We start from the raw sequence: 114,703 nt of genomic DNA, 5'->3' as shown, positions 1-114,703 counted from the left end.
TCTTCCCGCCGGGACCCTCGCTCCGCCTGACGACCGACATGATCGCGTACACGGTCTCCCACCTCCCGAAGTGGAACCCGATCAACATCTGCAGCTACCACCTGCAGGAGGCGGGCGCCACGCCGGTGCAGGAGATCGCGTACGCGATGTCCACCGCGATCGCCGTCCTCGACGCCGTGCGCGACGGCGGCCAGGTGCCCCAGGAGCGCATGGGCGACGTGGTCGGCCGCATCTCCTTCTTCGTGAACGCGGGTGTCCGCTTCGTCGAGGAGATGTGCAAGATGCGGGCCTTCGGGCGGATCTGGGACCGCATCACCCGCGAGCGGTACGGCATCGAGAACCCGAAGCACCGCCGCTTCCGCTACGGCGTCCAGGTCAACTCCCTCGGCCTGACCGAGGCCCAGCCGGAGAACAACGTCCAGCGGATCGTGCTGGAGATGCTGGCGGTCACCCTCTCCAAGGACGCCCGGGCGCGTGCCGTGCAGCTGCCGGCCTGGAACGAGGCGCTGGGCCTGCCCCGGCCCTGGGACCAGCAGTGGTCGCTGCGCATCCAGCAGGTGCTGGCGTACGAGAGCGATCTGCTGGAGTACGGCGACCTCTTCGAGGGCTCGAAGGTGGTCGAGGCGAAGGTGGACGAGCTGGTCGAGGAGGCGTTCGCGGAGATCGAGCGCATCCAGGAGATGGGCGGCGCGATGGCGGCCGTCGAGTCCGGCTACCTCAAGTCGCAGCTGGTCGCCTCGCACGCCGAGCGCCGGGCCCGGATCGAGTCCGGCGACGAGAAGATCATCGGTGTCAACGCCTTCGAGGGCACCGAGCCCAACCCGCTGACCGCCGACCTGGACACCGCGATCCAGACGGTCGACCCGGCGGTGGAGGCCCGCGTCATCGCCTCGCTCCAGCACTGGCGGGACACGCGGTACCAGCCGCCCTTCAACCACCCCCGGCCCTGCAAGGCGCTGGAGAAGCTGAAGGAGGCCGCCAAGGGCACCGACAACCTCATGGAGGCCACCCTGGAGTGCGCCCGCGCCGGCGTCACGACCGGCGAGTGGGCCGGGGCGCTGCGCGAGGTGTTCGGCGAGTTCCGGGCGCCCACGGGTGTGTCGTCGGCGCCGGTCGCGGTCGCCGCGGAGGAGGGCTCGGCCCTGTCCGGGGTGCGCCGCAAGGTGGAGCTGACGGCGAAGGACCTGGGGGTCGGCAAGCTGCGCTTCCTGGTCGGCAAGCCCGGCCTGGACGGCCACTCCAACGGCGCCGAGCAGATCGCCGTGCGGGCCCGCGACGCCGGGTTCGAGGTGGTCTACCAGGGCATCCGGCTCACCCCGGAGCAGATCGTGGACGCCGCCCTCGCCGAGGACGTGCACGCGGTGGGCCTGTCGATCCTCTCCGGCTCGCACGCCCAGCTCGTCCCGGACGTGCTGGAGAGGCTCCGTGTGGCCGGTGCCACAGATATACCGGTGATCGCCGGTGGCATCATCCCGAACGGTGACGCCGAAGAACTGCGGGCCGCGGGAGTGGCCGCGGTCTTCACCCCGAAGGATTTCGACATCACCGGCATCATCGGCCGGATCGTCGACGAGATCCGGAACGCGAACAAGCTCGACCCCCTGGAGGTCCCCGCATGACGACAGTCGACCGCCTTCGCCCCCGCCGCTCCTGCCTGGCGGTCCCGGGAAGCAACCCGCGTTTCCTGGAGAAGGCCCAGGGCCTCCCCGCGGACCAGGTCTTCCTGGACCTGGAGGACGCCTGCGCGCCGCTGGCCAAGCCCGAGGCGCGGCACACCATCGTCAAGTTCCTCAACGAGGGCGACTGGACCGGCAAGACCCGCGTCGTGCGCGTCAACGACTGGACCACCGAGTGGACGTACCGCGACGTCGTCACGGTCGTCGAGGGCGCCGGCCCGAACCTGGACTGCATCATGCTGCCGAAGGTCCAGGACGCCCAGCAGATCGTCGCCCTCGACCTCCTGCTCACCCAGATCGAGAAGACGATGGGCTTCGAGGTCGGCCGCATCGGTATCGAGGCGCAGATCGAGAACGCGCAGGGCCTGAACAACGTCAACGAGATCGCGCAGGCCAGCCCGCGCGTGGAGACCATCATCTTCGGCCCGGCCGACTTCATGGCGTCCATCAACATGAAGTCCCTGGTCGTGGGCGAGCAGCCGCCCGGCTACCCGGCGGACGCCTACCACTACATCCTGATGAAGATCCTTATGGCCGCCCGCGCCAACAACCTCCAGGCCATCGACGGCCCCTACCTCCAGATCCGCAACGTGGACGGCTACCGCGAGGTCGCCCAGCGCGCCGCGGCCCTCGGCTTCGACGGCAAGTGGGTCCTGCACCCGGGCCAGGTCGAGGCGTCCAACGAGATCTTCTCGCCCTCCCAGGAGGACTACGACCACGCCGAGCTGATCCTGGACGCGTACGACTACTACACGTCCGAGGCGGGCGGCAAGAAGGGCTCGGCGATGCTCGGCGACGAGATGATCGACGAGGCCAGCCGCAAGATGGCCCTGGTCATCTCCGGCAAGGGGCGTGCGGCCGGCATGCGGCGCACGTCGAAGTTCGAGATCCCGGAGGGCTGAGGGCGATGCAGTTCGGACGCACCTACGAGGAGTTCGAGGTCGGTGCGACGTACAAGCACTGGCCGGGCAAGACGGTCACGGAGTACGACGACCACCTCTTCTGCCTCCTCACCATGAACCACCACCCGCTCCACATGGACACGAACTACGCCGAGAAGACGACGGACTTCGGCAAGAACGTGGTGGTCGGCAACTACGTCTACTCGCTCCTGCTCGGCATGTCGGTCCCCGACATCTCCGGCAAGGCGATCGCCAACCTGGAGATCGAGTCGCTCAAGCACGTGGCGCCGACCTTCCACGGCGACACCATCTACGGCCAGACGACGGTGCTCGACAAGTGGCCGTCGAAGTCGAAGAGCGACCGCGGCATCGTCCACGTCGAGACCAAGGGCTACAAGCAGGACGGCACGCTGGTCTGCGTCTTCCGCCGCAAGGTGATGGTGCCCACCGAGACGTACATCAAGGAGCGCGGCGGCGAGCAGCCCGGCCGGCCCGACCTGAAGGAACAGGTGAAGTAGATGAGCCGCCTCGCCCAGACCCACGGCCTCACGGACGTTCAGCGGGAGATCCTCTCCACCGTCCGCGACTTCGTGGACAAGGAGATCATCCCGGTCGCCACCGAGCTGGAGCATCGGGACGAGTACCCGCAGGACATCGTCGACGGGCTGAAGGAACTCGGCCTGTTCGGCCTGATGATCCCGGAGGAGTACGGAGGCCTGGGCGAGTCGCTCCTCACCTACGCGCTGTGCGTGGAGGAGATCGCCCGCGGCTGGATGTCGGTCTCCGGCATCATCAACACGCACTTCATCGTGGCGTACATGCTCAAGCAGCACGGCACGCGGGAGCAGAAGGACCACTTCCTGCCCCGCATGGCCGCGGGCGACATCCGGGGCGCCTTCTCGATGTCCGAGCCGGCGCTCGGCTCGGACGTGTCGGCGATCTCCTCTAAGGCGGTGAAGGACGGCGACGAGTACGTCCTGAACGGCCAGAAGATGTGGCTGACGAACGGCGGTACGTCGTCGCTGGTGGCCGTACTGGTGAAGAGTGACGAGGGTCACCCCGAGGGCACGGCCCCGCACAAGTCGATGACGACCTTCCTGGTGGAGAAGGAGCCCGGGTTCGGCGAGGTCCGCCCCGGCCTCACCATCCCCGGCAAGATCGACAAGATGGGCTACAAGGGCGTCGACACGACCGAGCTCGTCATGGACGACCTGCGCATTCCGGCCGACCGGGTGCTCGGCGGGGTCACCGGCCGAGGTTTTTACCAAATGATGGACGGCGTCGAGGTGGGCCGCGTCAATGTGGCGGCCCGTGGCTGCGGCGTCGCTCAGCGTGCCTTCGAGCTGGGTGTCCAGTACGCCCAGCAGCGTCACACTTTCGGCAAGCAGATCGCCCAGCACCAGGCCATTCAGTTCAAGCTCGCGGAGATGGCTACCAAGGTCGAGGCGGCGCATGCGATGATGGTGAACGCTGCACGCAAAAAGGACTCGGGCGAACGAAACGACCTGGAAGCGGGGATGGCCAAGTACCTCGCATCCGAGTATTGCAAGGAGGTCGTGGAGGACGCCTTCCGGATCCACGGCGGATACGGCTTCTCCAAGGAGTACGAGATCGAGCGCCTCTATCGCGAGGCCCCGATGCTCCTGATCGGTGAAGGCACCGCCGAGATCCAGAAAATGATCATCGGCCGCCGACTGCTCGAAGAGTATCGATTCCAGGGCTAGATGTCCGGATACGGGGTGTTTTCTTGGAGAACAAGGTCACACCCCGTAGGCAGTGTTCGGCCGCCGACTCGGCTTCCTGGCTTACCCAGTTGCGGCAGGAAGCCGCTACGATCGCCGGAAAGCCGCCGTCCCCCGTCAGTGCGCGGCATCATCCGCTACGAAGGTCATCCATGCCCCACAGCCAAACCTCTGCATCTCGCGACAGCCTGGCCGGCGTACGCCTCGCGCGCGGAGCATCGCCGTGGCTTCTGCCGACCGTCGCCACCGCAGCCGTCAGCCTGGTCCGTGCCCGCCGCTCGGGCGTGGCCAAGGCCGTCGCCGTCCCCGCCACCGCGCTCGCGGCGGGGATGCTGTGGTTCTTCCGCGACCCCGAGCGCGAGATCACCCGGGGCCGGGTCGTCTCGCCCGCCGACGGAGTGGTGCAGAGCATCATGCCGTGGAAGGACGGCCGCACCCGCGTCGCGATCTTCATGAGCCCGCTCAACGTCCACGTGAACCGCGCCCCGCTGTCGGGCACGGTGACGTCGGTCGAGCACGTTCCCGGTGGCTTCGTTCCCGCCTTCAACAAGGAGAGCGAGAACAACGAGCGGGTCGTGTGGCACTTCGACACCGAGCTGGGCGACATCGAGATGATCCAGATCGCCGGCGCGGTGGCCCGCCGCATCGTCCCTTACGTGCCGCAGGGCACCAAGGTCGAGCAGGGCGAGCGGGTCGGTCTGATCCGCTTCGGCTCGCGCGTCGACCTGTACCTGCCGGAGGGTGTCGAGGTGGATGTCGAGGTGGGTCAGAAGACGGTGGCTGGGGTGACTCGAATTGACCGTGATTGATCCGCAGACCCAGGCCGGATGGGTGCCCGAGGCCGACGAGGTGGACGAAGAGGAGGAGATGCCGCTCTCGCTCCGCCTGTCGATAGCGGACACCCTCACCCTCGGCAACGCCACGTGCGGCTTCATGGCGGTGTACTTCACCACCACCGGCATCCTCATCCCGCACCTCACGGGCAGCGAGGAGTCCGGCATGGCCCGCCACAGCGCGGCCACTGCGGTCATCCTCATGCTGTGCGCGGCGATCTTCGACCTGTTCGACGGCCTGGTCGCCCGCAAGCTGCGCTCCTCCCCCATGGGCGCGGAGCTGGACAACCTGTCCGACCTGATCAGCTTCGGGCTGGCGCCGGCGTACTTCGTCCTCGTCTACGGCATGGTCGCCGACGACGCCTACCAGCGGGTTGCGGCGGTGGGGGCGATCGTGGTGCTGCTGGCGGTGGTGCTGCGGCTTGCCCGGTTCTCCTGCGTCACCGTCAAGGACGGCACCTTCCAGGGCATGCCGTCGCCCTTCGGGGCGCTGACGGTGGTGTCGATCGTGCTGCTGGAGCTGCCCTTCGTGGCGACGCTGCTGGCGATCATCGGCACCGCCTGGCTGATGGTTAGCCGGGTCGAGTACCCGAAGCCGCGAGGGCGCCTCGCGGTGGCGATGCTGTCGTGGATCGTCCTGTCGATGGGGCTGCTGGCGGCGTGGGCGTTCGACGCGCCGAGCGGGCAGCTGCTGCTGCAGACGGGGTGTGCGCTGCAGCTGGTGATGGGGGCGGTGATTCCGCTGTTCGCCACGGCTCGCCGGGTGAACAACTTCCGTGACAACCGGCGGGAGGCGCGGGCCGCGCAGCTTCCGTGACGGTGCGTTTTCGATGGGCCCCGGACCTGGGTTGGGTTCGGGGCCCTTTCGTTTGTGCGTGCCCGGCGTCGGTGTCGGCGTCCCTGGGGGCTCCGCCCCCGGACCTCCGGGCCTGTGCCCACCCACCACCCGACTCGGTGAGCTGAGAAGTGCCGTTCAGGTCCGGGGGCGAGACTCCCCTACGCCAGGAAGTCCCGTGCGATGCGCTCCGCGACCCGCTCCAGGATCGGCCCCGCGTCCGCGATGCACTTCGCCACGTCCGGCTCCACGTCCGTCAGCGGATACGCCCGCCGGATCCCGGCCCGCCCCAGCACCTCCGGCGCCAGCGCCAGCCTCCCGCACACCGCGACGACGTCCTTGCCCGCCGCCCGCGCCGCCGCGGCGACGCCCGCCGGTGCCTTGCCGTGCAGGGTCTGCTCGTCCAGCGAGCCCTCCCCCGTGATCACGAGGTCCGCCCGCTCCAGCGCCGGCGCGAAGCCCAGCACGTCCAGCATCACCTCGATGCCGGGGCGGAACCGCGCCCCCAGCAGCATCGCGCCGAACCCGATGCCGCCCGCCGCACCGGCCCCCGGGGAGGCGGCGTACTCGGCGGCCCGCGCACCCACGGTCGCCGTGCCCTCCAGGACCTTCGCGAAGTGCGCGAGAGCCGCGTCGAGGGTCTCCACGTCCTGCGGCGAGGCACCCTTCTGCGGGCCGTACACGGCGGGCGCGCCCTTCGGCCCGGTCAGCGGGTTGTCGACGTCGCTCGCGAGCACCAGCTCGACGCCGGACAGCCTCGCGTCCAGGCCCGACAGGTCGGCCGAGGCCACCTCGGCGAGACCGCCCCCGCCCGGGGCGACCGGCTCCCCGTCCCCGTCCAGGAACCGCGCGCCCAGCGCGGACAGCATCCCGGCGCCGCCGTCCGTGGTCGCGCTGCCGCCGACCCCGAACACGATCGTCCGCGCCCCCGCGTCCAGCGCGGCCCGCAGCAGCTCGCCGGAGCCGTACGTGGACGACGTCAGCGGCGCGAGGACACCCTCCGGGAGCCGCTGGAGCCCACTGGCCTCGGCCATCTCCACCACCGCGGTGCCCTCGCGCAGCGCGTACGCCGCCGTCACCTCGTCACCGAGGGGCCCGGCGACCCGCACCTGGCGGCGCTCGAACCCGGCCGCGACCGCCGCGGCCACCGTGCCGTCACCGCCGTCGGCGACGGGCAGCGCCTCCACGGCGAGGTCCGGCACGACCCGGCGCAGACCGGCCGTCACCCGCTCGGCGACCTCGACGGCCGTCAGCGAACCCTTGAACTTGTCCGCGGCGACGAGCACCCGGCGGGCCCCGTCCACTGCAGCGTCAGCCACCTTGATCTCCCCTTGCTCTCCGAGCCTTGCGCACGTCAAGGCAGTCGCGCCGCTGCGACCTTAACCGGAGGAGACCCGTGCCGTCATGCCCCGCCCACCACATGGAACGGCTCGTTACCCTTCACCGATGACCACTCCTGACTACGCCGCCTACATCGCCGGCCTCCCCCGCGTCCTCGCCGGTGCCGCCGCGGTCTTCCGGGACGCCGGGGGCCGGGTGCTGCTCGTCGAGCCGAACTACCGCGAGGGCTGGACGCTGCCCGGCGGGACGATCGAGTCGGAGGACGGGGAGACACCGCGACAGGGCGCGCGGCGCGAGACCGCCGAGGAGATCGGGCTGGACGTCCGGCTCGGACGGCTGCTCGTGGTGGACTGGTCGCACGGCCCGGACCGGCCGCCGATCGTGGCGTACCTGTACGACGGCGGTGTCCTGACCGACGACGACCTCAAGGCGATCCGGTTGCAGGAGGAGGAGCTGCTGTCCTGGCGGCTGGTGCCGCGCGAGGAGCTGGGCGACCACCTGTTCGGGTCCCTGCACGGCCGGGTCCTCGCCGCACTGGACGTACTGGCCAAGGGGGCGGGCACGGCCGAGCTGGAGAACGGCCGCCGGGTCGACGTGTGACGGCGCCGCGCACCGTGCCGGAAGAATCCGCTCGCCCGCCGGACCCTGGCGCCCTACCCTCGACCGCATGACCGGCAAGCCCCTCGTCGCCATCCTCAGCGGTGCCGGCGTCTCGACCGACTCCGGCATCCCTGACTACCGCGGCCCCAAGGGGCTGTGGCGGAGCGACCCGGAGGCCGAGAAGCTCGTCACGTACGAGTACTACATGGGCGATCCGGAGATCCGGCGCCGCTCCTGGCGGATGCGGCGGGAGTCCGGGGCGCTGCGGGCCGAGCCGAACGCCGCGCACCGCGCGGTGGCCGAACTGGAACGGTCCGGGGTACCGGTGCGGGTGATCACGCAGAACGTGGACGGGCTGCACCAGCTCGCCGGGCTGCCCGCCCGCAAGGTGCTGGAACTGCACGGCACCGCGCTCAGCTGCGTGTGCACCCGCTGCCACGTGCGGGGGTCGATGGCGGACGCGCTGGCCCGCCTCGACGCGGGCGAGGACGATCCTCCGTGCCTGGAGTGCGGCGGCATCCTGAAGCCGGCGACCGTGATGTTCGGCGAGCGTCTCGACCCGGTGGTGCTCGGCGAGGCGGTCGCCATCACCAAGGCCTGCCAGGTGTTCGTCGCCGTCGGCACCAGCCTCCAGGTCCAGCCCGCCGCCGGGCTGGCCGGTGTGGCCGCCGACCACGGTGCGCGGCTGATCGTCGTCAACGCCGAGCCGACGCCGTACGACGACCTCGCGGACGAGGTCGTCCGGGAGCCCATCGGCACCGCCCTGCCCGCGCTGCTGCGCGGGCTGGTTCCGGGAGAGGGCGGGACGGAAGAGCGGGACGGGACGGGTGACTGATCACGTGGACGAGGAGGCGATCCCGGTCCTGCGCGTGGCCGACGCCGCCGCGGCCGTGCGCTGGTACGCGCGGCTGGGCTTCGCCGCGCAGTGGGAGCACCGCTTCGAACCGGGGCTGCCCGCCTTCGTGGAGGTGGCACGCGGGCGGGTGCGGCTGTTCCTGTCGGAGCACGCCGGGGACGCCCGGCCGGACACGCTGGTGTACCTGCGGGTGACCGACGTCGACGCGGTCGCCGCCGAGTTCGGCGTGCGGGTCGAGGAGGCGCCCTGGGCGCGCGAGGTCGAGTTGCGCGACCCGGACGGCAACCGCCTCCGCGTCGGCACCCCGAGCGGGTGAGGTGACCGGCCGTGCCGTCCGAGCTCTCGCCCCGTCTCGCGGCGGTCGTGGACGCGCTGCCGCTGACGCCCAGGGCGCGGGTGCTGGAGATCGGGTGCGGGCCGGGGGCCGCCGCGCGGGCCGTCGCCGCGCGGCTGGTGTCGGGGCACGTCCTTGCCGTCGACCGTTCGGCGCGGGCGGTCGCGCAGGCGGTGGCCGGGTCGGCCCGGGAGATCGCCTCGGGCCGGACGAGCGTGCGGTGCGTCGTGGCGGAGGACTTCGTGCGGGAGCCCGGCGAGGGGTCGTTCGGCCTGGTGTTCGCCGTCCGCGTCGGGGCGCTCGACGGCCGTCACCCGGAGGCCGGACGGCGGGTGCTGCAGCGGGTCGCCGCGGCGCTGGCGCCGGGCGGCCGGCTGTTCGTCGACGGCGGGGACCTGCTGCGGGAGATCGCCGTCCGGCCCCGCCCGCCCACCGAGCCGGACGGAACCCTCGGGGCGCCTGGTGGCTAGAACAGCGCCGTTCCCCGTTCGAAGTCCAGCAGCCGCCGCTTGCGTTCCAGGCCGCCGCCGTAGCCGGTCAGGCCGCCGCTCGCGCCGATGACGCGGTGGCAGGGGACGATGATGCCGATCGGGTTGCGGCCGTTGGCGAGGCCCACCGCGCGGGAGGCGGCCGGGTTGCCGAGGGCGTCGGCGAGTTCGCCGTAGGTGCGGGTCTCGCCGTAGGGGATCTTCCGGAGCTGGTCCCAGACCGTGCGCTGGAACGGGGTGCCGTTCAGGCGCAGGTCGAGGGTGAAGTCCTTCAGTTCGCCGGCGAAGTACGCCGTCAGTTGCTCCTCCACCCGCGCGAACGGACCGTCGTCGGCCGTCCCGAAGGTCTCCTCCGGTGGTCGGTGGCGCTGGTCGGTCATGTAGAGCCCGCACAGGACGCCGTCCTCGGCGACGAGGGTGAGGGCTCCGTAGGGGCTGTCGATCACGGTGTGCTGTTTCACGTCGGTTCCTCGTACGGGCTCGCGGCGGCTTACACGGGCAGGAAGTTGATCGGGTGGTCGTCAGTCGCCCACAGGTACTGGACGGCGTACGCCCGCCAGGGCCGCCATGCGGCCGCGCGGGCGGTGAGCGCCGCCGGCGTGGAGGGCAGGCCGAGTTCGCCGGCGGCGCGGCGGATGCCGAGGTCGGTGGGGAGGAAGGCGTCGGGGTCGCCGAGCGCGCGCATGGCGATGACGTCGGCGGTCCAGGGGCCGAAGCCGGGCAGGGCGAGGAGCCGGGCGCGGGTCTCGGCCCAGTCGGTCTCGACGCCCAGGCTGAGCGAGCCGTCGGCCAGGTGGGAGACGAGGGTGGTGAGGGTCGTGCGGCGGGTGCGGGGCATGGCCAGGGTCCCGGGGTCCACCGAGGCCAGCGCCGCAGGGGACGGGAAGAGGTGAGTCAGGCCGCCCTCGGGGTCGTCGACCGGGTCGCCGTGAGCGGTGACCAGGCGGGCGGCGTGGGTGCGGGCGGCGGCGGTGGAGACCTGCTGGCCGAGGACGGCCCGTACGGCGAACTCGGCCTCGTCGACCGTGCGCGGCACGCGCCGTCCGGGGGCCTTGTCGACGAGCGGTGCGAGCAGCGGGTCGGCGCGCAGCCGGCCGTCGATGGCCGTCGGGTCGGCGTCGAGGTCGAGCAGGCGGCGGCAGCGGCTGACGGCGACGGTCAGGTCGCGCGGGTCGCTGAGGGTGAGGCGGCAGGCGATGTGGTCGGGGGTCGGAGTGAGGGCCACGATGCCGTGACCGTACGGGAGGCGCAGGGTGCGCCGGTACGCGCCGTCCCTCCACTCCTCCACGCCGGGTACGGCGGTGGCGGCGAGGTGGCCGAAGAGGTTGTCGGGGTTGAGGGGGGTGCGGAAGGGGAGGCGGAGGGCCAGCGTGCCGGGCGCGTGGTCCGCCGCTCGGTTCTTCGGAGCGCGGGTGCGCAGTTCGCTCGGGGAGAGGGCGTAGACCTCGCGGACCGTGTCGTTGAAGGCGCGGACGGAGGAGAAGCCCGCCGCGAAGGCGATGTCCGCCATCGGCAGCGCGGTGGTCTCGACGAGCAGCCGGGCGCTCTGGGCGCGCTGGGCGCGGGCGAGGGCGAGCGGGCCCGCGCCCAGTTCGGCCAGGAGCTGGCGTTCGACCTGGCGGGTGCTGTAGCCGAGGCGGGCGGCGAGGCCGGGCACGCCCTCGCGGTCCACGACACCGTCGGCGATCAGGCGCATGGCGCGGGCGGTGAGGTCGGCGCGCTCGTTCCACTCCGGGGAGCCGGGGCTGGTGTCCGGGCGGCAGCGCTTGCACGCCCGGAACCCGGCCTGCTGGCAGGCCGCCGCGCTCCGGTAGAAGGTCATGTTCGCGGGCTTGGGCGGCACCACCGGGCAGCTGGGCCGGCAGTAGATGCGGGTCGTCAGTACGGCGGTGAAGAACCAGCCGTCGAACCGCGCGTCCTTCGACTGCACGGCGCGCACGCAGCGCTCGGTGTCGGTGTGCATTCCCGTCTGCATGCCTCCAGGATGGCCCGCCGGCCGGGTGACGGCTGGCGGGAATCCGACATGAACGTCACGCTCCCTGGGCTCCTGCGGATCGCCTCGGCCGCCAGGCCGACTCGCGCAGCAGCCGCAGCCCGTTCAGTCCGACCAGCACGGTCGATCCCTCGTGGCCGGCGACGCCGAGCGGCAGCGGGAGGTGTCCGATCAGGTCCCACAGGACGAGGACGGTGATGAACGTACCGGCGATGGCCAGGTTCTGGACGACCAGTCTCCGCGCGCGCCGGGAGAGGTCGACCACGGCGGGTACGGCCGCCAGCTCGTCCCGCACCACGACCGCGTCCGCCGTCTCCAGGGCGAGGTCGGAGCCGGCCCGGCCCATGGCGACACCGGCGTGCGCGGCGGCGAGGGCGGGCGCGTCGTTGACGCCGTCGCCGACGAAGAGCACCCTGCGGCCGGTCCGCTCCAGGTCCCGTACGGCCTCGACCTTGTCCTCGGGCAGCAGGCCGGCGCGGACGTCGGTGATGCCGGTCGCGTCGGCGACGCGGGCAGCGGCGGGCGCGTTGTCGCCGGTGAGGAGGGTGGGAGGGGTGCCGGTGAGGGCGGTGAGGGCGGCGGTGGCCCCGGGGGCGTCGGCGCGCAGACGGTCGGTGAGGGCGAGGGTGCCGACGGGGGTGCCGTCGCGGGTGACCCGGACGGTGGTCTCGGCGCCCTCGGGGGCCTCGGCGCGGCCGACGTGCACCTCGTGGCCGTCGACGACGGCGGTGACGCCTCGGCCCGGAGTCGCCGCGAAGTCCTCGGCGGGGGCGATGCGCAGGTCCCGGGCGCGGGCGGCGGCCACGATCGCGCGGGCCAGCGGGTGCTCGCTGGGGTGCTCGGCAGCCGCGGCGAGGGCGAGCAGGGCGTCCTCGTCCAGGCCGGTGCCGGGCAGCGGGCGTACGGCGGTGACCTCGGGGGTGCCCTCGGTGAGGGTGCCGGTCTTGTCGAGGGCGGCGGCGTCGGTCTCGCCGAGGCGTTCCATGGCGACCGCCGACTTCACCAGGACGCCGTGCCGGCCGGCGTTGGCGATGGCGGAGAGCAGGGGCGGCATGGTCGCGAGGACGACCGCGCAGGGGGAGGCGACGATCATGAAGGTCATGGCGCGCAGCAGGGCGTCCGTGAGGTCGGCGCCGAAGGCGAGCGGGATGCCGAAGACCGCGAGGGTGGCGACGACGATGCCGACCGCGTAGCGCTGCTCGATCTTCTCGATGAACAGCTGGGTCGGCGCCTTGGTGCGGGACGCCTCCTCGACGAGGGTGACGACGCGGGCGATGACCGAGTCGGCGGGGTCGCGGTCGACGCGGACGCGCAGGGAACCGGTGCCGTTGAGGGTGCCGGCGAAGACGTCGTCGCCGGGGCGCTTGTGGACGGGGACGGACTCGCCGGTGATGTTGGCCTGGTCGACTTCGCCCTCGCCGCCGAGGACCGTGCCGTCGGCACCGATCCGCTCCCCCGGCCGGACCAGGAGGACGTCGCCGACGGCGAGACCGGCGGTGGGGACGGTCTCCTCGCGGTCGCCGGTCACCCGGGTCGCGGTGGTGGGCGCGAGGTCGAGCAGGCCGCGCACGGAGTCGGCGGTGCGGGCGGTGGCCAGGGCTTCCAGGGCGCCGGAGGTGGCGAAGATGACGATCAGCAGGGCGCCGTCGAGGACCTGTCCGATGGAGGCCGCGCCGAGTGCCGCGACGATCATCAGCAGATCTACGTCCAGGGTCTTCTCGCGCAGCGCCCGCAGGCCCTCCAGGGCGGGCTCCCAGCCGCCGGCGGCGTAGGCGACCGCGTACAGCGGGCCGTACGTCCAGGCGGAGGCGCCGCCGAGGTCGAGGGGCAGGGCGAGCAGGAACGCGACGAGCGAGACGAGCGCCCAGCGGGCCTCGGGCAGGGCGAGGACGCGGGTGCGGCGGCGGGGCGCCCGGCTGACGGGCGCGGGGACGGATGCGGGGGCGAGCGTGGTGGACACGCGGCACACCATACAGGAACAGATGAAGACTCATTCATGCGTTCATGTGAGGTGAGTAGGATGAGCGCATGGGTCACGGAGCCGCCACCACCGCGCAGGACGCCGCCGCACGCGTGCGCCTGGACGCGGACAACGTCGCCAAGGTCGCCACCACGCTCCAGGCCCTGTCCACCCCCTCCCGGCTGCTGATCCTGGCCCGCCTGCGCGAAGGCCCGCTGCCCGCCACCGAGTTGGCGGCCGAGGTCGGGATGGAGCAGTCGGCCTGCTCGCACCAGCTGCGCCTGCTGCGCAACCTCGGCCTGGTGGTGGGTGAGCGGCGCGGCCGTTCGGTGGTGTACGCGCTGCACGACGACCATGTCGCCGGGCTGCTCGACCAGGCCGTGTACCACGTGGAGCACCTGCGGCTGGGGATCAGCGACGCGGCGGAGTGAGCAGCTCCCGCACGGTCTCGGCCGCGCGCACGGCGGCGTCGGCGCAGCAGTTGTTGAAGAGCACGTGCAGCTCGTCGGTCTGTTCGGCGGCGCGTCGCAGGCGGGGCACCCGGGCGCCCAGTTCGGTGGCGGAGTAGTCGTACCGGAAGCGGTCCTCCTTGCTCCCCCTCCCCCACGCCGGGCTGCGCCCGTGGAAGCGGACCACGGCGAGGGACCGCCGGGTGACCGGCACGACGGGCGGCAGCGACGACGGCAGCCCCTGGGCCATGTCGGTGCCGACGGCCGAGGCACCCAGCGCGGACAGCAGGGCGTGGGTGGTGTCCGCCCGTTCCGCCTCCCACCACCCGGGGTGCCGGAACTCCACGGCGATCGGCCAGCCCTCCGTGCGCCCGGCGCACGCTTCGAGCACCGCCTCGGCCGGGGCACCTGGTGCGAACCACGGCGGGAACTGGAACAGCACGGTGCCGAGCCGCCCCTCCTTGCGCAGCGGCTCGACCGCTTCGGCGAACCGTCCCCACACCTCGTCCAGCAGGCCGTCACCCGCCTGCCCGCGCCGCAGCCCGCCCCTGTCGGCCCCGCGCAGGTCGGCGGGGAGCGCCTCGGGGCGGGTCGGGTGACCGGTCAGCAGGGAGAAGGCCTTGACGTCGAAGCGGAAGCCGTCGGGGGTGCGCTCCAGCCACAGTTCACTGTTGCGCCGGCTCGGCAGCGCGTAGTACCCGGCGTCCACCTCGACGACGGGCAGCCGTGAGGCGTAGTGCCGCAACCGCCCCTCGGCGTCCCGCCGTCCGCGCGGGTACCAGCCGCTCGCGACCAGTTGCCGGTCCGTCCAGGAACACGCTCCGACCAGTACGTCACCCATGAGGGCCCGGTTACCCGGGCCCTGGGCCGACGGAACCGCTACTCGGCAGCCGTGGGCCGCCGCGAGGCCGCCATCGCCTCCTTGACGTCCCTCAGCGGGCGCAGCCGGTAGGTGTAGGAGTAGTCCCGGTCGGCGAAGAGCTTGAACTCGTCGTGCGTGTGCGCGCCCCAGCTGTTGTCACCGCCCACCCCCATCTGACGGTGGCTGAGCCGCAGTACGACCGCGTACCTCGGCGTGAGCTGGTAGTCGTGCCGCGCCCCGCCGGACAGGTCCTCCGGGGTGAAGTGCGAGGCGTTGACCTCCAGCAGCGGCTCACCGGAGGCGAGCAGGCCCACGCCGTGGCGGTCGGTGAGGGCGACCCAGCGGACGTCGGTCTTGTTTCCGTTCTCCTGCGGGCGGATGTAGGGCGTCCACTGCTCGGCGACGGTTCCGGAGTGGAGACCGACGTCGGTCCCGGTGTTGCGGTCCCAGTGATTCTCCTCGGGCCCGCGGCCGTACCAGTGCATCCGGTCCAGGCCGCGCGGCAGGAACAGCATCGTCCCGACCTCGGGGATGTAGGGCAGGTTCGCCGCGCCGGGGTGCAGGGTGTTGTCGACCTTGATCTCGCCGTTGCCGAACACCGTGTACGTGGTGGTGTACGCCGACTCCACCGTGGTGGGCAGGGTCCCGCCGACCTTGATCTCGACGGCCCGCCCGTCCAGGTCCCGCACGGTGACGTCCGTGACCTCGCGCCGGGCACCCGCGTCGCGCCAGGTCTGGTTGCGGGTGTGCTGGCCGTTGCCGCGGTCGTTGTCGGTGGGCGCCCGCCAGAAGTTCGGCACCGGTCCGGAGGTGATCAGCCGCCTGCCGTGCGCCTCGTAGGCGGTGATGGTGCCGGTGCGCTTGTCGACGGTGACCGAGAAGTCGCGGCCGTCGACCTTCACCTCGTCGTCGCGCTCCCGGTGGCGCAGGGACGGCACCCGGCCCAGGGGCACGGGGGTCACGGCGGGGACGTCCGGGTCGAGGGCGAGCTGCTGCCGGGCGACCTCGAAACCCGCCTTCGCCCAGGGACTGTCGTCCTTGGTGGTGAAGGACAGCTCCAGGAAGTACTCGGTGCCCGGCGCCGGGTCGCCCGGCAGCCGTACGGGGACGGTGATGTCCTTGCGGGACAGCGGCTCCACGTCCAGCTGGTCCCGGGTGAGCCGTCCGCGCCGCACCGCTTTGCCGTCGGCGACGAGTGCCCAGTGGCCGTCGAACTCGCGGAGGCTGGTGAACAGGTACTCGTTGACGAGGGTGACCGCGCCCGCGCCGCCGGACCGCTTCTCGACGCCTACCGCCTGGTAGACGCGCTTGACCTCGGCGGCCTTGCCGGTGTGGCCGCGGTCGGCGAGGACGACGCCGTCGGCGACGAAGTTGCCGTCGTTGGGGTTGTCGCCCCAGTCGCCGCCGTAGGCGAAGAAGTTCCTCTCCTTCGTCCGCTCCCTCTCGACCTCGACGGTCTCCGCGTCGAACCAGAACCGCACCCCGTCGTCGTCGGACTCCCGGTCCGTGTCGGCCAGTTCGCCGGCGGTCAGCGCGCGGGCGTAGACGCGGGCCCGGCGGATGGTGCCGCTGAACTCGCGGACCTGGTTGTCCGAGTCGGTGGCGAGGGAGAGGGAGGCCGTGTTGGTGGCCGGCCGCCGGTCGGTGGTGCGGCTCGCCCGGCGCTCGCCGTCCACGTACAGGGTCAGGCTGCCGGCGTCCGCGTCGAAGACGCCCGCGATGTGGTGCTCGCGGCCGGTCCAGTCCTCGGGCACGGTCCACGTGGCGGTGATCCACTGACCTCCGGAGTGGATGAAGAACTCCAGGGTGCGGCCGTTCTGCTTCAGGGCGTACTGGGTGTCGCCCTTGGCGATGATCGGCTGGTGGTAGCCGGTGAAGTGCGGGGTGGCCCAGGCCTCCAGGGTCAGTGAGCCGGTGAGGTCCAGGCTCGCGTCGCGGGCGAAGACCGTGCCGCCGGACAGGCCCTTGCCGCGCTCGAAGGTGCCGGATGCGGCGAGGATCTCACCGCGCAGCCCGGCGGGCCCCTCCTCGGTCAGCAGGGTGCGCCGCGGGACGGGCCAGGTCAGCGACTGGTCGACGAAGTCCCAGATCCAGCCGCCCTGGAGCACGTCGTACGAGCGCACGACGTCCCAGTACTTCTTGAAGTTGCCGTTGGAGTTCCCCATCGCGTGGGCGTACTCGATCATCACGTACGGCCGCGTGTCGGAGGTGTCCCTGGCCCGCTGCTCGACGCGCTGCGGGGAGTCGTACATCTCGGAGCGGATGTCGCTGACGCCCGGGCGGTCGTCGCCCTCGTACTGGATGACGCGGGTGGGGTCGTAGGAGCGGATCCAGTCGTGCATGGCGGTGAAGGTGGAGCCGCCGCCCGCCTCGTTGCCCAGCGACCAGACGACGACCGAGGCGTGGTTCTTGTCCCGGTGGACCATGTTCTGGGCGCGGGCCACGCAGGCCTTGGTCCACTCGGGGTGGTCGCCGGGGTACTCGTCGCGGATGCCGTGGGTCTCCAGGTTGGTCTCGTCGACGAGGTAGAGGCCGTACTCGTCGGCGAGTTCGTACCACAGCGGGTTGTCCGGGTAGTGCGAGGTGCGGACGCTGTTCATGTTCAGCCGCTTGATGATCCCGATGTCCTCGACCATGTCCTCGCGGGTGAGCGCGATGCCGTGGTCCGGGTGCATCTCGTGGCGGTTGGTGCCGCGCAAGGAGACGGGTTTGCCGTTGATCCGCATCAGCCCGTCCTTCAGGGCGAACTCGCGGATGCCGACCCGGTGGGACAGGGTCTCGACCACCTTGCCGGCCGGGTCGCGCAGGCGCAGGACGGCCGTGTAGAGGTGCGGGTGCTCCGCCGACCACAGCTTCGGCTCCGGTACGGCCTTCGCCGCCCGTACGGTGACGTCCTGGCCGACGCCCGCCCCGGTGAGGTCGGCGGGCTGCTCCAGCGGCCGGGACCAGACGGCGTGCCCGCGGGCGTCGTACAGCTGGGTCTCGACGGTGTACCGGCCGGCGTCCTTCGCCGCGTCGCCGTACGCCCGCACGCTCGCGGTGACCGCCAGCTCGGCGGCCGTGTACGTGTCGTTCAGCGGGGTGTCCAGCTTGAAGTCGCGCAGGTGCACGGCCGGGGTGGAGTAGAGGTGGACCGAGCGGAAGATGCCGCTCAGCCGGATCATGTCCTGGTCCTCCAGCCAGTCGCCGTCGGCGTACCGGTAGACCTCCACGGCGATCTGGTTGGGGCCGGGCCTCAGGTGGTCGGTGATGTCGTACTCGGACGGGGTGAACGAGTCCTCGTCGTAGCCGGCCAGCTCGCCGTTGATCCACACGTAGTGGGCGGACTTGACGCCCTCGAAGTGGAGGAACGTGCGGCGGCCCTGCCAGCCGCGGGGCACGGTGAACGTGCGCCGGTACTGGCCGACCGGGCTGTAGCGGGTCGGTGCGGCGGGCGGCCGCGGGTCCTCGCCGCGACCGTTGGGGCCCCAGTACGGGTAGGTGATGTTGAGGTAGATCGGGTAGTCGTGGCCGTGCAGCTGCCAGACGGACGGCACGGGGATGGTCCCCCAGTCGCCGTCGTCCAGGTCGGTGCGGTGGAAGTCGGCGTCCCGGTCCTCGGGGCGGTCGGCGTAGGCGAACTTCCACGTGCCGTCGAGGCTGAGCCGGTACGGCGAGTCGGTGCGGTCGGCGGCGAGGGCCTGCTTCACGTCCGCGTACGGCATGAGGGTCGTGTGCGGCGGCTCGGTGCCGACCCGGAAGACACCGAAGTCGTTCCACTCCGGGGCCCCTTCGGCCGCCGCCCGCCGGCCGGCCGCCTGCGTGGCGACGGGGTTTCCGGTGAGGGCGAGCGCGCCGAGGACGGCGGCACCGCCCTCCAGGAGGCGGCGGCGGCTGACGAGCGGCCGGGGGCGGGGGGCCGGGAGTCCGGCGGGTGACACGGGCGAGTGCGGCATGACCGTGGCCTTCCGTGGGCTTCGGGGGCGGCTCAACGCACGGTGCTGGGACAGCAGTTGACGTGGGGAAGGTTCACAACTGCCGGTGACGCAGCGACTACTGGGTCAGGCACACCCTAGAACCCGAACACAACCGAATCAATTACCCCGTCGGACTTTGTTGGTTCCTGATGGAGGGGCGTCGCTCAGGCCTCCCGGACGCCGGGCACGCCCGCCTCGATCACGAACGACTTGTCGGTGCGGACCGGGGCGCCGGGCCGGGTGACGTAGTCGACCACGCGGTAGTCGGCCGTGTACTGCCGCTTGGAGACGGAGCAGCGGACGTAGCCCCGGCGGCTGCTGTAGTACTTGGTGTGCGGGTTCTCGTCCCAGTACACCTGGCCGGGGTCGTGGGTGGCCGAGCCGTCGCCGCCCGAGGTGATCGACGTGGTGACGAACTCGCTGCCCAGCAGCCGGGTCTCGGGGCGCTCGAAGTCGCGGCGCAGGTCGTTGGTCCAGTTGTTGTGCACGTCCCCGGTGAGGACCACGAAGTTGTCGACGCGGCGCTCCTCGACGTAGCCGAGGATCCGGTCGCGGGAGGCCCGGTAGCCGTCCCAGCCGTCGTTGTAGCCGCCGTCGTCCGGACCGGCGACGGCGTCCCAGTTGGCGAAGTAGATCTGCTGCGGGACCACGTTCCAGGTGGAGCGGGACCGGGCGAGGCTCCGCTCCAGCCAGGCGTGCTGCTCGTCGCCGAGGATGGTGGCCTTGGGGTCCCACTGGTCCGGGCCGGAGACCTGCCACTTGTCGCCGTAGGGCTGGTCGGTGCGGTACTGACGGGTGTCCAGCACGCTGAAGGTCGCGGTGGACCCGTACTCCAGGCGCCGGTACAGCGGCAGCGCCGTGTCCACCGGCTTGCGGAAGCGGCGCAGCGGCATGTGCTCCCAGTAGGCCTGGTAGGCGGCCCGGCGGCGGGCGGCGAAGTGGGCGGTGGTGTCGTTGCCCTGGCCGGCGTCGTTGTTCTCGGGGCTCAGGTCGGCGTAGTTGTTGTCGGTCTCGTGGTCGTCCCAGGTGACGACGAAGGGCGCGGTGGCGTGCAGCAGCCTGAGGTCGGGGTCGGTCTTGTACTGGGCGTGGCGCTGGCGGTACTCGGCGAGGGTGTTCATCTCGTCGCCGTGGTGGGTGCGCACCTTGCCGTTGACGCCGGCGGCGTACTCGTACAGGTAGTCGCCGAGGTGGAAGACCACGTCGGGGCGTTCCTCGGCCATGTGCCGGTACGCCGTGAAGTGGCCCTGCTCCCAGTTGGCGCAGGAGGCGAAGGCGAAGTCGACCGTGGGCGAGGTGCCGGGGGCCGGGGCGGTGCGGGTGCGGCCGACGGGCGACACCGCGTTTCCGGCGCGGAAGCGGTAGTAGTACTCGTGGTGCGGGCGCAGGCCCCGTACGTCGGCGTGGACGGTGTGCGCCTCGGCGGGCACGGCGTGCTCGACACCGCGCCGGACGACCTTCCGGAAGCGCTCGTCGAGGGCGATCTCCCAGCGCACGGCGACGGGACGCCGGGGCATGCCGCCGTCCTCGTCGAGGGGCTTGGGGGCGAGGCGGGTCCACAGCACCACGCCGTCGGGGAGCGGGTCGCCGGATGCGACGCCGAGCTGGAACGGGTCGCCCGGGACGCGTCCCGGGGCGGCGGAAGCGACGGGCGCGGCACCGGTGCCGAGCAGCACCGCACCGGCGCCGGCGATGCCGAGGAAGCCCCTTCTCTTCAGCGAGTTCGGAGAGCTGGTGCGCGGCGGGGTCATCGAACCTCCAGTGAACGGACGGCCGGACGACAACCAGGCAAACGGCGCCGGGTGAACCCCGGCTGCTGTGTTCGTGGACCGCGCTTGACCGATGCATGTCGAGCGGAGGCTCGGATTCAGGCCCGAGGGGGGCGGGTCAGGGGTGCGTCAGGGTGCCCCACTCGACGGTGCGGTCGCACCAGCGGTCGAGGAGGACGCGGTCGTGACCGACGGTCAGCAGCCCCGCGCCGGTCTCGGCACGGTAGTCCTCCACGACGCGGACCAGCGCGGCGGTGGTCGAGGCGTCGAGCATCGCCGTCATCTCGTCGCACACCAGCCAGCGCGGGCGCAGCACGAGGGCGCGGGCGAGACAGGCGCGCTGCAACTGGCCGTCGCTGACCTCGTGCGGGCGCCTGCCGAGGAGGTCGGCGGTGAGCCCCACGGTGGCGGCGAGTTCGGCGACCCGGCCGGCGGCCTCCTCGCGCCGGCCGGTGGCGCGCAGCGGCTCGGCGATCAGGTCGGTGAGCGCGAGACGGGGGTCGGCGGAGAGCCTCGCCTGCTGGAAGACGACGCCGAAGGCGGTGCGCTGCGCACGCGGAGCACGGTGGCGCCAGCGGCGCACGGGGGTGCCGTCGACCACCAGGGCACCGGAGTGGGGCTGGTGGAGCAGGGCCGCGACGCGGGCGAGGGTGGACTTGCCGCAGCCGCTGGGGCCGAGCAGCCCGACGGCCTCGCCCGGCTCGACGGACAGGGAGACGTCCCGGAACACGGGAGCGTTCCCGGCGTATCCGGCGGTGATGGCGCTCAGTTCAAGCACGGTCGACGGCCTCCGTGAGCGCGGCGTGCGGGTGGTGGCAGGCGACCGTGGCGGTCAGGGGCGGCAGGGCGGTGCAGGCGTCGGTCGCGCGGTCGCAGCGGGCGGCGAAGGCGCAGCCGTCGGGGAGGGCACCGAGCTCGGGCGGCAGGCCGGGGATGGGGGTGAAGGCGCGGTCGGGCAGGGCGTCGAGCAGGCCCCGGCTGTAGGGGTGGCGGGGGCCGGGGGCGCCGAAGAAGTCGGCGGCGTCGGCGAGTTCGACGATGCGGCCCGCGTACATCACGGCGATCCGGTCGGCGATGCGTTCGGCGGCGGCGAGGTCGTGGGTGATCACCAGCAGGGCACGGCTCTGGTCGTCCGTCTTCTTGTCGACATGCCGCCGCAGCTCGTCGACGGTGCGGTCCACCAGGTCCCGGTCGAGTCCGGTGGTCGGCTCGTCGGCGAGCAGCAGCGGGGCGTCGCCGACGAGGGCCAGGGCGGTGGCGGCACGCTGGGCGAGGCCGCCGGAGAGTTCGTGCGGGTGGTGGTCGAGGTGGTCCACCGGGAAGGCGGCGCGCTCGGCGGCGGTCTCGGCGGCGGCGCGCAGGGCGGTGCGGCCGCGGACGTCGGTGAGTTCCGCGACCGTCTCCTCCAGTTGGGAGCGGATGGTGCGTACGGGGGTGAGGTGGGCGGCCGGACTCTGCGGGACCAGGCCGATGAGCCGGCCCCGTACGGTGCGGGCGAAGGTGCGCTCGTCGGCGGTGAGCAGGTCGAGGGCGCCGAGGTGGGCGGCGCCGGCGGTCCGGGCGTTGCCGGGCAGCAGGCCCAGCAGGGCGGAGGCGAGGACCGACTTGCCGCAGCCGCTCTCGCCGATCAGGGCCAGGCACTCGCCGGCCGCCACGTCGAAGTGCGCGTCGGTGACGGCGGCGACGGACCGCCCGCCCGGCATCAGGAAGCGCACCGACAGACCGCGCACCGACAGCACGGGGGCTCGCTCGGTCACAGCATCAGCTCCGATCGGCGACGGGGGTTGATCCGCTCCCGCCAGGCGCCCGCGAGACCGGCGACGGCGAGGGTGGGGACGATGAGGAACAGGCCCGGGAAGAGGGTCGGCCACCACTGCCCGGCGAGCAGCGAACCGCGCGCCTCCTGGATGAGGTTGCCGAGGCTCGCGGTGTGCGTGGGCAGGCCGAGGCCGAGGAAGGACAGCGCCGACTCGTGCCACATGGCGTGCGGCACCATCAGTACGGCGGCCAGCGCGGCCTGGGGCAGCACGCCCGGCAGCAGGTGCCGTACGGCCACCCGCCAGCGGGAGGCGCCGCCGCAGACGGCCGCGTCGACGTAGGGGCGCGAGCGCAGGGACAGCACCTCGGCGCGGACGATGCGCGCGGTGGACAGCCAGTGGGTGAGCGCCACGGAGATCACCACGGGCCACACGCCCGGCCGGAACATCGCGACGATGAAGATGCCGAGCAGCAGGTGGGGCACGGAGGAGATGGTGTCGACGACGCGCATGACGGCGCGGTCGACCCAGCCGCCCAGCGCCCCGGCAGTGGCGCCCACCGCGGTTCCGACGACCGTCGCCGTCAGGGCCGCGGCGACCCCGACGAGGAGCGAGACGCGCAGGCCGTAGACGCAGCGCAGCAGCAGGTCCCGGCCCACGTCGTCGGTGCCGAACGGGTGGGCCCAGCTGGGCGCCTGGAGCTTGGCCGCCAGGTCTACGGCCTGCTGGTCGAGCTGCACCAGCGGCGGCACGAGCAGTACCGCGAGGACCGTCAGGGTCAGCACGGCGGCGGAGACGCGCAGGCGCAGGGTGCGGGTGGAGCGGCGGTCGGTGCCGTGGGCGCGCCACACGGTGCCGGGGCTCTTGCCGGCCTTCTCCGCCTTCTCCGCCTTCTCGGCCTTCTGCGCGGCGATGTCAGCCATCGGAGTCACATTTCACTGAGCTTCACCCTCGGGTCGAACAGTCCGTAGAGCAGGTCGGCGAGCAGGTTGCCGGCGAGGACGGCTGCGGTGGCGAGCACGGTCAGGGCGGCCAGCAGCGGGAAGTCGACGGCGGTCGCCGCCTCGACGGTGGCCGCGGCGATGCCCGGCCAGCTGAAGACGGTCTCCACCAGCAGAGCCCCGGTGATGAGTTCGGGCACGCGGGAGCCGATCAGGGTGAGCACCGGCAGCAGCCCCGAACGCAGGGCGTGCCCGAACAGGACGGTGCCCTCGCCGATACCGCGCGCCCGCGCGCCGCGCACCGGGTCCTCCGCGAGGGCGTCGCCGACGCCCTGGCGCACGTACAGCGTGAACCACGGCAGCTGCGAGACGGCGAGCACGCCGGCGGGCAGCACGAGGTGGCTCGCGACCTGCCCCGGGGTGACCTGTGCGCTGGCGGTGTCCGTCAGTCCGCCCGCCGGCAGGACGTCCCACTGCAGGGCGAACAGCCAGACGGCGAGCAGCGCGATCCAGAAGACCGGCGCCGCCTCCAGGACGTACGCGAGGGAGGTGACCGCCCGGTCGAGCATCGAGCCGGGTCGGCGGGCGGCCAGCACGCCGAGGAGCGTGCCGGCCAGGACGGCGACGGCGAAGGCGACGGCGCACAGCAGGGCGGACCAGACGAGGCGCTCGCCGATCACCTCGGCCACCGGCTGCCGCATCACCGGGGAGTGGCCGAGGTCGCCGGTGAGGGCGGCGGTCAGCCAGTCCCACCAGCGGACGACGAACGACTGGTCCACGCCGAGGTTGTCGCGCAGCCGGTCCAGGGTCTCCTGGTCGGCGCGGAGCGCGGCGGTACCGGCGTACGCCTTGACGGGGTCGAACGGGGAGGCGGCGGCGATGGCGAAGACGCCGAAGGTGACGACGAGGACGGCGGGGACGGCGAACAGCGCCCGCCGCCCCGCCAGCCGTGCCATCGCTCCCCAGGGGAGCCTCCGGTGGGATCGGGTCACTTCTTCGGCTGCCAGTCCTCGAGGTTCCACCAGGGCCCGCTGGCGAAGCCGTGCTCGTGCGGCTCCAGCTGCGTGGTCAGCCCTTCCCAGCGGTCGGCGAGGACGTAGAGGTGGTCGATGTGGGTGAGGAAGGTGTAGCCGGGGTCGTCGACCAGGGCCTGCTGGATCTTGTCGTAGGCCGCCGCGCGCCGCTGAGGGTCCTGGGTGCGGCGGCCGGCGTCCAGCGCCTCGTCCACCACCGGGTTGTCGTAGCCGGCCATGTTGTTGAAGCCGTCGCCCGCGAGGGAGGAGTGCAGCATCGTGTAGAGGCCGAAGTCCGGGTCGCCGACGCTGCCGAGGCCCGCCAGGACGGCGTCGTGCTTCATCCGCGGCTCGATGACCTCCCAGGTGGCACCCTCCACCTTCACCTCGATGCCGGCCTTCTTGGCGTCGGAGGCGTAGGCGAGGGCGTGGTCCTGGCGGACCTTGTCGCCCGTGGGGTAGTAGAGGGTGAAGGTGGCCCGCTGCCCGTCCTTGGCGCGGATGCCGTCGGAGCCGGTCTCCCAGCCCGCCTCGTCCAGGATGCGCTTGGCCTTGGCGAGGTCGTGCGGACGCTCGATGCCGCGGTCGTACCAGGGGTCGTCGACGGGCAGCGGCCCGTACGCCGGCCGGCCCGCGCCGTTCAGGATCTGGTCGACCATGACCTGGCGGTCCACGGCGGCGTCCAGGGCGCGCCGGATCGCGCGGTCGCCGGTGACTTTGTTCGCGGTGGGCAGGGTGACGGCACGGAAGTCGTACGACCGGGCCTGGTAGGTGCGCTTGCCGTCGTCCTTCTCGAAGGTGGCGGCCAGGTTGGGCGGCAGGACGGCGCCGTCGAGGTCGCCGGAGCGCAGCCGGGTGGCGCGCACGTTGTCGTCGGCGACGATCGCCATGGTGAACGACTTCACCGCGGGCTCGCCGCCCCAGTAGTGCGGGTTGGCCTTGAAGGTGAGCTTCTCGCCCTTGCTCCAGTCGGCGAGGACGTACGGCCCGGTGCCGACCGGCTCGGTGTTGAAGTCGCCGGTGTTGGGGTCCTGGCCGCCCGCCACGTGCTCGGGGACGATGGGCAGCACCGTGCGGGCGGCGAAGGGCGCGTACGGGTACTTGAGGGAGAAGACGACGGTGTCGTCGCCCTTCGCGCGGACGTCCTTGACGGCGTCCAGTTCGCTGCGGGCGGTGTTGTTGGTCTTCTCGTCGAGGACGGTGCGGTACGTGTAGACCACGTCCTCGGCGGTCAGCGGTTCGCCGTCGCTGAACTTGACGCCGTCACGCAGGGTGTACGTGTACGTCGTGCCGCCGTCGGTGATCTTCGGCAGCGCGGTCGCGAGGGCGGGCTTCAGCTGCAGGTCGGTATCGCGGGCCAGCAGCCCGTCGAAGATCTTGGAGTTTCCGTCCTTGCCGTAGCCCAGCAGCGGGCTGAGGGTGTCCGGCTCGGAGGCCACCCCGATCACCACGGACTCGGACGCCTCGGCGTCGCCGCCCGCCCCGCCGCTCCCGGGCGCGGAGCAGGCGGTGACGCCCGCGGCGAACGCCGCCACGGCGGCGGCGCTTCGTATCCGACGGGTCCGACGAGTTCGTCGGGTTGTCATGTCTCCCCCACATTGTTGTTGGTGCGGGGTTATTGCACATCAGTCGCAATAGAAGCGTCAAGCCAGGTGGGGAAGCATGCGGGGGCGCGCGGACCGACTCCGCGCGCGCGAGGACACCCTAGGTCCTGTCGTCACCACGCGAACGCCCCATGTCCACGACGTACTTTCCGTGCACGCCTCCCGCCTCCAGCCCGCGGTGGGCGTCGGCGATGTCGTCCATCGGCAGGACGGCGTGGATCACCGGGCGGAGGTCCCCCTTATCGACTCGCCGGGCGAGCTCCGCCAGGCGCTCGGGAGGCGGGTTGTTGCTGAACAGCTTGATCCGCCGCGGGCGGAGGGCGGCACGCAGTCCGGTGGCGAGCATGGAGGCGACGATGCGGTCCGGGTCGAAGGCGAGGGCGATCATGCGTCCGTTCCGGGTGAGCCTGGCCCGGTAGGCGCCGAGTCCGGTGCCCACCAGGTCGACGATGACGTCGAAGCGGCCGAGGTCGTCCGGCCGGGTCGCGCGGTAGTCGAGAACCTCGTCGGCGCCCAGTGCGGCGACCCGGTCGAGGTTCCGGGCGCCGGCGAGGGCGGTGACGTGCGCACCGAGCGCCTTGCCCAGTTGCACGGCGAGGCTGCCGACACCTCCGGCGGCACCGCGGACCAGGAGCCGCTCGCCGGGGACGAGGTGGGCCTTGTCCGTCAGCGCGGTGAGCGCGGTGGTGCCCGACACCGGGAGGGCGGCGGCTTCCAGCAGGCCGATGTTCCCGGGCGCCGCGGCGAGCCGGTCCGCGGGAACGGCGACGTACTCGGCGATGGCGCCGAAGGTGAAGTGCGGCATGACTCCCCACACCCTGTCCCCGGGCTGCCGACCGCGCACCTGCGCACCCACCGCCGCGACCCGGCCGGCGAAGTCGCCGCCCGTACCGCGGGGGAAGGCGGTACGGGTGATACCGCGCATCCGGCCCGCGCGGAAGGCGGTCTCCCCCGCGTCCACGCCGGCCCCGTACACCTCGACCAGCACCTCCCGCGGCCCCGGGATGGGCTTCGGCACCTCGGCGACGTGGAGCACCTCGGGTGGGCCGAAACGGTCGTACTGCACAGCACGCATGTGGCTCTCCTGACTCTCCGCGGATCTCACGCCAGAAACGGGGTGGGCCCCCACTTATGCCCGGGTACGATAACCGGAGCGGCACCCCGTTTGACAGTCCTGGAGGTCATGGTGGTCGGCAGCAGGGCGCGAGGTCCCATGCGCGCGGACGCCCGGCGCAACTACGAACGCATCGTCGCCGCGGCCGAGGAGATCTTCACGGCCCACGGCGCCGACGCCTCCCTGGAAGAGATCGCCCGCCGCGCCGGTGTCGGCTCCGCGACCCTGCACCGGCACTTCCCCTCCCGGCGCTCGCTCCTGGAGGTGGTCTTCCGCGACCGCGCGGAGGCGCTGTGCGCCCGGGCACGCGAGCACGCGTCGCACGGCGAGCCGGGCACCGCGCTCTTCGCCTGGCTGCGGGACTTCACCACGTATGCGGCGGCCAGCCGCGGTCTGGTCGGGTCGTTGCTGCGCGACGGCCGGGACGCCGACCTGCTGGACGAGAGCGACGGCTGCGCGGCGATGATCACCGCCGCGGCCGGCGAACTGCTCGGCCGGGCCCGGCGGGCGGGGGCCGTGCGGGACGGCGTCCGGGCCGAGGATCTTCTCGCGCTGGTCAGCGCCATCTCGCTCACCGCGTACGAAGGCGCAGGCGCGGGCGAAGGCGACGACGGAACGCGGGCGGACCGGCTCCTGGACCTCGTGATCGAGGGGGTGCGCTCCCCGCGTCCTCCCGCCGTCGCGGCGTCTTCGTCTGCGGCCTCTGCGGCCTCTGCGGCGTCATGATGCGCGCCTGGATCCCGCCGACGCTGCTCGCGCTCTGCGGCTCGGTCCTCGCGACCGGCCTCTTCCTCAAGGGGGACGTCGGCACGGCCGCCGTAATCCTGCCGGCGTTCCTGGCGCTCTCAGCCGTGAACTCGCCCCTGGTCTTCCCGAGGTCGATCGGTGCGCGGGAGGCACAACGCCGCAGCCTGGCCGACGGCCGGCCAGTCGTCTACTGGCGCCCTGGCTGCACGTACTGCATACGGCTGCGCGTCCGGTTGGGCCGCGGCGCCCGCCGGTTGCACTGGGTCGACATCTGGCGCGACCCGGACGGAGCCGCGGCGGTGCGGGCCGCCAACGACGGCAACGAGACCGTGCCGACCGTCGTCGTGTCTGGCCGGCCGCACACCAACCCCGATCCGGCATGGGTGCGCGAACAGATCTCCGGGAGCGGCCCTCAGCGGTGAGCCGGCCACTGACCAGCCCCAGAGCTCGGCAGGCAGAGCAGGCGCCGTCTAAGCGCTTGGCGCGTCGCTCTTGGCGGGGATGCTGCCAAGCCGTCGCCCTGTCAGGGGAGTTGCCGGGAGAACGCCTCGTACGCCCGGTCGTCGAAGAGCACGAACCTCACCTCTTCGACGGCGGTCGGCGTGCGCCGCACCGTTTCGACGGCGATGCGGGCCGCGTCGTCCAGCGGCCACCGGTACACGCCGGTGGAGATCGCCGGGAACGCGACCGTACGGGCACCCAGCTCGTCGGCCACCCGTAGCGACTCCCGGTAGCAGGAGGCGAGCAGCGTGGGATCGCTGCCCGAGGCCTGGTGCACCGGGCCGACCGTGTGGATCACCCAGCGGGCGTCCAGGTCGCCCGCGGTGGTGGCGACCGCCTGGCCGGTGGGCAGGCCCTCGCCGTAGTGCGAGGCGCGGAGCCTGCGGCACTCCGCGAGGACGGCGGGGCCGCCGCGCCGGTGGATGGCGCCGTCGACGCCGCCTCCGCCGAGGAGTGAGGAGTTGGCCGCGTTGACGATCGCGTCGGCGCTCTCGCGGGTGATGTCGCCCTGGACGAGGGTGATGGTGGTCATGTCCGGTGTCCCGTCATGGGCGGTCTCCGATCGGCTCCGGTCCGCGGTCAGGTCTGCCGCAGTCTGCGCCAGACGGCCTTCGCCGCGTTGTGCCCCGACATGCCGTGCACTCCGGGGCCCGGCGGGGTGGCCGACGAGCAGATGTAGACGGCCGGGTGCGGGGTGGCGTACGGGAACAGGGACAGCTTGGGGCGCAGCAGGAGCTGGAGGCCGGAGACGGCGCCGGCCGCGATGTCCCCGCCGACGTAGTTGGCGTTGCGGGCGGCCAGTTGGGGCGGGCCGGCGGTGGCGCGGGCCAGGATCCGGTCGCGGAAGCCGGGCGCGAAGCGCTCCAGTTGGCGTTCGATGGCGTCGGTGAGGTCGCCGGTCCAGCCGTTGGGGACGTGTCCGTACGCCCAGAAGACATGCTTGCCCTCGGGGGCCCGGGTGGGGTCGGCGACGCTGGGCTGCGTGGTGATGAGGAACGGCGCGTCGGGGGCGCGACCCTCGCGGGAGGCGGCGTTCAGCGCGGCGCCGATCTCCGCGCTGCCGGCGCCGATCTGCACGGTGCCGGCGGTGCGGGGCTCCTCGGCGGTCCACGGGACGGGGCCGTCCAGCGCGTAGTCGACCTTGAAGACGCCGGGCCCGTACCGGTAGCCGGCGTAGTGGCTGCCGAGGCCGGCGATGCGGGCCAGGGCGGTGGGCGAGGTGTCGAAGACGTAGGCGCGGGCCGGCGGCAGGTCGTCGAGGCGCTTGACCTCGTAGTCGGTGTGGACGGTGCCGCCGAGGTCCATGAGGTAGGCGGCGAGGGCGTCCGAGATGGCCTGGGAGCCGCCGCGGGCCACGGGCCAGCCGCGGGCGTGCGCGGCGAGGGCGAAGACCATGCCTATGGCGCTGGTGGCGAAGCCGCCCAGCGGGGCCATGACGTGCGCGACGAGCCCGGCGAAGAGGGTCTTGGCCTTGTCGTCGCGGAAGCGGCGCATCAGCCACGTGGACGGGGGCAGGCCGATGAGGCCGAAGCGGGCGAGGGTGACGGGGTCGCGGGGCAGCGCGGTGAGCGGCAGGGACATGAAGTCGCGGGCCAGGGTGTCCCAGTGGGGCAGGAAGTGCTCGACGAGTCTGCGGTAGGCGCCGGCGTCGCGCGGTCCGAAGGAGGCGGCCGTCTCGCCGACCGACCGGGAGAGCACGGCCGCCGAACCGTCCGGGAAGGGGTGCGCCATGGGCAGCGCGGCGTGCAGCCACTGGAGTCCGTACCGCTCCAGGGGCAGGTCGCGGAAGGCGGGTGAGTTGATCCCGAGCGGGTGCGCGGCGGAGCACGGGTCGTGCCGGAAGCCCGGCAGGGTCAGTTCCTCGGTGCGGGCTCCGCCGCCCACGGTGCCCTGGGCCTCGAACACGGCCACCGAGAAGCCGCGGCGGGCCAGCTCCACGGCAGCGGTCAGCCCGTTCGGCCCCGCTCCCACCACGACCGCATCGAGCATCGACGGCACCTTCGGACCCCTTCGTCAGCCGATGGCCACTGGGGATCAGGATATGCCCGGGGTCCGACAGCCCGCGGCCGCGGGTGGGCTCACGCCGCCGCGGCGGCCCGGAACCCGCTGGGGCTCAGTCCCCGGTGGCGTTTGAAGGCGGCGCTGAAGCCGAAGGCGTCCGCGTAGCCGACGGACTTGGCGATCTCGGCGATGCCGAGGTCGGTGTCGGCCAGCAGCGCCTCGGCGTCGGCCATGCGGCATTCGGTGAGGTAGGCGAGGGGCGGCCGGTCCATCACCTGGGTGAAGCGCTTGGCGAACAGCGCCCGGGAGACACCGGCCCGCGTGGCCAGCGACGCCACGGTCCAGGGCTCGGCGGGCCGGTCGTGGAAGGCCTGGAGGGCGGGGCCGAGGACCGGGTCGGCGAGGCCGCGGTACCAGCTGGGCGCGGCGGCGCCGACCTGGTCGAACCAGTTGCGCAGGGTGCACACCAGCGCCCAGTCCAGGAGCCGGTCCATCAGTGCCTGGGAACCCGCCGAGCGCTGGGCGGCGTCGGCGGCGGCCGTCTCCAGCCAGGTGCAGACCTCGACGTCCTCGTTGATCACCAGGACGGGCGGCAGGGCGCGCAGGAGCCGTTCGTGGCGGTGGCCGGAGGCTCGGTAGGCACCCACGATCAGCGCGGTCGCCCCGTCCGGGTCGGTGCCCCAGCGGATGCCGCCGAGTTCCTGTGCCGTGCATTCGGCGTCCGGGGTGAAGCAGGCGATCTCGTACTCGGCGTGCGGGCCGTGGACGGTGCCGGGACGGTCCGCGAGGCAGAAGGGTGCGGGGCCGCGCACGACGGCCGTGTCGCCCACGCCGACGGCCCGCTCGGTGCCGTCGGGCAGCAGCAGGGTGCCGCCGCCGCGCAGCACGCTGACCATGGTGAGCGGCGCGCCGTCGGCGAAGTGGACGGTCCAGGGCGCCGTCAGCACGGCGTGGCTGACGACCGAGCCCTCGGCCCGGATGCCGCTCAGCAGCGAACTCAGGGGATCCATGGAAGGCATCGTAGACGATCTCCTATGTTTCGGAGAGTTTCTCCCATGGATCATCTATGAGGCCGCGGCTGTACTGGACTCGTCGAGCCGATCGAGACGAACCGATCGAGACGAACCGATCGCGAACAGCCGGGAGACACCGTGACGCAGCACAGCAGTGACGCCAGGACGGCCCTCGTGGTCGTCGCCCACCACCGCACCGACTCCCTCACCGCGCACACCGCCCGTCGCACCGTCGGCCGGCTCGAGGCCGCCGGGTACCGGGTCGACCTGCTCGACCTGCACGCCGAGGGGTTCGACCCGCGGATGAACGTGGCGGACCAGCCGGACTGGGGCGACCGGGAGAAGCAGTACTCGGACGAGACGCACGCCCACATGCGGCGCATCCTCGCCGCCGAGGTCGTAGTCGCCGTCTTCCCGGTGTACTGGCAGAGCGTGCCCGCCATCCTCAAGGGGTGGATCGACCGCGTGTGGAACTACGGCTTCGCCTACGGCCGCAGCAAGCCCCGCCTCGCGGGCAAGCGCATCCTGTGGCTGGCACTGGCCGGCGCCCCCGCCGACGACGTCGTGGTGGAGGGCATGCGGTCCGTCCTGGAGGCCAACCTGAACGAGGGCATCGCCTACTACTGTGGCTTCTCCCGCTCCACCGTCGGTCTGCTCACCGACGCGGAGGACCGCCCGCAGCGCCTGGACGCCGAGGGCAACCTGCTGGTCGGCGACGCGGTCGCGGGTACCGAGCGTGAGGCGCAGTACGCCGATTTCGACCGTCGCGCGCGGGAGTTCGTGGAGAAGTTCCTCGCCGAGGAGACGGTGGCGGCCTGACGGGGCCGGTGCCCGGCCGGTGGACGGCCGGGCACCGGCCGGGCACCGTCTTCGGCCGTCACAGGTCGAGCTGGTACTCCAGGGACTTGTGGGTGGGGACGTATCCCAGGGCGTCGTTGATGCGCCGCATGTGGGTGTTGCCGTCGGCCGTGTCGGTGACCAGGCCGGCGAGTCCGGGGTGCCGGGTGCGGGCGAGGCGGATCGACTCGGCCTTCATCCAGCGGCCGAGGCTGTGGCCGCGGTGCTCGGGCAGTACGCCGGTGCCGTAGTGGAGCCCGTCGCCCTTGCCGTCGCCCGGCACGACGAGCTCCGAGAAGCCGGCGACCGAGCCGTCCGCCTCGTCGACGGCGGCCACCGTGGTGAGCAGGTCGCCGCGGTCGGCGACGGCCCGGGCGGCGGCCAGCACCCGCTCGACGTCCCAGACCACGACGCCGTAGTCGGTGTCCCCCATCGGCATGTCGTCCAGCGCGCGGCGGGAGGCGGCGAAGGTCCGCGCGAGCTCGTCGGGGACGGTACCGCGCCATGACACGAGGCGGTAGCCGGGGTGCGGCTGGTCGGCGATCGCGTCGATCGCGTCGGTCCGGACGGCGTCCAACTCGTCCAGGGCGAGCCGCGCGTAGGTCAGTCCCAGCACCACGCGGAAGCCGCGCGCGGCGAGGAAGTGGTCGCCGGGCGAGTCCGCGTCGGCCTGCGCGACCACCGACCGCCGACCGTCCTCGCGCGCGGCGGCCACCGCGGTGTCGAGAAGCCGGGTCCCCGTCCCTGCCCGCCGCTCGGCGGGGTGCACGTGCAGCGTCAGCTCGGCCAGGTGCTTCTGGCCCTCCTTGGTGAACAGGCGCAGGAACGCGTACCCGAGCGGGGCGCCGTCGTCCCCGCGGGCCAGCCACGCGAGGCGATGGCTGGACGGGGTGCGGTCGGGGTCGGCGAGGGCGGTGACGTGTATGGGCAAGGTGACTCCGGTCCGTCCGGTGATGACTGTCTGGGCCGACAGTCGATCACGCGACGGGGCACCGGGACACGGCAATTCGCCGTGCGGAGGGGCGCTGCCCCCGGTGGTCAGGCCTCGCCCGCCAGCAGTGCCACCACCCGGCGGGCCGTGGCGGCGTCGCGAGCCGCGGTGAACGGCAGCTCGTTGCCGCCCGTGATGCGGAAGGGCTCGCCGGTGCGGGTGAGGTGGGTGCCGCCCGCCTCCTCCACCAGGAGCAGGCCGGCCGCGTGGTCCCACGCCGCTTCCCAGCTGAACGCCGTGGCGTCCAGCTCGCCGCGGGCCACGGCCAGGTACTCCAGGCCCGCCGAGCCGCAGGGGCGGGGGGCCACGCCCGGGGTGCGCAGGCCGAGCAGGGCCTGCTTCTGCTCGTCGGTCGTGTAGTCCGGGTGGGAGGTGGCGACGTCGAGCTCGCGGCCGGGCTCGGGCGGCCCGGCGTGCAGGCGCTCGCCGTCCAGGAAGGCGCCCTGGCCCCGGACCGCCGTGGCCAGCTGGTCGTGGACCGGGGCGTAGGTCCACGAGGCCCGCACGACCCCGTGGTGGGCGAGGGCGACCAGGGTGCAGAAGCCCGGGTCGCCGTGCACGAACTGCCGCGTCCCGTCGACCGGGTCGACGATCCACACCGGCGCCTCGCCGCGTATCGCCTCGTAGGAGGCGGGGTTGGCGTGCACCGCCTCCTCTCCGACCACCACCGAGCCGGGCAGCAGTGCGGACAGGGCGTCGGTGAGGAAGAGCTCGGCCTGCCGGTCGGCGTCCGTGACCAGGTCGTGCGGGCCGGCCTTCTCGTCGATCTCGTGGGACGCCAGCCGGCGCCGGCGCGGCATGATCTCCTGGGCGGCGGCCTTGCGGACGGCCTCCGCCACGTCGTCGGCGTGCCGGGCGAGAAACTCGTCGATGGTTTCGTTGTTCTCGATCATGACTCCATGAGAGCACGCCCCACTGACAATCCCCACCCGGGTGGTGTACTCCGGGTGGAATCGGCGCGAACAGGCGGAGCGGGGCCGGCGCGGTCAGCGCCCGACCGCGTACCCCTGCATGCCGCGCGGGTTCGCCGCCGCCGAGAGCACGCCCGTTTCGGGGTCCCGGGCGACGGCGCACAGCCGGCCCTCCGACCAGGCCTCGCCGACCGTCACGTCGTGCCCGCGGCGCCGCAGCTCCTCGACGACCTCCGCCGGCACGCGGGACTCCACGGTGACGCTGCCCGTCCGCATGCCGCGCGGGAAGAAGGAGCCGGGGAAGCTGTCGTTGTGCCAGTTCGGGGCGTCGATGGCGCCCTGGAGGTCGAGGCCGCCGCGCACCTGCGCGCGCAGGGCGACCGCCAGGAAGAAGTGTGTCTGCCACTGGTCCTGCTGGTCGCCGCCGGGGGTGCCGAAGGCCATGACCGGCACCCCGTCGCGCAGCGCGACGGAGGGCGTGAGCGTGGTGCGCGGCCGGCGGCCCGGTGTGAGCGAGTTGGGCAGGCCCTCCTCCAGCCAGGTCATCTGCAACCGGGTGCCGAGCGGGAAGCCCAGTTCGGGCACGACCGGGTTGGACTGGAGCCAGCCGCCGCTGGGGGTGGCCGAGACCATGTTGCCCCAGCGGTCGACTATGTCCAGGTGGCAGGTGTCGCCACGGGTGCCCCCGTCGGCGGCGACGTCCGGTTCGCCCGGCACCGGCGACGTCGGGCTCTTGGCCACCGTCGGCTCACCGACGCCCAGGGCGTCGAGGCCCTCCCCCTCCACGGCCGCCCCGCGCGCGTGCGCGCTGAGCCGCGGGGCGCGCCCGCCCGGGCTGCCGGGCCGCAGCTCGAAGGAGGCCTTCTCACCGACGAGCGCCCGCCGCGCCGCGTTGTACTCGGGCGACAGCAGGTCGTCGAGCGGCACCGCGTCAGCGCCGTCCGCGTCCCCGTACCAGGCCTCCCGGTCGGCCATGGCGAGCTTGCAGCCCTCGATCAGCAGGTGGACGTAGTCCGCCGAGCCGTACCGCGGCAGCTCGGGCGGGAGCAGCGCCAGCTGCTGGAGCAGGACGGGGCCCTGGCTCCAGGGGCCCGCCTTGCACAGGGTCCAGCCGTTCCAGTCGTAGGTGGCGGGAGCCTCGTAGTGCGCGGACCAGCCGGCGAGGTCGGCGGCCGTGAGGGTGCCGGTGTGGCGGACGCCGCTGGTGTCCATGGTGGGCCGGCCGGCCTGCCGTACGAGGGCCTCGGCGACGAATCCGGTGCGCCAGACCTCCCGTGCCGCGTCGATCCGCGCCTCGCGGCCCCCCGCGCCGGCGGTCTCGGCGAGCAGCCGCTTCCAGGTGGCGGCGAGGGCGGGGTTGCGGAAGGGCACGCCGGGGCGAGGCGGACGGCCGTCCGGGAGGTAGATCTCGGCCGAGGACGTCCACTCCGTCCCGAACAGCTCCCGCACGGTCTCCACGGTCTCCGTCATCCGCTCCACGGGCGGGTGCCCGTGTTCCGCGTACCCGATGGCGTACTTCAGCACGTCGGCGAGCGGCTTGGTGCCGTGGTCGCGCAGCAGCGTCATCCAGGCGTCGAAGGCACCGGGGACCGCGGCGGCGAGCGGGCCGGTGCCGGGGACCAGGTCGAGGCCGAGCCCCTTGTAGTGCGCGATCGTCGCCCCGGCCGGTGCCACGCCCTGTCCGCACAGCACCCGCACCTCGCCGTCCGCCGGTGCGAGCAGGATCGGCACCTCCCCGGCGGGCCCGTTCAGGTGCGGCTCGACGACGTGCAGCACGAAGGCACCGGCCACGGCGGCGTCGTAGGCGTTGCCGCCGTCCTCCAGCACCGCCATGGCCGACTGCGAGGCCAGCCAGTGGGTGGAGGAGACCATGCCGAAGGTGCCCTGGAGGGTCGGGCGGGTGGTGTGCTGCATTTCTCACCTCGGGTGCGTCGTCGGGTCGCACTGGCCTTCCGTACCCACTCGGGGGTCCGGACACCCGCCGGGTCAGGAACGTGACGGTTCCTCCCCCGACGGCCTCGGCGGCGCGGCGGAGGGCGTCCTCGTCGGTGCGGGCGTCGTAGGCGACGAGCCGGGCAGGGCGGCGGTGAGCAGGCCCACCGCGGCGACGCAGGCGAGTCCGCCGCTCCGGATGGCCGGGCGGGCTCCGGTCCAGCCGGCCATGGCTCCGGCGCGGGCCTGGCCGAGCTGATCACGAAGGACACGTCCACCTCGCCCGCGGCGAGCGTCGGCAGGTCCCCGGTGCCGCGCATGCGGTCAGGCTAGCCGGAGCGGGTCCGCGGCCCGCCGCCCGTGTCCGGGGCCGTGCCCGCCCCGGGGAACAGCACGGCCCGCGGCGCTGTTGCCCCGACGTACGGAAACGGAGGCAGATCGGTGCACGGTGAATACAAGATCCCCGGCGGCAAGCTGGTCGTCGTGGACGTGGAGGCCGAGGACGGAGTGCTGCGGCACGTGCGCGTGGCGGGCGACTTCTTCCTCGAGCCGGACGAGGCGCTGGACGCCGTGAACCGTGCGCTGGAGGGCGCCCCGGCCGGCACCGACGCGGCGGGACTGGCCGCCCGGATCGACGCGGCGCTGCCCGAGGGAACCGTGATGTACGGGCTGACCTCGGAGGGCGTCGGGATCGCCGTGCGCCGCGCGCTCGCACACGCCACCGACTGGACGGACTACGACTGGCAGCTGATCCACGAGGGTCCGCAGCCGCCCGCCCTGCACATGGCGCTGGACGAGGTGCTGACCGCCGAGGTGGCCGCGGGCCGGCGCCCGCCGACACTGCGGGTGTGGGAGTGGGGCGCACCGGCAGTGATCATCGGCAGCTTCCAGTCGCTGCGCAACGAGGTGGACCCCGAGGGCGCCGCCCGCCACGGCATCGAGGTGGTGCGCCGGATCTCCGGCGGCGGCGCGATGTTCGTGGAACCCGGCAACACGATCACCTACTCGCTCTCGGTGCCGGACGCGCTGGTCCAGGGCCTCTCCTTCCAGGACAGCTACGCCTACCTCGACGACTGGGTGCTGGGCGCCCTCGGCGACATGGGCGTCAAGGCCTGGTACCAGCCGCTGAACGACATCGCCACCGACCAGGGCAAGATCGCGGGCGCCGCGCAGAAACGCGTGGTCGGGCCCGGGGGCGGTCCCGGCGCCGTGCTGCACCACGTGACCATGTCGTACGACATCGACGCCGACAAGATGCTGGAGGTGCTCCGCATCGGCAAGGAGAAGATGTCCGACAAGGGCACCAGGAGCGCGAAGAAGCGGGTGGACCCGCTGCGCCGGCAGACCGGTCTGCCGCGCGAGGCCGTGATCGACCGCATGATCACCTCCTTCGGCGGCCGCTACGGCCTCACCCAGGGGAAGGTGACCGACGAGGAGCTGGCCCGGGCGCGGGAGCTGGCGCGCACCAAGTTCGGCTCCACCCGGTGGACCGCGCGCGTTCCCTAGGCCTCGAAGGTGTGCGTCCGGCGCCGCCGCGCCTCCACCAGTCCCGACTCGTAGGCGAAGACCACCAGCTGTGCCCGGTCTCGGGCGCCCAGCTTGGTCATCGCCCGGCTGATGTGCGTCTTGGCGGTCAGCGGGCTGATCACCATGTGCGCGGCGATCTCCTCGTTGCTCAGTCCGCGTGCGGCGAGCGCGGTGACCTCGCGCTCGCGGCGGGTGAGGCCGTCCAGGCCGGGGGCGGTGGCCCGGTCCGGGGGACGGGCCACGAACTCGCCGATCAGGGTGCGGGTGACGGACGGGGAGAGCAGGGCCTCGCCGCGCGCCACCACCTCGATGGCCTGGAGCAGGTCGGCCGGCTCGGTGTCCTTGAGGAGGAAGCCGCTCGCACCCGCCCGCAGCGCCTCGAAGACGTACTCGTCCAGGCCGTAGTTGGTGAGGATGACCACGCGTACGGCGGCGAGGACGGGGTCGGAGGCGATGCGGCGGGTCGCCTCGATGCCGGACATCACCGGCATCTGCACGTCGACCAGCGCGATGTCGGGCACCTCGGCCCGCACCAGCGCCACCCCCTGCTCCCCGTCGGCGGCCTCGCCGACCACCTCGATGCCGTCCTCGGCGTCCAGCAGGGCCCGGAAGCCGGCCCGCATCAGCGCCTGGTCGTCGACGAGCACCACCCGTAGGACCTGCTCGCTCATCCCCGCTCCCCCAGCGGGAGCCGGGCCCGCACCGCGAAGCCGCCCTCCGTGCGCGGGGCGGCGCGCAGGGTGCCGCCGAGCGCCGTGACGCGTTCGTCCATGCCGGTCAGGCCGGTACCCGGCGCCGGCGGCCGGGCCGGGTCGCCGACGCCGTCGTCCTCCACGAGTATCGTCAACTCCCCCTCCTTCTCGGTGCCGTGGTCGATCCGCACCGTCACCTTCGCCGGTCCCGCGTGCCGTGCCGCGTTGGTCAAGGCCTCCTGGACGATGCGGTAGGCGGCCCGGTCGACGGCCTGCGGCAGCGGGCGCTGCGCACCGGTGACCGTCAGGTCGACGGCGAGGCCGGCCGCGCGGGCCCGCTCCACGAGCAGCGCCGGGGTACCGGCCGGCTCGTCGGCGCGCAGCACCTGGAGGGCGGAGCGCAGCTCGCGCATCGCCTCGCCGCTCGCCTCCTGGATGGCGAGCAGCGCGGGCGGCACCTCCTCGCCCCGTTTGCGCGCGAGGTGGACGGCGACGCCCACCTGTAGCTTGACGATGGAGATGCTGTGGGTGAGCGAGTCGTGCAACTCCCGGGCGATGCGCAGGCGTTCCTCGCCGGCCCGGCGCAGGGCCGCCTCCTCCCGGGTGCGTTCCGCCTCCAGGGCGCGCTGCTCGGTCTGGCGCAGGTACGCCTGCCAGTTGCGGTCGGCGAGCCCGGTCACCACCGCGCACAGGAACCAGCCGGCCAGCAGCCCGGCCCGCTCGGCCACGTCCTGCGTCCCGGGCCCGGTCGCCACGTATCCCGCCAGGAACACCGCGCCGCCGGCCGCCGCGACGCCCCGGTGGCCGACCCGGGCCGCGGTGTGCACGGCGGCCAGGACGGGCAGTGCGGACAGTGGTCCGGGGTGGGCGTGCACCACGTACGCCGTGCCGAGCGCGGTGGCGACGGCCAGCACCGCGCGCGGGGCGGCGCGGTGGAAGGCGAGGGCCGCCGAGGCGAGGGCGACCAGCGCCTGGTCCAGGACGGTGGTGTCGCCGTCGAAGGCCGCGACGGTCATGCCGAGGGCGCCGACCACGACCGCGAGGATCGCGTCGGCGAGCCGGTCTCGGCCGGTCCGCGGTATCTGACGCCCACTCATGCCCGCACCATAGACGGATCCGCCGACGGCCGCGTCGGCCCTGTGGACGGCTTGTGGACTACTCCCGGCGAAGTAGTGGCCGCCCGGGACGGGCTCCGGCGGCGCAGCGAGGACCGTCTCCGGCCGTACGACGACCGCGGGCGCCTCCGCGCCGCACTCTGCTGTCCATGCCCACCACCTTCCGTCATACCGAGCCCCTGCCCCCGAAAGCGGCCACCGGCCGCCTCGCGGAGCTCTACGAGCAGATGGCGCGGGACTTCGGCATCCCCGAACCCGCCCCCTTCGTGGCCCTCTCCTCCGCCCCCGCGCTCCTCGCCCCCGCCTGGGCGCTGATGCGCGAGTCCCTGCTCGCCGGCCCCGGCGACCGGACCGGCAAGGAGGTCGCCGCCTTCGGGGTGTCGCAGGCCAACGGGTGCCGGTTCTGCGTGGACGCGCACACGATGCTGCTGCACGCGACCGGCGACCACGACCTGGCCGAGCGGCTGGCCCGGGGCCGGGAGCCGGCCGACGGGCGGCACGCGCGCGTGCTGGACTGGGCGCGCCGCACCCGGGTTCCGGGCGCCGCGCGGGAGCCGTACCCGTTCCCGCGCGAGGAGGCGCCCGGCTATCTGGGCACCGCGCTGGCCTTCCACTTCATCAACCGGATCGTGTCGGCCCTGGTGACCGAGAGGCTGCTCCCGGCCGACGCGCAGCGGCTGCGTGCGGTGCGGAGTCTGGCCGGCCGGTCACTGTCCCGCACCGTGCGCCGCCCGGCCGTGCCCGGCGCGTCCCTGCCCCTGCTCGACGACCCCGGCCCGGGACCGGCGTGGGCGGGGGACACGCCGGTCGGCCCCGCGTACGCGGCCCTGCGCACGGCCGCCACGATGGGCGCGGGCCTCCTCGGAGCCGACGACCAGGCCCTCGTGCGCACGGTCGTGCGTGACTGGGACGGGTCGCATCCACCCTTGGACCCGGACCCGTTCCCCGACCGCCGGGAAAGGCCCGGCGCCCGGCTGGCGCTGCTGGCCGCGCTCGCGCCGTCCCGGATCGCGGAGGCGGACGTCGCGGCGTGGCGCCGGCCCGAGCACACCGACCACTGCCTGGTGCACCTCGTGGCGTACGGCGCGTTCGCTGCCGTGGACCGCGTAGAAACCGCCCTGACCGCACCCACCGTGGAGGAGACCTCATGACCGGCGTCGCCGCCCCCCGCCGGGCCGAGTCCTGGAACGGTCCCGTCGGCGCCCACCGGGCGGCTCACCGGGCCGGGTACGACGCGAGGCCCGCCGGTGTGGACGACGCCCTGTTCGGCGCGGCGGCCATCGTGCCGGGCGACCGCGTCCTGGTCGTCGGCTGCGGGGCCGGCGCCACGACCCGGTTCGCGGCGCGGCTCGCCGCCCCCGGGCACGTGGTGGGCGTCGACGCCTGCGCGCCGCCGCTGGAGCGGGCCCGCGCGGGCACCGCCGCCGAGGGGATCGAGAACGTCTGCTACGTGTGTGCCGACGCGCAGGCGCATTCCTTCCCCGCCGGTGGGTACGACGTGGTCGTCGGCCGGGGCGGGCCGATGTCCCTCGCCGGCCACGCCGCCGCCTTACGCGATGTCGCGCGGGCGCTGCGGCCGGGGGGTCGGCTCGCGTTCGTCTGCCCGCGACCGCCGGGGCCGCACCGGGAGGAGCCGGAGCGCGTCCGGGAGACCTTGGCCGGGTTCGCGGAGGTGAGGGTCGTACCGGTCACCATGGAGTCGTCCCGGGGCCGGGACGTTCCGGACGCCGTCGAGTTGCTGCTGTCGCCGTTGCCCGGCGGCGCGCTGCCCGCCTCGCGGCTGGCCGGCCCGGAGGAGGTGCTGCTCCCGTTCGCCGCGGGCAGGAGGGCGCGGACGCGGACGGGCCTGTTGCTGGTGACGGCCGTCCGGCCGTGACGCAACCGCCCGCCACCGCCCGGCCCGCCGGTACGTCTGCGTCACCGCCCGGCCACGCACCGAGTTGGCCCTTCCGCCGCACAGGGACTCGTGTGACACTGGCGTCCCGTCCGCAGTGCGGACCTCCTCCGCACCGTCCCCCACGAGAAGTGCGCCGTGCGTCCTCTTCCCCTGCCGTTCGCCCTGACCGCGCGTCTGGCGCCGGTCGCCGTGCTCGCCACGGCGGGCTGGGCCCTGTCGTCCGGGCCGGACACGACACCGGCCGCCAAGGACGAGACGCCGCCCGACACCACGAACCGGTCCGCCTCCGCCCCGGCGACCGAGGCGGTGACCCAGACGTACGCCGCCGCCCCGGCGCCCTGCGAGAGCCTGGCCGAGAGGACGGTCACCTCGCTGGTCCCGGGCGCCAAGGCGGCCGGCAAGGAGATCCCGTCGACGGACACCGAGGTCCGCCGCACATGTTCCTGGAACGCGCTCAAGGGCTACGACTACCGCTGGCTCGACGTCTCCTTCGAGGTGATGGAGTCGGACGAGGCGGCGCAGAAGTCGTACAAGGAGCGGGTCGCCGACCGGAGCGGCGGAGGCGCGGTGCCGGGGCTAGGCGACGAGGCCTACTCCGTCGTGAACCTCACCACCGAGGACGAGCAGCAGACGCGCGAGGGCACCGTGCTGGTCCGCGCCTCCAACGCCCTGGTGATGATCACGTACAACGGCAGTGACTTCGAGTCGAAGAAGGCACCCAGTACGGACACGGTCAACAAGGGGGCCATCAAGGCGGCCAAGGAGGCGGTGGCCGCCCTGGAGGATGGCTAGCGCCGAGCCGGCCGGGTGGCGGGCAGCAGCATCAGCGCCAGGTACAGCGCCATGGAGGTGCCGAGGCCGACCGCCCAGCCGTAGTCGGCCAGTGGTTCGAGGAAGGGCACGGGGCGGCCGTCGACCAGCGGGTGGAAGTCGGCGCCGCCGATGGCCAGGACGCCGCCGGCGAGGAAGGCGACGACCGCCCGCCAGTTCCATCCCCGGTCGTACCAGTACCGTCCGCCCGTGCGGTACAGGTCGACGAGGTCGAGGCGGGCGCGGCGCAGCACCCAGTAGTCCGCGATGAGGATGCCGGCGACCGTGCCGAGCAGGCCGCCGACCAGGCCGAGCCAGGTGAAGATGTAGCCCTGCGGGTCGGAGTACAGCTTCCACGGGAAGATCAGCACGGCCAGGACGCAGGTGACGATGGCGCCTGCCCGGAAACTGACCTTGCGCGGCGCGACGTTGGAGAAGTCGAAGGCCGGTGAGACCAGGTTGGCCGCGATGTTCACGGACAGGGTCGCCACCAGGACGGTGACGAGGGCGAAGAGCAGCCCCACCACGTTGTCCGTCTTCGCGGCGAGCTTCACCGGGTCCCAGATCGGCTCCCCGTAGACCGCCTGCGAGCCGGAGGTGACCATCACGGAGAGGAAGGCGAACAGCGTCATCGTGGTCGGCAGGCCGAGGGCCTGGCCGCGGGTCTGGGCCTTCTGGCTCTTCCCGTAGCGGGTGAAGTCGGGGATGTTCAGGGACAGCGTGGACCAGAAGCCGATCATGCCCATGAGGGAGGGCCAGAAGAGCTTCCAGAAGTCGCCGCCCCAGCCCAGCCGCGACGGCTGGTCGAGGAGCGGGCCGAAGCCGCCCGCCTTGTCGGCCATCCACCACAGCATCACGAAGGCGCCGACCAGGACGAAGGGCGCCGCCCAGTTCTCGAACCGGCGGATCGTCTCCATGCCCCGGTAGATGATGGCGACCTGGATCGCCCAGAAGATCGCGAACGACAGCCACATCGTCCAGGCGTAGCCGCCGAACGTCGCCGCGTTCGTCCAGCCGTCGCCGATGAGCTTGCCGGCCAGGAAGTAGATCGCCTCGCCGCCGATCCAGGTCTGGATGCCGAACCAGCCGCACGCCACCAGCGCCCGTACCACGGCGGGCAGGTTGGCGCCGCGGATGCCGAAGGAGGCGCGGGCGAACACCGGGAAGGGGATGCCGTACTTCGGTCCGGCGTGCCCGGTGAGCAGCATCGGGACGAGCACGATCACGTTGGCCAGGGCGATGGTGAGCACCGCCTGCTTCCAGTCCATGCCGACGGCGATCAGGCCGGAGGCGAGGGTCCAGGAGGCGGTGTTGTGGGCCATGCCGACCCACAGGGCGGAGAAGTTGTACGTGGTCCAGGTGCGCCCCTCGACGGGGACCGGCAGCAGGTCCTCGTTGGCGTAGGGGCCGCCGGGCGGCGGGGAGCCCGGGGCGAGCTCCACGCGCCCGTCGGGGAGGGTGACTTGGGCGGACGGCGGTATGGCCGTGGGCGCGGTGTCGGTCATGGGCAGGCCAATCGTGCGGTGGGACGGGAGAGGCCGTGCGTGCGGTGCCGAGGGGGGTGCGCGGGTGCGCCCTGGGCCCCTCCCCCGAGAGGGAGGGAGGGGGTCGGTCAGCTGTTGACGGCCGGGATGATCCGCGTGCCGTAGGCGTCGATCACGGACTCCTGCGCGTCGTGCATGTCGTACAGCGCGAACTGGTCGACGCCGAGGGCGCGCAGGGCCCTGAGCTTCTCGATGTGCTTCTCGGCCGGTCCGATCAGGCAGAACCGGTCGACGATCTCGTCCGGCACGAACCGGGTGTCGGGGTTGCCGCTGCGCCCGTGGTGGGCGTAGTCGTAGCCCTCGCGGGCCTTGATGTAGTCGGTGAGTTCGTCGGGGACCGCGCCGGTGTGGGCCCCGTACTTGTCGACGAGGTCGGCGACGTGGTTGCCGACCATGCCGCCGAACCAGCGGCACTGCTCGCGCGCGTGGGCCAGCGCCTCGGGCGAGTCGTCGGCGGTGACGTAGGCCGGGGCGGCGACGCAGATCGTCACCTCGTCCGGGTCGCGTCCGGCGGCGACGGCGGCGTCCTTGACCGCCTTGACCATGTACTGCGTGAGGTAGAGGTCGGCGAGCTGGAGGATGAAGCCGTCGGCCTCCTCACCGGTCGTCTTCAGGGCCTTCGGGCCGTACGCCGCCATCCACACCGGGACTTCGGTGCCCGGTTTGATCCAGGGGAAGCGGACGACGGTGCCGCCGCCGAGGTCGGCCTCCTCGCCCCGGCCCAGCGCCCGGACGACCTTGATGGCTTCGCTGACGCGGGCGAGGGTGTTGGGCTTGCGGCCGGCGACGCGCATCGCGGAGTCGCCGCGTCCGATGCCGCAGACGGTGCGGTTGCCGAACATGTCGTTGAGGGTGGCGAAGGTGGAGGCGGTCACCTCCGGTGTGCGGGTGCTCGGGTTGGTGACCATGGGGCCGACCTTGAGTTCCGAGGTCTGGGCCAGGATCTGACTGTAGATCACGAAGGGTTCCTGCCACAGCACGGCGGAGTCGAAGGTCCAGCCGTAGCGGAAGCCGTTGTGCTCCGCCCGCTTCATCAGGTCGACGACGCGGGAGGCGGGCGGGTCGGTCTGCAGGACGAGTCCGAAGTCCATGGGCACCGCTCCTAGTTCAGGTACTGACAGGTGGCGCGCGGGGTGTAGACGCCGTGGCCCTTGCGCCCGGTGTACTCCCGCTCGGTGACGACCGGTACGCCGCGCGAGAGCACGGTCTCCACCCGGCCGGTGATCCGCTTGCCCTCGTACGCCGAGTAGTCGACGTTCATGTGGTGGGTCTCGGCGGAGACGACCTGCTCGGCGTGCGGGTCGTAGACCACCACGTCGGCGTCGGCGCCGGGCGCGATGGTGCCCTTCTTCGGGTACAGGCCGAACATGCGGGCGGGGGTGGCGCAGGCGATCTCGATCCAGCGGCGGCGACTGATGTGTCCGTCGACTACGGCCTGGTGCAGCAGGTCCATGCGGTTCTCGACGCCCGGCATCCCGTTGGGGATCTTGGAGAAGTCGCCGCGGCCCAGTTCCTTCTGGCCGGTGAAGCAGAAGGGGCAGTGGTCGGTGGAGACCACCTGGAGGTCGTTGGTGCGCAGGCCCCGCCACAGGGCGGCCTGGTGCTCCTTCGGCCTGAGCGGGGTGCTGCACACGTACTTGGCGCCCTCGAAGTCCGGCTCGGCCAGGTTGTCGGTGGACAGGAAGAGGTACTGGGGGCAGGTCTCGCCGAAGACCGGCAGCCCCTCGTCGCGGGCGCGGGCCAGCTCGGCAACGGCCTCCGCCGCCGAGACGTGCACGACGTACAGCGGCGCCCCGGCGACCTGGGCGAGCTTGATGGCGCGGTGGGTCGCCTCGGCCTCCAGCAGCGCCTTGCGGACCTCGCCGTGGAAGCGCGGGTCGGTCTCGCCCCGGGCGAGGGCCTGCTCCACCAGGACGTCGATCGCGATGCCGTTCTCGGCGTGCATCATGATCAGTCCGCCGTTGCCGGCGGCGCGCTGCATGGCCCGCAGGATCTGGCCGTCGTCGGAGTAGAAGACGCCCGGGTAGGCCATGAACTGCTTGAAGGAGGTCACCCCCTCCTCCACCAGCAGGTCCATCTCCTTGAGCGTCTTCTCGTTGACGTCGGAGACGATCATGTGGAAGGCGTAGTCGATCGCGCAGTTGCCCTCGGCCTTGGCGTGCCAGGCGTCCAGGCCGGAGCGCAGGGAGTGCCCGACGCTCTGGATGGCGAAGTCGACGATCGTCGTCGTCCCGCCCCAGGCGGCGGCCCGGGTGCCGGTCTCGAAGGTGTCGGCGGCGTAGGTGCCGCCGAAGGGCATCTCCATGTGGGTGTGGCCGTCGACGCCGCCCGGGATGACGTACTTGCCGCTCGCGTCGATGGTCCGCTCGGCCGAGAAGGCCCGGGCGGCCGGGGTTCCGGTGGCGGCGAGGGCGGCGATGCGGCCGTCCTCGATCAGGACGTCGGCGTGGATCTCGTCGGACGCGGTGACGACGAGGCCACCGCGGATGACGGTACGGCTGCTCATGCTGCTCTTCCCTCCTGTCGGGCCCCGCCCGGTCAGGGCGCGGTCAGCGGCGAGTACGCGCCGGGCGCGCGGTCGCGGTAGAACTGCCAGCGGTCGCGGACCTCGCGCAGCTTGCCCATGTCGAGGTCGCGGACGACGAGCTCGGTCTCCTTGTCACTCGCGACCTCGCCGACGAACTGCGCCTCGGGGTCGACGAAGTACGAGGTGCCGTAGAAGTCGTTGTCGCCCAACTCCTCGACGCCGACGCGGTTGATGGCGCCGACGAAGTACTCGTTGGCGACGGCCGCCGCGGGCTGCTCCAGCTGCCACAGGTAGCCGGACAGGCCGCGTGAGGTGGCCGACGGATTGAAGACGATCTCGGCGCCTTCCAGACCCAGCGCCCGCCAGCCCTCCGGGAAGTGCCGGTCGTAGCAGATGTAGACGCCGACCTTGCCGACGGCCGTGTCGAAGACCGGCCAGCCGGAGTTCCCGGGGCGGAAGTAGAACTTCTCCCAGAAGCCGCGCACCTGCGGGATGTGCGTCTTGCGGTACTTGCCGAGGTAGGAGCCGTCGGCGTCGATGACGGCGGCGGTGTTGTAGAGGACGCCGGGCTGCTCCTCCTCGTACATCGGGAGGACCAGGACGAGGCCGTGCTCGCGGGCGAGCCGCTGGAAGCGCTCGACGATCGGGCCGTCCGGGACGCGTTCGGCGTAGGCGTAGAACTCGGGGTCCTGGACCTGGCAGAAGTAGGGCCCGTAGAACAGCTCCTGGAAGCACAGCACTTGTGCGCCCTGGGCGGCGGCGTCGCGCACCGCCTGCTCGTGGACCTGGATCATGGATTCCTTGTCGCCCGTCCAGGCGGTCTGGAAGAGCGCGGCACGGATCACTCGGCTCATCTTCGGCCTCCACTCGCTCGGTGTGGCGCTCGGTGTACGGCGAGGTTAGGGGCGGCGGGCGACGGGATTGAGTGGCACGGTGTTACGTCTGCCGGGGTCGGGCATTGCACGGTGTCACCCCTGCTGGGCGTCGTGGGCGAGGAGCGCGATGTGTACGGAGGCGGCCTGCTCGAAGTCGTCGAGGTCGACGCCGAGCCGGCTCTGTATCGCTTCCAGGCGGCGGTAGAGGGCGGGGCGGGAGACGTGGTGGAGCCGGGCGGTGCGGGACTTGTTGCGGCCGGTGGCGAGGTAGGTGCGCAGGACGGCGAGCAGGTCCTCGTCGGGGCCGGCGAGCAGCCCGTCCAGCTCGCGTTCGGCGAAGGACTGCACGTGCGGGTCGTCGCGCAGCAGCCGTACCAGTCCGCGCAGGTGGACGTCGCGCAGCCGTACGACGGGCGGCGGGTCGAGGCCGGGCGCCGAATCGGCGACGGCGTCGGCGACGTGCCGGGCCTCGCGCAGGCCGGCGGGGACTTCGTCCCAGGCGCGGGCGTCGGCCGCCGCGACCACGGCGCGGGAGGACTCCGGCTGGGAGCGCAGCCGGGCGGCGAGGTGGGCGGTGAGTGCCCTGGCGTCCTGGTCGGGGGCGAGACTGAGCAGGACGGCGACCCGGTCGTCGTCGAGCCCGGCGGCGACCCCCGGCAGGCCGAGCAGCCGCAGTACGCGGTCCAGGCGGGCGGGCTCACCTCCGCGTACGACCAGCGGGACGAAGATCCGCCGGTTGACCGGCAGCCCGGCGGCCCGCGCCCGGGGCAGCAGTTGCCGTGCCGGTACGGCGCCGGTGACCAGGTCGGTGAGCAGGCTCCGCGCGGACTGCTCCGCCCAGGAGTCCCGGGAGCCTCCGGAGTTCCGGGCATGGGCGCCGTCACCGGCGAGCATGCGGTGCAGGACCAGTGCCTCGGCGGCCCGGTCGGCGAGCAGGCGCCCGGCGGCCCGCTCGCCCGGGTAGCCGCACAGCACCAGCCGGCCCCAGCGCTCCCCGCGGCAGCTCAGCTCGGCCCGGATCCAGCCGTCGGCCGACCCGGCACCGGCCTGGCGGGCGATGCGTTCCCAGTCCCGCAGTACGTCGTCGACGGCCGCCCGCTCCCCGGCCGTGGCGAGGACGCGGTGGGCGAGGTTGGTGACGACGACGGGGCAGCCGCCGCGCCGGGCGACCTCGTCGAGCAGGCGCTGCACGGGGGCGCCGGCGGTGATCAGGCCGGTCAGTTCGGTGCGTACGGTCTCGGAGAGGCTGACGGCGGCGTACTTGCGCCGCAGCAGCCGGGACTGGACCTCCTCGGTGAGTTCGGCGAAGGGGAAGGGCCGGTGCAGGACGACCATGGGCAGGCCGCACCGCTCGGCCGCCGCGCGCATCCCGTCGGGCGGGGCGGGGAAGGCCCGGCCGAGGCCCAGCACGACGGCCGAGGCCTCGGCGCGGTGCAGGGAGCGGACGTACTCGCCCTGCTTGTCCTCGTCGCCGGCGAGCAGCACCCCGGTGGTGAGGACCATCTCGCCGCCGCTGAGCATCACGCCGACGTCGGCGGCCTCGGCGACGTGCACCCAGCGCACCGGCCGGTCGAGCCGGTGGGCGCCGGCCACCACCTCGGGCTGCCCGGCGAGCACCCGTTCCAGGCCGAGGACCTGGCGGACCGACAGGGCGGGTTCCCAGTGCTGGTCCCGGTACCGGGCGGTGGTCATGGCGGCGCCTCCTCGGCTCGGGACGCGGCTGTCGGATGTGGTGCGGGACGCGGTGGCCGGCTGCCGTACGGGGCGCGCGGGTCAGAGGGTGTGCAGGGCGCGTTCGAGGATCGCCGCGCCCTCCTCGGCCTCCGCGACGGTGAGGGACAGCGGCGGGGCGAGGCGCAGGACGCTGGTGCTGTGGCCGCCGCCCCTGCCGACCAGCAGCCCGCCCGCGCGGGCCGCCTCCAGGACGGCGGACGCCGCGTCGGGGGCGGCCTCGTCGGTGCCGGGCCGGGTCAGCTCGACGCCGACCATCAGCCCGCGTCCGCGCACCTCCCGTACGTGCGGCACCTGGGCGGCGACGGCCCGCAGCCGTTCGATGAGCAGGCCGCCGACGCGCCGGGCGTTGCCCTGGAGGTCGTGCTCCAGGAGATGGTTGAGGTTGGCGAGGCCGGCGGCCATGGTGACCTGGGTGCCGCCGAAGGTGGAGATGCTGTTGGCGTCGAGGCAGTTCATGATCTCGGCGCGGGCGATGACGCCGCCGACCGACATGCCGTTGCCGATGCCCTTGGCGAAGGTCACGATGTCGGGCGGGCCGCTGCGTCCGTGGGCCTGCCAGCCCCAGAAGTGCTCGCCGGTGCGGCCCCAGCCGGTCTGCACCTCGTCGGCGATCCACAGGATGCCCCGCTCGTGCAGCACCTCGCGGAAGGCGGCGTACAGGCCGTCCGGCGGGGAGGTGAAGCCGCCGACGCCCTGGACGGGTTCGGCGATCAGCGCGGCGGGCGGACGGGTGTGGCCGAGGAGGTCCTCGAGGTCGGCGACGCAGGCGTCGATGAAGTCCCGGTCGTCGAGGTGGGCGTAGGGGCCTCGGGTGCGGACGCCGCCGTGGACGTAGAGCGTCTGGAGCGGGGAGAGGGAGGTCGGGGACCAGCTTCGGTTGCCGGTGATGCCGACGGAGCTGAAGCTGCGGCCGTGGTAGCTGTTGCGCATCGCCAGGATGGTGTTGCTGCGCCGGTGGGCGGTGGCGAGCAGCAGGGCGGTGTCGTTGGCCTCGGTGCCGGAGGTGGTGAAGAAGACGCGGGCGTCGGGGATGCCGGAGACGTGGGCGATCCGTTCGGCGAGTTCGACCATGGGCCGGTTGAGGTACAGGGTCGAGGAGTGGATGATCCGTCCGGCCTGCTCGCTGACCGCCTTGGTCACCTCGGGCAGGGCGTGCGCGGTCATCGTGGTGAGGATGCCGCCGAAGAAGTCGAGGTACTTGTTGCCGGCCGAGTCCCAGACGTGCCGTCCCTGGCCGTGGGTGATCTCCAGCGGGTCCTCGTAGTAGAGGGCGAGCCAGTCGGGCAGGACGGAGCGGTGCCGGGCGTAGAGGTCCTTGGTCACGGCTGCACCAGCCCTTCGTAGGCGTCGGGGCGGCGGTCGCGGTAGAAGGCCCACTGCTGCCGCACCTGCTCGATGAGGTCGAAGTCCAGGTCGCGGACGACGAGTTCCTCCTCGGTGTCGCTGGCGACGTCGCCGACGAACTGGCCGCGCGGGTCGACGAAGTACGACGTGCCGTAGAAGTCGTTGTCGCCGTACTCCTCCTGCCCGACCCGGTTGATCGCGGCGACGAAGTACTCGTTGGCGACGGCCGCCGCGGGCTGCTCCAGCCGCCACAGGTGGGCGGAGAGGCCGCGGTGGGTGGCGGAGGGGTTGTAGACGAGCTGGGCGCCGCCGAGGCCGAGTTGGCGCCAGCCCTCCGGGAAGTGCCGGTCGTAGCAGATGTAGACGCCGACCTTGCCGACGGCGGTGTCGAAGACGGGCCAGCCGAGATTGCCGGGGCGGAAGTAGAACTTCTCCCAGAAGCCCTTGACCTGCGGGATGTGATGCTTGCGGTACGTGCCGAGGACGGTGCCGTCGGCGTCGATCACGGCCGCGGTGTTGTAGTAGAAGCCGGACCGCTCGACCTCGAAGACGGGGACGACGATCACCATGCCGGTCTCGCGGGCGAGGGCCCGCATGCGGCGGGTGGTCGGGCCGTCGGGCACGGGCTCGGCCCAGCGGTAGTGCTCGGGGTCCTGGACCTGGCAGAAGTAGGGGGCGTTGAAGACTTCCTGGAAGCCGATGACCCGGGCGCCCCGTCGGGCGGCCTCGCGGGCGTGCTCCTCGTGTTTCGCCACCATGGACTCGGTGTCGCCGGTCCAGGTGGCCTGGACCAGAGCGGCGCGTACGACGTTGGCCATGAGCTGCTCCTTCGACACGACGTCACGACGTCAGAGCCTCTACGCCCGTAGAGCGGCCGTAGAGGGACGAACGTAAGCCTGGCCACAGGGGCTTGCCAAGACCATCGTCGTCAAGGCGCGGTGTCGATCGCGTTTCGCACTCCTGTGGGTGAGTGCGGGAGCCTCAGGCCGCCGCCGCGGGCTCGCACCTCCCGACCAGGTCGTCCATGGACAGCCCCAGCGCTCCGGCCAGCGCGGCCACGGTGAAGAACGCGGGCGTGGGTGCCCGGCCGGTCTCGATCTTGCGCAGGGTCTCGGCGGAGACGCCGGCCACGGCGGCGACCTCCGTCATGCTCCGTTCACCGCGGGCCGCGCGGAGCAGGCGGCCGAGCTGTTCGCCGCGCTCGCGCTCTTCGGGGGTCAGGGGGGTGCGCACCATGCCGTCATTCTAATACCGGTCCCGCGCGACCGCCCCAATTCAAATACCGGTATAGTAATTGGCATGGTGGAACTGAAGACAGACACATCGATCGACGCCATGCACGCGGCCGGCCAGGTCGTCGCGCGCGCCCTGACCGCCGTACGCAAGGCGGCGGACGTGGGCGTGTCCCTGCTGGAGCTGGACGCGGTGGCGCGCGAGGTGCTGCGGGAGGCGGGCGCCGGGTCGCCGTTCCTCGGCTACCGGCCCTCCTTCGCGCCGACGCCCTTCCCCGGCGTCATCTGCGCGTCGGTGAACGACGCGATCGTGCACGGCATCCCCGACGGCTACCGGCTGCGCGACGGCGACCTGGTCTCGATCGACTGCGGGGCCACGCTGGACGGCTGGGCCGGCGACTCGGCGGTCAGCTTCGTCGTGGGCACCCCGCGCGCGGCGGACGTGACACTGATCGAGACCGCCGAGCGGGCGCTGGCGGCGGGCATCGGGGCGGCCGTCGTCGGCAACCGCGTCGGCGACATCGCCCACGCCATCGGTACGGTCTGCCGGTCGGCGGGCTACGGCATCATGGAGGACTTCGGCGGCCACGGCATCGGCCGACGAATGCACGAGGACCCCGGCGTGCCCAACGAGGGCCGGCCGGGGCGCGGGCTCCCCCTTCGGCACGGCATGGTCATCGCCATCGAGCCGATGCTGATCAGCAGCGGCCGGGACGACTACCACCCGGCCCCGGACGGCTGGACCCTGCGCACCAACGACGGCTCGCGGGCGGCCCACGTGGAACACACGGTGGCGATCACGGACGCCGGCCCCCGCGTGCTGACGTCCCGGGACGGCCTCTGACGATGCCGTGCCCCCGCACCGCGGAGATCCCACGAGGGCCTGGGCGGAGGCGGCCCGTGACCTCCGTGCGAGGCGCGGCACCGGGGACCGGTAGCAACGTCCCCGCACCGCGGAGATCCCACGAGGGCCTGGGCGGAGGCGGCCCGTGACCTCCGTGCGAGGCGCGGCACCGGGGACCGGTAGCAACGGGGCCCCATGGCCCGGTGGAGGGCGCGGCACCGTCCCCCCGAGGCGGGGCACAGCACCGCGGCCGAAGCGGGGACCCAGCACCCTCGCCGACACGGGACGGTGGTCGGGGGAGGACACGGCCCCGTGCCGGCACGCGGCGCCGCGGCCACCGCGAGACACGACCCCAGAACCGGTACGGCACATGCCGCCATGCCCTCGTACGCCACGGAGCACCACACCGAGGCGCGGCACACCACCGCGCGGCCGGGACACGGCCTCGTGACTCCCTGAGGGACGACCGAACGCCCCGGCGCAGGGCGGCCTCGCCCTCCGGCGTGGGACAGCCACCCGGCCCGGGGCCGGACGATCCCCACGACCCGGCACAGGGCGCCCGCAGCCCCCGCCCACCACGTCTCGCGCCCGCCCGCGAGCCCCTCCGCCCGCCCGGGTTGCCGGACATGCCCGACGGAACAGAACGTGTCATGTTGGGCATGACCGCGCCCCGGCCGGGTTACCCGGCCCCGGCACGTCGACAGCGATGCAGCGGAGGTCCGTACACGATGACCAGCGGCTACATGGGCCCGGAGGGCGACCCGTTCGCGGAATTCCTGGCACGCTTCTTCGGCGGGCCCAGGCCGAGGCAGATCGACATCGGCCGGCTGCTCAGCCAGCCCGCCCGGGAGCTGGTGCGCGGGGCCGCGCAGTACGCCGCCGAGCACGGCAGCCGGGACCTGGACACCGAGCACCTGCTGCGGGCGGCGCTCTCCACCGAACCGACCCGGGGCCTGCTCAGCCGCGCCGGCGCCGACCCGGACTCGCTGGCGTCGCAGATCGACGAGCGCAGCGGCCCGGTGCAGCACCCGCCGGGCGAGGTGCCGCCGCCCACCTCGCTGTCCCTGACCCCGGCCGTCAAGCGCGCCCTGCTGGACGCGCACGAGCTGGCCCGGTCGACCGGCACCGGCTACATCGGCCCGGAGCACGTGCTCAGCGCCCTGGCCGCCAACCCGGACTCGGCCGCCGGGCACATCCTGAACGCGGCCCGGTTCGCGCCGTCGTCGGGTCTGCCCACGGAGACGCCGGACGCGGCCAAGGGGCGTACCGAGGGGCCGCAGGCCACCAACACCCCGACCCTCGACAAGTACGGCCGCGATCTCACCGACCTGGCCCAGCAGGGCCGGATCGACCCGGTGATCGGGCGCGAGGACGAGATCGAGCAAACCGTCGAGGTGCTCTCCCGGCGCGGCAAGAACAACCCCGTGCTGATCGGTGACGCGGGCGTCGGCAAGACCGCCGTCGTGGAGGGGCTGGCCCAGCGCATCACCGACGGCGACGTCCCCGACGTGCTGATCGGGCGCCGGGTGGTCGCGCTCGACCTGACCGGCGTGGTCGCCGGCACCCGCTACCGGGGTGACTTCGAGGAACGGATGAACAACATCGTGGGCGAGATCCGCGCCCACTCCGACCAGCTGATCATCTTCATCGACGAGCTGCACACCGTCGTCGGCGCGGGCGGTGGCGGCGAGAGCGGGTCGATGGACGCCGGGAACATCCTCAAGCCGGCCCTGGCCCGCGGCGAGCTGCACATCGTGGGGGCCACCACCCTGGAGGAGTACCGCCGGATCGAGAAGGACGCGGCCCTCGCCCGCCGCTTCCAGCCCATCCTGGTCCCGGAGCCCACGACCGCGGACGCCATCGAGATCCTGCGCGGCCTGCGCGACCGCTACGAGGCCCACCACCAGGTCCGCTACACCGACGAGGCGCTGGTGGCGGCCGTGGAGATGTCCGACCGCTACCTCACCGACCGCCGGCTCCCGGACAAGGCGATCGACCTGATCGACCAGGCCGGCGCCCGGGTACGGCTGCGGGCGCGCACCAAGGGCACGGACGTACGGGCCATGGAGCGCGAGGTCGACCAGCTCATCCGGGACAAGGACCAGGCGGTCGCGGACGAGCAGTACGAGCGGGCCACACAGCTGCGCGACCGGATCGTCGAGCTGAAGCAGCGGATCATGGAGGCCGACGGCGGCGGCGAGGCCGACGAGGGCCTGAACCTGGTGGTCGGGACCGAGTCCATCGCCGAGGTGGTGTCCCGGCAGACCGGCATCCCGGTCAGCAGCCTCACCCAGGAGGAGAAGGACCGCCTGCTGGGCCTGGAGTCCCACCTGCACGAACGGGTGGTGGGCCAGGAGGAGGCCGTGCGGGTCGTCGCCGACGCCGTACTGCGCTCCCGCGCCGGTCTGGCCAGCCCCGACCGGCCCATCGGCAGCTTCCTCTTCCTCGGCCCGACCGGCGTCGGCAAGACCGAGCTGGCACGGGCGCTGGCCGAGGCCCTGTTCGGCAGCGAGGACCGGATGGTGCGGCTCGACATGAGCGAGTACCAGGAGCGGCACACCGTCAGCCGCCTGGTCGGCGCCCCGCCCGGATACGTCGGCCACGAGGAGGCCGGTCAGCTCACCGAAGTGGTGCGCCGGCACCCGTACTCGCTGCTCCTGCTGGACGAGGTGGAGAAGGCGCACCCGGACGTCTTCAACATCCTGCTCCAGGTGCTGGACGACGGGCGGCTGACCGACTCGCAGGGCCGCACGGTGGACTTCAGCAACACGGTCGTCGTGATGACCAGCAACCTGGGCTCCGACGTGATCACCCGGCGGGGCGCGGGCATCGGCTTCGGCTCGGGCGGTTCGGAGGCGGACGAGGAGGCCCGGCGCGAGCAGGTGCTGCGGCCGCTGCGCGAGCACTTCCGGCCCGAGTTCCTCAACCGCATCGACGAGATCGTCGTCTTCCGCCAGCTCAGCGGCGAGCAGTTGCGGCAGATCACCAGCCTGCTGCTGGAGGAGACCCGGCGCATGGTGCGCGCGCAGGACGTCACGGTCGACTTCACGGACGCGGCGGTGGACTGGATCGCCGAGCGCGGCTACCAGCCCGAGTACGGCGCGCGTCCGCTGCGCCGCACCATCCAGCGCGAGGTCGACAACGAGCTGTCCCGGCTGCTCCTCGACGGCCGCGTCACGGAGGGCGGCCGGGTGACGGTCGACGTCGAGGACGGGCGGCTGGCCTTCCGGACGCCGCAGCAGTCCGTCCCCGAGCTGTGAGTCGTATGGGCTGTCGTTCGGTCTCTTCCCTGCTACTTGATCCAAACGACGGCCCTTAGCGCACCGGTCTGACGACCATCGCCGACCCGCCGCCGCGTCGTTCCTTCTCCGCGGCGGCCAGCCACTTGCCGTTCGGCAGCCGCTGCACGCCGGTCGCCGCGCCGATCTCCGGGTTGCGTTTGAAGGAATGCCCGATGGCCTCCAGTTCCGCCCGCAGGCCACTGTCGCAGAGCCCGGGTTCGAGATCGGTCCGGGCGGCGTTGCGCTGGCTGGCGCGCGGGGCGGCGATCGCGTCGACGAGCGGCAGGCCGCGGTCGATGACGCCGGTGAGCGTCTGGAGCACGGTGGTGATGATGGTGGCGCCGCCGGGCGAACCGACGGCCACGACCGGCTTGTGGTGCTGGTCCAGCACGATCGTCGGCGCGATGGAGGAGCGCGGGCGCTTGCCGGGGCCGGGCAGGTTCGGGTCGTGGACGGCCGGGTTGGCGGGGGCGAAGGAGAAGTCGGTCAGCTCGTTGTTGAGCAGGAAGCCCCGGCCGGGCACGGTGATGCCGCTGCCGCCGGTCTGCTCGATGGTGAGCGTGTAGGCGACGACGTTCCCCCACTTGTCGGCCACGGTCAGGTGCGTGGTGCTCTCGCCCTCGTACGTCGTCGGCGCCGCCGTGCCGCCGTCCGCGCAGGGTGCCGGGTTCAGGGGGTCTCCGGGTGCGAGGGGGCTGGTGAGGACCGCGTCGTCCTTGATCAGACACGCGCGCGAGTCGGCGTACCGCTGCGACAGCAGCTCCCTCGTCGGTACGTCCTCGAAGGCCGGGTCGCCGACCCAGCGGCCGCGGTCGGCGAAGGCGATGCGGCTCGCCTCGATGAAGCGGTGCAGGTAGCGGGCCTTGCTCGCCTTGGAGAGGTCGGTGCGCTCCAGGATGTTGAGGGCCTCGCCGACCGTGGTGCCGCCGGAGGAGGAGGGGGCGATGGAGTAGACGTTCAGGCCGCGGTACGAAGTGCGCGTGGGCGCCTGGAGCTTGGTCTCGTAGGCCGCGAGGTCCTTGGCGGTGAGGTCGCCGGGGCGGGCGTACCAGCCGGACTCCGGGTCGACGGGCGGCTCGCCCACGGTGTCGACGATGTCCTCGCCGAGTTCGCCGTGGTAGATCGCGTCGACGCCCTCGCGGCCGAGTTCCCGGTAGGTGCGCGCGAGGTCCGGGTTCTTGAACGTGGAGCCGACGACGGGGAGTTCGCCGCCGGGGAGGAAGAGTTCGGCGGTGTCCGGGAAGTAGCGGAACCGCTGCTCGTTGGCGGCGGTCTGGGAACGGAAGGTCTCGTCGACGGTGAAGCCGTGCCGGGCCAGGCGCTCGGCGGGCTTGAGCACCGAGGACAGCTTCCGGCTGCCCCACTCGTCCAGGGCGGTCTGCCAGGTGGCGGGCGTGCCCGGGGTGCCGACGGCGAGGCCGCTGCTGACGGCGTCGGCGAAGGGGATGGGCTCGCCGTTCTCCGTGAAGAGGTCCTCGTCGGCGCTCAGCGGCGCGGTCTCGCGGCCGTCGATCGTGCGTACGGTACGTGACTCGGCGTCGTAGTAGACGAAGTAGCCGCCCCCGCCGATGCCGGCGGAGTAGGGCTCGGTGACGCCGAGGGCGGCCGCGGTGGCCACGGCCGCGTCGACGGCGTTGCCGCCCTTGCGCAGCACCTCGATGCCGGCGGCGGAGGCGTCCGGGTCGACGCTGGCGACCGCGCCGCCGTACCCGACGGCGACCGGGGTCTTGGGGACGGCGGGTCTGCTCTGCGCGGCGGTTGGCGCCGCCGCCCCCGCCGACACCACGGCGGCCGACACCGCCAGGACCGTCAGATTCCGTGCGACAGGGCGACGCATCCGCACCTCCAGGGAAAGGCCGTTCGGGCAGCTTAGTTGATCGTCATGGTCGCGTCAGGAACGCCGGGAGAACGCGTACGACACGGTCCCGACGCGGCCCGTCGAACACCGGTACGCCCACGCCCGCTAGCATGCGCGCCCATGACTGACGACATACGCAACATCGTCCTGGGCGTGGTCGCGGCGGGCATCAGTGCCGCGCTGGGCTGGCTGGCCCGTACCTACCTGTGGAAGCGCAGGCTCCGCCGCAAGCAGGCGTTCTTCGGGCTGCCGGACAGTTCCGAGTCGCTGCTCGTCGTCAACCGGGACCCCGCCGCCACCGAACCGGCGGTCCACCGCTTCGACGTCTTCGCGCTGCTGGAGCTGTCCGCGCTGATCAAGGACTGCGGCGCCCATATGCAGGTGGTGACCCAGGACATGGTCCACCAGGGCTTCGGCGAGCGCACGGAGTTCTGCGTGGGCGGGCCCGGGTCGAAGGGTCGCGTTCCTCCGCGACACCCACATAGGAGGCAAACCTCGCGGAGCCACCCGTCCGATGCTGAGCACCAGGCGGGCCGCTCCGTCGGAAGCGCCAGCCGATCAGCGTCTTGACCCCCGCGAGCATCCATCACTGGCCTTCCCGACCGCGCGCTGCGGGCCCCACTGCCAGCCTCCGACTGCAAGAGTGGCACAAGCGCCTGTGCCACTGCTTCGCACCGCTCGTCACTCGCGTACGACACCATGTCGGTGAACATACGCGGAGTTTCCTCAGGTGCTGGGATCGGCGCGGGGGACCCAGCCGTTGGCGGCTCCCGTGTGGATCAGGTCCTGTGCGTATTGCCAGAGGTCTGCGGACGCATCCTTGATCACGGACTTGCGGGCGAGCACGTCCTTCTCGGTGACTCCCGGGGTACGCCAAGTCCCGCCGCGGTTTCCGTAATTGAGCAGCAGGGGCTGGAGCCGGTCCATGGCCTTGGCGAAACGGGCTTCGGGCGTGCTGCGTTCCTCGAACTCGTCCCACAAGGACCGGAAGTGGTCCCGTTGGTCGGGGGGCAGGAGCGCGAAGAGCCTGTCCGCCGCCTGTTGCTCTCGTGCCTCCTGGTCGGCGGCAGCTGCTGTGTCGTACAGGAATGTGTCTCCAGCATAGATCTCTACCAGGTCGTGGAGTACGACGAGGGCGAGAACCTTGCTTGTGTCGATGGGTTCGTCTGCGTATTCGGCGAGTACCAGGGTCATCAAAGCGAGGTGCCAGGAGTGCTCGGCGTCGTTCTCCTTGCGGTTCGCGGCCAGCAGCGGGCTCTGCCGGAAGATGTCCTTGAGCCGGTCCACCTCGATGATGAAGTCGATCTGGTGGCGCAGCCTTTCGGGGGTGCCGTCGGGCTGCCGGACCGATTCGGCGAGCAGGGGGGAGTCATCGTTGGGCATGACAGGCTCCTTGGAGGGTTTCATGCGTGCACTGTTCAGAGGTTGAGGTATTGCAGAAGGACACTGGCCGTGAGGACCAACGTCGCCGCCCACAGAGCAGGATGCGGACGGCGGCGGCTCAGTGCGCTCGCGGCCGTGGTCACGATGAAAGCCGCGGCCATGGCCTGATCGATCGCGAGGGTGGCGATGGTGACGCCCACGGCGGTCACTGTCACGGCCAGGCCCAGGCGGTTCGCTCCACCCGAGCGGGGTGCGGTGAGCATCTTGACCGCTACGAAGACCAGAGCACCGGTGGTGGCTTCCACAGGGACATGGGCAAGGAGCGGTCCGAGGAACAGGCAGGAGAACAGGAGCAGTCCGGTGACGATTGCCGCGATCCCGGTGCGGGCGCCGGCGCGGATGCCGACTGCGCTCTCCACGAAGGCCACGAAGCTGGATGATCCGGCTGCGGATCCGGCGACGGTGGCGCCGGCGTCGACAAGCAGCGCCTGACGCATACCGGGCACCTGACCGTTGCCGTCCTGTATGGGGGTGTGCGCCGTCAGGCCCACCACTTTCGCGATGCTGCCGAAGAAGTCGAGGGCGAACAGCACCAGGACGATGCTCCACGCCCTCGGATCGGCGATGACGGTGAGGTCGAAGCGGAGCAGCGCGGCCCCGCTGCCGTGGACGCCGTCGTGAACGGCGTCGGTGCTGATGCCCGCGAGGGCGCAGAGTGCGGCAGCCGCGATGCCGCCCAGAACCGCCGCGGCACGGGCTCCCAGGGCGTCCAGGAGCAGGGCGACGGCGAGGCCGATGTACAGGGCGATGGCCGGTGGCCCCGTCCAGTCGCCCAGGCCGGACAGCCGCCCGTCGGACGTGGTGACGAGGTGGGCGATCTGCAGGCCGATGAGGCCGATGAACGTGCCGACCGCGGCGGCGAGTGCCGAACGCATCTGCGGAGGGATGGCGCTGATCACGGCGTCACGCAGCCGCAGCAGGGACACGGCCAGCATCGCGATGCCGGACCAGAACACCATTCCCAACGCCTCGGGCCAGGTGTAGGCGAGGGTGCCCACCACGGAGAAGGCGATCATCGCATTCATCTCCATGCCGGGTGCCACCGCGAAGGGGAGCCGGGCCCACAATCCCATGGCCATGGTGGCGAGACTACCGACCGCAGCCGTCGCGAAGAAGGCGGCAGCGTGGGGAATGCCTCCCTGACTGAGGACGGCCGGGTTGACGACCACGATGTAGGAGAGTGCCAGGAACGTCGATATCCCGGCGAAGATTTCACGGCGCCAGGTGGAGCCCCGCGCGCTCAGGGAGAAGTACCGGTCGACGGCTCCGTGGCTGGGCTCGGGTTCGCGTGGAAGCAGTTCCGGGCGCAGCCCTGGGCGCTCAGGCGTGGTCACGCCGCTCTCCACGTGGTGGGAAGGCGGGGGTGACGGGACTGATGGTGTCTCCGACATCGCCCAGCAGTACCTGGTCAGGGGCATCGGGTTGCACGGCGTAGAACTTTCCGTTCAGTGCCCCGGACACGTGACCGACGTGGAGGGTCAGCGACAGCTGAAGGCGTTCGGCGTACCTCGCCAGGGCGAGTGCGCCTGGCTGGGTGGAGTGGCAGGTGAAGATCTCGACGTCGGCTCCCGGCTCAAGTGCCAGCTGCAGCATCGCCATGAGCGTGACTCCGCTGGCCACGACGCCGTCGACGATGACCAGCCGGTCTGCCTGCGAGGGCAGCCATTCGTCCACACCGACGAGCAGTCCTCCGGTCACTGGCATCCGCTTGGCCTGTGGCGTCCAGCCCCGCTTCTGAGGCAGGACACCGAGGCGCTCGGCCAGGATGCGCCCCTCGCGCTCGGGCGCGATGACGGTCGTCCCGGGTATGGAGGCGCTGTGCTGCGCCTGGACGGGGAGCATGCCGTAGATGTCGAGCAGCGCCTGCAGATAGCGGTTGCGGTCGGCGTCGCGCTGTTGGGGAAGGTTGGCGACCGCCGTGACGGCGGCCATCCGCTCGATCACTTCCGGACGGCTGGCGGAAGCGACACGTACATTGTCCGGCCGAGCGCCGGGGGCGTGCAGCGACTCCAGCAGCTCGGGTCCGAAGTGGACCAGGTGGCTGAAGTATGTGTCGTGTTCCCTTCTCGAAGTCGTCCACCGTTTGCCGGGCCTGCGGGGGGAGTCCGGTCCTGTCGAGTAAGCGGGCCGTGTTCATCGATGACCTCCGGTCCTGTGCTGGGAAGGCTGGTCTGGTCGGGACACCGGGGCGGACTCGCGCCCGGTACGGATGAGGAGCAGCAGTGCCGACGGTGCGGCCGCCGTGGCGATGACCGCGGTGACGCAGAACGTCCGGACGAAGTCGAGGGCTGTCGGCTGCTCTCCGTGGAGCAGGACCAGCAGCGCCAGGCCGATGGAGCCGCCGATGTACTGCGCGGTTGTCACCAGGGCGCTCCCGGTGGCGTTGCTTGCCGGCGGGAGGTCGCGGGTCCCGGTGATGAACATTCCGGTGAACGCCATCCCCTGTCCCAGACCGCTGAGCAGCAGTCCCGGCAGAATGCCCGGCACGTATCCGCCCTCGGTGCCGACGGCCAGGGCGAGCACCAGGAGGCCGGCCGCGCCGGTGAGGAAGGCCGTGGACAGCAGCCGCCCCAGGGGCAGTCGGCCGGCGACCCGGCCGGCCACTGTGTTCCCCACGGTGATGGCGCCGGCCAGCGGGAGGAAGGCCATGCCTGCGGCGAGCGCGCTGTAGTCCCTTACCTCTTGGAGGTACAGGGTGACGAGGTAGAACTCGGCTCCGAAGCTCGCCATGTACAACGCCGCGACCAGACAGGCCACTTGGAGGGCACGTACGCGCAGCAGGGGGCGGGGGACCAGCGGCCTGAGTCTGTTCTGGCCGAGTGTGAGGAGTCCTCCGGCCAGGATCGCCACCGCCAGTGCGGCGGCGACGATGGGGAGGGCGGGCTGGGCGCGGGAGAGTTCCGTGAAGGCCAGGACCAGGGCCACGACCGCGGCGCAGGCCGAGAGCGTGGCCGTGGTGGCGACGGGAGCCCGTGCCCCGGCTGTGGCGGAACGGACCGCGTTGCCGGCGGCGAGCAGGCAGACCGCCACGATGGGGATGTTGATCCAGAAGATCCACTGCCAGGAGGTCACCGCGAGGATGCCTCCGCCGGCGGTGACACCGAGGGCGAGGCCGACCGCGCCCGTGGTGCCCCACACGCTCACGGCCCGGTCGCGCTCCGGTCCTGCTGGGTAGGCGGCGCTGAGCAGACCCAGCGTTGCCGGCACCAGCAGGGCTGCGGCCACCCCTTGTCCGACACGTGCGGCGATCAGTATCGCGGCGGAAGAGGAGAGTGCGGCACCGATCGAGGAGGCGGCGAAGAGCAGCTGAGCGGTGAGGTAGACCCGGCCGGCGCCGAAGACGTCCGCCAGCTGCCCTCCCAGCAGCAGGAAGCCGGCGAAGAAGATCGCGTACGCGCTCACGATCCACTGCAGTGCGACCGCGGAGAAGTGGAGACTCGTTCCGATGTCGGGCAGCGCGACGTAGATGATCGAGAAGTCGAGCGCCACCAGCAGCTGTGCCCCGGCCAACGCCGTCAGTAAGCGGGCACCCGGCGTCGGGGTGGGAGAAACGGGCACGGTCGGTCAGCCTCCGTAGGTCGACGGGTCAGCCCAGAGCGGTGAGCGCCGTCATGAACACATCCCAGAACCGCTCGGTGTCCAGACGTGTCGCCACCTGGGCGTTGGGGGTCCTCCCCGTGACACCGTAGAGGTCGATCACGGTTGCGCCGCGGGTGAATTCGCCGCGCAGTTCGATCGAGACGGGGGCCTCGACGCATTCCACGAGGCTTGCATCGAGCACACGGGCGATGGCGACGGGGTCGTGCAGCGGTGCGTCGGGCAGATCCCAGATCTGGTCGTAGGTGCTGGAACGGAATTCGAGGAGGGCTGCCGACGCCTTGCTGATGTGGGTGCCCACGTCGGCGATCCGCTGCAGTACCTCGCGGGTGACGGGCGCCTGGTGCGTGACGTTGAGGCCGCAGTAGGTCATGGGGATGCCGCTGGCGAGGACCTCGTGGGCGGCCTCGGGGTCGACCAGGATGTTGTACTCCGAGTAGGGCAGGGTGTTGCCGCGGTGCGTGGCGCCTCCCATGCACACGATTTCCTTGATCTTGTCTTTGTCCTGCGGGTGGAGGGCGAGGAGTCCGGCGATGTTCGTCTGGGGGCCGGTGACCACCAGGGTGAGGGGTTCGGGGCTGTCGGACAGCAGGTTGTGGATGAGGTCCACGGCATGTGCGGAGTGGAGCGGCACCTCCGGTTCCGGGAAGTCCCAGCCGTCCAGGCCGGTTTCGCCGTGTACGTCGTCGCCGATCAGCAGCTTGCCGGTGAGCGGCTTGGGGTATCCGGCGGCGACGGGCACGTCGAAGGCTTTGGCGAGACAGCACATGCGTCGTGCGTTCAGGGCTGTTTTCTCCACGGTCTGGTTGCCCGCGCTGGTGGTGACCGCCTTCAGGTCCACGCGGGGATCGCCGACGGCGAGCAGGATGGCCATCGCGTCGTCGTGGCCGGGATCGCAGTCCAGAATGATGGGGGTGGGCACGTGGGACTCCAGGGGTTCGGTCGGCGGAACAGCGGTGGATCGGCACCCGTCATTCCGTACGCGGCGGCGATCGCCTCGTTACGCCGCGTTGGCAAGGGCCTGGTAGAAGGCCAGGTGGCGCTGGCCGGCGGTGGCGAAGCCGTCGCGGAGGCGTTGTGCCAGATATAGGGCGCCGCCGCTGGGTCATCGGTGGTCCGTTCGGCGCTGGCGCGGCGTCCGGTCCGGCCACTCCTGCGGGGCCGGTCCCGGCCGGGGCGGGCGGACGACCGGTCAAGCCCCCGCCCTCCAGCATCGCGATCTTCCGAGTCGTCTACATGCCCCAGTGCTGCGGTGTCAGCGCGAGGTCGATCAGCGTCGCGTCGATGAACATGCGGTCCCAGGTGCCGCCGCCCTTCTCCGCGGCGATCCACTCCTTCGAGTAAACGTCCCGGACGTCGTCCTCCGTCCACGCCCGCATGTCGATCAGCGAGTAGTAGGACGCTAGCGACTCCGTGTGGATGAGCCAGTGGATGCGGTCGGAGGTGCCGAGCGCCTCCTCGTACAGGAAGTGTCCGTTGCGGGCACCGAGGCCATCACCCGATCGGTGGCCAGTCTGAAAACACTCACTCACCCGAGGCGGCATCCAACGGTAACGGTTGGTCACTTGACCAGTAGTTACGGGACACCCCCTGAACACCTTCTCGCCTTGTCGTGACTATTGCCGCAAGATTGACGCGTGATGCTATCTCGAGTTTCCGGTAAATGTTGCGGAGGTGGAAATTGACGGTGTGGGGTGAGAGAAACATCTGTTGTGCCGCCTGACGATTTGTCATTCCTGCTGCAACAAGGTGCGCGACAGCCCGCTCGGTATCGGTGAGCGCCGCCCATCCCGTGTCCGGCCGGCTGGCATTCTTCCAGTGCCGTCGGCGCACACCTTGGCTCCGCAGGCTTTGGCGGACTCGCGCTGCGTCTCGAGACGCCCCGGCCCTCGCATAGGTCTGGGCAGCCCTTTGCAGATGACGTACAGCGATATTCCGATCCTCGGTCGCCCTACCCAGATCCTCCTCCAGCTGTGCCCGCGCCCACGGATCCCGGTGCAGGTCGGCGGTGAGTTGGAGAGCATTGGCGTCACCGCCCAGCAGCCACCGCGCATGATCCGCTGCCGCAGCGACAACGGGCCAGTTCCGGTTTCCCTCGGCCAAGGACTGCGCGGCGGCCACAGTGCGGGCAGCGAACTCGGGCCGCTCCGCGGCCAGGGCGGTACGCACCAGCCAAGGTGCCGCATAGGGGGCGAAGAGAAGCATGGCGCACGGTGTGACTCTCTCGGAGAGCAGTCGCTCGGCGAGCGCTGTCGCGGCCCGAGGGCCATCGTTCGCCTCAGCCATCATGAGAACCGCCCATAGGGCAGGCTGTGTCACCCCACCGGAGCGGTCGATCGACAGCGGATCGCCAAGCATCTCGGTGTGCTTACGGGCAGACAGCAATTGCATGCGGCGCAGCGAAGCAATCGTGAGGACCGCATGGGCGAGGAGGGCGAGCATACCCGCGCCGTAGCGCTCGGCAAGGTCGAGCCCTGCCGTGGCGGCTTCCACGGCTGTCTCGGTGTCCCCCTGCTCAAGGGCCAGCAGTGCCCGCAGGCTTTCGGTGGCGGCGCGCCACCCGTGGCTGCCGTGCTCCTCGATGTCCGCGACAACCGCCCTTAGTTCCGTTTCGGCATCGGCGAACTGCCGTAGACTGACCAGGTACTGGATGCGCGTCACTCTGGTCAAGAACGGGGGGATCTGGCCGTTGCAAATCCGCATGGCACTGGCCCCGGCGTCCTCACCCAGCAGGTCGAGACTCCTTTGGACGCGCCCGTCGCACCAGGCTTGGGAGCTTCCCAGAAGCCTGCGGCCGGTCAACTCATCGGGATGAGTCCTGGACGCGGGTTTCAACCCGAAGCGCTGCTCCAAGCATGCGTCCCTGGTCCGGTGGGACAGACGGTCGGCCAGCAGGGTTCCCCACTCCTGCGCGTGGGGCGAGTCGGACCGCTCCAGTAGTCGGTGAAGCTCCGCTGCGGCCTCGACATTGCCGCTGAACACCTGCAGGAGGGGGAGCCTGATCCGCAGCACGTCGACCGCCTCCGGCTCCAGAGGCTGCTCAAGGGCGTTGGCCAGACACTCCATGGCGTCCACCACGCGGCCGCTGAAGATTAGTCCGTCCACCCTGATCTGCCACAGCCCCAGCTGTGCTTCCTTGCCCATGAGCGGCAACTGCAGTGCTTGCGCGGCAAGTTCAGCGGCGGTGACAGGATCCGTCTTTGCCCGACGCATCAGTGCGTCGGGGAGGCCCGCCGCGGCGAGGCGGTCACCGAGCCGGGCCGCACGCAGCAGATATTCGTCACCAAAAGCATCCGTTTCGCCGGTGATGAGAAGTCGGCGGCCGACCTCTCGCAGAATGGCACCTCTCACCGGAATGGGCACGTTCTCCCGTGCAGCGTGCCAGACGAGTGCGTCCGTGAAGGAGACACAGGAATCATCCTCGACAAGCACTCCCGCATCCCGAGCCTCCCGGATAGAGGGAAGCAGGTTCAGCTCAGTGCGGCCAAGAGCAAATGAGAGCGTTCGCAGGCTGAAGGACCGCCCCAAGACCGACCCGACGTCGACCATCTGACGAGTGCCGGAGGACAGGCCCGTGAACTGAGCGAGGGCCAACGACCACGCCTGGGGCGGCAGTACTCCTTTCGGGGCGAGCCGGGCGGCACCATCCGCCCCCTGGATGACGCCTGCTTCAATGACACCGTCCAGGAGCGGCATGAGCCGGGCAGGTACACCACCAGCGTGGCTGCAGATGTCCATGATCTCGCGACTGGGGCGCATGCCCAGCGCCTCGGCGGCGATCTGTTCGATCGCCTCACGCGGCAGCGGCAGCAGTCGGCAGCGGACCACAGCCACGGTCGAGTCAGTGAGTTGCTGAGCCTGTGAGTCGTCATCGGTCTGGAACCAGTCCCGGGAGTCGTGTGTGCATGACATCAGGACGACGAGAGGTCGGCCCAGCCGGCGCCCGACGCTACGGACGGCCGGCACAGCCCACATGGTGGATCCGAACCCGTCCACGTCGTCGAGCGCGAGCAAAACGGGTCCTTTCGCGTTGTCGCCAGGGTGATAGAAGTCAACCCAATCGGACCAGCGGTCGGCGAACCGCTCCAATGTGGGTGCGTCAAGCAGGTCGTCGAGTAGGCACCGAAGAGAAATCACAGATAAACCGGATGCCTTCAGTCGGATGACCTCCAACCCGGCCTTGACGGAGTACTGGGATGCAGATTCCAGAAACCTTGTCTTTCCCAGACCTTGATCGCCGGATATGATCATGAGTCCCGTTCGCTCTTCGCATCCCCTCGCGAGAAGTGTTTCCAGGAGCCCAAGCTCTTTGTTCCGCCCGTACAAGCGCGTCACCGCTACCTCCTCGTGGCGAGCCCAAAGAATGGCCGACACCTGTCAGGATGTCATCATCTCGAACAGAAGGAGGCGGTATTTTCAGTCACTCCTCGAAACGAGGCGCCGGTCGCAAAAATCCGAGCAGCAGGACGACGAAAACCAGCCCGACAAGCACGGCGTTGGTTGCCCAGCCAGCGCCGGTGAGGATGTCCGTATAGCGAATCAGGACTGCCGTCACACTGGTCATCAGCACCAGTGACACCAGCGCCACCCCCAGTATCGGCGATCTACGGGGAAGCCCCGGATTGCGCCAGAAGAACACCACGACGGCGAGGGCCGTGATCGCCTGAAGGAGCACAACACCGATGATGCCTGGCGTGTTCAGCCAGATCAGCATGGTCCTGTAGGGATCGCTGCCCGTCGCCGCGAAACCGATGATGACCACAATGGCCAGCAGGCTCTGCCACGCCCCGGCGGTGGACGGCGAACGGTGAACAGGATGCACTCGCGACAGAGCGGCAGGCAGCATTCCCTGTACGGACAGGGAGTGGGTGTAACGGTTCACCGTGTTGTGGAAAGCCAGCGCTGAGGCAATCACACTGGTGAGAATGAGTACCTTCATGACGTCCGCGATCCAGGCCCCCGTATAACGCTCGGCAGCGATGTAGTACATGTCCCGCGTGTACTCGGTAGCGACGGAGACCGAGCCCTCGGGCCCGAAGGCCTGGATGATGCTCCACAGCACAAAGGTGTAGAAGACGCCGAGGAAAGCGAGTGCCGCCACAGTGGCCCGGGGCACGGACCGGTCGGGATCGCGTGCCTCCGACCGGTACACGGCCGTGGACTCGAAGCCGAGGAAAGAACCGAAGCACACCGTCAGGGCGGCCGCCATACCAGCGGTGAAGGTGTGCGAGGGGTGGAACGACTCCAGGGCGAGGCCGTTCGCGCCCCCCTGGACGACGATGGACCCGGCCACCAGGGCCAGGACGACGGCTTCGGCTCCCAGCAGCACCCCGAGTACCCGGGCCCCGACCTCGACGCCCCAGTACCCGAGGGCCCACACCAGCCCCACGCCCAGCACCGCGGGGACTGCCCAGTGCACGTGCATCCCGAAGAAGGTGCGTAGGACGAGGTCGGAGGAGCTGCCCAGAATGGCGTAGCCGCTGATCTGGATACCGTTGTACGCCAGCAGGGCCAGCAGCCCGGCCCCCGAACCGGCCCGTCGACCCAGTCCCCGCTCCACATAGGCGTAGAAGGCGCCAGGACGTTCGACGTACTTGGTCATCGCAAGGAACCCCACCGCGAACAGGCCCATGACCACGGCGGCGACCATATAGCCTGAAGGAGCGCCAATGCCGCCGAGCAGGATACTGAGTGGAGCAATGCCGGCCATCACGGTGAGCGGTGCGGCGGCAGACAGAACTATGAGGGTGATCCCGGTGGTGCCGAGGGCCCCTTGCCTCAGCTGCCTTTCGGAAGTGCCCGTGTGCAGCTCTTCGGAGTCGGCCATGGCCGGCGCACCAGGTCCTTTCGATCGGTGTCGTGGAGAGCGGGGTCGGTCACCGGAGCAGTCAGAGCCTCAGCGGCACGGACAGATTTCCGTGCATGAAGCCACACAAAACGTCCGGGTCCCAGCCGCCCATCCAGAACGTCACCCGCCATGGGGTGTCAAGGTCCGGTCGGAGACCACCGGGCAGTTCGCCGTGCAGGACAGGCCTGCCGTACAGCGGGAAATCGAACTCCTCGATTGCCATCATGTTGACGACACGTTCGTCGGCGGGATTCCTCAGCGCGATGTCTAGCTCCCTGATCCGCTTGCCCAGAGCGGCCCTGCGGATGCGGGACGTACGAGGGTCGTCGCGTTCGGCAACAAGCTTGGCCCGCCGTTGGACACGGTCTGCATACGGGTCATGGATCCCGGTGGCAGCGACCACCTGATCCGGGTCCGTACGGAAGGAGCGGCCCCCATACGCCTGAAGCACCGACTGCGACAGGCTGTGCACATCGGCGTCCGGGGTCTCCGGTGCCATGACCATGGCCCGCTCCAACCGGTACCTGCCGTCACTGCCGCCGACCCTGATACGGAACGGCACGATCGGTTCCCGGCCGGCCACGTTGAGTACAAAGTTACGGTTCTCGAACCGTGGCCGGTCCAGCAGCTCCACCCTGCCGCCCACCAGCCCGTCCGGTAGAGCCGTCCCGGCGACAGTGGCACTGGACACATACACGCCGACTTCGGGCGCATGGCTGCGCACGGTGTCCGGCAGCGGGTCGTGCAGCACGATCACGCGGTCCAGGTCGGGTTCTCCGGCCAGCGCGAAGGTGCTGCCGCTCGCACCGCGGGGCTCGTCCGTGGGGTCGGGGTCTGTGGCGAGTCGGCACATGAACCAGCCGTTGAACTCGATGCACAATGCCCGCTCAGCCCTCACGGACAGTTGTCCCTTCAGCAAGGTCCGTCTGGTCGCCCCCGGAGAAGGTGCGGTATATCCGTTCCACGTCTCTGGCCATGAGCTCCGCCCGGTGCCGCAGACGAGGCGGCGCGGGTGCGTTCTTCAGGTGATCGGCGAAGAGGCGTGCACGCCTGGACAGATCGATCAGACGTTCGACGAACACCTGGTGGGCCACGTTGCGTTCGGGAATCAGAGCCAAGCCCCGCTGAAACTCGAAGGGCGGGCCGGCGGTGACGGAGGAGTTCCTGGTGAGCGCCGGGAGTTCGCTGAGGATCTCACCGAGAGGACGGGTGAACATCGTCATCAGGGGGAAGAACGCGACACGCTGGATCCGCTTCTGCTCAGCGGTCGATTCGTCCACCCGGTTGTAGAAGCGCAGCAGCATCAGCACTAGCAGGCCGTAGCCGGCGTCGAAGAGTTCGGCTGCCTCCCGGGCGAGCGGCTCGCTGATGACGTTCGCGCCTTCGGCGTCGGCGGCCGGCTGTACGACCGGATTGTCGAGCATGGGACGTGCAGGCTTAAAGGTTCGACCGGTGCGTGCGGCCTCCTCCAGCTCGGCGGTGAGCTGAACCTTGATCCGCATCAGCCGGTTGTAGTGGGAGTCGTCCTCGCTCTCGGTTGCCCCCTCACCTTGTTCCACAATCAGGTCCACGGCGCGCAGCGCGGAGGAACGGTCGTAGATCGCGAAGGGTTCGACGCCGTACCCGACCGCCACGTCCTCGTCGAAGACACCCTCGGGGTCGATCACGGCGGCCGTGTCGACCTGGCGCAGCGCCGAACCGATGAACAGGTCCTTCTCCTCGACCGTCATGATGACGTGTCGGATACGCTCATAGAGCTGACCCACGGTCATCCGTGTTTCTACGCCGGGCCCGTCGGCGGGCTGCTGAGCCGGCAGCAGGGCGGACGGCAGTTCGTAGGAGAGAAAGCGCTCCAGCGATTTCGCGGAAAAGGGTTCCAGGGCGGCGATCGTACCCAGCGGGTAGTACCGCTCGGGCTGCGGGAAGTTGGGACGCCGCAGGTACGCGACACCGCCCACAGAGGCCAGCAGGTTGAGTACCAGTCCCAGGTGAAGCATCTCCTCGCGGGCCAGCAGCAGCAACTGCCCCTTCCACTCGCGTACCAACTCTGCCTGAACCTCGTCCAGTCCGCCCTCGTCGGGCCGAGTCTTCAGGGAGAAGGCCGCGTACAGGTACTGAAGGCACAACGAGTGCTCCAGCTCCGCCACCTCGCAGAGAGCGTCGATGAGCCGGGCCCGCACGCCGCCGGCTCGCCCGTCGGTCAGCATGCCGTCTGCCTCACCTCCGCCAGCCACTCGGGCGAGACGACCGAGAGATCGTCGAGCAGTGCATGAGCGGCCGAGTGGTCGAGAAAGCGGGTGGTCGAGGTGGGGACGCCCACCACCGTGACTCCGGCGGCTCGCGCCGCCGTGATGCCGCTGAGTGAGTCCTCGAAGGCCACGCTCGCACTGGCGGCGACGCCCAGCCGACGCAGCGCCTCCAGGTACACGGACGGGTTGGGTTTCCGTACCGCGACATCGTCGCCGGTGACCACGGCGGTGAACCAGTGGGACAGCTCGTAGTGCCGCAGCCAGCGCTCGACCCATCGACGAGGTGAGGCCGAGGCAATGGCCAGCGACAGCCCGGCCGCGTGCAGACGGGTCAGGGTCTCGCGCACATCGGGCATGAGCCGGACGTACTCCTCGGTGAAGTAAGTGTTCCACAATTCGTCGAGGCGCCCACGCAGCCTGGCACGGTCAGGCTGCCGGTCATCCTTGCCGGCTGCCAGCAGACGATCGAAGAGCCGCTCGTAGCTGTCAGGACGGCCGCACACTTCCCTGGCCCACCACTCGACCGGCAGCGCGCCGTCGCCGTACTCGCGGTACAGATCACTGCACGCCAGTAGGTCGGGGTGGATCGAATCGACGATGACGCCGTCGAAGTCGAAGATCACCGCGGCAACCGGAATGGTCCGCTCGCGGTCGTCCTGTGCCGTTGCCGTCACTATGACAACCCCAGTCCTGTCCGGCTCCGGTGCCGTGGAGCCCTTGACACAACACCCGGCCTGCACGGTGGCCCTGGTGCGCCCGTGACCACCGGAGCGATCAGGCGTGGCCACAAATATGCCGGTAGGGCCCATGCGCCCACACCACCCGATTCATCAGTACTCGCGGTTACTCCGCATGCGGGAACGATGCGTTCGGCGCCCGGCAGACCCGCTGCCGCCGGCTGCCCAGGGCTCGCCAAGTGGGCGCACTACTCGAGCGAGTGGTGTGGCGCATCACGTCTTGGTGCCACCGTTCCCGAAGCTCAAACCGATGCTCCAGTGCCGTCCGGACCCGCACCGCGCCCCGGAAACGACGGGAGGTTCCGTGTGAGGTATCGCGCGCTGGGAAACACCGGCCTGACCGTTTCCCGGCTCGGCCTGGGGACAACGACGTTCATGGGCATCTTCGCTCGCCGTTCTCCGGACGAATGCGTACGCGTCCTGCTGCATGGCCTGGACGCCGGCATCAACCTTATCGACACCGCCCCCTCGTACGGCGAGGGACTGGCCGAGGAGATGGTGGGCCGCGCGCTGCGCGGCCGCCGCAACGACGTGGTGCTCACGACCAAGGTGGGCAGCTATGTTCCCGAGGTCTTCGACTTCTCCCCCCGCCGCATCCGCTCCGGTCTGGAGGGCAGTCTGCGCCGGCTTGGAACCGATCACGTGGACGTATTGTTCGCACACGATATCGAGTTCGGGCGGCCGGAGCAGATCCTCGACCAGGTCCTGCCGCTGCTCACCGAGCTCCGCGACGAAGGCAAGACACGTGCCGTAGGTGTGTCCGGGCTGCTGCTCGAACCGCTGGGAACGACCGTCGACCGGGCCGGGGTCGACGTCGTGCAGACGTACTGCCGCTACGGCCTGCACGACCAGAGTCTGGTGGAGCCGGCCATCGGCTGGCGGGCCAACGGAACAGGGACGATCCTGGGCAGCCCCACGGCCATGGGGTTGCTCACCCGGGCCGGTCCGCCCGCCTGGCACCCGGCCCATCCCGCGCTCAAGGACGCCGCCCGCGAAGCCGCCGCCCTGTGCACCGCGTACGGCACCGACCTTGCAGCACTCGCCATGGGGTATGCCTTGGACTGCCCGCACCTCGACTCGGTTCTCACCGGTGCCGGCACCCCGTGCCACCTCGACCGCAATCTGCGGGCGTTGGACACGGCCACCGAGCCCGACCTGCTCCAGATGGTTCTCCAGCGCTTCTCCGAAGTCGCCGAGCGAATCTGGCCGAGTGGCAACGGCGCATGGGGCACTGCGGGTTCCTGACCTCTTTCGGCCCGCGCTTGTCACGGAACGCGGGCTGCCTGCCCCCCAGATACTCAGGAGGTTCACATGTCTGTGCCAGACGGCCGAGCCTGCCGTCCGCTGCGATTCGGGGTGGTGGGGTTGGGCTTCGGCCAGTGCCACGCCCGGGAGATCGCCCGGATGGCCGGTGCCGTCCTGGTGGCGGTGGCCGATCTCGCCCCCGAGAGTCAGGGCTTGGACCTGGACGAGTTCGCTGCAGCGCTAGGTGCGAAGGCCTACCGTGACGGTCGACGCATGATCTCCGAGGAGGACCTGGACGCCATCGTCCTTGCGGTGCCACCACGTGGTCGCGAGAAGCTGATTCGCGAAGCGGGGGCGGCAGGACTCGCCCTCTTTCTGGAGAAGCCGTTCGCCACCGACGACGCGCACGCCGACGCACTGGCACGTGTGTGCGCCGAGTACCCGAGCTCACCCATCATGCTCGACTTCTGCCTGCGGCACCTTCCGGCCGTCGTACGGCTGAGAGAACTCCTCGATGGCCCGCTCGGCCGGCCTTTACTGGCCAACGCCGATCTGGTGCTGCCCCGGGACGACAGCCCGGCCTGGGTGTGGGCGCCTGCCAACGGCAACGGGATCGTCAACGAGAACACCTGCCACACCTTCGACACGCTCGGCTTCCTGCTGGGCGATCCGGAGTCCTTGCATGCCGAGGGCGGAGCCTATCGCAGCGGTTCGCTGGAGGACGGCATCGCTGTGACCATCCGATACGAAGGCGGCGCGACCGCGGTTCTCACCGGCGGCAACCTTGGTGTTCAGGCCCTGCGCACTCCGGTTCACCTCTCCGTCTGCACCGAGCGGGGTCAAGCGTTGCTCACCGGAGGCGACCACATGGTCAACGCCCTGGCCTGGGCCACCGAGGATCAGGCCGAACCCGTGCAGGAAAGCTGGGAGTTGCCCACCCGCGCACGGATCAGCGCCGCCGCCCTGCGCCACTTCGTCGACTCCGTCCAAGCCGGCATTCGTCCGGCACCAGGTGTCCCGGAAGGGACTGAGGCAGTTCGGCTGGCGATGGCGGTACGCCGATCCCTGGCGACCGGCAGGCCGGTGCGGTTGTTCCGGCCGGGGCGGGGCGTCGGCCTCACATCCTGACCGGAGGCAGCCGGCAGCCGTACAGCAGGCAAGGTGCTCCGATGCACGGCTTCCGTTCCTCTTCACTCTCCCCGCACGGGTCACCGCTGTTCGACGGCCGCTCGATGGAACGCCAACTGCTTGAAAAAAGCGACAAGTTGCTGATCCGCTGGAGCCACGGCGAGTTCGCGGGGGTCCCCCTCGAGCGCCCCCCGGTAGTTGGTCATGTACGTCTTCACGGTCTCCACCGCCATGGCGAAGCGCCCCGTCACCGCGACGCTGCGGAAGGCCGAAGAAGCGGGACCCCAGACGCGGCGCCCCGAAGTGAACAGGACTACGGACGGCGGCAGGGCGAGCCTCGGCGTCAGGAGCCCGAGGAGCAGACAGGGCTGGGTGCCGTTGGCCCCGATGTCCACGATCACCGTGCCAGTCGTTCCGAAGCCCGCTTCCGCGTGGAAGCGCCGGAGCACATCGGAGCAGCGCTGCGCGAAGAGACCTTCGTCCATACCCTGCCTGATCACCGCGTCCGTGTGGGGGTGCGGGGCCCCGAACAGTGTCAGCGGTCCTTCGACTCGTCTCCTGGCCTGCCCGCAGCCGTGGATCAGTTCCTCGCGGAACATGCGCGGGAACAGCTCACCGAAGACTCCCTCGCCGGCTGCCGCCCTTTCCCTGGCGGCCGTGATGAGCAGGTACACCTGGGAGGCCACCAGCCCGTTGTCCATCCAGGCGAAGGACCGTGCGTCGTCGGCCGCGCTGTCGCTGACCCCGTCCGGGCCGAACAGCTCCTGCTGGGTGCAGGCCAGAATCCGCTTCTCGGCGGCGCTGAGCAGAGTGAGCCGGCTCAGGTAGAACACCCGGGACTCGTCCGAGGTTCCCCTCCACACGTCGTACGAGAGCTTCAGGAACTCGGCGTCCGTGCCCAGAAACACCACCCTCCGGTCGTTGTCGAGGAAGGCCTCGCGCAGGAATCCGACCGTCTCGCGGCCGAGTTCACACAGCGCCTCGTACAAAGCGATCGGATCCGGCGGCCCATCGCTCGAGACACCAGCGGCGCCGGGCAACAGTGTCGTGAGGTTCCGGTGATACTCGACAGCCTCGTCCGGGCCGAGGGAACCCGTCTGGGCGAGCCCCTGCCCCAGGTCGTCGGCCAGTCGTTCGGGATCGAGTTCCAGGGTCTGTGCCTTGCGCCTGGCCCAGGCGACGGCCTCGGGCGCGGACAACGGCGCTGGAGTGTCCAGAAGGTCCTCGGAGACTGCGGCCACATACGCGGCGAACGACTCGGGAGTGGCGTCACCGGGCACTCGCTGGACCAGCCGGTCCAATCCGCTCACCTGCATCCGACGACCATCGCTTCCACCTCGGTCAAGTGCTCGATGCGAATATCCGTGAAACCGGTCTCGCTCAGCCACCCGGAGCAGTCCGCCGGGGTGTAGTCGAAGCCGCCGGGCAGCGAGAGATGCATCATCAGGCTGAGCAGCAGCCCGACGACATTGCGCTTGCGGTCGTCGTCGATCAGAGCCTCGTACACCACGACGAGTCCGCCGGGCGACAACGCGGCACGGGCCTGGCGCAGCAGGCGGAGCTTGACGTCCAAGTCCCAGTTGTGCAGAACTCGGCCAAGAATGACCACATCTGTGGTGGGCAGCGATTGCCGGAGAAAGTCGCCCTCCACGAAGACGGCTCGCTCGGCGAGACCGTGGGCAGCGACGTACCTCTCAAAGCCGGCCCGGGCCCCTGGCAGGTCGAAACCGATACCACGCAGGTGTGGGTGCACGCGCAGCAAACGCACACCCACCGCTTCCTCGGCACAGCCGACATCGACGAAGGACCGGTACCGCTCCCAGGGCAGGCGCTCGGCCAGGACAGCCCCGAGCTCGTAGCTCATCGCGGTCATGGCCCTCTGGAACGAGCGGGTACGGGCGGGATCGGCATAGGTGTTGTCGTAGAAATCCCGGGCGCCGGCTGCACCTTCCCGGGACCGTCCGCCCCTGAGAACGGCCGTCAGGTCATCGCCCAGCCGCCCGGCCTCGGCGAGCATGATCTCGCCCAGGTAGGAGAGCGATCGGTTGCTGTCGAAGCAGCAGGAGCCCTCTTCGGTGTTGGCGTAGACACCCGCGTCGCGCTGGAGCACCCCCATGGCCACCAGGCAGTCAAGGAAGTCGGGCACCGCCTGCCCGCTCATCCCCAGGCGGTCGGCCAGGGTCTCGGCGTCCGCTGCTTCCTCGGCGAGGCTGGTGAAGACGCCCAGTTGCATGGCGCTGACAAATACCTTGGTCTTCCAGTAATTCCAATGGAGTTCGTTGAACAGGGCCGGTGGTATGACCGTCACGGTACGGGCTCCCTCATCTGCGGTCACGCAGAGGTGTCGGACCAGGCATCCTGTAGTCTCACGGCTGGGCCATTCCACCGTCGATACTGATGGCCTGCCCGGTGACCCGAGGCGCTGATGCAAGGTACAGGACGGCATCGGCTATGTCCTGCGGGCTCTGGTACTCGCCCTGAGGGATCAGGGCCCTCATACGCTCCCAGCATTCCTCCGGTGTCTCGCCGGGGCGGACGAACTCGCTCAGCAGGTAGTCCCACATGTTCGTGCGGACAATGCCCGGGCACACCGCGTTGACCCTGATACCGCTGGCCGACAGCTCCTTGGCCAGGGATGCCGTGAAACCGACTACGCCGAACTTCGCGGCGCAGTAGTGTGCCTCCTTGGCGAACCCCATCCGCCCCGAAATCGAAGAGAAATTGACAATCGCGCCGCCGCCGGAACGGCGCAGTAGCGGAATGGCGTACTTGGAGACAAGGAAGACGCCACTGAGGTTGCCGATGACGACGGATTCGAACTGGGCGAGCGTCATGTCCTCGACCTTGGAGACGTGAGTAACGCCGAAGGCGTTCACCACCACATCGAGTCGGCCATGGTCCTCGTCGATGCCGGTCAGCAAGGTCCGTACGGAAGCCTCGTCTCCTGCGTCCACGTCGGCGGCGGCCACCCTGAGCCCCTTGTCCCGCAAGTTCCGCGCGAGTTCTCGGGCGGCGGTGTACCCGCCGACTCGCCTGCTGCGGTACTGGTTGACGTCCGAGCCGAGGGTTTCCGCATCGGAGACCAATACAGTGGCTCCCTGCCGGGCGAAGGTCTCCACAACAGCGGCACCGATGCCCCGTCCTCCACCGATCACCAGGACGATCCGGTCGTCATACCGTTGCAGGTGCGTAGTCATGAGCTCTCCTTGTCGACGTCGGCCAGACGGAAGGACAGAGGTTCGAGCAGCAGAGCATCCAGCAGACGTGGAAACGCCCGGTAGTCGGCGAGGTTGCGTTCGGAACGAACGACGATCTCGCGCAGTCGCGGATGCGTACGTCCGGTACGGGTCTCGAAGTCCGCGATGGCTCGGAGTATGGCGTCGTCGTGCCGCTGGAAGTAGTCGAGGAAGAGCCGCTCGGCCCGTTCCGGGTCGAGGCCGGGATGGCCCGCCGGACGCGACCGCACTCGCAGGGCGTCGACGACACGACGGTCACCGGGGGCCTGCACGTCCGGAGCCCGCCCCTCCAGTGCCTGCCAGAGCGCATCGGTACCGTACGGCGCAGTGTTCGCGAGTCGTGCCGGCGCGTAGGAGCGCCGCAGCAGCCGGTCGACGGCGCCCTCCTCATCGACACGGCCGAGCGGCAGGACCCGGCCCATGGAGAACTCAGTGACTGTGTCCAGTGCCGTCGGGATCAGGTTCGCCGCCGGCAACAGTTCCACGCCAGGGCCGATGTCGGCCGCAAGGACCGGAACGCCGTGCGCCAGTGCCTCGACGACCACCCGGCCGAGCGTTTCGCGCGAGGCCGTGCTCGGGAAGAGCAGCACATCGATGGAGCGAAAGAACCGGCCCAGCTCGCCGGGGGCGAGGACACCCGGCGAGACGACATGCCGGGCGTCAACGCCTCGCCGCCGCAGAGAGTCGAGGACATGGCCGTGCGCGAACCGGTCGGTGTTCGGCTTACCCGCGAAAACCAGTCTGGCCGAACCATCGCTCAACCGGTACACCTGGACGAAGATGCTCACCACCTGATCGAAGTTCTTGGCCTCCGACAGCGCACCCAGGTAACCGATGCGCACGGGCGAGGTGCACGGTGGTGTGGGCACCGGTCGTCTTCTTGGCAGCCGGTGAAGCAGCGGGTAGACGACCGCTGAGTTCTCCTCACGGACGCTGTCGAAGGCCTGAACGTACAACTGCCTCGTGAATTCCGTCGGGAACAGCACCAGGTCGCTGTCACGGACGAGTGGCCGACACAGTTCTTCCTGCGCCCAGTAACCGGACCAGAGACTGGTATGGACCTCCCGCACAATGCGGTACGAGGCGCCGGTCCGCTCCCGCCACAGGTGGTAGAGAAAGGCGTAGGGGCCGCTGCCGGCGTACACCGTGTCCTCGGGCCCACCCTCCTTCAACAGGCTCACGAGTCCATCCGGGCCCCGGGTCAGATCGTGCTGGACCGCGCCCTTGCCGTCCAGTAACTCGGCCATGTCCCGGTGCATGAAGACCGCCCCGTCCACGATCCCCTCGAGGTTCGGGGAACGGTAGTCATGTGTGTGCCATCGTGCGCTCATGCGGGGGCCCCGTTTCCCGGGGGGTTCCGTAATTCCCGTAGCAGCTCGGCGAGCTGGGCCGGGGCCATGCCGTGCCGGGTCAGCTGCTTGTCGTGAACGCAATTGAAAATGTCACCGGTGACGCCGTACACCGTCAGCGGCAGCAGGTGGCGGGCCCGTAGCCCTTCCCCGAAACCGCCGGACACTCCGTTGTACTCCACGCTCAGCAGCGACCGGCAACGGCGCAGCCGCTCGATCAGGGCCGGGTTCAGGCAGGGACGCAGCGCCGCGCAGTGGAGATGAGGTAGACCGAGCTCGCGGTTGGCCTCTTCGACAAGCACGCCGGCATAGCCGAAGCTGATTACGGCGTGGTCGAGGTTCGCGTCGTCGGCTGGAGGTGTGATCCATACGGCACCGTCGATGTCGGCCGAGCAGTCCGTGCCCGGTTCGGCAAACCGGGCGTCCACCATGCTCAGTACATGTGTGGTAGCGGGCTCGGTCAGCAGGCGGGTGACGCAGGCGGTGAACTCGGCCTCGGTGACCGGCTCGTAGCACCGGGTGTTCATGATCTGGTCCAAGAGGTTCAGTGCGTTGCTCGCCCCGCCCCAAGCGCCCCAGCTGCGGCCGGCCAGCACCAGAAGGTTCCGCGTGCTCATGGTGGCCTCGGTGAGCATGCTGAGGGAATCCATGTAGTACATGGCATCGGTCGCCACGACCTTGAGTGTGTCGTCGGGCAGGCTCAACGTCAGCCCGATGGAGAGCGTCTCGGCGAGACCGACGTTCTCGTAGTCCACCGCACCGGAGAGCCCGAAACGGGCGGCCATGTCACCGGTGAATACGGCAAGCGGACGATCCGTCGCCTGCTGCCAGTCGGCCAGGAACCGACCGGAACCAGTGGCGAAGGAAGGCCGGCGCTGGGGAGCGGACGGATCGGCCGGCGGCCTGAAACTGTGGCCCTCCTTCCGAGTCGCGCACAGCACCCCCCCGCTCCCCGGTGCGTCCAGCAGTTGCGCGAGGGCCTTGCCCACGGACTCACTGTCCTGGCCGTCGATGTTCACGATCGTGCCGAGGTAGGCGGACAAATATTCCTGGTTGACCGGGGCACGCAGTGGCTCGATGCCCTTGCCATTGGCGTCAACGACGAGGACAAGATTGTCGAGCCCTGCCTCGTACGCGAAGCGGAGACACTCGAAGGTAATGCCCTCGTGCAGTTCCCCGTCACCGGCGAGGCACACCACCTTGCGCCGTTCACCGCAGCGGCGCAACTCCCGTGCCAGGCTCACCGCCTGGGCCACACCGACACCGAGGCTGTAGCGCATGGTGTTGCCGAAGCCCCAAGCACGATCCACCACTCCGGTGAGGCCGTGGTGCAGTGTGGTCAGGGGAGTGAACGGGAAGCTGCCGCGTACATAGCGCTCGGCGTAGAAACTCGGGGCGATGTGCCCCCGGCCGACGATGAGTTCCGCCCTGGCGAAGGGGGTGGAAGCGGTGTCGCTGCCCGTCTCTGGGACCAGACCCAAGTCGAAGCAGGCCCGTACGAGAGGCAGCGAGGACAAACAGCTCTGGTGGTTGCCGGATCCGGCGATCTCATGCATGCGCAGCAGCACCCGGGCACTGTCGTCGTACAGGCGCTCGGGTACCGCCGCGGCGACGGCGGCCAGTTCCGCCAGTGGTACCGGGTACGACCCGGCCAGGGTCTCCCAGACGGCCAGTTCGTGTTCGACGACCGCGACCTCGTCCGCGGTGAGCCGAGGCAGGGAGGCCCGGGCCACGTCCTCGAAGCGGCCGAGCAGCGAGGCGTGCCCGCCGATAGCGGAGCTGGAGGTGATGCCGGTCGTCACTGGTAACCGCCGAACACGGCGTCGAGAGCGTCTCCCAGAACGGCGGCGATCTCGTCCAGGTCCTTCTCCGTGGCGACGAAGGCCGGGGCCAGCACGATCCAGTCGTCCTGGCCCCGGATAATAAGGCCACGCCGCAGACATGCCCGGGCGAGTTCCTGGCCCGGGGCCGCCTCCGCCATGGCCGGTTCGGCAGTCAGTGTTACCCCGTACAGCAGTCCGGTCCCACGGACCACGCCACGCTCGCCAACCGTGTTCTGGAGCAGAGCACCGAATTTCTCGGACAGACACCGAACACGGACGGGTACGTCGAGTTCTCTGAACAATCGCACCGCTGCCAGCCCCGCCGCCGCGCTGACAGGGTTCGCCGCATACGTATGGGAAGGGGCAAAGGCGTACGAATCCTCACCGGTGGACAGAACGGAAGCGATCCGCTCGTTGATGAGCACGGCCGCCAGTGGCGCGTAACCCCCCGATATACCTTTCCCCACACAGATCAGATCCGGGAGCACTCGGAAGGTGTCGGCAGCAAAGTTGTGGCCGGTACGGCCAAATCCCGTCACGATCTCGTCGAAGACCAACAGAATGCGGTACTTGTCACACAGTCGGCGTAATCCGGGCAGGAAATCGGGAGGTGGCACCGCCATGCCGAGCAGGTGTACCACCGGCTCAACCACCAGGGCGGCGATGCCCTCCGGACCCTCTGCCTCAATGGTCTGCTCGATGAGAGTGAGCGCGACCGTACCGGCCCCCTCCAGCCCAATTCCCAACTGGTGGGCGACCGAGTGGGGTGTCCAGACGTGCACAATTCCAGGGAGTCCGGGGCCGAAGCGGGTGGTATCGGGACGGCCAGTCACGGCAAGAGAACCGAAAGTTGCACCGTGGTAGCCGTGAAAATAGCTCAGCACCTTGTACTTTCCTTTATCTCCCTTTTCTCTGTAATAAAGACGAGTCAGCCGGATAGCGGCCTCCACGGCCTCTGAACCTCCATTGACCAGCTTGGCCAGCGAGAAGGCATCCGGAGCCAAGCTTGTCAACTCTCGCGCCAGTTTGATTGCCGGACGGTTGGTTCCGTGCAACGGCGGGTTGAAGGGGAGCCGGCGCAACTGCTCCGTGACGGCGTTGGCAATCGGCTCGCAGTCGTATCCGAAGCAGGTGACAAAAACACCCGAAAGCGCGTCGATGTACTCGCATCCTGCAGTATCTGCCAGCCGGATACCCCGTGCCGATTCAAACAGGATCGACTCGGCGGAATACGGGGATTCGAAGCAGAAGGCGGACTTGTCAGCAGAGCCCCAAGCTGCTTTCGGGGTGCTCTCCAGCGGGAACGGCATCGTCTTCTCCTCCAGGTCGAAGGCACGAGAAATGCGAAGTTCGAGGAAAGGGAAGTGGATGGACCGGGCCAGTCCAGTTCTTGCTAGAACTCCAGAGGGAAGACATAACGGAAGCGAAGGAGCCGACCCTGTGTCAGACCTTGCGTCGGGACGACGGACAGCAGGAGTCAGGAGATGAGCCAAGGGAGAGGCCCGTGAGCAGGGCATGGGTCTCGGCCATGCGCGCTGGGGAGAGCAGGTCGAGGTATTCGGTCCAGAGGTCGTCGAGGATGTCGCGGTCAAGGATGTCTTTGGCGATGTCAACAACAACGGGAACGGCGTAGGCGAGCAGTGTGGGCATCAGCAGGCACTTCTCACCGGGTACCAGCAGTCCAGCGCCCTCGGCCGCCTGTGCGAACGTGGCGGCACCGCGCTGCCGTACGGCCCAGGTCCCAGCCACCCGGCCGGCGGTCCCGGCGATCCAGGCCAGATCGAGCAGCCGATCTCCGAGACGGAGACCGTCGAAGTCGAGAACCCCAGTGATCCGGTCCTCCCGAGCATCGTCGAACAGGAAGTGATGACGGTGCAAGTCGCCGTGAACGACTGAGACGTCGCGTGCAGCACCGGCCTCCACCGCTGCGAAATGGTCGAGAAGCGGTTTGCAGCGCTGCAACTGCCGCAGGACAGCGGCGATGAGGCGGCCCCACTCGTCGGTTCGGTTTCCGGCCAGTGGCAGCAGACGCCCCAGCGCGTCGTCCAGGGCCACCTGCCAGCGCGCCTCCTCGACCAGGGGGTTCACCGGATGTGCCCGGAGTGCTGCAACCATGCTGTCGGGCAGGCGATCCAGCGCCGACCGCAGGGCCAGGCCGGTGGCTATGACCCCGTCCGCCTGATCGGGTGTCAGAGACCGATGAGCAGTGCCGGGGAGCATCGGGGCCAGCTCGCAAACGATACCGTCCTGCCGAACCACGGTAGATCCGTCGACGGCTGGTACCGCGAGCGGGACGGGAATACCGTGCCTGGCACAGATCTCCATGATCCGCAGTTTGAGCCCATGAAACTCCGGGGGTCGGATTGCCGCCGTGTTGAGTTGCGCCTTGAGAACGAATGCGGCCTGTTCACCGCCCGGCCCGTACGGGAGGTCGATCCGCCACAGCTGCGAGGTATGGCTGAGGAGGGGTTCCTCCGATGCAGAAGCCAACGGTCGGAGTGCGACCGAGGCGCGGGGGACGTCCCATTGAGTCTCGACGACCCGGATGGCCCATGCTGCGCTGCCCGGTCGCAGTTCTTCACTCAGATCCCAGTCTCGTGAGAGGGCCGTGATCTCATGCCCCGGAACGCTGCCTGACATCGGGAACCCCTGTATCCGACGAAATGCTGGGTCAACGGATCGCGACGTCAATCCTGTAGTCAGGCTCCGGTCCGCCGTATCACTCGATCAAGCGGTATGTGGCGCCACCCGCCGTGCAGTCGGGTCGCCCGGGGAGATCTCACCCCCGGGCCCCACGGGTCCGAACGTGACAGTCTCCTGTCCTACCACTCCTGTCGTTCTGGCCCTCGACCAGCCGGGGCGGCCCAGGTCACAAGGACTTCGGGCGCGTCGCGTGGCCTCGGGCCGGCCGCCGCAGGGCCTCCTGCGTCCCGACCCGGTACTTCTTCCGCATCCACCGCAACAAGTAGGTCGATGCGGTCGGGAGATGGGCGGGGTCCGGCTTCTCCAGCCACTGCCGTCCGGAGAACTTGCTGAACAGGAAGGGGCGGCCGAGGTACCTTCCCGGACCAGAGGGCCGATCATGCGTCATGGGAAGGTCCTTTCGCCGATCAGCGCCCTGCGCTCGCTGCACCACCAGCAGACGAAGCACCTTCTCGTCTCGTACTCCGCGAAGGAGGCCGGGCTCGTCTGACAGGCCCGGAGAGGTTTGCCTGACCTGCATGAGAATGCAGGTCAGGCAAACCTCCGTCCACGACCTGCCGCAGCAGAGCGGGGATAGGGGCCAGGCCGGTCAGTGCGGTGTGCCCACTGCGGCGCCGGAGGCCGACTGCTCCGGGCTGCCGGGACAGTCGGGGTCGGCTGGGGATGCAGGGCATAGTTCCAGTCGCCGTGGAAGGTGTGTCGGAGCAGCGGCAGGGCCGACATCTCGGCGTCGCCGACACCCGATACCGGTGGGACAGGTATTGGTGTCCAGCCGGGCCTTCACGTGCAGTCCGGTGCGGGGCACACTCCTCACGTCGTATCCGGGTCGAGCACGGCATCGCCCATCTCAAGAACGGCGGGCACTGGCCCGCCACCTCGGCCGCCGCGAGCACATGAGCGACACCATCCAAGCCATCGCGGGCTTGCTGTCCCACCAGCAGACCACGGACCTGAGCCTGGCACGACAGATGTGACCACGGGCCACGCCGGAGTCCGGATGTCTCACCTCTTACCGTGCACGAGCTCGTAAGCGTCATCCCGCAACTACCGATCCTCGGCAAACATGCAGGTCGTCGTAGGCGTGTAGAGGCGCCTGGTGGTCGCGGGCGCCCGTCCGGTGCCCGGTAACACGGCGGATGCGAAAGCCTGGCGGGACTCCGGCCTGGCCGCACACCGCAAGGGCATGACGGTCCTCGGCGACGACGGCGCCTACGTCAACACCGGCCTGATCGTCCCGCACCACAGACGCCCCGGAGGGCCTCTGTTGAAGGGTGAGAAAGAGGACGATGCGCAACCCGCTGCCGTTCCCGCTGAGGGACACGGACTGCGGAACAGGCGAAAGGCCGGTGTACGCAGGTCAAACGCCTGTCGTGAAACTGAGTTCAAGGTGGGCCTCCTGGAATTCACCCGAACCGCCGGATGGTGGCCCACATGGCGGCCATGCTGCCCGGGGTGCGGGTGAACGTAGACCCGGAACCCGGCCCGGACCGGGGCGCCTTCCAGATCGGCGCCGAGCGCTACCGCATGGAAGCGGGCATCACCGAGTACGTCCTGCTGGCCCGGCTGACGGCCGGGGACCGGCGCGAGGCGCGGCCGGCGTTCCTGTTCTGCGGGCAGCGCGCCATCACCAACCAGGCCGCCACCCGCTATCTCGCCCGGCACCACGAGAAGCTGGCTCGCAAGCACGGCACCGGCTCCTTCGTGCTGCTGCTGAAGGTGGTCAACTCCCAGGCGTACGGCCCGGACGTCGTCGAACTCGTCGGGGACGTGACCCGGGCGGCGACGAGCCCCCTGCCGGCGCCGGCACAGACGCAGGCGACCCGCAATTCCCACCGGGCTTCCTGAACCAGGTGTGCAGCTGACCTTCTCCTCGACCGCGGACACGCCCTCGTGGTGTCCGTTGCGCGCGAGCAGTGATCTCCGGCTGCACCTTGCGGGTGCCCCTGTGCGTTCGTGTGTGACCCGACCACCGCAACGTACCGGGACGAAAGCCGCCTTTGCCGACGACACGCACCTTCCGGGCAATAGCCCTATTTACGACGGCTCATGCTTCTGCGACTTCGCCGTACAGCTGCGAGAGTTCGGGCGCGCCGTCCTCCGCCCAGGCGTGCCCGGAGGCCACCACGTCGAACTCGCGGCCGGAGGCCAGCCGGACGACGGGCTGCCCGTCGGACCGGATGGACCAGGCGGCACCCGGCACGCTGCGCACGATCACGGTGCCGAGGTACAGACCGGCGTCGTTGCCCAGCCAGTCCAGGATCTCGGCGTCGCCGCGCCACCGGGGCAGCATCTGGTCGAGGCGCTCCAAGGAGACCTCGGAGTCGTCGAGTCGGACACCCTCCCGCAGCGCCTGCGAGCGCAGCAGGTCGCAGTCGGCGAGCAGGTCGCCGACTCCCTCGGCGTCGTGAGCCCGTGGGTCTTCGCGCCGCCTGCCGAGGAAGGGGATGTTCATACCTCCAGATTGTCATTCGTGCCCCGGTGTGCACCACAGGGCGCGCGGAAACAGCGGGGGCCGGGGGCGGCGGCGGGTGGCTACACGTCCAGGTCCACCACGACCGGTGCGTGGTCCGAGGCGCCCTTGCCCTTGCGCTCCTCGCGGTCGACGTAGGAGTCGGTGACGGCCTTGGCGAAGGGCTCGTTGCCGTAGACCAGGTCGATGCGCATGCCTCGGTTCTTGGGGAAGCAGAGCTGGCGGTAGTCCCAGTAGGTGTAGGGGTGGTCGTACTTCAGCGGGCGCGGCACCACGTCGGACAGGCCGGCACCGCGCAGGGAGGCGAGGGCGGCGCGCTCGGCGGGGGTGACGTGGGTGGAGCCCTCGAAGGCGGCGCGGTCGTAGACGTCGTCGTCCGTCGGCGCGACGTTGTAGTCCCCCATCACCGCGAACGGGCGGCCGCCGGCCGCGTCGCCCTCGACGGCGGCGCGCAGCGCCTCGAACCACTGGAGCTTGTAAGCGTAGTGCGCGTGCTCCACCTCGCGGCCGTTGGGCACGTACACCGACCAGACGCGGACCGGGCCGCAGGTGGCGGAGATCGCTCGGGGCTCCTGGACGCCCTCGTAGCCGGGGTCGCCGGGCAGGCCCTTGACGACGTCGTCGAGGCCGACGCGGGAGAGCACCGCCACCCCGTTCCACCTGCCGGTGGCGTGGACCGCCGCCTCGTAGCCCCGCTCGCGCAGCTCGTCGAAGGGGAACTGCTCCTCGGCGACCTTGGCTTCCTGGAGGCACAGCACGTCGGTGCCGCTGCTCTCCAGCCAGGCCAGGAGCCTCGGCAGGCGGGCGGTGATCGAGTTCACGTTCCAGGTCGCGATGCGCATGTCCCACAACCTACCGGGCGGGACTGACAACGCGGCTCCGCTCCCGGGTCGGCCCGGACGTCGGTGTTCTCACACGGCGGTTCTCCCACCCGCTCTCACACCCGCGCGCAGTCCCCGGGGGTCAGCCGCAGGTGCTCCGTGCCGCCCAGCTCGCCGATCTGGCGGTCGTAGACAGGGCGGGCCAGGTCGGTGAGGAGCGCGTCGTGGATGTCGTAGGCGCGCCGCGGCTTCACCTCGCGGACGTAGTCGATGACCTCGGAGATCTTGTTCCACGGCGCCATGACGGGGAGCATCAGCGTCTCGACCGGGTGGTCGGGGACGGTGAGGGCGTCGCCGGGGTGGAAGACCTTGCCGTCGTCGACGAGGAAGCCGATGTTGGTGACGCGCGGGATGTCGGGGTGGATCACCGCGTGCAGTTCGCCGTGCACCCGCACGTCGAAGCCGGCGGCGGTGAAGGTGTCGCCGTGGCCGACGGTGTGCACGCGGCCGGGGAAGGCCGCGGAGATCTTCTCGGCGACCGACCTCAGCGTCCAGATCTCGGCGGCCGGGTTGTTCTCCATCGCGGCGCGCAGCCGCAGCTCGTCGAAGTGGTCGGGGTGCTCGTGGGTGACGAGGATCGCGTCCGCGCCGAGGGCGGCGTCCTCCTCGCTGAATCCACCGGGGTCCAGGACGAGCGTCTGCCCGTCCTTCTCGAGGCGGACGCAGGCGTGCGACTTCTTGGTGAGCTTCATGACTCCATCCTGCCGCCGCACGCCGTCCGCCGGCTCGCCGGGACTCACTCGGGCGGCGTGGTCTCCTCCCGGATGACCTGCTGCGCCACCCGGAAGGCGCCGTTCGCGGCCGGTACGCCGCAGTAGACGGCCGCCTGGAGCAGCACTTCCTTGATCTCGGCCGGGGTGAGCCCGTTGCGCAGGGCGGCCCGGACGTGGGGCGGCAGTTCGTCGAGGTGGCCGCCGGCGACCAGGGCGGTGAGGGTGACGCAGCTGCGGGTGCGCCGGTCCAGGCCGGGTCGGTCCCAGACCTCGCCCCAGGCGTACCGGGTGAGGAACTCCTGGAAGTCTCCCGAGAACTCGTCCGCCTGCGCCAGGGCCTGGTCGACGTGCGCGTCGCCGAGCACTTCGCGGCGCACCTTGAGCCCGGCGTCGTACGGGTCGGGCCGCCCCTGCCCGGCGGTCTGCGCCGGTACCGCGGGGGCCGGGGCGAGCTCGGCGACGGGCGCGGCCTGCGGCGGGGGCGGCGCCATGGCCGGCTGGACGGGGGCGGCGGAGGCCGCGAGGGCGGGCGGAACGGCCACGGGGGCGGCGGGTACGGCCACGGGGGCGGACGGTACGGCCCCGGGGGCGGACGGGACCGCGGTCTGGCCGGTGGAGGAGTCGTGGGCGGTCTGCCAGGCGGTGGAGAAGTGCCGCACCAGCAGGTCCGTGACGGCTCCGGGCTGCTCGACGGGGACCAGGTGGGAGGCGCCGGGGACGACGGCGAGGCGGGCGTCCGGGATGCCGGCGACCAGCGTACGCGCCTCGGCGGGGCCGGTGACCTGGTCGTCGGAGCCGACGAGGACCAGGGTGGGCGCACCGACCTGCCCGAGCTCGCCGCGCACGTCGAACGCGGCCAGCGCCTCGCAGGCGGCGATGTAGCAGCCTGGGTCGGTGGTCCGCACCATCTGCACGGCCCACTCGGTAATCGCCGGCTGGGCGGCGGCGAAGCCCCCGGTGAACCACCTCTCCGGCGAGCTGCGGGCGATGGGGTCGAGCCCGTTCGTACGCACGATCACGCCACGCTGACGGAACTCGTCGGCCGTGCCGAAGCGGGGCGAGGCGGCGATCAGGGCGAGCGAGGCGAGCCGCTCGGGGTGGCGCAGGGCCAGCTCGACGCCGACGGCGCCGCCGAACGCGCAGCCCGCGTACCCGAAGCGCTGCACGCCGAGCCCGTCGAGGGTGGCCAGCAGACGCGAAGTGAGGTCGGCGACGGAACCCGCCGGGTGGGCGGGGGCGCCACCGTGCCCGGGCAGGTCGAAACGGAAAACCCGCCACTGCTGCGCCAGCTCGGGCACCTGCCGGTCCCACATGTGCCATGTAGCTCCGAGGCTTGGTCCCATGACGAGGACCGGAGCCTGTTCGGGCCCGTCAAAGCGGTATTGCAAGCTGTCGACGTTCTTCTCACTCACCCGTTCACGCTCCCACATCTCACATTCTCTTCGTGAACGGGGGCGGAGCCACTCGCCAGACCTCCCCACGTGTCCGCCGCCGGCCGCAGGTCGTCCACATCCGGCTTCACGTACCGGCGCTTCGTGGTCCGGGCGTCGGCGTGGCCGGCCCACCGGGCGAGAAGGTGGTCCGGGGCCCCGTGGTTCGCCAGGTACGTCAGGCAACTCGCACGGGCGTCGTACAGACGGACCCGACGCAGCCCAATGCGGTCCATGACCTTGTAGGCCCGCTCACGCAGCTGGCGTCCGTTGCGCGCTCCGCCCCGAGCGTCCACGAGAACGTAGCCGCTGTCTTCGTACCCCTGACCGGCCGCCGTCATCTCGTCTGCCTGAGCAGCCCGGAACGCGGTCAAGGCGGCCACAACCGGACCCGGCAGAGGAAGTTGCCGCTCACCTGCGAGCGACTTGGAGTCCTTCTCCACCACGATGTCGTTCCCCATGAGCGTCCGGGTGTTGGTGATGGACACGGTGGCTTCGTCCAGGTCGATGTCCGCCCAGCGCATGCCACAGATCTCCGCCGGCCGAAGACCCATCAGAGCGAGAAGGAACGGTGCCTGTAGGCGGTCGCCTGCGATCGCACGAACGAAAGAGCGCACTTCCGCGACGCTCCACGGCGGCACTGCGGCCCTGGCCCTGCGCTCTGCCTTGCGTGCCTTACGGGGAACGGTCACCTCACGAGCGACGTTCACCTGGGCCAAGCCCCGCGTCACTGCCCGGTCGAGCGCCTCCTTCAGCCGAGCCAGCGACATCTCGACCGAGGTCGCCCCCAGGCCGGTGCCCATCTTCCCTCCCCGCCCACGCCCTTCCTGAAGCGCCCATCGCGTCCACGCCTCGATGTGGCCCTCGGTGAGGTCCTGGAGCCTGATGTGCCCGAGCCTTCCGCGGACCCGGGCCAGGGTCATGGTGTAGCTGTAGGCAGTATTTTCTTCTAGATCTTCTGCCTTCATGGACAGCCACTGATCGAGCCACTCGTCCACCGTGACCTGACTGAACGGTGCCCGCTCTGCCTCGTAGCGACGATGCACGATGCTCGCGTACTGCGCCTTCGCCTCCCTCAGCGTCCCGAAGGTACGCGTCAGCTGCTTACGCTTCCCGGTAACCGGATCAGGGCCCGCATCGACCACAAACCGGTACCGGACCCTGCCCTTGCTATCCGGAACGAGCTTCTTGATGGGGTCGGACAGGACTACTCACTCTCCTAGAGGGTCTCGACTCCTTTGCCCCGCACGGATCCAACGCTGAACCCAGTGAACATGAGCTCCCTCAAGGGTCGCCATCATCGCCGGTTTGGCCAACCGGCGATCAACGTCTTTGTTGCGCCCGATACCGCCCAGACGATGGTCGGCGGCCTGGCCGCCGGAGAGTGTGCGGTCACCTCACCCTCCTGTCAGTCGACTATTTCGACCACGCCGCCGTAGGCAACGTGCCTTCGCCCAGCTGAACATGCTTTTCACCTCCCCGGCCCGTTCGCGGGGAGGGGGAGGCGGGTTGGCGGCTGACGGCGCGAGACGAACGGCGTTGCTCTCGTCCGCGTGCGGCAGTACCGCCACGAAGTCCGCATGACGGCTCGGAGGACGGCTACAGCGTCCCGTAGAGCACCACCGACTGTGGAGATGCGCCGGATGCAAGAGCGGCCTGCGGAGGAGTTAGCGAAACCACGCACCGTACGACGAGGGAACGCAAGAAGCGGACGGCCCTCGGATTCAGCGCATCGGCCCCCGCCTCACGAAGTCGTTGTCGGTCTCCGATCCCACCTCTCCTTGGAAAGCCCGGGGTTGCACGTCGAGCACATCGGACACCGGGCGCCGTGGCGTCCGAGGCCCTTTGGGGCCGTATCCCAGCCGCAGCAGCATCTGCGGGTGGCCGGCACCAGATATCGGATCGCGCAGGAGCCATCGTAGGTCGGGGCGTTCGAGGGGTTGTGTGGCGAGGGAAGCGACCAGACCTTCGGCTGTGGCCAGCAGTAGGACACGTTCCATGGCCTGGCCGGCCCGCAGCCAGTCCTCCGGGCGGTCGTGCGTCGTGCTGACGCAGGCAAGCTGGGGTGCCGCTTCGAAGACCGCGGTGCCCCGTCCCGCCACGCGGCGTGTGCCCGCGAAGTCCCGCAGGGGCGCCCGGCCCCCGCCTCTGACGGGGCCGAAGGCGTAATCCGGGACGCCGTCGTCCGTGCAGTTCACCGACGGAGCGTCGGTGCGGGTCCACTCCGTCAGTTCCCGTTTGGACGCGCGGTCGGTGAGACCGCGTGCCTCGGCCTCCCGCACGAGATCCAGCACATGCTGTAGATGCCAGGGGGCGGGGAAGGTCAGGATGGCGCCTTCGCGACGGGCGGCCTCGACCAGCTCGCCGCGCAGGTCTTCAGGGATGCGCTTCTCCTCGAACGGGAAGCGGCTGCTGTGCCGCTCGGTGATGGCCGGGTGCAGCGCGGCGAGGTCGCTGTCGTCGCCTCCCGGGCCGGTCAGCCGCACGGTCGCGAGGAGCGCCGGATCTTCGGGGCGGGGCAGCAGCCGCGTTTCCGCGTGCCAGCCGTGGTGGGCCACGGCCACCCGCAGGTTCAGCAGGGCCGCGCCACAGCCGATGTGCAGGCCACGAGCGCGTGGGTCGGAGTACGGCATGGCGCGGTCGAAGTCGGCGTACAGCTCGAACGTCCGCGTCTGACGCACGTAGCGAAAACGCCACGGCTGCGCGTTGTGCATCGAGGGGGCGGCGACAGCGTCACCGACCAGACTGATCACGTGTTCGTCGGATGGTGGTCGAACGTTCACCGGTACCCATCTCCTCAGTCCGTTCGTCACCGGACGAGACCTGGCTAGGCACCCGGCCGCCGTTGCCTCCGCGGGTGCGACTGGCGCCGCCACCGTCGCTGCCTGCGGGCCGCGTCGCGGGAGCGCTCTCACGGCCCGCTCGGCTGTTCGGCCGCCAGGTCGGGCTCGAGCGCCGGCCGGTGGCGGGGCCCGGCCAGCTCACAGCGGACGTCGACCACGCCCTCGACCGAGTGCACCAGCCGTTCGACCAGCGGGACGACCGACGTGTCGCGGACCCGTCCGGCCAGTGTGACCACGCCCTCATGGACCTCGACCCGGACCGGACCGATACCGTCCGGAAGGCGGCCGCCGACGACCTCGTGCCGGACCTCCTCAGCGATCTCCGGGTCGGGCCGGAGGAAGACCCTGAGCAGATCGCCACGACTCACGATCCCCCGCAGCACGCCGTCGGCGTCGACGACGGGCAGGCGTTTGACTCCACGCCGCGCCATGACGCGGGCAGCCCCGGCCAGGGGTTCGTGGGGACCCACCGTGATGGCGGGGGACGTCATCAGGTCCGTCGCGGTAACCCCTCGTGCCTTGTCGTGGGCCGGGACGGGCCCGGTCCGCGGGTGCACGTCCTGGTCGCTGTCGCGGAACTCCTCCTTGCGCAGCAGGTCGGCCTCGGAGACGACGCCGACCACCCGGTTTCCCTCGTCGATGACGGGGAGCGCACTGATCCGCCGCGTTCGCATGGTCCGCACGATGTCCTTGAACCCCGCCCCGGCGGCCAGCGCCACGACGGAACGGGTCATGACGTCACTCACGGTGTAGACGGAGCCGTACATCGCTTCCTCCCGCACATATGGGCGGCGTTCTCCACGTATCCAGGATCGGCCCTGCCATCTGGGTCGGCATGGGCCGAACGGTCCATTCCGCAGGACCGTCCTTCCCGCCCCGCCGAGGGCGGCAGGATCGGTCGGGCTGTCGTGACCCGCACCTGCCACCCTCGACAGGTCACGTCAGTTCCGTCGCTCGACGGACCGGAGGGTGGTCAGTACGCGGAAGCGCCCCGTTGCCGGAACACCTCACGGACGCGTGACGTCAGCGCGGGGTCGGGTACCGGCGTGTCCCGCAGGGGGAACGTGATGCCGAGTTGCCGGTACTTCGGTGCTCCGAACTTGTGGAACGGCAGGACGTCGACGCGTTCGACGCCGTGCAGCCCGGCGACGAACCGGGCCAGGCCGTCCACTGCCTTCAGGTCGTCGGTCCACCCCGGCACCAGCACGTACCGGATCCACATGCGCGCGCCGAGCCGGTCCAGGCGCCTGGCGAACGCCAGGGTGGGGGCGAGGTCGCCGCCGGTCAGTGTGCGGTAGACGTCGGCGTCGAAGGACTTGATGTCCAGCAGCACGAGGTCGGTGTCCCCGATGAGGGCTTTGTCGGCTCGGGCGCCGAGGAATCCGGACGTGTCGAGGGCCGTGTGCAGGCCGCCTTCCTTGCAGCGGCGCAGGACGGCCGCTGTGAAGGCCGGCTGGAGCAGGGTCTCTCCCCCGCTGACGGTCACTCCTCCCCCGGCCGTCGCGACGAAAGCGCGGTATTCGCCGATCTTCCGCATCATCTCGTCGACCGTAACCTCCCGGCCGTCCCGCAGGTGCCAGGTGTCGGGGTTGGCGCAGTACAGACAGCGCAGCGGACAGCCGCTGACGAAGAGGACGAAGCGGGTTCCGGGACCGTCCACGCCGGTGGACAGGTCCCAGGAGTGGACCCGGCCGACGACCGCTCGCGTGGTCATGGTGCTCACAACGATCCGTGGAAGGTGCGGCCGATGACGTCGAGTTGCTGTTCACGGGTCAGGCGTACGAAGTTGACCGCGTAGCCGGACACGCGGATCGTGAGGTCGGGGTACTTGTCGGGGTGTTCCATGGCGTCTTCGAGCACGGATCGGTCCAGCACGTTGACGTTCATGTGGAAGCCTCCGGCCGTCGTGTAGGCGTCGAGGATGCCGACGAGGTTGTCCTGCCGGTCGTCGGGGACGTGGCCCAGTCCTTCGGGTGTGACCGTCGCCGTCAGGGAGATGCCGTCGCGGGCTTCGTCGTAGGGCAGTTTCGCGAGGGACAACACCGCTGCGGCGAGCCCGTGCCGGTCCCGGCCGTTCATCGGGTTGGCGCCGGGCGCGAAAGGCTGTCCGGCCCGGCGGCCGTCCGGCGTGTTTCCCGTGTGCTTGCCGTACACGACGTTGGAGGTGACGGTCAGCACGGACTGAGTGTGCTCGGCGTCGCGGTAGGTGGGGTGCCTGCGGACCTTTGCCATGAACGTCCTCACTAGATCGACGGCCAGAGCGTCGGCGCGGTCGTCGTTGTTGCCGTACGCGGGAAAGTCCCCTTCGGTGCGGTAGTCCACGGCGAGTCCGCTCCCGTTCCGGATGGTCCGGACCCGGGCGTACTTGACGGCGGACAGGCTGTCCACGGCGACCGACAGGCCGGCGATGCCGCAGGCCATGAAGCGGTGCACCGGGTGGTCGTGGAGGGCCATCTCGATGCGTTCGTAGGCGTACTTGTCGTGCATGTAGTGGATGACGTTGAGCGCGTTCACGTAGGTCTCGGCAAGCCAGTCGAGGACGCGGTCGTAGGCGGCGGTCAGCTGACCGTATTCGAGGTACTCGCCGGTCAGCGGTGGCATCTCGGGGGTGACCTGTTCGCCGGTCATCTCGTCCCGGCCGCCGTTGACGGCGTACAGCAGTGCCTTGGCGACGTTGACCCGGGCTCCGAAGAACTGCATCTGCCTGCCCACGGCCATGGCGGACACGCAGCAGGCGATGGCGGTGTCGTCACCGGTGCGCGGACGCATCAGGTCGCCGGACTCGTACTGCACGGCGCTCGTGTCGATCGAGACCTGCGCGCAGAAGCGCTTGGAGCCGGCCGGCAGCCGCGGCGACCACAGCACGGTCAGGTTGGGTTCCGGTGCCGGACCGAGGTTGTACAGGGTCTGCAGGAAGCGGAACGAGGTGCGGGTGACCAGCGGCCGTCCGTCGCTGCCGAGGCCGCCGATGGACTCCGTCACCCAGGTGGGGTCGCCGGAGAACAGCGCGTCGTTCTCGGGGGTGCGCAGGAAGCGGACGATTCGCAGCTTGATGACGAAGTCGTCGACCAGTTCCTGGGCCCGGCTCTCGTCGAGGCGGCCTTCCTCGAGGTCGCGCTGGAGGTAGACGTCCAGGAAGGTCGACGTGCGGCCCAGCGACATCGCGGCACCGTTCTGCTCCTTGACGGCGGCCAGGTAGCCCAGGTAGAGCCATTGCACCGCCTCGTGGGCGCTGCGCGCGGGACGGGAGACGTCGCAGCCGTAGCCGACCGCCATCTCGGTCAGCTCGCCGAGCGCCCTGAGCTGCTCGGCCAGTTCTTCCCGGTCGCGGATGACGTCCTCGGTGGAGGGCAGCGCGTCCAGGCGGGCGCGTTCGCCGCGCTTCGCCTCGGTGAGCCGGTCGGTGCCGTAGAGGGCCACCCAACGGTAGTCGCCGATGATGCGGCCACGGCCGTGGGAATCGGGCAGCCCGGTGATGATGCCGACGCGGCGGGCGGTGCGCATCGCGGGCGTGTAGGCGTCGAGCACACCGTCGTTGTGGGTCTTGCGATAGGTGCCGAAGACCTTGGTGACGAACGGGTCGGGCTCGTAGCCGTAGGCCCGCAGGCCGCTCTCCACCACACGCAGGCCGCCGGCCGGTATGACCGCCCGCTTGAGCGGGCGGTCGGTCTGGAGGCCGACGATCAGCTCGCGCTCCCGGTCGATGTAGCCGGGGGCGTGCGAGGTGATCGTGGAGGGGGTGGCGGTGTCCACGTCGAGGACGCCCTTGCGGCGTTCCTCGGGGAACAGCACCGCCACCTTCGTCCAGAGGGCACGGGTGCGCTCCGTGGGGCCGGTGAGGAAGTCCGCGGTGCCGTCGTAGGGCGTGCAGTTCGCCTGGACGAAGACGCGGACGTCGATGCGCTCGCGCCACCCGCTCCCGGCGAACCCCCGCCAGGCGTCGGTGACCGGCCCCGCTGCTGTCGCCGTCGCGGTCATCACGGGTCCTTCCCTCGCTGGGCCCCTCACCGTCCATGCTGGTCCTCGGCCGCGTCCTCGGGGAGTGCCGGCCGGCGCACTTCCACGTTCCGGCCGTCCCGCTGTGTCGGGACGTATGGCCCACCCCCGCCGCCCCGGTGCACCTGCTGGGGAGCCGTCACCGCCGGACTCGGCCGACCGGTAGCAGGGCCGGCCGGCCCCCCTTGCCGGGACCGGCGGGCCTCGCACCGGACCGGTCGGGGGAGGGACGCTGGAAACGGCACACCGTGCTGGAACCGGCACACAGTCCTCCGAGCCGAGGAGCGGGCGTCATGGTCCGATACGTGTACGACTTCACCGACGGCGGGCGTGAGCTGGCCGGTCTGCTCGGCGGCAAGGGCGCCAACCTGGCCGAGATGGTCCGGCTCGGCCTGCCGGTCCCGCCGGGCTTCACTCTCACCACCGAGGCGTGCCGGGCGTATCTGGAGACCGGCGCGGAGCCAGCCGGTCTCGCCCGAGAGGTCTCCGCGCACCTGGCCGAGCTGGAGCGGGCTGCCGGGCGGCGGCTGGGGCAGCAGGACGACCCGCTGCTGGTGTCCGTGCGGTCGGGTGCCCGGTTCTCCATGCCCGGCATGATGGAGACGATCCTCGACGTCGGGCTGAACGACGACTCCGTGGCGGGCCTGGCGAAGGCGTCCGGCAGCGAGCGGTTCGCCTGGGACTCCTACCGTCGACTCGTGCAGATGTTCGGCTCTACGGTGATGGGTGTCGATGCCTCGCTCTTCGAGGCGTCGCTGGAGCGGTTGAAGGAGCTGCGGGGCGTCCCGGACGACGTGCACCTCGACGCCGCTGATTTGGCCCGGCTCGTGGAGGCGTACAAGGAGCTGATCCGCCGCGAGACCGGCGAGGACTTCCCGCAGTCCCCGGCTCACCAGCTGCGGCGGGCGGTCCTGGCCGTCTTCGACTCCTGGAACAGCGAACGGGCGCGGCTGTACCGGCACCGCGAGCACATCCCGGACGATCTCGGTACCGCCGTCAACGTACAGCGCATGGTCTTCGGCAATCTCGGGGCCGACTCCGGCAGCGGCGTCGCCTTCACCCGCGACCCTGCCACCGGACGGCGCGGACTGTACGGCGACTACCTGCCCGACGCACAGGGCGAGGACGTCGTCGCCGGCATCCGCAACACCGTCCCCCTCGCCGAACTGGAGCACCTGGACCCGCACTCCTACGGGCAGCTCCGGGCGCACATGCGTGCCCTCGAACAGCACTACCGCGACCTGTGCGACATCGAGTTCACCATCGAGCGCGGAAAGCTGTGGATGCTGCAGACCCGGGTGGGCAAGCGCACCGCCGAGGCGGCCTTCACCATCGCCGCCGCTCTGGCGGACGAGGGCCTCATCAGCGCGGACGATGCCCTGGCACGGGTGAGCGGGGAGGGACTGGCCCGGTTGATGTTCCCCCGCTTCGACGCCTCCGCGACGGGTGACCCGCTCACACGCGGCCTGCCGGCCTCGCCGGGTGCCGCGGTCGGTACGGCCGTCTTCGACTCCGCGGAGGCGGTACGGCGCCACACCGCCGGTGAGCCGGTCGTCCTGGTGCGCCCGGAGACCAACCCGGACGATCTGCCGGGCATGGTCGCCGCCCAGGCGGTGCTGACCAGCCGTGGCGGAAAGACGTCGCACGCGGCCGTGGTCGCACGCGGCATGGGCAAGGTCTGCGTCTGCGGCGCCGACGACCTCGTCGTGGACACCCGGGGCCGGCGGCTCACCACCGGCGACGGCACCGTCGTCGAAGAGGGCACCGTCCTGTCCGTGGACGGCTCCGCGGGCACGGTGTACGCCGGTGCGGTGCCGCTCGTCGACTCCGCCGTGATGCGCCGGCTGGAGAACGGTACGGCCGACGGGGCCGACGAGGCTCCGGAAGCGGTGGTCGGCGCCGTTACCCGTGCGCTGGAGCGCGCCGACGCGGTACGGCGGCTGGAGGTCAGGGCCAACGCCGACACTTCCGAGGACGCCGCGCGGGCCCGTCGGTTCGGTGCCCAGGGCATCGGCCTGTGCCGTACCGAGCACATGTTCCTGGGCGAGCGGCGCCGACTGGTCGAGCGGATGATCCTGGCGGAAACCGACGCGGACCGCGACCGGGCGCTCGCCGCCCTGCTGCCACTGCAGCGAGGGGACTTCACAGGCATCCTCACGGAGATGGACGGGCTGCCGGTCACCATCCGCCTCCTCGATCCGCCGCTGCACGAGTTCCTGCCCGACCGCCTGGCACTCGCCACCCGCCTCGCCGCCGCCGAGGCCCGCGGTGAGGTCGTGGACACGCACGACGCCGCGCTGCTGGACGCCGTCAACCGCATGCACGAGGAGAATCCGATGCTCGGGCTACGAGGTGTCCGTCTCGGCCTGGTGGTTCCGGGGCTGGTCGCCATGCAGGTCCGGGCGATCGCCGAGGCGGTCGTGGAGCGTGTCCGAGCGGGTGGCAATCCCCGGGCGGAGATCATGGTCCCGCTCGTCAGCGACGTCACCGAGTTCCGGCTGGTACGCGAGGAAGTGGAGCGCATCCTGGCCGAGGTGGGCGCAACGTCCGACGTTCCAGTGGCCTGCCCGGTCGGCACCATGATCGAACTTCCGCGGGCGGCGCTCACCGCCGGCCCGATCGCCGAGGTCGCGGAGTTCTTCTCCTTCGGCACCAACGACCTCACCCAGACCACTTGGGGCTTCTCCCGCGACGACGTCGAGGCGGCCTTCTTCTCCGCCTACCTCGACAAGGGAGTCTTCGCCGCCTCGCCCTTCGAGACGATCGACCGAGAGGGTGTCGGACGGCTGGTGGAGATCGCCGTCGCCGAGGGCAGGGCCGCCCGTCCCGCCCTGGAGACAGGCGTGTGCGGCGAACACGGCGGAGATCCGGAGTCGGTGCACTTCTTCCACAGCTCCGGTCTCGACTACGTCTCCTGTTCACCGTTCCGGGTCCCGGTGGCACGGCTGGAGGCTGGGCGTGCCGCGCTGGACGGGGCCGGGGCGAGTGACAGCAGATGAACCGGCCACGCCGTCGCGGCCCTGTCGGAACGGCATCCCGCCGGCGATGGACAGCCCTGTGCGGCTGTGCGTCCTCGACGTCGTTCCGGACCCAGCCGAAAGAGACGTCACCGGTGCAGTCAGGGCCGAACGGCCGGCGATCGGACCCGGACAGCCCATGGCTTCCGGCTCCCGACAGGACCAGCCTGGAATCAGCGAAGGACGCGCCACCCGGTTCACGTCCGGGACGCAGGCACCGCTGAACGCTGCCTGGCCGCGTGCCCCGACAAGTAGGGAGCGCAACGATGACCTCCACCACCACACTGACCGGGGGCCTCCCGGTCGAACACCGTGAACGACTGATGCGAGTCGCACGCGAGGTGTCCTACGTGGCAGGCGCGCGGCTGTTCGAAGAGGGCGGTCGTGCCGACAGGTTCTGGATCGTCCGCACCGGCACCGTCACCCTCGACCTCCGTGTCCCAGGCCGCCGGGCCGCCGTCATCGAGTCGCTGGGACACGGGGAACTGGTCGGCTGGTCCTGGCACTTCCCGCCCTACCTGTGGCATCTGGGTGCCGAGGCGATGACCCCGGTACGGGCCTGGGAGTTCGACGCCGAGGCCGTCCGTGCCCTGTGCGCCCAGGATCCGGTATTCGGCCGCGCGGTCGCCACCTGGGTCGGCAACGTCGTCGCCCACCGGCTGCACGCCGCCCGGATCCGGCTGCTCGACCTTTACGGCCCCCACGGGAGCGGAAGCCTCCTGTGACACATGTGTCGCGCCCCGAGAGGAGGACAATCATGCTGTACGGCAGCCCGCGCGTCGTGAGTGATGTCATGACGCACACCGTCGTGGCCGTGGGCCGCGACGCACCGTTCAAGGACATCGTCACGCTCATGCAGCAGTGGAAGGTCAGTGCCCTGCCCGTGCTGGCGGGTGAGGGACGTGTCATAGGCATCGTCTCGGAGGCCGACCTGCTGCCCAAGGAGGAGTTCCGCGACAGCGACCCGGACCGGTTCACCCAGATGCGCCGCCTGGCCGACCTGGCCAAGGCGGGCGGACTGACGGCCGCCGACGTGATGTCCGCGCCGGCCGTCACCGTCCACCCCGACGCCACACTGGCGGAGGCGGCCCGCATCATGGCTCAGCGAAGGGTCAAGCGCCTGCCGGTGGTCAATTCCGAAGGACTGCTGGAGGGCGTCGTGAGCCGAGGCGACCTGCTGCGCGTCTTCCTGCGCTCGGACGAGGAGATCGCCGAGGAGATCGACCGGGAGATCGTGCCGTACCTCTTCCCGGCTCCCTCCCAGTCTGTCCGGGTGGCCGTCTCCGACGGCATGGTCACGCTCGCCGGTCCGTTCCGCGACACTGCCCTCGTTCCCGTCGCCATCCGACTGGTCCGCGCCGTGGAGGGTGTCGTCGACGTCGAGTGCCGGGTCGAGCGCGGCGGACCCCGTGAGACCGTCGCAGCTACTCAGCCCTGACGAAACCGGTTACGGTGTGCGCGGCCGGATGCATGCAGCGTCCGGCCGCGCACTCCCGTCCCAGTAGGTGGTACGTGTGTACCGACCGGCGCCGACGCCGCTCATGAAGGAAGGGACAGCCCGTACATGGTGCGGCCGCCCAGGAGTTCGCGTCCCGTGACCAGTTCTGGCTCGATGCGGACGAAGACTTCGTCCGGCCAGGCCACCCACGAACGAGGGCCGGCCCTCGTCAGCCGGTCGCGATCGGTGGAGTCGGTCACCACGGAGGCGAGCCCGGTGACGACGACGCTCCAGCCCGCGTGCGCCGCGGCATCGACCTCGTCCCCCTCGAAGGCGACCACGGCGCCGTCGACGGCACGGGCCATCTCGGACGACGCCGAGGTACGCAGCAGCACGGCGCCGTCCGGCTCCAGCAGGAAGTTGACCGGCAGCACCGCCGGCAGAGCGTCGCGCGTGAAGATGACACGGCCCACGTCGGCCTGCGACAGCCGCCTCAGGCACTCCTGTCGGCTCAGTTCCCGGAACCCGTCATTGCGGTACATCCGCCCGCCGTCTCTCGCTCGTGGGTCTCGTGCTGGACGGGCCGTGTCACACCGCACTGGGTGCGACGACTTCCCGGCGCGGACCGCCGAGGACCACCTTCAGTGCTCCGGTGTCCGCAGCACCGGCGAAGACCTCGTACGCCTCCTCCATGCGCTCCAGCGGGAAGGTGTGGGTCACCAACTGGGCGGTGGGAAGCCGTCCGGATGCCGCCATGCGCAGCAGAGTCGGCGTGGTCCGGGTGTCGACCAGGCCGGTGGTGATCGTGACGTTCTTGATCCACAGGTCTTCCAGGTGCAGGGTCGCCGGCCTGCCGTGCACGCCGACGTTGGCGACGTGTCCGCCCGGGCGCACCATGCGGGTGCACATCTCGAACGTCTCGGGTATGCCCACGGCCTCGATGACGACGTCGGCTCCGAGTCCTCCGGTCAGGTCGGCGACCAGTTGCTCCGGGGTCTCCCGGGCGTCGGCCACCGCGTCGGCACCGAGTTTCCTGGCGGCCTCCAGCCGAGCGCCGGCCAGGTCCACGGCGACGATGCGCTCGGGGGCGAACAGCCGTGCCGTGGCCACGGCGGCCAGTCCGATGGGCCCGGCGCCCACCACGACGACCGTGTCCCCGGGGCGGACGCTCCCGTTGAGCACTCCCACCTCGTAGGCCGTCGGGAAGATGTCGGCCAGCAGTACGGCGTCCTGGTCGGTGACCGCGCCAGGCAGAGGGTGCGCGGAGAGGTCGGCGTATGGAACTCGTACGTACTCCGCCTGTGTGCCGTCGATCAGGTGGCCGAGGATCCAGCCGCCTCCGCCTAGGCACTGGCCGTACACGCCCTCACGGCAGTAGCGGCACCTTCCGCAGGCAGTGATGCAGGACACCAGGACGCGGTCTCCCGGACGTACGGTGCGCACGTCCGTGCCGACCTCGACGATCTCGCCGACCGCCTCGTGGCCGAGGACGGTTCCGGGGCGCACCTCGGGAACGTCCCCTTTCAGGATGTGCAGGTCCGTCCCGCAGATGGTGACGGCGTCGACCCGGACCACGGCGTCGGTGGGCTCCTTGAGGTCCGGGTCGGGTATGTCCTCCCACGCGGACCGGCCCGGCCCGTGGAACACGTAACCCTTCATCGCGATGCTCACCCTCTCTGCGCTCGGGAGCATCCGGAGCCTCGCTGACCAGCCTCCGCCGGGCGAGCCCTCGACCATCGGTACGACGGGGATTGCTCCACAACTCCAGACTCTCCCGGGGTTCGCATACGCGCTTGGGCCGGTCGGCCCTCGCGCCCCGCCTGTCGGCCCCGGCCTGGGACCGGCGCGCGTGCCACTTCTCAGTGGCCGGCCGCAACCGGACGTGCTCCGGCCCCGTCGGCCTCCCAGCAGGGCCGGTCGGCCCGGCTGGTCGGGACCGATTGCCTCTGCCCCGCCCGGTGAGCGCGCGATGCAATGGCAGTGCAGGTGGTGGCAGCCGCCACCACCGACCCACCGCAAGCCAGGAGGTGCGTCATGCGCTCCGTGAGCCGCACGGAAGCCGATCGGCACCCGACTCGCGACGTCGAGCGGCTGGACCTCCTTTGGCCCCGCACCCCGTGGCCGGATGCGCCGCACGGGCCAATAGCGACGTGGCCCGCCGACGGACCGCGCGAGGAGCAAGTGGTGGTGCCCGCCGGTCGGACGCACCTGACCGCAGGGCTCTCTCTGCCCGCCACGACCCGCGTCGTGCTGTCCATCGCCCACAGTGCCGGAGGCGGTCGCCCCGGTTCGTGGTACGAGTACACCGCCCCGCGCCTCCATCGCGCCGGGATCGGCACTCTGCTGCTCGGTCTGCTGACCGAGGAGGAGCGAAGTGACCGGCACAAGCTCTTCGACGTGGTGCTGCTGGCCCGGCGCCTGGAAACAGCGACGCAGTGGCTGCGCCAGGAGACCGGACTGCCCGTGGGGTACGTCGGGAGCGAAGCGGGTGCCGCTGCCGCGCTGCGGGCGGCAGCAGCCGATGACGACATCCGAGCCGTCGTCTCCCTGGCCGGCCGGCCGGAGCTGGCTGGCCCCTCGGCACTGGCCCGGGTACGGGCGCCGACCCTGTTCGTGGTCGGCGGCCTCGACCCCCAGGGCGCGGGCCTCAGTCGGCTCGCTGCCGACTGGATGAACTGTCCGCACCACGTCACGGTGGTGCCCGGCGCCACGGGCGTCCTGGCCGGTCCCGGAGCCGCCGAGGCCGTCGCGGATCTGATCCGCGACTGGATCACGAACGACCGTCCGGGAGTGAACACCACAACCCGGCATCCTGCACTTGCCTGACGGTGGATTCACTCGTCGCGGGCCGGGCTCCCCCGTCGGTATGGCGGTCAGCCCGACGTGGCCGTCCAGGTGGCCCGAGAGAGCCCGGGCACCTGGAACGCCGCGCACGGCGCCGCGTGCTAACGCCGCACCGTCCGACCTGTGGCGAGCTTCTCCACCAGACCGCCTGCCCACCACTCGATGGTCGCGAAGTCCCGGAAGTCCCCGCCCTTGCCACTCCGCAGGATCATGCCGCCGACCCACCCACGCGCACCCTCCCGCAGGCAGCCGCCGAAGGTGACGTGCTCGGTGACATCCAGTCGTCGCATGACCCGCTCGACGCCCGGCGCAGGAGGGATGTCCCGCTCCTGCGCCGAGGCGTCGAGCGGCCCACTGCTGAAAAACGCCACCGGACGGAGCCGCAATTCACCGCGGAACCTGCGTGCGAAGCGGCGGGCGTCCCTGTGCCAGCGTCCCGCGTAGAGCCCGCCGCCGACCACCACGGCGTCGTACGGTTTCACATCCGTCACCGACCGGGCGGGCAGCGCCTCGGCCGCGACGCCCTTCTCGCGCAGGACCGCGGCGACGGTCTCGGCGATCCGGGCCGTCGACCCGTTGGTCGATCCGTAGGCTACGAGCACCTTCTCCGGCATGGCGGTTCACCTTCTTTCGAGGGTCGGTCTACTGCTCACGTGCTGTCTCCTCAGCGGAGGCGGCGCAGATAGGGGTCCTGCGGGCGGCACGGCAGCAGGCGTGCACGGACGTCCAGGACCGTGAGGCCGCCGGATGTCGCGAGGACCGGGTTGAAGTCGGCCTCGGCCAGCTGCGGCAGGTCCTCGGACATCCGGGAGAGCCGGTGGAGAAGTTGCTCCAGGCCGTCGAGGTCGACGGGGTCCGAGCCGACCGAGCCGAAGAGCAGCGGAGCACAGCGCGGTGAGGTGATCAGGTCGTGCACGTCCAGGTCGGTGAGAGGGGCGAGACGGGCCGCCCGGTCGGCGAACACCTCCGTGGCGGTGCCGCCCAGTCCGAACACGACCAGCGGTCCGAAGACCTGGTCCTGGACGACACCGGCGAGCAGTTCGGTGCCGCGTTCCGCCAGCGGTTGCACGACGGCCCCGCTCATCAGCCGGGCGAAGCGTGTCCGGAGGTCCCGGTAGGCGCCCCGTACCTGGGATTCGCCCCGCAGGTCGAGACGAACGGCACGCTGCGCGCTCTTGTGCACCAGTCCCGGCCAGTACGCCTTCAGGACGACCCGGCCGTCCGGGCCGCCCAGACGCTCTGCGGCACGTACGGCGTCATCTTCGGTCTCCGCCCAGGCCCATGGGGACTGGGGGATGCCGTAGCAGCTCAGGAGTTCGGCGCACGTCCGCGGTCCGAGCCAGCCGCCGTCCGGGTGTGCGGTGAGCCAGTCGTCGGCCAGGGCGTGCGCACGTTGGGCGTCGATGCCGTCCGGGGTCCGCCTGGTGCCGGGCGGGCGGGCCAGCCAGGCCGTCCGGCGGGCAGCGTGGGCCAGCGCGCGTGCCACCGCGTGCGGTTCGGCGTAGGAGGGGATCGCTCCGCCTTCTGCGGCCGGCAGCAGGCGCACGGGCACGTCCTGCTCCAGACGGACCAGGACGACGGGGATGCGCCGTCTGCCGGGGCCCTGGGTGACGGCTCGTACCAGGTCGTCACCGGTCGCGGCGGCCACGGCCGTGGGGACGAGGGCGACCACGAGGGCGTCGACAACGCGGTGGGCGGTGAGGCGGTCGAGGCAGTCGCGCAGCTCGTCCTCGGCGACAGCGGCGGTGACGTCCACCGGGTTGCCGACGGCGGCCCCGTCGGGCAGCACGGCAAGCAGGTCCTGGACCAGTTCGGGGGTGGGGGTGGGCAGGACGAGCCCCTCCTCGGCACACGCGTCCGCGGCCAGTACGCCGGCTCCGCCCGCGTTGGTGACGACGGCGACCCTGGTCCCGGCGGGCAGAGGCTGGGCGTGGAACAGGGCTGCCGTCTCCAGCAGTTCTCCGATGGAGCGGGTCGCGGTGATGCCGGCCTGGGTGAACAGTGCCTGTCTGGTCAGGGTGCCGGTGGCCGCGGCGGCACTGTGGGACGCGGCGGCACGACGGCCCGCGTCGGTGCGGCCGGCGTCGACGGTCAGCAACGGCATCCGGCGGGTGACCCGCCGGGCGGTGCGGGAGAAGGCCCGCGGATTGCCGAAGGACTCCAGGTGCAGCAGGGCGAGGTCGGTGACGCCGTCGTTCTCCCACCACTGGAGCAGGTCGTTGCCGCTGACGTCGTACTTGTCGCCGAGCGAGGCGAACGTCGACACCCCGATACCCAGGCGGGACAGCCCGTCGAGCAGGGCGATGCCGACACCACCGGACTGAACGGCGATACCGGCGGTCCCGCGGCTCGGGTGTGCGGCGGCGAAGGTCGCGTCCATCCGCAGCGCCGGGTCGGTGTTGGCGGCACCGAGGCAGTTCGGGCCGACGAGGCGCATACCGTGGGTGCGGCACGCGGTGAGCAGCGCCCGTGCCTGAGCGGGGTCAAGACCCGCCGACACGACCACCAGGGCACGTGCGCCCGCCTTCCCGGAATCCTCCGCCACGCTGGGCACGGCGGCGGCCGGGGTGGCGATCACGACGAGGTCGGGCGGGACGGGCAGCGCCGTGACCGCGTGATACGACGGAACGCCGAGAAGTGCGTGGGCATGCGGGTTCACGGCGAACAACCGGCCGGTGAAGTTGCCGGTACGCAGGTGGCGAAGCACGGCGCGTCCCACGGAGCCTGGCCGTCGGCCGGCCCCGACGACGGCGACCGTCCGCGGTCTGAACAGCGGCTCCATGCTGGCCACGTCCGCGGTGCGCCCGCGATTCTCCACCGCCCTCAGATAGGTGTCGTCCTGGTCGAGCTCGATGATGCAGCATGTCTCGGGCCCGTCCATGCGGTGGGTGACACGCAACCCGAGGTCGGTGAACAGACGGAGCACTTCCCGGTTCTCGCTGAGTGCGTCGGCCACGAAAGACGTGAGGCCGTCGGCCCGGGCGGCGGACGCCAGGTGCTCGATGAGCAGGGTGCCCACGCCGTGGTGGTGCAAGCGGTCCGCGACGGCGACGGCCAGCTCGGCCGATCCCCGCTCCTCCCCTTCGTCGTACTCGGCGAGGCCGATGATCCGACCGCGCAGCTCGGCCACAAGCGCCCGGTGCCCTGGGCGGGGCGGCTCACAGGCGTGGTCTGCGGCGAGTGCGGCGGAGTGAGGACTCACGGCGAAGAAGCGCATCCGCAGGTTCTCGGGTGACATCTCCTCGTAGAGCCGATGGAGTTGATCGTGGTCCTCGGGTTCCACGGCGCGGATACGGACGGTGATGCCGTCCGCCAGCAGGGCGTGGATCGCGGGACGCCTCAGGTCATCCGTCATCGGTCTCTCCTCTCTCCTGGGCCGGGTTGCGTCGACCGGGCCCCCGTCGCTCCATGGCTCCGGTGCCGACGGCCTGGTAGCCGGGCGTCGGGCTCACCTCTGCTCGGGCACGACGACGACCGGGCAGGCCGAGCGGTGCAGTACGGAGTGGGCGACCCGGCCGAGCCGTCCGTGGGCGCGACGGCCGATCACCATCAGGTCGGCCTCGGCGGAAGCAGCGGGCAGCACGCTGCGCGCCGGGCCCTCGGCGGTGCGCCGACGCACAGCGATGTCGGACGGTGCGTCCTCCAGGGCTGCTTCCAGCTCCTTGGCTGCCCGTTCCTCGTACAGCCGGGCGGGCTCCCCCGTCAGCAGGGGGTGATCAACCGTCTCGTGGGCGGGGCAGCGCCAAGCCCGCACGACGGTCAGCGGCACGCGACGCAGGCGTGCCTCGGTGAAGGCGAACCGCAGGACGGACGCCGGTGCGTCGCCGAGACCGACAATGATCCTTCCGTGCCGTCCGGCGACAGCCCGGTTGTCGTGGTTGCCACGCAGCACGACAACCGGGCAGTCGCTCGCGGCGGCCACGGTCCGGCTGACGGACCCCAGCAGCCTGTCCGCGACACCGCTGCGGCCGCGGCTGCCCACGACGATCATGGACGAGTTGCGTCCGGCGCAGACCAGGGCGTGCTCAGCCTCGTCGGGCACCATTTCGGTGGTGACGGGTAGGTCGGGATGCCGACGCCGGACGCGCCGAGCGGCGGCCCGGAGGATGTCCTCGGCCTGCACCTGAGCGGACGGCTTGCCCAACACACGTGCGAGCGCCGCCCCTTCGTACCGCTCCCACAGCGCTCCGTAGAGCACAAGGAGGGGCACTCCGTGCAGGGCGGCCTCGTCGGCGGCCCAGTCGACGGCCCGCAGGCTGGGTTCGGAGCCGTCCACGCCGGCCACCAGTGGCAGATACATGACGCCTCCTCCTCGCGACGGGACCGTCAGGGGTGCGCGACGACGGCGACCGGTGCGGTGGCGTGGTGCAGCACCGCGTGGGTGACGGCGCCGATGTGCGCGCCGAACGGGTTGCGGCGGATGCGCCTGCCGACGACCACCAGGGACGCGTCGTGTGCGACGTCGACCAGGTGGCGGGCGGGACTGCCGGAGCGAGACACCTCGGCGACCTCGACGTCCGGGTACTTCTGTCGCCAGGGCAGGATCACCCGGGTGAGGTCGGCCGCCTTCCTGCGGGCCACTCCCTCGTCGGGCACGGAGCCGGCGGCCAGCACGTAGGGGTAGTAGGGCGGCAGTTGCCAGCCGCTGACCACGTGCAACGCCGTCCTGCGGCGTTGTGCCTCCTCGAAGGCGAAGGCGAGCACGTTGTCGTCCGGGCTGTCGATGTCGATGCCGACCACGACCGGCCGGAAAGCGGTGGCCGCGGACGGGATCCCGGCGGGATCCATGACGTGTTCGTCGGCGGCCATCTCACCGGCCCGTACGAGGACCACGGGAATCTCGGTGTGGGCGATCACGGACTGTCCGACGGAACCGACGAGGTATCCGCCAAGGCCGCTCAGGGCGCGGGAACCGAGGACGAGCAGTTCCGCCTCTTCGACGGCTTCGACCAGTGTGTTCGCCGGTGGGCCGGACCGCTGGTCGCAGCTCACCTCGACACCGGGGTGGCGCAGCCGGAGCCCTTCACCCATCTTCCGTGGGACATGCTCGGTCCAGTACTGGTGGGTTTCGGTGCCGAGAATCGGGTCCTCAGCCATGGGCGCCGGAACCGGCTCCCACACGTGCAGCAGCCGTACCGGCAGGTCGCGCAGCCCGGCCTCGCGGGCCGCCCACTCGGCGGCGGCATGGCTCTCGGGTGAACCGTCGATCCCCACCGTGATCGTGCGGGTCATGCTGCCCACCTCCTGTATCGGTCCTCTGATTTCAGCGTGTCCCGCGCCCGGTCCCAGGGACAGGGACCGCAGGTCCCCGGTCGCGGCCAAGAGTCCCCTCGCCGGGCCCCTACCACCGATCCTGTACGGCGCAGCCACTTCCGGCCGCGGACGACGGGAAGGCGGGCCCACAGGCGGCCGAGGCCGGGTACGTCACCGGCGGATCCAGCGGCCAGGGGGCGACGAGTACCGTCGCGTAGACGAGGTGGTAGTCGACGACGGGGTTCGTCGGCGTCAGCGCGGCGCCGATGCCGAGCAGATCGGCCGACGACGACACGCCGTGGTCCGACACCGATAGTGGTGCGCTTCGGGTACGGCCCCGAAGAATGAGCTCTACCGCGACGGGGCGTCGACCACATCCGGAGCCCATGACGCACGGAACAGGCAGACGGGGCCCAGACCGGCCTCGACGATCACGGCGTCGCTCCGGCGTCCTCCCCCTCCGCCCCATCCACGGGCACCCGCCACACAAGGCGGGTGCCTCCGTCCTGGGGGCGCTCCAGCCGCAGTTCTCCGCCGAGCTTTTGCGCGCGCTCTTCCATGTTGCGCAGTCCGCTGCGGCGGCCACCGGGCGGAATGCCGATGCCGTTGTCGGAGACCGTGAGCCGGACCCACTTGCCGTCGGTCTCCAGCGCGACGTCGGCATGGCTCGAGTGCGCGTGACGGGCGATGTTGGTCAGGGACTCCGTCATGACGGCGACGAGTTGGTCGGCGGTCTCCTTCGGTACGCGCGTGTCGAGCAGGCCCTCCATACGGACTCCGGGCGCGAAGCCCAACACCGGCGCTATCTCGGCAACTGCCCGGACCGCGCGGGCCCGCAGTGTGGACGACGCCGGGTCGTCCTCCCTGGAACGCAAGCCGAAGATCGTCGAGCGGATGATCTTGATCGTTTCATCCAGGTCGCCCACCGCGCGCTGCACGCGTTCCGCCGCCTTGTCGTGCTGGATGAACCGCCCTGCGCTCTGCAGAGTCATGGCCGTGGCGAACAAGCGCTGGATGGCCAGGTCGTGCAGGTCGCGGGCGATGCGGTCGCGGTCCTCCAGCAAGGCGATCTGCTCCGCGTCCCGGCGACGTTCCGCCAGTTCCATCGCCACCGCCGCCTGAGCGGCGAACACCTGTAGCGGTTGCGTCTCCTTCTCGGTGAACACGGGCCCGCCCGCCTCGCGGACCAGCAGCACCACGCCGCGCACGTGCTCGTCCGCACCAATGGGGACGGCCACCGCCGGCCCGAGGCCCGCGAACCGCGGCGGACCCGCCGTGATCCGTTCGTCGTGCGACACATCCTGACTGCTCACGGGCACGCTCCGGACGAACGCCTCCCCCATGAGGCTGCCGCGCACGGGCAGCACCCGTCCGCGCCAGGCCCCGGCCTCGCGTCCGATCGCCAGCTCCACCGCCAGCTCGTCGGTACCCGGCACCGGCAGGGCCACCACGCCGAGGGCGCAGGCCGTGATCTCCCGGGCCCGTTCGGCGATCAGCCGCAGCGCGCCGCCCTGTTCGGCGCCGGACATCAGCGTGTGCATGATCTCGGCGTTCACCTGAAGCCAGCGCTCACGCAGCCGGGTCTCCTCGTACAGCCGGGCGTTGTCGATCGCCACGCCCGCCGCTACGGCCAGGGTGGACAGCACCGACTCGTCGTCCTCGTCGAACACCTGCCCGCCGCGCTTCTCCGTCAGGTACAGGTTGCCGAAGACGTGGTCGCGGACCCGGATGGGGACGCCCAGGAAGCTGTTCATCGGGGGGTGGTGTGCCGGAAACCCGTAGGAGGCGGGGTGGTCGGACAGCTTGGCCAGACGCAACGGTTCCGGGTGCCTGATCAGCTCACCCAGGATGCCGTGTCCCTCGGGGAAGGGCCCGATGCGGGCGATCTCCTCCTCGCTGACGCCGACCGTGTGGAAGGCGGACAGCCGCCTGCCGTCCGGGCCGATCACGCCCAGCGCGGCGTACTCGGCGTCGACCAGCGTCGCCGCGGCCTCGACGATGCCGCGCAGGGCCTGCTCCAGGTCCAGTTCCCTGCCGACCGACAGCACCGCTTCCAGCAGACTGTGCACCCTGTCCCGAGTGCCGCGAGCCGCGTCCAGCCTGGCCTGCAACTCGCCCAGCAGTTCGTCCAGCCGCAGCTGCGGCAGGCGCACACTGGCCTCCCGCGTCTCCTCGGACTCGTCCACCGCCGGCCTCCACGCCCAGGGACAGTGCGGCTTTCCGACCGCCTACGTGCCACGGTAGCGGCTGCGGAGCGACCATGACACGGGAGCTCGCTGCTGCTTCGTGGCCGGCCGGAGATCACCGGGACAGGGGCTCGCGACGGCGCTCAGCGGCCTTCGGCTCGCATGCGGTCCTGCGCCTGGGTGGCGATGACGGCGGCCTGGATTCGCCGCTCCACACCGAGCTTGGCGAGCAGGCGGGAGATGTGGTTCTTGACGGTCTTCTCGGCCAGGTACAGACGCTGGCCGATCTGCCGGTTGGTCAGGCCCTCTCCGATGAGGGCCAGGATGTCCCGTTCCCGCTCGGTCAGACCGGGCAGCGCTTCCGGCTCCTCCCCTTGTTCCTCACCGCCCCGCAGCCGCGCCATCAGTCTCGCGGTGGCGCTCGGATCCAGCAGCGACTGGCCGCGGGCCACGGTGCGCACGGCGGAGACCAGGTCGGAGCCCTCGATCTGTTTCAGGACGTACCCGGCCGCGCCCGCCATGATCGAGTCGAGCAGTGCTTCCTCGTCGTCGAACGAGGTCAGCATCAGACAGGCCAGGTCCGGCATGCTCGACCGCAGCTCCCGGCAGACGCTCACCCCGTCGCCGTCCGGCAGGCGTACGTCCAGCACCGCCACGTCCGGACGCAGCGCAGGAACGCGCACCAGCGCCTGCTCGACGGTGGCCCCCTCACCGACCACGGTGATGTCCGGTTCGTCGTCCAGCAGGTCGTGAACACCCCGCCGGACGACCTCGTGATCATCAAGGAGGAAGACCTTGATCGCGGTCGCCCGGCCGGCCGGCTCGCTGTCCATCATCGATCGCTCCTCAAGGAGGCGTCCCGCCTACAGGGCCAGTCTTCCCCCGGCCGGGGCCGGGGGCCAGGGCCGGTCGGCCCTCCTTTTCCCGCGACGGGTGGACGCCATGCCCCGAGTGAGGTCGACGCCGATGCGTCGCACTGCATGCGCGGCGCCGGTCTGCGGCACCGCGCACCGGATGGTCCGGCAGGTGTCACGCCGCCTGCGGGACCACTGCCACCGGGCAGGCCGCGTGTTGCAGCAGGGTGTGAGTGACGCGTCCGAGCTGGAGGCCGAAGTGGCCCGACCTGTGCCGGGCACCCACGACGACCAGATCGGCGGCGGCCGACCGCGCCACCAGCACCTTTCGGGCCGGTCCTTCGATCGTCGCCCTGCGCAGTCGCACGCTCGGATGTGCCGTCACCGCTTCGGCGATCAAGGTGTCGATCAGGGCAGAAGCCCGCTCCTCGTGCTGATGCTCGGAACCGGCTGGTGCCCCGACATCGGTGCTCTCGTACTCCGGGCACCTCCAGGCCCGCACCACGTCCAGCTCGCAGCCCCTTGTCTCGGCCGCCTCGAATGCGAAGCGAACCGCCTCCCGGCTTGTGCCGGGGTCGCCTGCGCCCAGGAGGACGCGCTCGTGGGCGCCCGACAACGCGGACTTGTCACCTCGGACGACGATCACGGGACAGTCGGACCGGGCGGCGACGGCCAGGCTGACCGAGCCGAGCAGTGCTCCCTTGAGTTCCCCACGTCCTCGTGAGCCGGTGACCACGGCGGTGGCGTGCATCCCTTCGGCCAGGAGCGCGGACACCGCTTCCGCAGGCACGGTGTCCGTGGAGACCTCCAGGTCGGGGTCGTATCGCCGGACACGTTCGGCGGCAGTTCCGACGATGTTGTCCGCCATCACCTGCCCCGAGGAGCGCTCCCGGGTCATGGTCGGCAGGACGCCCTCGTACCGCTCCCACAAAGATGCGTAGACCAGGCGCAGCGGAAGCCGTCGACGCAGCGCCTCGTCCACCGCCCAGTCGATGGCCAGAAGACTGCCGTCCGACCCGTCGACGCCCACAACCAGGGGAAGTGCCATCATCCCCACCGCCTTCTCTCTTCCAGCCACCTCGTGCAGCGTGGGTTGCCACTTCTACGGTCGCACCGCCACGGCCGACGTGGCAGGGACTGTCTGGGCCCGCAAGGAGGGACCTTCGGCCCCGGACTAGCTAGGCGGTTTCATTTGGATCATTGGGTGGACCAGAGGAAGGTGTCTGTGCTGTGGCGTCCTGCCAGGTAGATGGTCGTCTTCGCGTAGCGGGTGGCGGTGTCGCGCTAAATGCTTACGGCGGTTGCTGCGCCGGCTTTGGGTGCGCGGCCGCGCTGCTGAGCCGGGAGCGGGCGGCGAGTGAGCAGACCTTGGCCGTCGTGCGGGAGCGGCTGCAGGTCTGCTCAGCGGACCTGCAGCTTGGGGGATCAGTTTGCTGGAGGGAGTGGCAGGACGAGGCGGAAGGTGACGCCGCGGTCTTGGCCCGTGTCGAGTTCGAGGCGGCCGCTGTGGCCTTGGGCGATGGCCGTGGCGATGGCTAGGCCCAGTCCGGAGCCGCCTCGTGCTCGGGTGCGTGCGGGGTCCGCCCGGTAGAAGCGCTCGAACACGCGCTCCGCGTGGGTGGCCGTCAGCCCGGGACCGTCGTCTTCGACTTCGATGACGGCGACTCGGGTTCCGGCCGGGAAGGGTGGTGCCATGCTGACGCGTCCCAGTGCGTCGGTGCCACCGGTGCGGGCACCGGCCCGGCCCGCTCCTACGCGCACGTGGATCCGGGTGCCGGGTGGGGTGTGGGTGTGGGCGTTCGCCAGCAGGTTATCGACGATCTGCCGGAGACGGTGGGGGTCTCCCACGGCTTCCACCACATCTAGTTCCCCCTCTCCCTCCCCGTCGGTGTCGGCGGTGCGCTCGCGTAGGGGGGACAGGCTCACGGGGTGATTCGGTCGCTGCAGGGCTGCCGCGCTCACCGCGTCTGCCGCAAGGGACAACAGGTCTACATATTCCTGCTGGTAGTCGGGGTGCCGGTCCAGCTGGGCGAGTAGTTGAAGGTCGTCGACGAGCAGGCTCATCCGCTCCGCGTTCTGGGCGATGTGCCGGTCGGCTTCCTGCCGTTCCTTGGCGGTGCGGCGGTCGGAGCGCAGCGCGAGCTGGGCGAACCCCTGGATGGCGGTCAGCGGAGTGCGCAGTTCGTGTCCGGCGTCGGCGACGAAGCGGCGCAGCCGCCCCTCTGAGGTCTCGCGCTCGTGCAGGGCCTGCTGGAGTCGGTCGAGCATGGTGTTCAGTACGGTGCCGAGCCGTCCGATCTCGGTGTGCGGGTCGGTGTCCGGCAGCCGCAGGTCGAGCTGCCCGGCGGTGATGGCCTCGGCGGTGCGCTCCATGCGGGTCAGCGGCAGCAGGCTGAGCCGGACCACTCCACGGCCCAGTACCCACAGGGCTGCCACGGTGATGACGAGGAGCAGGCCGTTCAGCCAGAGGATCTTTGACGTCGCCCCGTCCACGGTGTCGAGTGGCAGGGCGATGACGACGGTCAGGTCGCGTGGTCCGTCCCGGCGCAGGACGCGCCAGTTCCCGTCTCCGGTCTCGGCTGCCACCGAGGTCGGGCTGCCTTCGGTCGGCAGGCGGTCGATGCTGTCGGGGAGCCGGGGGCCCGGCTTGTCGTCGGAGCCGAGTGTCTGGGGCAGGCGGTTGCCGCGGGCGTCGTAGAAGTAGACGTGGAAGTCCGAGGGCAGCGCCCCGGCTTCCGGCTTGCGGGGGCGGCGTGTGTCGAGGAGGGCGGAGGCAGGCATGGGCCGGAAGTCGGCGAGCCGCTGGTCGACGCCGTCGAGGAGCCAGGACCGCAGGACGAGGAAGCCGATCAGCTCGGCGGCCAGCACGGCCAGGGTGGCCAGCACGGTGACCCCGAGGACGAGACGCCGGCGCAGTGAGCGGGGCGCGCGGAGGCCGGTCAACGGTCCGCTGCCCCGTGGCCCGTGCGCGGCAGCCGCAGGCTGTAGCCCACGCCGCGGACGGTGTGGATGAGGGGCGGGTCGAAGCGGTCGATCTTCTTGCGCAGGTACTTGATGTAGGTCTCGACCACGCGGGTGTCGCCCGCGAAATCGTACTGCCAGACATGGTCGAGGATCTGGGCTTTGCTCACGACCCGGCCGGCGTTGTCCAGGAGGTAGGACAGCAGCTTGAACTCGGTCGGTGAGAGCTGTACGTACTGGCCGGCCCGGTGCACCTCGTGTGCCCTCTCGTCGAGTTCGAGGTCGGCGTAGCGCACGACGGTGTCCGGCAGCAGGGCCCCGGGACCGAGGGTTCGCCGCAGGATGGCCTGGATGCGCAGGAGTACTTCCTCGATGTTGAAGGGTTTGGTGACGTAGTCGTCAGCGCCGATACTCAGCCCTTTGATGCGGTCGTCCACGCCGGTGCGTGCGGTGAGCAGAAGAACGGGCACGAGGTTGCCGGCCGTGCGCAGCCGGCGGGTCACCTCGTAGCCGTCGAGGTCGGGCAGCATGACGTCCAGCAGGATCAGGTCGGGCTGCAGGCGCGCGGCCTCGGCCAGCGCGGCGACTCCCGTGTCCGTGCTCCGCACGTGGTAGCCGGTGAGACTCAGCGTCGATTCAAGCAGCGTGCGGATGCTGGGCTCGTCCTCGACGACGAGAAGCCGGTGCTGCCGGTTCTCTTCGGTCCGCTCGGTCATGTCGGCACTACGTTCCGTTCTCTCCCCAGGCCCGGCACTCGCCGGCCCGTCGTGGAGGCTATCCCCGCACCGGGGTCCGGCGCGTCGTCGGCGTGTGGGGCGCGCCGGGCCCGGTGCGGTTGCGCAGCGGCGTTGTGTCAGGCCGCCAGCTTGCCCTTGCGGAGCGTGATGGCCCTGGGGGCGTGTTTGGCCAGGTGGGAGTCGTGCGTGACCATGATGAAGGTGAGTCCGTCCTCCTTGCAGCGGGTCTGCAGGACGTCCATGATCTCGTCGCGGGTGGACTCGTCGAGGTTGCCCGTCGGTTCGTCCGCGAGCAGGACCTGTGGCTTCTTGACCAGGGCCCGGGCTATGGCCACTCGCTGCTGCTGGCCGCCGGACAGCTCGCTGGGCACGTGGCCCAGCCGCTCTCCCAGCCCGACCGAGGTGAGGGCCTCGGCGGCCAGGTCGCGTCGCTCCTTCGGCTTGACGCCCAGCGGCACGAGGGCCGTTTCGACGTTCTCCTGGG

General features: G+C 70.9%; 96 protein-coding genes and 4 pseudogenes (2 of these 100 cut by a window edge). 28 read left to right on the top strand and 72 right to left on the bottom strand.

The window, feature by feature from the left end; all coding sequences use genetic code 11:
* The 6 genes from M6G08_RS19805 to pssA form a co-directional block, all read left to right on the top strand.
* Window positions 1-1,619 carry the 3' portion of an ethylmalonyl-CoA mutase gene (locus tag M6G08_RS19805; protein WP_272588490.1) on the top strand. The gene continues 409 nt to the left of window position 1, outside the view, so only the last 1,619 of its 2,028 coding nucleotides appear in the window; its start codon lies off the left edge, out of view; it ends in the stop codon at window positions 1,617-1,619.
* Entirely contained in the window at window positions 1,616-2,578 is a 963-nt protein-coding gene (locus tag M6G08_RS19800; RefSeq protein ID WP_219179140.1) for an HpcH/HpaI aldolase/citrate lyase family protein, read from the top strand. Before M6G08_RS19805 ends, M6G08_RS19800 begins: the two co-directional genes overlap by 4 nt.
* Window positions 2,579-2,583: 5 nt before the next feature.
* On the top strand, window positions 2,584-3,096 hold the full coding sequence (locus M6G08_RS19795; protein WP_272588489.1) for a MaoC family dehydratase: 513 nt from the start codon (window positions 2,584-2,586) through the stop codon (window positions 3,094-3,096).
* Window positions 3,097-4,302, top strand: a complete 1,206-nt coding sequence (locus M6G08_RS19790; RefSeq protein WP_272588488.1) for an acyl-CoA dehydrogenase family protein — start codon at window positions 3,097-3,099, stop codon at window positions 4,300-4,302. It abuts the gene before it with no gap.
* 170 nt (window positions 4,303-4,472) lie between these two features.
* A complete protein-coding gene (locus M6G08_RS19785; RefSeq protein ID WP_073730557.1) occupies window positions 4,473-5,129 on the top strand; it encodes a phosphatidylserine decarboxylase in 657 nt (218 codons plus the stop codon).
* Window positions 5,130-5,151: 22 nt separating this feature from the next.
* Complete coding sequence (gene pssA, locus M6G08_RS19780; protein WP_043377942.1) at window positions 5,152-5,970, top strand: CDP-diacylglycerol--serine O-phosphatidyltransferase; 819 nt, start codon at window positions 5,152-5,154, stop codon at window positions 5,968-5,970.
* A 179-nt stretch (window positions 5,971-6,149) separates the two neighbouring features.
* On the opposite strand, the gene M6G08_RS19775 is transcribed toward pssA, so the two are convergent.
* The gene (locus M6G08_RS19775) at window positions 6,150-7,274 is read right to left on the bottom strand and encodes a glycerate kinase (RefSeq protein WP_272591380.1); all 1,125 of its coding nucleotides are present in this window, start codon (window positions 7,272-7,274) and stop codon (window positions 6,150-6,152) included.
* A 160-nt stretch (window positions 7,275-7,434) separates the two neighbouring features.
* Here M6G08_RS19775 and M6G08_RS19770 point away from each other — a divergent pair, with 160 nt between their 5' ends.
* The 4 genes from M6G08_RS19770 (at window position 7,435) to M6G08_RS19755 (ending at window position 9,589) form a co-directional block, all read left to right on the top strand.
* Window positions 7,435-7,929, top strand: coding sequence for an NUDIX domain-containing protein (locus M6G08_RS19770; protein WP_272588487.1), 495 nt, complete (start codon window positions 7,435-7,437; stop codon window positions 7,927-7,929).
* A 67-nt stretch (window positions 7,930-7,996) separates the two neighbouring features.
* A complete protein-coding gene (locus M6G08_RS19765; RefSeq protein WP_272588486.1) occupies window positions 7,997-8,764 on the top strand; it encodes an SIR2 family NAD-dependent protein deacylase in 768 nt (255 codons plus the stop codon).
* A gap of 4 nt (window positions 8,765-8,768) precedes the next feature.
* Window positions 8,769-9,101 carry a glyoxalase superfamily protein gene (locus M6G08_RS19760; protein WP_272591379.1) on the top strand — a complete coding sequence of 111 codons (333 nt, stop codon included), beginning with the start codon at window positions 8,769-8,771 and terminating at the stop codon, window positions 9,099-9,101.
* 11 nt (window positions 9,102-9,112) lie between these two features.
* Entirely contained in the window at window positions 9,113-9,589 is a 477-nt protein-coding gene (locus M6G08_RS19755) for an SAM-dependent methyltransferase (RefSeq protein WP_272588485.1), read from the top strand.
* Here the strand turns inward: M6G08_RS19755 and M6G08_RS19750 are convergent.
* Genes M6G08_RS19750 through M6G08_RS19740 form a run of 3 tightly spaced genes read right to left on the bottom strand, consistent with a single transcriptional unit; the run spans window position 9,586 to window position 13,572 of the window.
* Complete coding sequence (locus M6G08_RS19750) at window positions 9,586-10,068, bottom strand: methylated-DNA--[protein]-cysteine S-methyltransferase (protein WP_272588484.1); 483 nt, start codon at window positions 10,066-10,068, stop codon at window positions 9,586-9,588. The two genes, M6G08_RS19755 and M6G08_RS19750, sit on opposite strands and share 4 nt — an antisense overlap.
* Before the next feature lie 29 nt (window positions 10,069-10,097).
* Complete coding sequence (locus M6G08_RS19745; RefSeq protein ID WP_272588483.1) at window positions 10,098-11,582, bottom strand: AlkA N-terminal domain-containing protein; 1,485 nt, start codon at window positions 11,580-11,582, stop codon at window positions 10,098-10,100.
* A gap of 55 nt (window positions 11,583-11,637) precedes the next feature.
* Window positions 11,638-13,572: a heavy metal translocating P-type ATPase gene (locus tag M6G08_RS19740; protein ID WP_272588482.1), complete on the bottom strand. Its 1,935-nt coding sequence runs from the start codon at window positions 13,570-13,572 to the stop codon at window positions 11,638-11,640.
* Window positions 13,573-13,628: 56 nt separating this feature from the next.
* Between M6G08_RS19740 and M6G08_RS19735 the strand changes: the two genes are divergently transcribed.
* A complete protein-coding gene (locus M6G08_RS19735; RefSeq protein WP_019328613.1) occupies window positions 13,629-13,991 on the top strand; it encodes an ArsR/SmtB family transcription factor in 363 nt (120 codons plus the stop codon).
* Here M6G08_RS19735 and M6G08_RS19730 read toward each other — a convergent pair.
* The 9 genes from M6G08_RS19730 to M6G08_RS19690 form a co-directional block, all read right to left on the bottom strand.
* Entirely contained in the window at window positions 13,972-14,850 is an 879-nt protein-coding gene (locus tag M6G08_RS19730; RefSeq protein ID WP_272588481.1) for a DUF72 domain-containing protein, read from the bottom strand. The genes M6G08_RS19735 and M6G08_RS19730 overlap by 20 nt on opposite strands.
* Before the next feature lie 38 nt (window positions 14,851-14,888).
* Window positions 14,889-18,806 (bottom strand): glycoside hydrolase family 2 TIM barrel-domain containing protein, encoded by a 3,918-nt coding sequence (locus M6G08_RS19725; RefSeq protein WP_272588480.1) that lies wholly within the window; start codon window positions 18,804-18,806, stop codon window positions 14,889-14,891.
* A gap of 185 nt (window positions 18,807-18,991) precedes the next feature.
* Window positions 18,992-20,578: an alkaline phosphatase D family protein gene (locus M6G08_RS19720; protein ID WP_272588479.1), complete on the bottom strand. Its 1,587-nt coding sequence runs from the start codon at window positions 20,576-20,578 to the stop codon at window positions 18,992-18,994.
* Window positions 20,579-20,714: 136 nt separating this feature from the next.
* Complete coding sequence (locus tag M6G08_RS19715; protein ID WP_272588478.1) at window positions 20,715-21,374, bottom strand: ABC transporter ATP-binding protein; 660 nt, start codon at window positions 21,372-21,374, stop codon at window positions 20,715-20,717.
* Window positions 21,367-22,353 (bottom strand): ABC transporter ATP-binding protein, encoded by a 987-nt coding sequence (locus tag M6G08_RS19710; RefSeq protein WP_272588477.1) that lies wholly within the window; start codon window positions 22,351-22,353, stop codon window positions 21,367-21,369. The genes M6G08_RS19715 and M6G08_RS19710 overlap by 8 nt, the downstream gene beginning before the upstream one ends.
* Window positions 22,350-23,276 (bottom strand): ABC transporter permease, encoded by a 927-nt coding sequence (locus tag M6G08_RS19705; RefSeq protein WP_272588476.1) that lies wholly within the window; start codon window positions 23,274-23,276, stop codon window positions 22,350-22,352. Before M6G08_RS19705 ends, M6G08_RS19710 begins: the two co-directional genes overlap by 4 nt.
* 5 nt (window positions 23,277-23,281) lie before the next feature.
* Complete coding sequence (locus M6G08_RS19700) at window positions 23,282-24,250, bottom strand: ABC transporter permease (RefSeq protein WP_073730544.1); 969 nt, start codon at window positions 24,248-24,250, stop codon at window positions 23,282-23,284.
* A 32-nt stretch (window positions 24,251-24,282) separates the two neighbouring features.
* The gene (locus tag M6G08_RS19695) at window positions 24,283-25,893 is read right to left on the bottom strand and encodes an ABC transporter substrate-binding protein (protein ID WP_272588475.1); all 1,611 of its coding nucleotides are present in this window, start codon (window positions 25,891-25,893) and stop codon (window positions 24,283-24,285) included.
* 118 nt (window positions 25,894-26,011) lie between these two features.
* A complete protein-coding gene (locus M6G08_RS19690; RefSeq protein WP_272588474.1) occupies window positions 26,012-26,986 on the bottom strand; it encodes an NAD(P)-dependent alcohol dehydrogenase in 975 nt (324 codons plus the stop codon).
* 90 nt (window positions 26,987-27,076) lie between these two features.
* On the opposite strand from M6G08_RS19690, the gene M6G08_RS19685 reads away from it, so the two are divergent.
* Complete coding sequence (locus M6G08_RS19685) at window positions 27,077-27,751, top strand: TetR/AcrR family transcriptional regulator (protein WP_336299004.1); 675 nt, start codon at window positions 27,077-27,079, stop codon at window positions 27,749-27,751.
* Window positions 27,748-28,194: a glutaredoxin domain-containing protein gene (locus M6G08_RS19680; RefSeq protein WP_272588473.1), complete on the top strand. Its 447-nt coding sequence runs from the start codon at window positions 27,748-27,750 to the stop codon at window positions 28,192-28,194. The genes M6G08_RS19685 and M6G08_RS19680 overlap by 4 nt, the downstream gene beginning before the upstream one ends.
* 101 nt (window positions 28,195-28,295) lie before the next feature.
* On the opposite strand, the gene M6G08_RS19675 is transcribed toward M6G08_RS19680, so the two are convergent.
* The 3 genes from M6G08_RS19675 to M6G08_RS19665 all read right to left on the bottom strand — a co-directional run bounded on the left by M6G08_RS19675 (window position 28,296) and on the right by M6G08_RS19665 (window position 31,284).
* Window positions 28,296-28,805, bottom strand: a complete 510-nt coding sequence (locus M6G08_RS19675) for an O-acetyl-ADP-ribose deacetylase (RefSeq protein WP_272588472.1) — start codon at window positions 28,803-28,805, stop codon at window positions 28,296-28,298.
* 47 nt (window positions 28,806-28,852) lie between these two features.
* Window positions 28,853-30,262, bottom strand: coding sequence for a phytoene desaturase family protein (locus tag M6G08_RS19670; protein WP_272588471.1), 1,410 nt, complete (start codon window positions 30,260-30,262; stop codon window positions 28,853-28,855).
* An 89-nt stretch (window positions 30,263-30,351) separates the two neighbouring features.
* The gene (locus M6G08_RS19665) at window positions 30,352-31,284 is read right to left on the bottom strand and encodes an AraC family transcriptional regulator (protein WP_443048852.1); all 933 of its coding nucleotides are present in this window, start codon (window positions 31,282-31,284) and stop codon (window positions 30,352-30,354) included.
* Between the two features lie 141 nt (window positions 31,285-31,425).
* Between M6G08_RS19665 and M6G08_RS19660 the strand changes: the two genes are divergently transcribed.
* Window positions 31,426-32,106, top strand: coding sequence for an NAD(P)H oxidoreductase (locus M6G08_RS19660; RefSeq protein WP_272588469.1), 681 nt, complete (start codon window positions 31,426-31,428; stop codon window positions 32,104-32,106).
* Window positions 32,107-32,164: 58 nt separating this feature from the next.
* Here M6G08_RS19660 and M6G08_RS19655 read toward each other — a convergent pair whose 3' ends face one another.
* From M6G08_RS19655 to M6G08_RS19640, 4 genes and pseudogenes are all read right to left on the bottom strand, one after another.
* Window positions 32,165-33,055: a GNAT family N-acetyltransferase gene (locus M6G08_RS19655; protein WP_272588468.1), complete on the bottom strand. Its 891-nt coding sequence runs from the start codon at window positions 33,053-33,055 to the stop codon at window positions 32,165-32,167.
* A 107-nt stretch (window positions 33,056-33,162) separates the two neighbouring features.
* Window positions 33,163-34,008 carry an inositol monophosphatase family protein gene (locus tag M6G08_RS19650; protein ID WP_272588467.1) on the bottom strand — a complete coding sequence of 282 codons (846 nt, stop codon included), beginning with the start codon at window positions 34,006-34,008 and terminating at the stop codon, window positions 33,163-33,165.
* Window positions 34,009-34,101: 93 nt separating this feature from the next.
* A complete protein-coding gene (locus M6G08_RS19645) occupies window positions 34,102-35,940 on the bottom strand; it encodes a gamma-glutamyltransferase family protein (RefSeq protein ID WP_272588466.1) in 1,839 nt (612 codons plus the stop codon).
* 94 nt (window positions 35,941-36,034) lie between these two features.
* A pseudogene (locus tag M6G08_RS19640) lies at window positions 36,035-36,216 on the bottom strand (MFS transporter); the annotation flags it as partial.
* Between the two features lie 183 nt (window positions 36,217-36,399).
* On the opposite strand from M6G08_RS19640, the gene lplAB reads away from it, so the two are divergent.
* On the top strand, window positions 36,400-37,464 hold the full coding sequence (gene lplAB, locus M6G08_RS19635; protein ID WP_272588465.1) for a lipoate-protein ligase LplAB: 1,065 nt from the start codon (window positions 36,400-36,402) through the stop codon (window positions 37,462-37,464).
* On the opposite strand, the gene M6G08_RS19630 is transcribed toward lplAB, so the two are convergent.
* Together M6G08_RS19630 and M6G08_RS19625 are read right to left on the bottom strand one after the other, a co-directional pair.
* Window positions 37,461-38,156, bottom strand: a complete 696-nt coding sequence (locus M6G08_RS19630; RefSeq protein ID WP_272588464.1) for a response regulator — start codon at window positions 38,154-38,156, stop codon at window positions 37,461-37,463. The two genes, lplAB and M6G08_RS19630, sit on opposite strands and share 4 nt — an antisense overlap.
* Entirely contained in the window at window positions 38,153-39,274 is a 1,122-nt protein-coding gene (locus M6G08_RS19625; RefSeq protein WP_272588463.1) for a sensor histidine kinase, read from the bottom strand. Before M6G08_RS19625 ends, M6G08_RS19630 begins: the two co-directional genes overlap by 4 nt.
* 167 nt (window positions 39,275-39,441) lie before the next feature.
* Here M6G08_RS19625 and M6G08_RS19620 point away from each other — a divergent pair, with 167 nt between their 5' ends.
* From M6G08_RS19620 to M6G08_RS19610, 3 genes are all read left to right on the top strand, one after another.
* Window positions 39,442-40,443: a carboxymuconolactone decarboxylase family protein gene (locus M6G08_RS19620; protein WP_272588462.1), complete on the top strand. Its 1,002-nt coding sequence runs from the start codon at window positions 39,442-39,444 to the stop codon at window positions 40,441-40,443.
* Window positions 40,440-41,168, top strand: a complete 729-nt coding sequence (locus tag M6G08_RS19615) for a class I SAM-dependent methyltransferase (protein WP_272588461.1) — start codon at window positions 40,440-40,442, stop codon at window positions 41,166-41,168. Before M6G08_RS19620 ends, M6G08_RS19615 begins: the two co-directional genes overlap by 4 nt.
* Window positions 41,169-41,324: 156 nt before the next feature.
* Complete coding sequence (locus M6G08_RS19610) at window positions 41,325-41,981, top strand: hypothetical protein (RefSeq protein ID WP_272588460.1); 657 nt, start codon at window positions 41,325-41,327, stop codon at window positions 41,979-41,981.
* Here the strand turns inward: M6G08_RS19610 and M6G08_RS19605 are convergent.
* From M6G08_RS19605 to M6G08_RS19570, 8 genes are all read right to left on the bottom strand, one after another.
* Window positions 41,978-43,504 (bottom strand): NCS1 family nucleobase:cation symporter-1, encoded by a 1,527-nt coding sequence (locus M6G08_RS19605; protein ID WP_272588459.1) that lies wholly within the window; start codon window positions 43,502-43,504, stop codon window positions 41,978-41,980. The genes M6G08_RS19610 and M6G08_RS19605 overlap by 4 nt on opposite strands.
* 107 nt (window positions 43,505-43,611) lie before the next feature.
* Complete coding sequence (locus M6G08_RS19600) at window positions 43,612-44,634, bottom strand: TIGR03842 family LLM class F420-dependent oxidoreductase (protein ID WP_272588458.1); 1,023 nt, start codon at window positions 44,632-44,634, stop codon at window positions 43,612-43,614.
* Window positions 44,635-44,645: 11 nt separating this feature from the next.
* Window positions 44,646-46,049, bottom strand: coding sequence for a dihydropyrimidinase (gene hydA / locus M6G08_RS19595; RefSeq protein ID WP_272588457.1), 1,404 nt, complete (start codon window positions 46,047-46,049; stop codon window positions 44,646-44,648).
* A gap of 32 nt (window positions 46,050-46,081) precedes the next feature.
* Window positions 46,082-46,924: a nitrilase-related carbon-nitrogen hydrolase gene (locus M6G08_RS19590; protein ID WP_272588456.1), complete on the bottom strand. Its 843-nt coding sequence runs from the start codon at window positions 46,922-46,924 to the stop codon at window positions 46,082-46,084.
* 114 nt (window positions 46,925-47,038) lie between these two features.
* Window positions 47,039-48,637, bottom strand: coding sequence for a PucR family transcriptional regulator (locus M6G08_RS19585; RefSeq protein WP_272588455.1), 1,599 nt, complete (start codon window positions 48,635-48,637; stop codon window positions 47,039-47,041).
* Window positions 48,638-48,718: 81 nt separating this feature from the next.
* Window positions 48,719-50,002 carry an aspartate aminotransferase family protein gene (locus M6G08_RS19580; protein WP_272588454.1) on the bottom strand — a complete coding sequence of 428 codons (1,284 nt, stop codon included), beginning with the start codon at window positions 50,000-50,002 and terminating at the stop codon, window positions 48,719-48,721.
* The gene (locus M6G08_RS19575; protein ID WP_272588453.1) at window positions 49,999-50,841 is read right to left on the bottom strand and encodes a nitrilase-related carbon-nitrogen hydrolase; all 843 of its coding nucleotides are present in this window, start codon (window positions 50,839-50,841) and stop codon (window positions 49,999-50,001) included. The genes M6G08_RS19580 and M6G08_RS19575 overlap by 4 nt, the downstream gene beginning before the upstream one ends.
* A 163-nt stretch (window positions 50,842-51,004) precedes the next feature.
* Window positions 51,005-51,259 (bottom strand): helix-turn-helix domain-containing protein, encoded by a 255-nt coding sequence (locus M6G08_RS19570; RefSeq protein WP_043378025.1) that lies wholly within the window; start codon window positions 51,257-51,259, stop codon window positions 51,005-51,007.
* A 63-nt stretch (window positions 51,260-51,322) separates the two neighbouring features.
* On the opposite strand from M6G08_RS19570, the gene map reads away from it, so the two are divergent.
* Both map and M6G08_RS19560 read left to right on the top strand, forming a co-directional pair.
* Complete coding sequence (gene map, locus M6G08_RS19565; protein ID WP_272588452.1) at window positions 51,323-52,099, top strand: type I methionyl aminopeptidase; 777 nt, start codon at window positions 51,323-51,325, stop codon at window positions 52,097-52,099.
* 728 nt (window positions 52,100-52,827) lie between these two features.
* Window positions 52,828-55,359, top strand: a complete 2,532-nt coding sequence (locus M6G08_RS19560; protein WP_272588451.1) for an ATP-dependent Clp protease ATP-binding subunit — start codon at window positions 52,828-52,830, stop codon at window positions 55,357-55,359.
* Between the two features lie 55 nt (window positions 55,360-55,414).
* On the opposite strand, the gene ggt is transcribed toward M6G08_RS19560, so the two are convergent.
* Window positions 55,415-57,217 (bottom strand): gamma-glutamyltransferase, encoded by a 1,803-nt coding sequence (ggt, locus tag M6G08_RS19555; RefSeq protein WP_272588450.1) that lies wholly within the window; start codon window positions 57,215-57,217, stop codon window positions 55,415-55,417.
* Window positions 57,218-57,358: 141 nt separating this feature from the next.
* On the opposite strand from ggt, the pseudogene M6G08_RS19550 reads away from it, so the two are divergent.
* Window positions 57,359-57,703: pseudogene (locus M6G08_RS19550) on the top strand (hypothetical protein); the annotation flags it as partial.
* Between the two features lie 261 nt (window positions 57,704-57,964).
* Here M6G08_RS19550 and M6G08_RS19545 read toward each other — a convergent pair.
* From M6G08_RS19545 to M6G08_RS19495, 11 genes are all read right to left on the bottom strand, one after another.
* Window positions 57,965-58,621, bottom strand: a complete 657-nt coding sequence (locus tag M6G08_RS19545; RefSeq protein ID WP_272588449.1) for an HD domain-containing protein — start codon at window positions 58,619-58,621, stop codon at window positions 57,965-57,967.
* A gap of 35 nt (window positions 58,622-58,656) precedes the next feature.
* Window positions 58,657-60,015, bottom strand: coding sequence for an NCS2 family permease (locus M6G08_RS19540; protein ID WP_272588448.1), 1,359 nt, complete (start codon window positions 60,013-60,015; stop codon window positions 58,657-58,659).
* Entirely contained in the window at window positions 60,002-60,625 is a 624-nt protein-coding gene (locus tag M6G08_RS19535; RefSeq protein WP_272588447.1) for a hypothetical protein, read from the bottom strand. Before M6G08_RS19535 ends, M6G08_RS19540 begins: the two co-directional genes overlap by 14 nt.
* 189 nt (window positions 60,626-60,814) lie before the next feature.
* Window positions 60,815-62,239 (bottom strand): MFS transporter, encoded by a 1,425-nt coding sequence (locus tag M6G08_RS19530; RefSeq protein ID WP_272588446.1) that lies wholly within the window; start codon window positions 62,237-62,239, stop codon window positions 60,815-60,817.
* A 28-nt stretch (window positions 62,240-62,267) separates the two neighbouring features.
* Entirely contained in the window at window positions 62,268-63,200 is a 933-nt protein-coding gene (locus tag M6G08_RS19525) for a nucleoside hydrolase (protein WP_272588445.1), read from the bottom strand.
* Window positions 63,201-63,510: 310 nt separating this feature from the next.
* Window positions 63,511-63,810, bottom strand: a complete 300-nt coding sequence (locus tag M6G08_RS19520; RefSeq protein WP_272588444.1) for a DUF6039 family protein — start codon at window positions 63,808-63,810, stop codon at window positions 63,511-63,513.
* On the bottom strand, window positions 63,803-66,529 hold the full coding sequence (locus M6G08_RS19515) for a LuxR family transcriptional regulator (RefSeq protein WP_272588443.1): 2,727 nt from the start codon (window positions 66,527-66,529) through the stop codon (window positions 63,803-63,805). The genes M6G08_RS19520 and M6G08_RS19515 overlap by 8 nt, the downstream gene beginning before the upstream one ends.
* A gap of 169 nt (window positions 66,530-66,698) precedes the next feature.
* Complete coding sequence (locus tag M6G08_RS19510; RefSeq protein WP_272588442.1) at window positions 66,699-68,105, bottom strand: APC family permease; 1,407 nt, start codon at window positions 68,103-68,105, stop codon at window positions 66,699-66,701.
* A 61-nt stretch (window positions 68,106-68,166) separates the two neighbouring features.
* The gene (locus tag M6G08_RS19505) at window positions 68,167-69,024 is read right to left on the bottom strand and encodes a hypothetical protein (protein WP_272588441.1); all 858 of its coding nucleotides are present in this window, start codon (window positions 69,022-69,024) and stop codon (window positions 68,167-68,169) included.
* Window positions 69,014-70,333, bottom strand: coding sequence for a ferritin-like domain-containing protein (locus M6G08_RS19500; protein ID WP_272588440.1), 1,320 nt, complete (start codon window positions 70,331-70,333; stop codon window positions 69,014-69,016). Before M6G08_RS19500 ends, M6G08_RS19505 begins: the two co-directional genes overlap by 11 nt.
* Window positions 70,327-71,049 (bottom strand): HAD family hydrolase, encoded by a 723-nt coding sequence (locus tag M6G08_RS19495; RefSeq protein ID WP_272588439.1) that lies wholly within the window; start codon window positions 71,047-71,049, stop codon window positions 70,327-70,329. Before M6G08_RS19495 ends, M6G08_RS19500 begins: the two co-directional genes overlap by 7 nt.
* 189 nt (window positions 71,050-71,238) lie before the next feature.
* On the opposite strand from M6G08_RS19495, the gene M6G08_RS19490 reads away from it, so the two are divergent.
* On the top strand, window positions 71,239-72,357 hold the full coding sequence (locus M6G08_RS19490) for an aldo/keto reductase (protein WP_272588438.1): 1,119 nt from the start codon (window positions 71,239-71,241) through the stop codon (window positions 72,355-72,357).
* A gap of 66 nt (window positions 72,358-72,423) precedes the next feature.
* The gene (locus M6G08_RS19485) at window positions 72,424-73,485 is read left to right on the top strand and encodes a Gfo/Idh/MocA family protein (RefSeq protein WP_272588437.1); all 1,062 of its coding nucleotides are present in this window, start codon (window positions 72,424-72,426) and stop codon (window positions 73,483-73,485) included.
* 80 nt (window positions 73,486-73,565) lie between these two features.
* On the opposite strand, the gene M6G08_RS19480 is transcribed toward M6G08_RS19485, so the two are convergent.
* The 8 genes and pseudogenes from M6G08_RS19480 to M6G08_RS36020 form a co-directional block, all read right to left on the bottom strand.
* Window positions 73,566-74,873, bottom strand: coding sequence for a hypothetical protein (locus M6G08_RS19480; RefSeq protein ID WP_272588436.1), 1,308 nt, complete (start codon window positions 74,871-74,873; stop codon window positions 73,566-73,568).
* Window positions 74,792-75,793 (bottom strand): methyltransferase, encoded by a 1,002-nt coding sequence (locus M6G08_RS19475; RefSeq protein ID WP_272588435.1) that lies wholly within the window; start codon window positions 75,791-75,793, stop codon window positions 74,792-74,794. Before M6G08_RS19475 ends, M6G08_RS19480 begins: the two co-directional genes overlap by 82 nt.
* 58 nt (window positions 75,794-75,851) lie before the next feature.
* A complete protein-coding gene (locus tag M6G08_RS19470; RefSeq protein ID WP_272588434.1) occupies window positions 75,852-76,682 on the bottom strand; it encodes an SDR family oxidoreductase in 831 nt (276 codons plus the stop codon).
* Window positions 76,679-78,052 (bottom strand): glycosyltransferase, encoded by a 1,374-nt coding sequence (locus tag M6G08_RS19465; RefSeq protein ID WP_272588433.1) that lies wholly within the window; start codon window positions 78,050-78,052, stop codon window positions 76,679-76,681. Before M6G08_RS19465 ends, M6G08_RS19470 begins: the two co-directional genes overlap by 4 nt.
* On the bottom strand, window positions 78,049-79,803 hold the full coding sequence (locus M6G08_RS19460) for a thiamine pyrophosphate-dependent enzyme (protein ID WP_272588432.1): 1,755 nt from the start codon (window positions 79,801-79,803) through the stop codon (window positions 78,049-78,051). Before M6G08_RS19460 ends, M6G08_RS19465 begins: the two co-directional genes overlap by 4 nt.
* Window positions 79,804-79,868: 65 nt before the next feature.
* Window positions 79,869-81,203: an aminotransferase family protein gene (locus M6G08_RS19455; RefSeq protein WP_272588431.1), complete on the bottom strand. Its 1,335-nt coding sequence runs from the start codon at window positions 81,201-81,203 to the stop codon at window positions 79,869-79,871.
* A gap of 133 nt (window positions 81,204-81,336) precedes the next feature.
* Window positions 81,337-82,533 carry a phosphotransferase gene (locus M6G08_RS19450; RefSeq protein ID WP_272588430.1) on the bottom strand — a complete coding sequence of 399 codons (1,197 nt, stop codon included), beginning with the start codon at window positions 82,531-82,533 and terminating at the stop codon, window positions 81,337-81,339.
* A 666-nt stretch (window positions 82,534-83,199) separates the two neighbouring features.
* Window positions 83,200-83,395: pseudogene (locus M6G08_RS36020) on the bottom strand (ISAzo13-like element transposase-related protein); the annotation flags it as partial.
* A gap of 590 nt (window positions 83,396-83,985) precedes the next feature.
* Here M6G08_RS36020 and M6G08_RS19440 point away from each other — a divergent pair.
* A pseudogene (locus tag M6G08_RS19440) lies at window positions 83,986-84,441 on the top strand (hypothetical protein); the annotation flags it as partial.
* A 199-nt stretch (window positions 84,442-84,640) separates the two neighbouring features.
* Here M6G08_RS19440 and M6G08_RS19435 read toward each other — a convergent pair.
* The 9 genes from M6G08_RS19435 to pflB all read right to left on the bottom strand — a co-directional run bounded on the left by M6G08_RS19435 (window position 84,641) and on the right by pflB (window position 94,911).
* Window positions 84,641-85,048, bottom strand: coding sequence for a DUF6278 family protein (locus tag M6G08_RS19435; RefSeq protein ID WP_272588429.1), 408 nt, complete (start codon window positions 85,046-85,048; stop codon window positions 84,641-84,643).
* Window positions 85,049-85,128: 80 nt separating this feature from the next.
* Complete coding sequence (locus M6G08_RS19430; protein WP_272588428.1) at window positions 85,129-85,908, bottom strand: exodeoxyribonuclease III; 780 nt, start codon at window positions 85,906-85,908, stop codon at window positions 85,129-85,131.
* A gap of 95 nt (window positions 85,909-86,003) precedes the next feature.
* Window positions 86,004-86,639: an MBL fold metallo-hydrolase gene (locus tag M6G08_RS19425; protein WP_272588427.1), complete on the bottom strand. Its 636-nt coding sequence runs from the start codon at window positions 86,637-86,639 to the stop codon at window positions 86,004-86,006.
* A 44-nt stretch (window positions 86,640-86,683) separates the two neighbouring features.
* On the bottom strand, window positions 86,684-88,090 hold the full coding sequence (pcaDC, locus tag M6G08_RS19420) for a bifunctional 3-oxoadipate enol-lactonase/4-carboxymuconolactone decarboxylase PcaDC (RefSeq protein WP_272588426.1): 1,407 nt from the start codon (window positions 88,088-88,090) through the stop codon (window positions 86,684-86,686).
* A complete protein-coding gene (locus M6G08_RS19415; protein WP_272588425.1) occupies window positions 88,069-89,235 on the bottom strand; it encodes a site-specific integrase in 1,167 nt (388 codons plus the stop codon). Before M6G08_RS19415 ends, pcaDC begins: the two co-directional genes overlap by 22 nt.
* A 579-nt stretch (window positions 89,236-89,814) precedes the next feature.
* Window positions 89,815-90,873: an Acg family FMN-binding oxidoreductase gene (locus M6G08_RS19410; RefSeq protein WP_443048851.1), complete on the bottom strand. Its 1,059-nt coding sequence runs from the start codon at window positions 90,871-90,873 to the stop codon at window positions 89,815-89,817.
* Between the two features lie 128 nt (window positions 90,874-91,001).
* Entirely contained in the window at window positions 91,002-91,700 is a 699-nt protein-coding gene (locus M6G08_RS19405) for a CBS domain-containing protein (RefSeq protein WP_443048850.1), read from the bottom strand.
* Between the two features lie 206 nt (window positions 91,701-91,906).
* The gene (pflA, locus tag M6G08_RS19400) at window positions 91,907-92,647 is read right to left on the bottom strand and encodes a pyruvate formate-lyase-activating protein (RefSeq protein WP_272588423.1); all 741 of its coding nucleotides are present in this window, start codon (window positions 92,645-92,647) and stop codon (window positions 91,907-91,909) included.
* 5 nt (window positions 92,648-92,652) lie between these two features.
* A complete protein-coding gene (gene pflB / locus M6G08_RS19395; protein ID WP_272588422.1) occupies window positions 92,653-94,911 on the bottom strand; it encodes a formate C-acetyltransferase in 2,259 nt (752 codons plus the stop codon).
* A gap of 311 nt (window positions 94,912-95,222) precedes the next feature.
* Here pflB and ppdK point away from each other — a divergent pair, with 311 nt between their 5' ends.
* The 3 genes from ppdK to M6G08_RS19380 all read left to right on the top strand — a co-directional run bounded on the left by ppdK (window position 95,223) and on the right by M6G08_RS19380 (window position 99,384).
* A complete protein-coding gene (gene ppdK, locus M6G08_RS19390) occupies window positions 95,223-97,928 on the top strand; it encodes a pyruvate, phosphate dikinase (RefSeq protein ID WP_272588421.1) in 2,706 nt (901 codons plus the stop codon).
* 284 nt (window positions 97,929-98,212) lie between these two features.
* A complete protein-coding gene (locus M6G08_RS19385) occupies window positions 98,213-98,671 on the top strand; it encodes a cyclic nucleotide-binding domain-containing protein (protein WP_272588420.1) in 459 nt (152 codons plus the stop codon).
* Between the two features lie 32 nt (window positions 98,672-98,703).
* Complete coding sequence (locus M6G08_RS19380) at window positions 98,704-99,384, top strand: CBS domain-containing protein (RefSeq protein WP_272588419.1); 681 nt, start codon at window positions 98,704-98,706, stop codon at window positions 99,382-99,384.
* 101 nt (window positions 99,385-99,485) lie between these two features.
* Here the strand turns inward: M6G08_RS19380 and M6G08_RS19375 are convergent, their stop codons facing one another.
* Both M6G08_RS19375 and M6G08_RS19370 read right to left on the bottom strand, forming a co-directional pair.
* Window positions 99,486-99,926 carry a pyridoxamine 5'-phosphate oxidase family protein gene (locus M6G08_RS19375; RefSeq protein WP_272588418.1) on the bottom strand — a complete coding sequence of 147 codons (441 nt, stop codon included), beginning with the start codon at window positions 99,924-99,926 and terminating at the stop codon, window positions 99,486-99,488.
* Window positions 99,927-99,972: 46 nt separating this feature from the next.
* Window positions 99,973-101,043 (bottom strand): zinc-dependent alcohol dehydrogenase family protein, encoded by a 1,071-nt coding sequence (locus M6G08_RS19370; protein ID WP_272588417.1) that lies wholly within the window; start codon window positions 101,041-101,043, stop codon window positions 99,973-99,975.
* Between the two features lie 528 nt (window positions 101,044-101,571).
* On the opposite strand from M6G08_RS19370, the gene M6G08_RS19365 reads away from it, so the two are divergent.
* On the top strand, window positions 101,572-102,210 hold the full coding sequence (locus M6G08_RS19365; RefSeq protein WP_272588416.1) for a dienelactone hydrolase family protein: 639 nt from the start codon (window positions 101,572-101,574) through the stop codon (window positions 102,208-102,210).
* 119 nt (window positions 102,211-102,329) lie between these two features.
* On the opposite strand, the gene M6G08_RS19360 is transcribed toward M6G08_RS19365, so the two are convergent.
* The 11 genes from M6G08_RS19360 to M6G08_RS19310 all read right to left on the bottom strand — a co-directional run.
* A complete protein-coding gene (locus M6G08_RS19360) occupies window positions 102,330-102,842 on the bottom strand; it encodes a flavodoxin domain-containing protein (RefSeq protein ID WP_272588415.1) in 513 nt (170 codons plus the stop codon).
* Window positions 102,843-102,892: 50 nt separating this feature from the next.
* Window positions 102,893-105,583, bottom strand: coding sequence for a bifunctional acetate--CoA ligase family protein/GNAT family N-acetyltransferase (locus M6G08_RS19355; RefSeq protein WP_272588414.1), 2,691 nt, complete (start codon window positions 105,581-105,583; stop codon window positions 102,893-102,895).
* A gap of 93 nt (window positions 105,584-105,676) precedes the next feature.
* Window positions 105,677-106,528 carry a universal stress protein gene (locus tag M6G08_RS19350; RefSeq protein WP_272588413.1) on the bottom strand — a complete coding sequence of 284 codons (852 nt, stop codon included), beginning with the start codon at window positions 106,526-106,528 and terminating at the stop codon, window positions 105,677-105,679.
* A gap of 26 nt (window positions 106,529-106,554) precedes the next feature.
* Window positions 106,555-107,460 (bottom strand): universal stress protein, encoded by a 906-nt coding sequence (locus M6G08_RS19345; RefSeq protein ID WP_272588412.1) that lies wholly within the window; start codon window positions 107,458-107,460, stop codon window positions 106,555-106,557.
* Between the two features lie 109 nt (window positions 107,461-107,569).
* Window positions 107,570-107,776 (bottom strand): hypothetical protein, encoded by a 207-nt coding sequence (locus M6G08_RS19340; protein WP_272591528.1) that lies wholly within the window; start codon window positions 107,774-107,776, stop codon window positions 107,570-107,572.
* A 136-nt stretch (window positions 107,777-107,912) separates the two neighbouring features.
* Window positions 107,913-109,667 (bottom strand): sensor histidine kinase, encoded by a 1,755-nt coding sequence (locus tag M6G08_RS19335; RefSeq protein ID WP_272588411.1) that lies wholly within the window; start codon window positions 109,665-109,667, stop codon window positions 107,913-107,915.
* A 143-nt stretch (window positions 109,668-109,810) separates the two neighbouring features.
* Window positions 109,811-110,503 carry a response regulator gene (locus tag M6G08_RS19330; protein WP_272588410.1) on the bottom strand — a complete coding sequence of 231 codons (693 nt, stop codon included), beginning with the start codon at window positions 110,501-110,503 and terminating at the stop codon, window positions 109,811-109,813.
* Between the two features lie 193 nt (window positions 110,504-110,696).
* Window positions 110,697-111,578: a universal stress protein gene (locus M6G08_RS19325; RefSeq protein WP_443049012.1), complete on the bottom strand. Its 882-nt coding sequence runs from the start codon at window positions 111,576-111,578 to the stop codon at window positions 110,697-110,699.
* A gap of 368 nt (window positions 111,579-111,946) precedes the next feature.
* Window positions 111,947-113,464, bottom strand: coding sequence for a sensor histidine kinase (locus M6G08_RS19320; protein ID WP_272588408.1), 1,518 nt, complete (start codon window positions 113,462-113,464; stop codon window positions 111,947-111,949).
* Window positions 113,461-114,198, bottom strand: coding sequence for a response regulator transcription factor (locus M6G08_RS19315; protein ID WP_272588407.1), 738 nt, complete (start codon window positions 114,196-114,198; stop codon window positions 113,461-113,463). The genes M6G08_RS19320 and M6G08_RS19315 overlap by 4 nt, the downstream gene beginning before the upstream one ends.
* A gap of 137 nt (window positions 114,199-114,335) precedes the next feature.
* Window positions 114,336-114,703: the 3' portion of an ABC transporter ATP-binding protein gene (locus M6G08_RS19310; RefSeq protein WP_272588406.1), read on the bottom strand. It continues 298 nt past the right edge of the window; 368 of the gene's 666 nt are visible here — the last part of the coding sequence; its start codon lies beyond the right edge, outside the window — the gene reads right to left on this strand; the stop codon is at window positions 114,336-114,338.

This window comes from Streptomyces sp. M92, from assembly GCF_028473745.1.
GTDB lineage: Bacteria > Actinomycetota > Actinomycetes > Streptomycetales > Streptomycetaceae > Streptomyces.
Note: the sequence above shows the minus strand (reverse complement) of the source record. Positions and strands in the feature narration are given on the sequence as shown.

What these genes read in the sequence shown, in the direction of transcription:
- M6G08_RS19470 (WP_272588434.1), bottom strand. Translation starts at nt 76,682, where the DNA reads ATGACTACGCACCTGCAACGGTATGACGACCGGATCGTCCTGGTGATC.
- pflB (WP_272588422.1), bottom strand. Translation starts at nt 94,911, where the DNA reads ATGACCGCGACGGCGACAGCAGCGGGGCCGGTCACCGACGCCTGGCGG.
- M6G08_RS19375 (WP_272588418.1), bottom strand. Translation starts at nt 99,926, where the DNA reads ATGTACCGCAATGACGGGTTCCGGGAACTGAGCCGACAGGAGTGCCTG.
- M6G08_RS19465 (WP_272588433.1), bottom strand. Translation starts at nt 78,052, where the DNA reads ATGAGCGCACGATGGCACACACATGACTACCGTTCCCCGAACCTCGAG.
- M6G08_RS19515 (WP_272588443.1), bottom strand. Translation starts at nt 66,529, where the DNA reads ATGATCATATCCGGCGATCAAGGTCTGGGAAAGACAAGGTTTCTGGAA.
- M6G08_RS19705 (WP_272588476.1), bottom strand. Translation starts at nt 23,276, where the DNA reads ATGGCTGACATCGCCGCGCAGAAGGCCGAGAAGGCGGAGAAGGCGGAG.
- M6G08_RS19385 (WP_272588420.1), top strand. Translation starts at nt 98,213, where the DNA reads ATGACCTCCACCACCACACTGACCGGGGGCCTCCCGGTCGAACACCGT.
- M6G08_RS19765 (WP_272588486.1), top strand. Translation starts at nt 7,997, where the DNA reads ATGACCGGCAAGCCCCTCGTCGCCATCCTCAGCGGTGCCGGCGTCTCG.
- M6G08_RS19665 (WP_443048852.1), bottom strand. Translation starts at nt 31,284, where the DNA reads ATGGATCCCCTGAGTTCGCTGCTGAGCGGCATCCGGGCCGAGGGCTCG.
- M6G08_RS19740 (WP_272588482.1), bottom strand. Translation starts at nt 13,572, where the DNA reads ATGGTGTGCCGCGTGTCCACCACGCTCGCCCCCGCATCCGTCCCCGCG.
- M6G08_RS19675 (WP_272588472.1), bottom strand. Translation starts at nt 28,805, where the DNA reads ATGACCACCATCACCCTCGTCCAGGGCGACATCACCCGCGAGAGCGCC.
- M6G08_RS19800 (WP_219179140.1), top strand. Translation starts at nt 1,616, where the DNA reads ATGACGACAGTCGACCGCCTTCGCCCCCGCCGCTCCTGCCTGGCGGTC.
- M6G08_RS19615 (WP_272588461.1), top strand. Translation starts at nt 40,440, where the DNA reads ATGACCGGCGTCGCCGCCCCCCGCCGGGCCGAGTCCTGGAACGGTCCC.
- M6G08_RS19735 (WP_019328613.1), top strand. Translation starts at nt 13,629, where the DNA reads ATGGGTCACGGAGCCGCCACCACCGCGCAGGACGCCGCCGCACGCGTG.
- M6G08_RS19590 (WP_272588456.1), bottom strand. Translation starts at nt 46,924, where the DNA reads ATGAGCCGAGTGATCCGTGCCGCGCTCTTCCAGACCGCCTGGACGGGC.
- M6G08_RS19355 (WP_272588414.1), bottom strand. Translation starts at nt 105,583, where the DNA reads ATGACGGATGACCTGAGGCGTCCCGCGATCCACGCCCTGCTGGCGGAC.
- M6G08_RS19500 (WP_272588440.1), bottom strand. Translation starts at nt 70,333, where the DNA reads ATGCTGACCGACGGGCGAGCCGGCGGCGTGCGGGCCCGGCTCATCGAC.
- M6G08_RS19405 (WP_443048850.1), bottom strand. Translation starts at nt 91,700, where the DNA reads ATGTACGGCTCCGTCTACACCGTGAGTGACGTCATGACCCGTTCCGTC.
- M6G08_RS19360 (WP_272588415.1), bottom strand. Translation starts at nt 102,842, where the DNA reads ATGCCGGAGAAGGTGCTCGTAGCCTACGGATCGACCAACGGGTCGACG.
- M6G08_RS19435 (WP_272588429.1), bottom strand. Translation starts at nt 85,048, where the DNA reads ATGAACATCCCCTTCCTCGGCAGGCGGCGCGAAGACCCACGGGCTCAC.
- M6G08_RS19485 (WP_272588437.1), top strand. Translation starts at nt 72,424, where the DNA reads ATGTCTGTGCCAGACGGCCGAGCCTGCCGTCCGCTGCGATTCGGGGTG.
- pcaDC (WP_272588426.1), bottom strand. Translation starts at nt 88,090, where the DNA reads ATGTGGGAGCGTGAACGGGTGAGTGAGAAGAACGTCGACAGCTTGCAA.
- pflA (WP_272588423.1), bottom strand. Translation starts at nt 92,647, where the DNA reads ATGACCACGCGAGCGGTCGTCGGCCGGGTCCACTCCTGGGACCTGTCC.
- M6G08_RS19455 (WP_272588431.1), bottom strand. Translation starts at nt 81,203, where the DNA reads ATGCCGTTCCCGCTGGAGAGCACCCCGAAAGCAGCTTGGGGCTCTGCT.
- M6G08_RS19560 (WP_272588451.1), top strand. Translation starts at nt 52,828, where the DNA reads ATGACCAGCGGCTACATGGGCCCGGAGGGCGACCCGTTCGCGGAATTC.
- hydA (WP_272588457.1), bottom strand. Translation starts at nt 46,049, where the DNA reads ATGAGCAGCCGTACCGTCATCCGCGGTGGCCTCGTCGTCACCGCGTCC.
- M6G08_RS19725 (WP_272588480.1), bottom strand. Translation starts at nt 18,806, where the DNA reads ATGCCGCACTCGCCCGTGTCACCCGCCGGACTCCCGGCCCCCCGCCCC.
- M6G08_RS19425 (WP_272588427.1), bottom strand. Translation starts at nt 86,639, where the DNA reads ATGAAGCTCACCAAGAAGTCGCACGCCTGCGTCCGCCTCGAGAAGGAC.
- M6G08_RS19730 (WP_272588481.1), bottom strand. Translation starts at nt 14,850, where the DNA reads ATGGGTGACGTACTGGTCGGAGCGTGTTCCTGGACGGACCGGCAACTG.
- M6G08_RS19605 (WP_272588459.1), bottom strand. Translation starts at nt 43,504, where the DNA reads ATGACCGACACCGCGCCCACGGCCATACCGCCGTCCGCCCAAGTCACC.
- map (WP_272588452.1), top strand. Translation starts at nt 51,323, where the DNA reads ATGGTGGAACTGAAGACAGACACATCGATCGACGCCATGCACGCGGCC.
- M6G08_RS19430 (WP_272588428.1), bottom strand. Translation starts at nt 85,908, where the DNA reads ATGCGCATCGCGACCTGGAACGTGAACTCGATCACCGCCCGCCTGCCG.
- ppdK (WP_272588421.1), top strand. Translation starts at nt 95,223, where the DNA reads ATGGTCCGATACGTGTACGACTTCACCGACGGCGGGCGTGAGCTGGCC.
- M6G08_RS19745 (WP_272588483.1), bottom strand. Translation starts at nt 11,582, where the DNA reads ATGCAGACGGGAATGCACACCGACACCGAGCGCTGCGTGCGCGCCGTG.
- M6G08_RS19575 (WP_272588453.1), bottom strand. Translation starts at nt 50,841, where the DNA reads ATGGCCAACGTCGTACGCGCCGCTCTGGTCCAGGCCACCTGGACCGGC.
- M6G08_RS19670 (WP_272588471.1), bottom strand. Translation starts at nt 30,262, where the DNA reads ATGCTCGATGCGGTCGTGGTGGGAGCGGGGCCGAACGGGCTGACCGCT.
- M6G08_RS19570 (WP_043378025.1), bottom strand. Translation starts at nt 51,259, where the DNA reads ATGGTGCGCACCCCCCTGACCCCCGAAGAGCGCGAGCGCGGCGAACAG.
- M6G08_RS19600 (WP_272588458.1), bottom strand. Translation starts at nt 44,634, where the DNA reads ATGGACTTCGGACTCGTCCTGCAGACCGACCCGCCCGCCTCCCGCGTC.
- M6G08_RS19650 (WP_272588467.1), bottom strand. Translation starts at nt 34,008, where the DNA reads ATGATCGAGAACAACGAAACCATCGACGAGTTTCTCGCCCGGCACGCC.
- M6G08_RS19785 (WP_073730557.1), top strand. Translation starts at nt 4,473, where the DNA reads ATGCCCCACAGCCAAACCTCTGCATCTCGCGACAGCCTGGCCGGCGTA.
- M6G08_RS19720 (WP_272588479.1), bottom strand. Translation starts at nt 20,578, where the DNA reads ATGACCCCGCCGCGCACCAGCTCTCCGAACTCGCTGAAGAGAAGGGGC.
- M6G08_RS19350 (WP_272588413.1), bottom strand. Translation starts at nt 106,528, where the DNA reads ATGTATCTGCCACTGGTGGCCGGCGTGGACGGCTCCGAACCCAGCCTG.
- M6G08_RS19770 (WP_272588487.1), top strand. Translation starts at nt 7,435, where the DNA reads ATGACCACTCCTGACTACGCCGCCTACATCGCCGGCCTCCCCCGCGTC.
- ggt (WP_272588450.1), bottom strand. Translation starts at nt 57,217, where the DNA reads ATGCGTCGCCCTGTCGCACGGAATCTGACGGTCCTGGCGGTGTCGGCC.
- M6G08_RS19790 (WP_272588488.1), top strand. Translation starts at nt 3,097, where the DNA reads ATGAGCCGCCTCGCCCAGACCCACGGCCTCACGGACGTTCAGCGGGAG.
- M6G08_RS19380 (WP_272588419.1), top strand. Translation starts at nt 98,704, where the DNA reads ATGCTGTACGGCAGCCCGCGCGTCGTGAGTGATGTCATGACGCACACC.
- M6G08_RS19795 (WP_272588489.1), top strand. Translation starts at nt 2,584, where the DNA reads ATGCAGTTCGGACGCACCTACGAGGAGTTCGAGGTCGGTGCGACGTAC.
- M6G08_RS19695 (WP_272588475.1), bottom strand. Translation starts at nt 25,893, where the DNA reads ATGACAACCCGACGAACTCGTCGGACCCGTCGGATACGAAGCGCCGCC.
- M6G08_RS19450 (WP_272588430.1), bottom strand. Translation starts at nt 82,533, where the DNA reads ATGTCAGGCAGCGTTCCGGGGCATGAGATCACGGCCCTCTCACGAGAC.
- M6G08_RS19370 (WP_272588417.1), bottom strand. Translation starts at nt 101,043, where the DNA reads ATGAAGGGTTACGTGTTCCACGGGCCGGGCCGGTCCGCGTGGGAGGAC.
- M6G08_RS19630 (WP_272588464.1), bottom strand. Translation starts at nt 38,156, where the DNA reads ATGAGCGAGCAGGTCCTACGGGTGGTGCTCGTCGACGACCAGGCGCTG.
- M6G08_RS19700 (WP_073730544.1), bottom strand. Translation starts at nt 24,250, where the DNA reads ATGGCACGGCTGGCGGGGCGGCGGGCGCTGTTCGCCGTCCCCGCCGTC.
- M6G08_RS19510 (WP_272588442.1), bottom strand. Translation starts at nt 68,105, where the DNA reads ATGGCCGACTCCGAAGAGCTGCACACGGGCACTTCCGAAAGGCAGCTG.
- M6G08_RS19690 (WP_272588474.1), bottom strand. Translation starts at nt 26,986, where the DNA reads ATGCGTGCTGTGCAGTACGACCGTTTCGGCCCACCCGAGGTGCTCCAC.
- M6G08_RS19545 (WP_272588449.1), bottom strand. Translation starts at nt 58,621, where the DNA reads ATGCCCAACGATGACTCCCCCCTGCTCGCCGAATCGGTCCGGCAGCCC.
- M6G08_RS19625 (WP_272588463.1), bottom strand. Translation starts at nt 39,274, where the DNA reads ATGAGTGGGCGTCAGATACCGCGGACCGGCCGAGACCGGCTCGCCGAC.
- M6G08_RS19620 (WP_272588462.1), top strand. Translation starts at nt 39,442, where the DNA reads ATGCCCACCACCTTCCGTCATACCGAGCCCCTGCCCCCGAAAGCGGCC.
- M6G08_RS19330 (WP_272588410.1), bottom strand. Translation starts at nt 110,503, where the DNA reads ATGATGGACAGCGAGCCGGCCGGCCGGGCGACCGCGATCAAGGTCTTC.
- M6G08_RS19315 (WP_272588407.1), bottom strand. Translation starts at nt 114,198, where the DNA reads ATGACCGAGCGGACCGAAGAGAACCGGCAGCACCGGCTTCTCGTCGTC.
- M6G08_RS19585 (WP_272588455.1), bottom strand. Translation starts at nt 48,637, where the DNA reads ATGACCACCGCCCGGTACCGGGACCAGCACTGGGAACCCGCCCTGTCG.
- M6G08_RS19680 (WP_272588473.1), top strand. Translation starts at nt 27,748, where the DNA reads ATGATGCGCGCCTGGATCCCGCCGACGCTGCTCGCGCTCTGCGGCTCG.
- M6G08_RS19645 (WP_272588466.1), bottom strand. Translation starts at nt 35,940, where the DNA reads ATGCAGCACACCACCCGCCCGACCCTCCAGGGCACCTTCGGCATGGTC.
- M6G08_RS19490 (WP_272588438.1), top strand. Translation starts at nt 71,239, where the DNA reads ATGCGTTCGGCGCCCGGCAGACCCGCTGCCGCCGGCTGCCCAGGGCTC.
- M6G08_RS19345 (WP_272588412.1), bottom strand. Translation starts at nt 107,460, where the DNA reads ATGACCCGCACGATCACGGTGGGGATCGACGGTTCACCCGAGAGCCAT.